Origin of the sequence: Qipengyuania citrea, assembly GCF_024171405.1 — a bacterium.
GTDB classification, from domain to species: Bacteria; Pseudomonadota; Alphaproteobacteria; order Sphingomonadales; family Sphingomonadaceae; genus Qipengyuania; species Qipengyuania profunda.
The window spans coordinates 1,691,334-1,806,676 of sequence record NZ_JALJZT010000002.1; the positions used below are offsets into that span (position 1 = coordinate 1,691,334).

Annotated in this window: 98 protein-coding genes and 3 pseudogenes (2 of these 101 cut by a window edge); 37 read left to right on the forward strand and 64 right to left on the reverse strand. The window is 61.7% G+C overall.

Annotated elements, in window-relative coordinates; genetic code table 11:
• The 5 genes from J2S32_RS09150 to J2S32_RS09170 form a co-directional block, all read right to left on the reverse strand.
• Window positions 1–20, reverse strand: partial view of an ATP-dependent nuclease gene (locus tag J2S32_RS09150; protein WP_253520431.1) — the start only. Its footprint begins 1,693 nt before the window's first position; the window shows 20 of its 1,713 coding nt (coding positions 1–20); it begins with the start codon at window positions 18–20; its stop codon lies beyond the left edge, outside the window.
• A gap of 87 nt (window positions 21–107) precedes the next feature.
• Entirely contained in the window at window positions 108–1,247 is a 1,140-nt protein-coding gene (locus tag J2S32_RS09155) for a DNA cytosine methyltransferase (protein ID WP_253520433.1), read from the reverse strand.
• On the reverse strand, window positions 1,244–1,435 hold the full coding sequence (locus J2S32_RS09160; RefSeq protein WP_146029798.1) for a ribbon-helix-helix protein, CopG family: 192 nt from the start codon (window positions 1,433–1,435) through the stop codon (window positions 1,244–1,246). Before J2S32_RS09160 ends, J2S32_RS09155 begins: the two co-directional genes overlap by 4 nt.
• A 120-nt stretch (window positions 1,436–1,555) precedes the next feature.
• The gene (locus J2S32_RS09165) at window positions 1,556–2,764 is read right to left on the reverse strand and encodes a tyrosine-type recombinase/integrase (RefSeq protein WP_103022891.1); all 1,209 of its coding nucleotides are present in this window, start codon (window positions 2,762–2,764) and stop codon (window positions 1,556–1,558) included.
• Window positions 2,761–3,933 carry a site-specific integrase gene (locus tag J2S32_RS09170; protein ID WP_047819488.1) on the reverse strand — a complete coding sequence of 391 codons (1,173 nt, stop codon included), beginning with the start codon at window positions 3,931–3,933 and terminating at the stop codon, window positions 2,761–2,763. The genes J2S32_RS09165 and J2S32_RS09170 overlap by 4 nt, the downstream gene beginning before the upstream one ends.
• A gap of 346 nt (window positions 3,934–4,279) precedes the next feature.
• On the opposite strand from J2S32_RS09170, the gene J2S32_RS09175 reads away from it, so the two are divergent.
• The gene (locus tag J2S32_RS09175; RefSeq protein WP_088712504.1) at window positions 4,280–4,948 is read left to right on the forward strand and encodes a DUF6629 family protein; all 669 of its coding nucleotides are present in this window, start codon (window positions 4,280–4,282) and stop codon (window positions 4,946–4,948) included.
• 256 nt (window positions 4,949–5,204) lie between these two features.
• On the opposite strand, the gene petA is transcribed toward J2S32_RS09175, so the two are convergent.
• Window positions 5,205–5,717 carry a ubiquinol-cytochrome c reductase iron-sulfur subunit gene (gene petA / locus J2S32_RS09180; RefSeq protein ID WP_199797721.1) on the reverse strand — a complete coding sequence of 171 codons (513 nt, stop codon included), beginning with the start codon at window positions 5,715–5,717 and terminating at the stop codon, window positions 5,205–5,207.
• Window positions 5,718–5,822: 105 nt separating this feature from the next.
• Window positions 5,823–7,022 (reverse strand): phosphoglycerate kinase, encoded by a 1,200-nt coding sequence (locus tag J2S32_RS09185; protein ID WP_047822117.1) that lies wholly within the window; start codon window positions 7,020–7,022, stop codon window positions 5,823–5,825.
• A 287-nt stretch (window positions 7,023–7,309) separates the two neighbouring features.
• On the opposite strand from J2S32_RS09185, the gene J2S32_RS09190 reads away from it, so the two are divergent.
• Window positions 7,310–8,125, forward strand: a complete 816-nt coding sequence (locus J2S32_RS09190) for a universal stress protein (RefSeq protein WP_158246583.1) — start codon at window positions 7,310–7,312, stop codon at window positions 8,123–8,125.
• 48 nt (window positions 8,126–8,173) lie between these two features.
• On the opposite strand, the gene J2S32_RS09195 is transcribed toward J2S32_RS09190, so the two are convergent.
• A complete protein-coding gene (locus tag J2S32_RS09195; protein WP_047822114.1) occupies window positions 8,174–9,079 on the reverse strand; it encodes a fructose bisphosphate aldolase in 906 nt (301 codons plus the stop codon).
• 288 nt (window positions 9,080–9,367) lie between these two features.
• Between J2S32_RS09195 and J2S32_RS09200 the strand changes: the two genes are divergently transcribed.
• The 5 genes from J2S32_RS09200 (at window position 9,368) to J2S32_RS09220 (ending at window position 15,995) form a co-directional block, all read left to right on the forward strand.
• Window positions 9,368–10,945, forward strand: coding sequence for an ABC1 kinase family protein (locus tag J2S32_RS09200; protein WP_053059196.1), 1,578 nt, complete (start codon window positions 9,368–9,370; stop codon window positions 10,943–10,945).
• 70 nt (window positions 10,946–11,015) lie between these two features.
• The gene (edd, locus tag J2S32_RS09205) at window positions 11,016–12,830 is read left to right on the forward strand and encodes a phosphogluconate dehydratase (protein WP_047822112.1); all 1,815 of its coding nucleotides are present in this window, start codon (window positions 11,016–11,018) and stop codon (window positions 12,828–12,830) included.
• A 72-nt stretch (window positions 12,831–12,902) separates the two neighbouring features.
• The gene (locus J2S32_RS09210) at window positions 12,903–14,537 is read left to right on the forward strand and encodes an alpha-D-glucose phosphate-specific phosphoglucomutase (protein WP_230279183.1); all 1,635 of its coding nucleotides are present in this window, start codon (window positions 12,903–12,905) and stop codon (window positions 14,535–14,537) included.
• 138 nt (window positions 14,538–14,675) lie between these two features.
• Window positions 14,676–15,203: a hypothetical protein gene (locus J2S32_RS09215; protein WP_047824225.1), complete on the forward strand. Its 528-nt coding sequence runs from the start codon at window positions 14,676–14,678 to the stop codon at window positions 15,201–15,203.
• A 48-nt stretch (window positions 15,204–15,251) separates the two neighbouring features.
• On the forward strand, window positions 15,252–15,995 hold the full coding sequence (locus tag J2S32_RS09220) for a Bax inhibitor-1/YccA family protein (RefSeq protein WP_046904094.1): 744 nt from the start codon (window positions 15,252–15,254) through the stop codon (window positions 15,993–15,995).
• 260 nt (window positions 15,996–16,255) lie between these two features.
• Here the strand turns inward: J2S32_RS09220 and J2S32_RS09225 are convergent, their stop codons facing one another.
• Window positions 16,256–17,629 carry an SAM-dependent methyltransferase gene (locus tag J2S32_RS09225; protein ID WP_082134960.1) on the reverse strand — a complete coding sequence of 458 codons (1,374 nt, stop codon included), beginning with the start codon at window positions 17,627–17,629 and terminating at the stop codon, window positions 16,256–16,258.
• 249 nt (window positions 17,630–17,878) lie between these two features.
• Between J2S32_RS09225 and J2S32_RS09230 the strand changes: the two genes are divergently transcribed.
• The 6 genes from J2S32_RS09230 to J2S32_RS09255 all read left to right on the forward strand — a co-directional run bounded on the left by J2S32_RS09230 (window position 17,879) and on the right by J2S32_RS09255 (window position 29,776).
• A complete protein-coding gene (locus J2S32_RS09230; RefSeq protein WP_224199591.1) occupies window positions 17,879–18,160 on the forward strand; it encodes a DUF2933 domain-containing protein in 282 nt (93 codons plus the stop codon).
• A 2-nt stretch (window positions 18,161–18,162) separates the two neighbouring features.
• Window positions 18,163–18,858: a methyltransferase family protein gene (locus J2S32_RS09235; protein ID WP_253520436.1), complete on the forward strand. Its 696-nt coding sequence runs from the start codon at window positions 18,163–18,165 to the stop codon at window positions 18,856–18,858.
• Between the two features lie 9 nt (window positions 18,859–18,867).
• Entirely contained in the window at window positions 18,868–19,983 is a 1,116-nt protein-coding gene (locus J2S32_RS09240; protein WP_082134958.1) for an NAD(P)/FAD-dependent oxidoreductase, read from the forward strand.
• A 2-nt stretch (window positions 19,984–19,985) separates the two neighbouring features.
• A complete protein-coding gene (locus J2S32_RS09245) occupies window positions 19,986–20,171 on the forward strand; it encodes a YHS domain-containing protein (protein ID WP_046904089.1) in 186 nt (61 codons plus the stop codon).
• 360 nt (window positions 20,172–20,531) lie between these two features.
• Window positions 20,532–21,557 carry a universal stress protein gene (locus tag J2S32_RS09250; RefSeq protein ID WP_165859652.1) on the forward strand — a complete coding sequence of 342 codons (1,026 nt, stop codon included), beginning with the start codon at window positions 20,532–20,534 and terminating at the stop codon, window positions 21,555–21,557.
• Window positions 21,557–29,776 (forward strand): GH36-type glycosyl hydrolase domain-containing protein, encoded by an 8,220-nt coding sequence (locus J2S32_RS09255; RefSeq protein ID WP_253520438.1) that lies wholly within the window; start codon window positions 21,557–21,559, stop codon window positions 29,774–29,776. Before J2S32_RS09250 ends, J2S32_RS09255 begins: the two co-directional genes overlap by 1 nt.
• Before the next feature lie 109 nt (window positions 29,777–29,885).
• Here the strand turns inward: J2S32_RS09255 and cls are convergent, their stop codons facing one another.
• Together cls and J2S32_RS09265 are read right to left on the reverse strand one after the other, a co-directional pair.
• Entirely contained in the window at window positions 29,886–31,307 is a 1,422-nt protein-coding gene (gene cls / locus J2S32_RS09260) for a cardiolipin synthase (RefSeq protein ID WP_253520440.1), read from the reverse strand.
• 288 nt (window positions 31,308–31,595) lie between these two features.
• Window positions 31,596–32,189 (reverse strand): RNA polymerase sigma factor, encoded by a 594-nt coding sequence (locus J2S32_RS09265; protein WP_120108418.1) that lies wholly within the window; start codon window positions 32,187–32,189, stop codon window positions 31,596–31,598.
• Between the two features lie 207 nt (window positions 32,190–32,396).
• Here J2S32_RS09265 and J2S32_RS09270 point away from each other — a divergent pair, with 207 nt between their 5' ends.
• Window positions 32,397–33,119 carry a lysophospholipid acyltransferase family protein gene (locus J2S32_RS09270; RefSeq protein WP_047822097.1) on the forward strand — a complete coding sequence of 241 codons (723 nt, stop codon included), beginning with the start codon at window positions 32,397–32,399 and terminating at the stop codon, window positions 33,117–33,119.
• Between the two features lie 255 nt (window positions 33,120–33,374).
• Window positions 33,375–35,282 (forward strand): penicillin-binding protein 2, encoded by a 1,908-nt coding sequence (gene mrdA, locus J2S32_RS09275; protein WP_253520442.1) that lies wholly within the window; start codon window positions 33,375–33,377, stop codon window positions 35,280–35,282.
• A gap of 4 nt (window positions 35,283–35,286) precedes the next feature.
• On the opposite strand, the gene J2S32_RS09280 is transcribed toward mrdA, so the two are convergent.
• The 5 genes from J2S32_RS09280 to J2S32_RS09300 all read right to left on the reverse strand — a co-directional run bounded on the left by J2S32_RS09280 (window position 35,287) and on the right by J2S32_RS09300 (window position 42,676).
• Window positions 35,287–36,288 (reverse strand): hydroxyacid dehydrogenase, encoded by a 1,002-nt coding sequence (locus J2S32_RS09280; RefSeq protein ID WP_046904082.1) that lies wholly within the window; start codon window positions 36,286–36,288, stop codon window positions 35,287–35,289.
• Window positions 36,285–38,705, reverse strand: a complete 2,421-nt coding sequence (gene ppsA / locus J2S32_RS09285) for a phosphoenolpyruvate synthase (RefSeq protein WP_088712495.1) — start codon at window positions 38,703–38,705, stop codon at window positions 36,285–36,287. The genes J2S32_RS09280 and ppsA overlap by 4 nt, the downstream gene beginning before the upstream one ends.
• Window positions 38,706–38,825: 120 nt before the next feature.
• Window positions 38,826–40,064, reverse strand: coding sequence for a cation:proton antiporter (locus J2S32_RS09290; protein ID WP_047822095.1), 1,239 nt, complete (start codon window positions 40,062–40,064; stop codon window positions 38,826–38,828).
• Complete coding sequence (locus J2S32_RS09295) at window positions 40,061–41,713, reverse strand: L-lactate permease (protein WP_397333643.1); 1,653 nt, start codon at window positions 41,711–41,713, stop codon at window positions 40,061–40,063. Before J2S32_RS09295 ends, J2S32_RS09290 begins: the two co-directional genes overlap by 4 nt.
• 111 nt (window positions 41,714–41,824) lie before the next feature.
• A complete protein-coding gene (locus J2S32_RS09300; RefSeq protein WP_088712493.1) occupies window positions 41,825–42,676 on the reverse strand; it encodes an alpha/beta fold hydrolase in 852 nt (283 codons plus the stop codon).
• A 189-nt stretch (window positions 42,677–42,865) separates the two neighbouring features.
• Between J2S32_RS09300 and J2S32_RS09305 the strand changes: the two genes are divergently transcribed.
• Both J2S32_RS09305 and J2S32_RS09310 read left to right on the forward strand, forming a co-directional pair.
• Window positions 42,866–43,795, forward strand: a complete 930-nt coding sequence (locus J2S32_RS09305; RefSeq protein WP_230279179.1) for a 1-phosphofructokinase family hexose kinase — start codon at window positions 42,866–42,868, stop codon at window positions 43,793–43,795.
• An 85-nt stretch (window positions 43,796–43,880) separates the two neighbouring features.
• Complete coding sequence (locus tag J2S32_RS09310) at window positions 43,881–46,274, forward strand: heavy metal translocating P-type ATPase (protein ID WP_253520444.1); 2,394 nt, start codon at window positions 43,881–43,883, stop codon at window positions 46,272–46,274.
• Window positions 46,275–46,328: 54 nt separating this feature from the next.
• Here J2S32_RS09310 and J2S32_RS09315 read toward each other — a convergent pair whose 3' ends face one another.
• Window positions 46,329–47,984, reverse strand: a complete 1,656-nt coding sequence (locus tag J2S32_RS09315) for an acyl-CoA dehydrogenase family protein (protein ID WP_088712490.1) — start codon at window positions 47,982–47,984, stop codon at window positions 46,329–46,331.
• Window positions 47,985–48,066: 82 nt separating this feature from the next.
• Between J2S32_RS09315 and J2S32_RS09320 the strand changes: the two genes are divergently transcribed.
• The 5 genes from J2S32_RS09320 to J2S32_RS09340 all read left to right on the forward strand — a co-directional run bounded on the left by J2S32_RS09320 (window position 48,067) and on the right by J2S32_RS09340 (window position 54,407).
• On the forward strand, window positions 48,067–49,401 hold the full coding sequence (locus tag J2S32_RS09320) for a hypothetical protein (protein WP_240623727.1): 1,335 nt from the start codon (window positions 48,067–48,069) through the stop codon (window positions 49,399–49,401).
• A gap of 86 nt (window positions 49,402–49,487) precedes the next feature.
• Window positions 49,488–50,852: an MBL fold metallo-hydrolase RNA specificity domain-containing protein gene (locus J2S32_RS09325; protein ID WP_253520447.1), complete on the forward strand. Its 1,365-nt coding sequence runs from the start codon at window positions 49,488–49,490 to the stop codon at window positions 50,850–50,852.
• Window positions 50,853–50,902: 50 nt separating this feature from the next.
• Window positions 50,903–52,387 (forward strand): thymidine phosphorylase family protein, encoded by a 1,485-nt coding sequence (locus J2S32_RS09330; protein ID WP_253520449.1) that lies wholly within the window; start codon window positions 50,903–50,905, stop codon window positions 52,385–52,387.
• Complete coding sequence (locus tag J2S32_RS09335; protein ID WP_253520452.1) at window positions 52,384–53,301, forward strand: ribose-phosphate pyrophosphokinase; 918 nt, start codon at window positions 52,384–52,386, stop codon at window positions 53,299–53,301. The genes J2S32_RS09330 and J2S32_RS09335 overlap by 4 nt, the downstream gene beginning before the upstream one ends.
• 56 nt (window positions 53,302–53,357) lie before the next feature.
• Window positions 53,358–54,407: a type II glyceraldehyde-3-phosphate dehydrogenase gene (locus J2S32_RS09340; protein ID WP_253520455.1), complete on the forward strand. Its 1,050-nt coding sequence runs from the start codon at window positions 53,358–53,360 to the stop codon at window positions 54,405–54,407.
• A 272-nt stretch (window positions 54,408–54,679) separates the two neighbouring features.
• Here J2S32_RS09340 and J2S32_RS09345 read toward each other — a convergent pair whose 3' ends face one another.
• Complete coding sequence (locus tag J2S32_RS09345; protein WP_253520457.1) at window positions 54,680–55,309, reverse strand: RNA polymerase sigma factor; 630 nt, start codon at window positions 55,307–55,309, stop codon at window positions 54,680–54,682.
• A 135-nt stretch (window positions 55,310–55,444) separates the two neighbouring features.
• Here J2S32_RS09345 and ppk2 point away from each other — a divergent pair, with 135 nt between their 5' ends.
• Window positions 55,445–56,221 carry a polyphosphate kinase 2 gene (ppk2, locus tag J2S32_RS09350; protein WP_046904074.1) on the forward strand — a complete coding sequence of 259 codons (777 nt, stop codon included), beginning with the start codon at window positions 55,445–55,447 and terminating at the stop codon, window positions 56,219–56,221.
• Window positions 56,222–56,227: 6 nt separating this feature from the next.
• On the opposite strand, the gene J2S32_RS09355 is transcribed toward ppk2, so the two are convergent.
• The 7 genes from J2S32_RS09355 to J2S32_RS09385 form a co-directional block, all read right to left on the reverse strand.
• The gene (locus J2S32_RS09355; protein WP_253520462.1) at window positions 56,228–57,334 is read right to left on the reverse strand and encodes an ABC transporter permease; all 1,107 of its coding nucleotides are present in this window, start codon (window positions 57,332–57,334) and stop codon (window positions 56,228–56,230) included.
• Between the two features lie 4 nt (window positions 57,335–57,338).
• Window positions 57,339–58,430, reverse strand: coding sequence for an ABC transporter permease (locus tag J2S32_RS09360; RefSeq protein ID WP_253520465.1), 1,092 nt, complete (start codon window positions 58,428–58,430; stop codon window positions 57,339–57,341).
• 23 nt (window positions 58,431–58,453) lie between these two features.
• Window positions 58,454–60,175: an ATP-binding cassette domain-containing protein gene (locus J2S32_RS09365; RefSeq protein WP_253520467.1), complete on the reverse strand. Its 1,722-nt coding sequence runs from the start codon at window positions 60,173–60,175 to the stop codon at window positions 58,454–58,456.
• A 6-nt stretch (window positions 60,176–60,181) separates the two neighbouring features.
• Window positions 60,182–61,186, reverse strand: a complete 1,005-nt coding sequence (locus tag J2S32_RS09370) for an efflux RND transporter periplasmic adaptor subunit (protein WP_253520469.1) — start codon at window positions 61,184–61,186, stop codon at window positions 60,182–60,184.
• Window positions 61,183–61,800 (reverse strand): TetR/AcrR family transcriptional regulator, encoded by a 618-nt coding sequence (locus tag J2S32_RS09375; protein WP_253520471.1) that lies wholly within the window; start codon window positions 61,798–61,800, stop codon window positions 61,183–61,185. Before J2S32_RS09375 ends, J2S32_RS09370 begins: the two co-directional genes overlap by 4 nt.
• 157 nt (window positions 61,801–61,957) lie before the next feature.
• Window positions 61,958–63,907, reverse strand: coding sequence for an FTR1 family protein (locus tag J2S32_RS09380; protein WP_230279168.1), 1,950 nt, complete (start codon window positions 63,905–63,907; stop codon window positions 61,958–61,960).
• Window positions 63,908–63,998: 91 nt separating this feature from the next.
• On the reverse strand, window positions 63,999–64,616 hold the full coding sequence (locus J2S32_RS09385) for a cation transporter (RefSeq protein WP_047822057.1): 618 nt from the start codon (window positions 64,614–64,616) through the stop codon (window positions 63,999–64,001).
• A gap of 75 nt (window positions 64,617–64,691) precedes the next feature.
• Between J2S32_RS09385 and J2S32_RS09390 the strand changes: the two genes are divergently transcribed.
• Window positions 64,692–65,099 carry a MerR family transcriptional regulator gene (locus tag J2S32_RS09390; protein WP_253520473.1) on the forward strand — a complete coding sequence of 136 codons (408 nt, stop codon included), beginning with the start codon at window positions 64,692–64,694 and terminating at the stop codon, window positions 65,097–65,099.
• Between the two features lie 108 nt (window positions 65,100–65,207).
• Here J2S32_RS09390 and dmeF (J2S32_RS09395) read toward each other — a convergent pair.
• Window positions 65,208–65,894, reverse strand: a pseudogene (gene dmeF, locus J2S32_RS09395) (CDF family Co(II)/Ni(II) efflux transporter DmeF); the annotation flags it as partial.
• A gap of 50 nt (window positions 65,895–65,944) precedes the next feature.
• Here dmeF (J2S32_RS09395) and J2S32_RS09400 point away from each other — a divergent pair.
• Window positions 65,945–66,088 (forward strand): copper-binding protein, encoded by a 144-nt coding sequence (locus J2S32_RS09400; protein WP_253520476.1) that lies wholly within the window; start codon window positions 65,945–65,947, stop codon window positions 66,086–66,088.
• A gap of 392 nt (window positions 66,089–66,480) precedes the next feature.
• Window positions 66,481–68,307, forward strand: a complete 1,827-nt coding sequence (locus J2S32_RS09405) for an HAD-IIIC family phosphatase (protein WP_253520478.1) — start codon at window positions 66,481–66,483, stop codon at window positions 68,305–68,307.
• On the opposite strand, the gene J2S32_RS09410 is transcribed toward J2S32_RS09405, so the two are convergent.
• The 18 genes and pseudogenes from J2S32_RS09410 to J2S32_RS09495 form a co-directional block, all read right to left on the reverse strand.
• Window positions 68,299–69,396 (reverse strand): hypothetical protein, encoded by a 1,098-nt coding sequence (locus J2S32_RS09410; RefSeq protein WP_253520480.1) that lies wholly within the window; start codon window positions 69,394–69,396, stop codon window positions 68,299–68,301. The two genes, J2S32_RS09405 and J2S32_RS09410, sit on opposite strands and share 9 nt — an antisense overlap.
• Before the next feature lie 538 nt (window positions 69,397–69,934).
• Window positions 69,935–70,747: a cation diffusion facilitator family transporter gene (locus J2S32_RS09415; protein ID WP_253520482.1), complete on the reverse strand. Its 813-nt coding sequence runs from the start codon at window positions 70,745–70,747 to the stop codon at window positions 69,935–69,937.
• Entirely contained in the window at window positions 70,744–71,382 is a 639-nt protein-coding gene (locus tag J2S32_RS09420; protein WP_253520484.1) for a cation diffusion facilitator family transporter, read from the reverse strand. The genes J2S32_RS09415 and J2S32_RS09420 overlap by 4 nt, the downstream gene beginning before the upstream one ends.
• On the reverse strand, window positions 71,379–71,741 hold the full coding sequence (locus J2S32_RS09425) for an STAS/SEC14 domain-containing protein (protein ID WP_253520486.1): 363 nt from the start codon (window positions 71,739–71,741) through the stop codon (window positions 71,379–71,381). Before J2S32_RS09425 ends, J2S32_RS09420 begins: the two co-directional genes overlap by 4 nt.
• 31 nt (window positions 71,742–71,772) lie before the next feature.
• Entirely contained in the window at window positions 71,773–75,036 is a 3,264-nt protein-coding gene (locus tag J2S32_RS09430) for an efflux RND transporter permease subunit (RefSeq protein ID WP_253523035.1), read from the reverse strand.
• Window positions 75,037–75,073: 37 nt separating this feature from the next.
• Complete coding sequence (locus J2S32_RS09435; protein ID WP_253520488.1) at window positions 75,074–76,222, reverse strand: efflux RND transporter periplasmic adaptor subunit; 1,149 nt, start codon at window positions 76,220–76,222, stop codon at window positions 75,074–75,076.
• A gap of 11 nt (window positions 76,223–76,233) precedes the next feature.
• Window positions 76,234–77,487: a TolC family protein gene (locus J2S32_RS09440; protein WP_253520490.1), complete on the reverse strand. Its 1,254-nt coding sequence runs from the start codon at window positions 77,485–77,487 to the stop codon at window positions 76,234–76,236.
• Between the two features lie 63 nt (window positions 77,488–77,550).
• Window positions 77,551–77,925, reverse strand: coding sequence for a hypothetical protein (locus J2S32_RS09445; RefSeq protein ID WP_123880465.1), 375 nt, complete (start codon window positions 77,923–77,925; stop codon window positions 77,551–77,553).
• A 123-nt stretch (window positions 77,926–78,048) separates the two neighbouring features.
• Window positions 78,049–79,002, reverse strand: coding sequence for a CDF family Co(II)/Ni(II) efflux transporter DmeF (gene dmeF / locus J2S32_RS09450; protein ID WP_253520493.1), 954 nt, complete (start codon window positions 79,000–79,002; stop codon window positions 78,049–78,051).
• 131 nt (window positions 79,003–79,133) lie between these two features.
• Complete coding sequence (locus tag J2S32_RS09455; RefSeq protein WP_221597118.1) at window positions 79,134–80,072, reverse strand: DUF2493 domain-containing protein; 939 nt, start codon at window positions 80,070–80,072, stop codon at window positions 79,134–79,136.
• A 220-nt stretch (window positions 80,073–80,292) separates the two neighbouring features.
• Window positions 80,293–80,733, reverse strand: coding sequence for a hypothetical protein (locus tag J2S32_RS09460; RefSeq protein WP_253520496.1), 441 nt, complete (start codon window positions 80,731–80,733; stop codon window positions 80,293–80,295).
• 11 nt (window positions 80,734–80,744) lie between these two features.
• Window positions 80,745–81,674 (reverse strand): ArdC family protein, encoded by a 930-nt coding sequence (locus J2S32_RS09465; RefSeq protein WP_253520498.1) that lies wholly within the window; start codon window positions 81,672–81,674, stop codon window positions 80,745–80,747.
• Between the two features lie 166 nt (window positions 81,675–81,840).
• Window positions 81,841–83,832: a ParB/RepB/Spo0J family partition protein gene (locus J2S32_RS09470; RefSeq protein ID WP_253520501.1), complete on the reverse strand. Its 1,992-nt coding sequence runs from the start codon at window positions 83,830–83,832 to the stop codon at window positions 81,841–81,843.
• A 379-nt stretch (window positions 83,833–84,211) separates the two neighbouring features.
• The gene (locus tag J2S32_RS09475) at window positions 84,212–84,571 is read right to left on the reverse strand and encodes a type II toxin-antitoxin system RelE/ParE family toxin (RefSeq protein WP_253520503.1); all 360 of its coding nucleotides are present in this window, start codon (window positions 84,569–84,571) and stop codon (window positions 84,212–84,214) included.
• A complete protein-coding gene (locus J2S32_RS09480; RefSeq protein ID WP_046904049.1) occupies window positions 84,572–84,841 on the reverse strand; it encodes a type II toxin-antitoxin system Phd/YefM family antitoxin in 270 nt (89 codons plus the stop codon).
• A gap of 59 nt (window positions 84,842–84,900) precedes the next feature.
• Window positions 84,901–89,141 (reverse strand): annotated as a pseudogene (locus tag J2S32_RS09485) (strawberry notch-like NTP hydrolase domain-containing protein).
• A 75-nt stretch (window positions 89,142–89,216) separates the two neighbouring features.
• On the reverse strand, window positions 89,217–90,026 hold the full coding sequence (locus J2S32_RS09490; protein WP_431192114.1) for a DUF7146 domain-containing protein: 810 nt from the start codon (window positions 90,024–90,026) through the stop codon (window positions 89,217–89,219).
• 342 nt (window positions 90,027–90,368) lie between these two features.
• Window positions 90,369–90,584 carry a hypothetical protein gene (locus J2S32_RS09495; RefSeq protein ID WP_251104441.1) on the reverse strand — a complete coding sequence of 72 codons (216 nt, stop codon included), beginning with the start codon at window positions 90,582–90,584 and terminating at the stop codon, window positions 90,369–90,371.
• A 504-nt stretch (window positions 90,585–91,088) separates the two neighbouring features.
• Between J2S32_RS09495 and J2S32_RS09500 the strand changes: the two genes are divergently transcribed.
• Window positions 91,089–91,313: an XRE family transcriptional regulator gene (locus J2S32_RS09500; RefSeq protein WP_008601437.1), complete on the forward strand. Its 225-nt coding sequence runs from the start codon at window positions 91,089–91,091 to the stop codon at window positions 91,311–91,313.
• 75 nt (window positions 91,314–91,388) lie between these two features.
• Window positions 91,389–92,570, forward strand: coding sequence for a type II toxin-antitoxin system HipA family toxin (locus J2S32_RS15840; protein ID WP_207790961.1), 1,182 nt, complete (start codon window positions 91,389–91,391; stop codon window positions 92,568–92,570).
• 238 nt (window positions 92,571–92,808) lie between these two features.
• On the opposite strand, the gene J2S32_RS09510 is transcribed toward J2S32_RS15840, so the two are convergent.
• On the reverse strand, window positions 92,809–93,414 hold the full coding sequence (locus J2S32_RS09510) for an outer membrane protein (RefSeq protein ID WP_253520507.1): 606 nt from the start codon (window positions 93,412–93,414) through the stop codon (window positions 92,809–92,811).
• Between the two features lie 198 nt (window positions 93,415–93,612).
• Here J2S32_RS09510 and J2S32_RS09515 point away from each other — a divergent pair, with 198 nt between their 5' ends.
• Window positions 93,613–94,287, forward strand: coding sequence for an SDR family NAD(P)-dependent oxidoreductase (locus J2S32_RS09515; protein ID WP_253520509.1), 675 nt, complete (start codon window positions 93,613–93,615; stop codon window positions 94,285–94,287).
• 9 nt (window positions 94,288–94,296) lie between these two features.
• On the opposite strand, the gene J2S32_RS09520 is transcribed toward J2S32_RS09515, so the two are convergent.
• Together J2S32_RS09520 and J2S32_RS09525 are read right to left on the reverse strand one after the other, a co-directional pair.
• The gene (locus tag J2S32_RS09520; protein ID WP_253520511.1) at window positions 94,297–94,692 is read right to left on the reverse strand and encodes a hypothetical protein; all 396 of its coding nucleotides are present in this window, start codon (window positions 94,690–94,692) and stop codon (window positions 94,297–94,299) included.
• Complete coding sequence (locus J2S32_RS09525; protein ID WP_253520513.1) at window positions 94,689–96,950, reverse strand: NADP-dependent malic enzyme; 2,262 nt, start codon at window positions 96,948–96,950, stop codon at window positions 94,689–94,691. The genes J2S32_RS09520 and J2S32_RS09525 overlap by 4 nt, the downstream gene beginning before the upstream one ends.
• Before the next feature lie 113 nt (window positions 96,951–97,063).
• Here J2S32_RS09525 and mutS point away from each other — a divergent pair, with 113 nt between their 5' ends.
• The 3 genes from mutS to J2S32_RS09540 are packed head-to-tail and all read left to right on the forward strand — an operon-like array spanning window position 97,064 to window position 100,570.
• Window positions 97,064–99,688 (forward strand): DNA mismatch repair protein MutS, encoded by a 2,625-nt coding sequence (gene mutS / locus J2S32_RS09530; protein ID WP_253520515.1) that lies wholly within the window; start codon window positions 97,064–97,066, stop codon window positions 99,686–99,688.
• A gap of 26 nt (window positions 99,689–99,714) precedes the next feature.
• Window positions 99,715–100,122, forward strand: a complete 408-nt coding sequence (locus tag J2S32_RS09535; protein WP_253520517.1) for a hypothetical protein — start codon at window positions 99,715–99,717, stop codon at window positions 100,120–100,122.
• Window positions 100,123–100,159: 37 nt separating this feature from the next.
• On the forward strand, window positions 100,160–100,570 hold the full coding sequence (locus tag J2S32_RS09540) for a YidH family protein (RefSeq protein ID WP_253520520.1): 411 nt from the start codon (window positions 100,160–100,162) through the stop codon (window positions 100,568–100,570).
• Here the strand turns inward: J2S32_RS09540 and J2S32_RS09545 are convergent.
• From J2S32_RS09545 to gluQRS, 5 genes are all read right to left on the reverse strand, one after another.
• Window positions 100,567–100,905: a hypothetical protein gene (locus J2S32_RS09545; RefSeq protein WP_253520522.1), complete on the reverse strand. Its 339-nt coding sequence runs from the start codon at window positions 100,903–100,905 to the stop codon at window positions 100,567–100,569. The two genes, J2S32_RS09540 and J2S32_RS09545, sit on opposite strands and share 4 nt — an antisense overlap.
• Window positions 100,906–101,173: 268 nt before the next feature.
• Complete coding sequence (locus J2S32_RS09550; RefSeq protein ID WP_253520524.1) at window positions 101,174–102,046, reverse strand: 3-hydroxyacyl-CoA dehydrogenase NAD-binding domain-containing protein; 873 nt, start codon at window positions 102,044–102,046, stop codon at window positions 101,174–101,176.
• A 67-nt stretch (window positions 102,047–102,113) separates the two neighbouring features.
• The gene (locus tag J2S32_RS09555) at window positions 102,114–102,692 is read right to left on the reverse strand and encodes a cob(I)yrinic acid a,c-diamide adenosyltransferase (RefSeq protein WP_253520526.1); all 579 of its coding nucleotides are present in this window, start codon (window positions 102,690–102,692) and stop codon (window positions 102,114–102,116) included.
• Window positions 102,693–102,711: 19 nt separating this feature from the next.
• Window positions 102,712–102,942 carry an HIG1 domain-containing protein gene (locus J2S32_RS09560; RefSeq protein ID WP_253520528.1) on the reverse strand — a complete coding sequence of 77 codons (231 nt, stop codon included), beginning with the start codon at window positions 102,940–102,942 and terminating at the stop codon, window positions 102,712–102,714.
• A 12-nt stretch (window positions 102,943–102,954) separates the two neighbouring features.
• Window positions 102,955–103,785 carry a tRNA glutamyl-Q(34) synthetase GluQRS gene (gene gluQRS, locus J2S32_RS09565; protein ID WP_253520530.1) on the reverse strand — a complete coding sequence of 277 codons (831 nt, stop codon included), beginning with the start codon at window positions 103,783–103,785 and terminating at the stop codon, window positions 102,955–102,957.
• A 128-nt stretch (window positions 103,786–103,913) separates the two neighbouring features.
• On the opposite strand from gluQRS, the gene J2S32_RS09570 reads away from it, so the two are divergent.
• The 3 genes and pseudogenes from J2S32_RS09570 to J2S32_RS09580 all read left to right on the forward strand — a co-directional run.
• Complete coding sequence (locus tag J2S32_RS09570; RefSeq protein ID WP_437181921.1) at window positions 103,914–104,522, forward strand: HNH endonuclease; 609 nt, start codon at window positions 103,914–103,916, stop codon at window positions 104,520–104,522.
• Window positions 104,523–104,526: 4 nt separating this feature from the next.
• On the forward strand, window positions 104,527–105,165 hold the full coding sequence (locus J2S32_RS09575; RefSeq protein WP_253520532.1) for a hypothetical protein: 639 nt from the start codon (window positions 104,527–104,529) through the stop codon (window positions 105,163–105,165).
• A gap of 58 nt (window positions 105,166–105,223) precedes the next feature.
• Window positions 105,224–105,334: pseudogene (locus tag J2S32_RS09580) on the forward strand (HNH endonuclease); the annotation flags it as partial.
• A gap of 465 nt (window positions 105,335–105,799) precedes the next feature.
• Here J2S32_RS09580 and kynU read toward each other — a convergent pair.
• The 7 genes from kynU to dksA form a co-directional block, all read right to left on the reverse strand.
• Window positions 105,800–107,029: a kynureninase gene (kynU, locus tag J2S32_RS09585; protein ID WP_253520535.1), complete on the reverse strand. Its 1,230-nt coding sequence runs from the start codon at window positions 107,027–107,029 to the stop codon at window positions 105,800–105,802.
• On the reverse strand, window positions 107,022–107,672 hold the full coding sequence (gene kynB, locus J2S32_RS09590) for an arylformamidase (RefSeq protein WP_253520537.1): 651 nt from the start codon (window positions 107,670–107,672) through the stop codon (window positions 107,022–107,024). The genes kynU and kynB overlap by 8 nt, the downstream gene beginning before the upstream one ends.
• On the reverse strand, window positions 107,669–108,460 hold the full coding sequence (locus tag J2S32_RS09595) for a tryptophan 2,3-dioxygenase (protein WP_253520539.1): 792 nt from the start codon (window positions 108,458–108,460) through the stop codon (window positions 107,669–107,671). The genes kynB and J2S32_RS09595 overlap by 4 nt, the downstream gene beginning before the upstream one ends.
• 36 nt (window positions 108,461–108,496) lie before the next feature.
• Window positions 108,497–108,913, reverse strand: a complete 417-nt coding sequence (locus J2S32_RS09600) for a DUF4112 domain-containing protein (RefSeq protein WP_253520541.1) — start codon at window positions 108,911–108,913, stop codon at window positions 108,497–108,499.
• A 6-nt stretch (window positions 108,914–108,919) separates the two neighbouring features.
• Window positions 108,920–110,380 carry an ABC transporter substrate-binding protein gene (locus J2S32_RS09605; protein WP_253520544.1) on the reverse strand — a complete coding sequence of 487 codons (1,461 nt, stop codon included), beginning with the start codon at window positions 110,378–110,380 and terminating at the stop codon, window positions 108,920–108,922.
• A 44-nt stretch (window positions 110,381–110,424) separates the two neighbouring features.
• On the reverse strand, window positions 110,425–110,799 hold the full coding sequence (locus tag J2S32_RS09610; RefSeq protein WP_253520546.1) for a PilZ domain-containing protein: 375 nt from the start codon (window positions 110,797–110,799) through the stop codon (window positions 110,425–110,427).
• 113 nt (window positions 110,800–110,912) lie between these two features.
• Complete coding sequence (dksA, locus tag J2S32_RS09615; RefSeq protein ID WP_253520548.1) at window positions 110,913–111,368, reverse strand: RNA polymerase-binding protein DksA; 456 nt, start codon at window positions 111,366–111,368, stop codon at window positions 110,913–110,915.
• A gap of 290 nt (window positions 111,369–111,658) precedes the next feature.
• Between dksA and J2S32_RS09620 the strand changes: the two genes are divergently transcribed.
• On the forward strand, window positions 111,659–111,988 hold the full coding sequence (locus J2S32_RS09620) for a hypothetical protein (RefSeq protein WP_253523040.1): 330 nt from the start codon (window positions 111,659–111,661) through the stop codon (window positions 111,986–111,988).
• Here J2S32_RS09620 and J2S32_RS09625 read toward each other — a convergent pair.
• The 5 genes from J2S32_RS09625 to J2S32_RS09645 are packed head-to-tail and all read right to left on the reverse strand — an operon-like array spanning window position 111,985 to window position 115,174.
• Window positions 111,985–113,121 carry a GNAT family N-acetyltransferase gene (locus J2S32_RS09625; protein ID WP_253520550.1) on the reverse strand — a complete coding sequence of 379 codons (1,137 nt, stop codon included), beginning with the start codon at window positions 113,119–113,121 and terminating at the stop codon, window positions 111,985–111,987. The two genes, J2S32_RS09620 and J2S32_RS09625, sit on opposite strands and share 4 nt — an antisense overlap.
• On the reverse strand, window positions 113,118–113,888 hold the full coding sequence (locus tag J2S32_RS09630) for a glycerophosphodiester phosphodiesterase family protein (RefSeq protein WP_253520552.1): 771 nt from the start codon (window positions 113,886–113,888) through the stop codon (window positions 113,118–113,120). The genes J2S32_RS09625 and J2S32_RS09630 overlap by 4 nt, the downstream gene beginning before the upstream one ends.
• Entirely contained in the window at window positions 113,863–114,318 is a 456-nt protein-coding gene (locus tag J2S32_RS09635; protein WP_253520554.1) for a RidA family protein, read from the reverse strand. The genes J2S32_RS09630 and J2S32_RS09635 overlap by 26 nt, the downstream gene beginning before the upstream one ends.
• On the reverse strand, window positions 114,315–114,944 hold the full coding sequence (locus J2S32_RS09640) for an HAD family hydrolase (RefSeq protein ID WP_253520556.1): 630 nt from the start codon (window positions 114,942–114,944) through the stop codon (window positions 114,315–114,317). The genes J2S32_RS09635 and J2S32_RS09640 overlap by 4 nt, the downstream gene beginning before the upstream one ends.
• On the reverse strand, window positions 114,941–115,174 hold the full coding sequence (locus tag J2S32_RS09645) for a DUF3572 family protein (protein ID WP_253520558.1): 234 nt from the start codon (window positions 115,172–115,174) through the stop codon (window positions 114,941–114,943). Before J2S32_RS09645 ends, J2S32_RS09640 begins: the two co-directional genes overlap by 4 nt.
• A 101-nt stretch (window positions 115,175–115,275) precedes the next feature.
• Here J2S32_RS09645 and J2S32_RS09650 point away from each other — a divergent pair, with 101 nt between their 5' ends.
• On the forward strand, window positions 115,276–115,343 hold the 5' portion of the coding sequence (locus J2S32_RS09650; protein ID WP_253520560.1) for a response regulator. The gene runs 301 nt beyond the window's last position; only the first 68 of its 369 coding nucleotides appear in the window; the start codon lies at window positions 115,276–115,278; the stop codon falls past the right edge of the window.

The window sequence follows — 115,343 nt, forward strand, 5'->3', positions numbered from 1 at the left end:
TTAAGCTTTGAAATAATCATTGGATCTTACTGCAAAAGTCAGAAGCCAGAGACCTTAGGCCCCTGGCTCCTTTTGGCAATCTTATGAGATCGAACTGAGGCGGGTGGCTAAGCCGCGACCCGAAGCCGACGCTTGGCAGCCTGCCCCAAGATACTTTTCTTAATTTCTTCGCCCAACGCGCGCCCAAGAAGTGGGGGCACTGCATTCCCAACTTGGACGAACTGCTCAGTTCTACTTCCTTCGAACTCGAACCAGTCAGGGAACGACTGAAATCGGGCGGCCTCGCGCACGGTCAAAGAACGATCATCGTCTGGGTGGATATATGCTCCCCAGTGGATGTCACACTTTGTGAGGATTGTCGAAGACAACCCATGCCATTCCAGCCGTCCGTATCGCTTGGTGTGATCGCAGCGCCGTGCCTTCTTCATGCCTGCTGGTAGCAACTCTATTGGAATGTCTCGCCAGCTCCCTCCCGGCGGAATATGACGCATCCGCTGCTCATTGACCTTCGCCAAGCGCGGGGCGGCATGATTGAGAACGCCAGGCGTCCCACGCCGCATTTCAGTTTGGTAGCTTGACCTTGGTTCAGAGGCATAATGAGAATTGAGCCATGCCTCACCGTTCTTCAATCTTGGCAGATCGGAGATCGCATCGAAAACGGTTGTTAGCGGTTCCAACTCAGGGCCGTGCGTCACAGACGGGAAGTTGATAGGCTTTCCCATGCGATTGCCGATGAAGACGATGCGGCGTCTCTCCTGCGGCACACCATATTCCTCGGCTTTGAGAACTTTGAATGCAATGTCATAGCCAAGTGACTTGAAGCCCTCGGTGATTGCTCGCACTGCTGCACCCTGTCCGGTCGAGAGCAGCCCCATGACGTTTTCCATGATTACCCATTCGGGGGCCAACCCATCAACAAGGCGCAGGTATTCCTTGAACAGGAAGCTCCTCTCGTCGTGCATTCCTCGTTGATGGTTGTAGACACTGTAAGCCTGACACGGTGGGCCTCCGGCGAGCACGCTCAACTGACCGGGCTTCAATCGAGCCGCGCGCAAGAAGTCTTCCACGGTTAGGTTCTGAATCGGTCCTTTGAGGAAGCGTGCTTCCTTGTGCGTTCGAGCATAAGTCGCCCCGGCTGCTTCATCGAAATCGTTGCCAGCAAGCACATGGAAACCAGCTTGGCGGAGTCCTTCGGAAAGGCCCCCCGCACCACAAAACAAGTCGATCGCCGTGAGTTCAGAGGTCATTTCGCGCCTCCCGTCGTTCGGGCCAACGGAAGCTCACTTTGTGGGCCAGCGTGTTCTTCGAGATATTGAACGATCGCTTGCCGAGCCACCCAAGAGCAAGAGACTTGGAGTCGGTCAGCATATTGACGAAGCTCAGCATCCTCCTTGGGAGTCAGATTGACCGAAATTCTTTGAATCTTGTCAGCCATCGTAGCCCCTTTGTTCTCTTTACGTTCCAGCCCAGTACCGTCTTCGTGATAGCTTGGCAAGGTGGAGCGGAATACAGCATAGTGCTGCACTTTGCTGCGCTATCCACATATTCTAGCGCGCTAACACCTGTGCGTGTCCATAAGGGCGCCCACCGCATCCCCGATCTGCTGTGCCGCTTCGAGCAAATGCCTGTCGTCCAAGTGCGCATACCGGGCCGTGGTCTGAACATTGGCGTGCCCGAGGAGACGTCCGATCATCGGCAATGTCTCTTTGTTCATCGCCGCGTGACTCGCGAAGGTGTGGCGCAGGTCGTGGATGCGAACGCCGGGTAATCCTGCTTCGTCTCTGAGCCTGCGCCAGAATCCGTTCACACAGCGAAGTGGCTTGCGGTAGCTGTAATTCCAGAACGGGTATGGAACCCTCTCGAAGCGTGGCAGCCCGGCGATCACTTCGCGGGCTGCCGATCCGAGCCAGACCGTTCGTGGGCCGGTCTTGCTGTCGCGCAGGTGCAGGCGATTGCCCTTGATATCGCTCCATTCGAGCGTGAGGATTTCGCTCTTCCGACAGCCGGTCAGCAGCAGGAGCGTGATAGCCGCGCCCACACACTGCTTAGTGCGGTCGTCCGATGATCGCAGCTTCGCCAGCTCGGCACCCAGACGGGCTAGTTCTTCGTTCGAAAGGAAGCGCTCGCACTGGCGCTTGCGATTGGGTCGAACAGAACGGCATGGATTGGTATTTTCGAGCCGGTAGCCCCATTCCTCTGCCTTGTTCAGCATGTGCTTGAGGATTTCGAAAGTCCGGTTCGATGCTCCCGGCCCGGTCCGATTGTTGAGGTCCGCAAACCAGCTGGTGACGTAACCCTCGTTCAGTTCGTCAATGTAGACGCCAGCGAAGGCGTCATCAATATAGCGGCGTCGGTAGCCGGTGTGCGTATCCAGGGTCGATGCTTTCCAGCGTGGTGCCCAGCGACCCCAATACTCGGTCACGAAGTCGGCGAAGCTAGGAGCGGAGCGGATGCGCTGGCGTTCGGTCGCCGGATCGCGACCGACCTGCGCGTATGCGATGACGCGGCGTGCAACCATCTGCGCCTGGTAGCGGGTAAGGACCGATGCAGGCCCGATTGTCACCGTGCGCATACGACCTGCCATGCGGGTCTGCACAATGTAGACGTTTCGACCGCTCGGATAATGCCGGATGCCAAAGCCGTGCTCGACACCAAGCCAGGTCGTGGTCCGCGCCTTGCCTTTAGGAACGAGCTTGAAGTTTACGGTTGCCCCGACCTCGGCAAGCGCCTCCTCGACAATCTTCTTTAGACTGGCGGCGGTCATGGCCTGATGCCAATCGCTTGCGCCAGCGAGCCGGAAACCCGCTCGGCGGCTTCGCCGATCACGTCATCGGACAGGTGAGCATATTTTGCGGTCGTCTCGACCAGCTTGTGGCCAAGCAGCTTGCCAATGGTCGATAGCGGCACGTTGTCCATGATCGCGGTCGAGGCGAAGCTGTGGCGCAGATCATGGATGCGAACGTCGGGCAAAGCGCAGCGCCGCCGGAAGTTGTACCACCAGGTATCGAAGTTCAGCGGACATTTTCCGGTCCGGTTCGGAAAAACGAGAGCGCTGTCATCGCGCCGCTCGATCCCGGCAAGGACATCCTGGGCCTGCGTGTTGAGCCAAATCACCTTGGGGCCGGTCTTGCTATCTGGCAGCACAAGTCGTGGGGGTTTCACCCACTCCCAGCGCAGATTCTTGATCTCACCAACGCGTGCGCCGGTAAACAATAGTAGGCGAGCGATTGCGACCTCTGCCGGTCGGTCTGCCTCGGCCTCACGCAAAGCTGCCCCGATCCGGCGATATTCGGCTGGTGTCAAATAGCGCTCGACGCTTTGCCGCTTGTATCGTGGCATCCCTCGGCAGGGGTTCGAACCTGGCCGACGCATCTTGAGCGCTTCGGCATACTTGAACAGCGCGGAGAGCACGGGGACGGCGCGGTTGAACTTCACCTCGCTCTCTCCCGCGCATCCATCGCGCCAGCGGTGGATGTCTGGTGGGAGGATGTCCGCCACGCGCGTGTCGCCAAACGTAGGCTTGATGGTGAGCCGCCAAGCGTCCCAGTTCCGCTTGGTGGTCGAGGGCTTCCAGACGCGCGAAAGATCATCCCAATAGGCCTCAACGAAATCGGTCATCGTCGGGGTGGCCTTGACCACTGCGCGTTTGGGCAAACCATCAAGCGCGGCTTCCGCAAGAATGCGGCGGGCCTGCGCCCTTGCCAGCCCCGCCTCAAGCTCGTCGGTCCGGCCAAGGGTGATGCGGCGATGCTTCCCGCGATGGCGTAAGCGAACGAACCAAAAGTAGTTGCCGCTCGGCCTTACGCGCAATCCAAAGCCCGCAAGCTCAGTGTCCCAGATGCAGTATTCGCGTTCGCGCAGCGGCAGTTCTCGGCGGGCAAAATTGCCATCGAGAAGCGCTCTGCGCGCAGACATTCGACGCTTGGGGACCATATGGCATTCGCCCTCATGCAAACTGCCCCCAGAACCCTTGGAAATACTGTCATTTGCGGGGACCGCACGGCATTCAACAGCGCCCTCTCTGCCGAGCACTTTGAGCGTTTCGCGCACTGATTTTATTGCACTTTTTCCCAAAACACAGCAGTGCTACTGCGTACGGTGTGCCGTTTTTCCCCTGGGCCTTGTAAACCTCGCGGTGCACAAACGTCCGTACTTGCGAGCGAGACCATGGTCGAGCTGAAATCATACTTACAGCGCACGGCAAGCTTGGTACTTGGCCCGTGTGTAATATGGGTGCACGAAGAAATATTCGGGCGTCCAATCAGCGAGGTTAGATTGTATGTGTTTTTCCGCCACAGCGAGTTTCGCCGCCGGCACCGTGCTGTTGGCAACCGGTGCCTTCACAATGCGAATGGCGCGCAACAGCGGCGAGAGACCCTACGCGCTGATTCCGATTCTGTTTGGCGTCCAGCAATTGATCGAGGGCGCACTTTGGCTGACATTTCCTGACAAGGCGCCGGTGCTGAAGACAGTTCTGACCTATCTCTATTCGATCTTTTCGCATGTTCTGTGGCCGATCTATGTCCCGGTGGCGGTTTATATGCTCGAGAGGGTAGCCTGGCGCCGAAAGGCCCTCATGGCGACGGCGATTGGCGGAACCCTGGTTGGGCTCTACTTGCTCTATTTCCTTATCCGCTTGCCAATCGTCGCGACAGCCGGCGACGGTCATATCGACTACGAATCCCCCCACTTCTACGTTGGCATCGTTATGACACTGTATGTCTTGGGCACCTGTGTCAGCCCGCTGCTATCCAGCCATCGCTGGGTCAACTGGTTTGGGGTCGGAGCAATCGTCTCCTTTCTTGCGGCAGGCGCGTTCTATCTCACTTGGTTCATATCGGTCTGGTGCTTCTTTGCCGCGGCGATGAGCGTGATCGTCCTGATGTTCTTTCTGCGTAGAGACACCGCCGTCTCACCCTCCCCCCCAATGGGCGAGCCGGTGCGCTAGTTTTTAAGAAGGGTGAGCTGGCTGCTATGGTTTCACCGAAGGGGATTGATGCTCAGGGTTTTCAGCCTGGTCCGCGCTCGTCTCGGCACCAGCGCAGGCAGACTGGAGAAAAAGGGGCTACGGACGGTGGGCATTCTCTAAAGGTGTAAGTGCATTGCCTGGCATGCGGGGCACTTTGCATAGTTCCGAAGTTCCCCGATGTCGTCGGTGCATTTCTTGCTCGCATTCGAGGCGGCCCGGCTCACCCCCAAGTTCATCAGCCGATCGAGAGCTTTAGATCGTCGCTGATCACGTATTGCGGAACGACCAAGTTCTTCGGTGCCGGCCCTTTCCGCACGCGTCCGGAGTTGTCGTATATTGACCCGTGGCAGGGACAAAACCATCCCCCATATCTTCCGCGATTTTCACCCACTCCCTGTCCCAACGGAATGCAGCCAAGATGCGTGCAGACGCCCACCACCACAAGCCACTCTGGTCGCTGCACGCGCGCAGCGTCCGTCTCTGGATCGATCAGCCCTGAAGAGGCATCGTCGGCTCTGGCTCGCGCGATCTCTTCAGCTGTGCGCCGCACGATGAATACCGGCTGCTCGCGCCAGCTCACAGTGATACGTTGACCTGGCTCAATCGGTTGCAAATCGACTTCGATCGTAGCTTGTGCAACCACGTCGGCCGATGGGTTCATGCTGTCGATAAGCGGCCAGACGGCTGCTGCGGCACCGGTTCCCGCGAACGCAACGGGCGCGATATGGATAAAATCGCGCCGGCGCACGCCTTCCGTCCCGCCGTCCTTGTCAGCACCGTTGCTCGCCGCAGTCCCGTTTCGACATCTATCCCGCTGGAAGATCGCCGAACCCAGATACCGCTCAAGGCCCAGTCAGGTAAGGACCTGCAGACCGGGCAGCGCGATGCCAGCTACCCATTCGAGAAATGCGCCGCCTCCAGTCGACACGTGGGTGAGGTCCGCAGTCAGACCGCTGTTGTTGAGGGCCGCAACTGTGTCACCGCCACCGGCAAGCGAGGTCAGCGATCCCTTTCGTGTCAGCTCGGCGGCCGCCTGGGCGATCGCAAAAGTCGATGTCTCGAAAGGAGGCGTCTCGAATGCACCGAGCGGGCCATTCCAGATGAGCAGCTGCGAGGATCGCAGCACGTCCAGAGTTTTCGCGACAGTGAGAGGCCCCAGATCAAGGATCATCTCATCGGCGGCGACATCTTCGACCAGGGCCGTGCGCAGCGAAAGGGGATGCGGCGTCAGTTCCCTGCCTACCATGACGTCCTGGGGCAGATGGATCTGGCACTTTCCCTGACTGGCACTCTTCAGAATTCGTAGCGCTGCATCCTCGAGGTTCCGCTCGGCGAGCGATCTGCCGATTGGCTTGTTCAGCGCGGCAAGAAAGGTGTTCGCCATCGCTCCGCCGATGATGAGGTTATCCACCTTCGTGCTGAGCTGCTCGAGGACGTTGAGCTTGCTCGAGATCTTGGCGCCGCCGATAATCGCGGTGGAAGGGCGCCGCCCGAGCCCGGTCGCCGATTGCAACGCCCCGATCTCGTCTTCCAGGGCGCGGCCCATATAGCTCGGCAGCAGTCTTGCCACTCCCACCGTGGATGCATGCGCCCGGTGTGAGGCCGAGAACGCATCGTTGACATAAAAATCCGCAAGGTCGGCCATCGCGCTTGCAAGCTCGGGATCGTTGCTTTCTTCGCCTGCGTAGAAGCGGGTGTTTTCCAGTAAGGCAACATCGCCCGCCTCTAGCTCGGAAACCGCGCGCTGCGCTCCCGGGCCAGTCCAGTCTTCGAGAAAATGAACCTCGTCTCCGAGCAGGGAGCTGTAGGTTTTGGCAACCGGCGCGAGCGAGAATGCCGCGTTCGGTTTTCCTTTGGGACGACCAAGATGCGAGAGCAAAAGGATTACCGCGCCGCGCCTTCTGAGCGCCATCACCGTTGGCAAGCTCGCTCGCAAGCGCGTATCATCACCGACCGCGCCGTCGTTTCCGATTGGTACATTGAAGTCGACCCGGACCAGCGCAATTTGGCCAGCGATTTCGCCCAGATCATCGAGGGTTTGCGGAACCGACATGCGACTATTGCTCCTTGCTGCAGGAATGGGGCGAAGTCGCGGCTCAACCGCGCGCGCTTCCCTCCATTAGGGACGGAATGGCGCGCGAAGGCTTACATAGCAGCAATGAGATAGCGAAAGGCGCCGCCGAAAAGTGTAAGTCGCGCGGGCTTCCGGCGTCCTTTTGGATCAGGTCCAGCAGGGGCGAACGCAAGGCATCTGCCAAGAGTGGCCTGATATGCGTCACGCCAGCGGAGCGCCGGGCGGCTTGCCGAAGCTCGCAAGGTTACAGGAAGGGAATGAGACAAATGAAAACAGTGCTGCTGCACGTCAATCGCGACGCCGGACAGGACAGCCGCCTGGCTGCGGCGATCGATCTCGTGCGAGATCACAAGGGCCTCCTCATCTGTCTGCAAGCCACAAGCTGGAATTCCTATGTTTTTATCGGTGATCCGTATGGTGCAAGCTATATTTCGCCCGAAGCGTTGCAATCGGTTCGCGATGCGGAAAATGAAGATCGCCAATTGATCGAGAGCCGCCTGGCGCAAGAAGGCGTTGAGTGGGAATGGCGCCGCGTCGAGGGTTCCGCAGGACAGGCGCTGGCTGCGCACGCGACGCTGGCCGATCTGGTGGTCATTAGTCAGCCTGAGCAGAAAGATGCCGTCCTGCCGCGAGCCGCGCCGCTCGTCGCCGATCTTGTCGTTCATATCCAGTCTCCTTCGCTCGTCGTACCGCTCGGCGGAAAGCGGTTCGCGCCCAGGGGGAATGCGATCATTGCGTGGAATGGATCCGCCGAAGCCGGGCATGCCGTTCGCTTGAGCCGATCACTCTTGCGCGATGCTGCTGAGGTCCACATCGTAACCGTCAGCGAGGACAAAGAAGGTTCGTCGCCGGACGAACTTGCGCAATATCTTGCACGACACGGCATCGAAGCGCAGACCCGGCGGCAACCCGCCGAAGATGCATCGATCTCTGAAGCGTTGGTGGCTGCGGCGAACGATGTTGGGGCGGCTTACATCGTGCTCGGCGCCTATGGGCACTCGCGTATCCGGGAAACCATACTCGGTGGGGTCACCCGGGAGATGATCCTGCACAGCCCGATCCCGATGATTCTCGCGCACTAGAGCAGAATAGGCATAAGGGATCTAGGCTAGTGTTGGACTGGCGGCGTCTTATCGATCGGCCAAACGCTTGACTGTCGAAGCCCGGTAGATGCGCTCGACGGCGCGCCCGAGCACATCGTTGAATTCCTGATCTTGCATGTGCGCCCGCAAATCCTGCAACAGAGCCCGGCTGAAGCTCGCGATCATCCCGCGGTTTCTTTCGAGCGCGGCGCAAGCGGCATCCTGGGAGAGCCCACCCGAAAGGGCGAGCACCCGCGCGCAGCTGGGATGGGCAACGAGGGGCGCGTAAAGCCCGTCCGAAACCGGCAGCGAGAGTTTCAGTACCACACGGCGGCCATAGGCTTGCCCATCGAGCGCATTACTGAGTTCGGCAAGAAGGATACTCTCGCACTCTTGGCGCGTTGCACTTGCGATATTCACTTCCGGTTCGATAATCGGCACAAGTCGCTGGTCGAGGACATGGTTGGCCAGCTCGAATTGCTGGCGCACGACGTCGCCGATCCCCTGGTGCGATGCGACGTTGATCACCGAACGCATCTTGGTGCCAAAAACGGCCCTTGAGCGCGCCCGGGACAGCAGGCTTTCGAGATCCGGCATGGGTTTCATGAGCTGGACGCCGCCTGTGTCTTTCTCCAACCCTTGGTCGATCTTGACGAAGGACACGATCCCCCGCCGCCAGAGAAACTCTGGCACCGGTACGGTGTCAATCTGCGCATCCATAGTGCGCTCGAAAAGGATGACGCCAAGCACCCTTCGCCCATCGATGCATGGGGCTTTCATGATCCGCACGCGCAATCCATGGATAAGCGCGAACATCTCGTCCTCGCCGGAATACCGGTCCGCGTCGATGCCGAAGGCCTGAAGGGCAGCAGGTGTCGAGCCGCCGGACTGGTCGAGGGCCGCTACAAAACCGGCACCACCCACAAGCTGCGCCATCATTTCCGCATATTTCATGGGGTCTCCCCGGCTCCAGTCTTTGCAAACGCGACCGATCGACGCGGCCGCGAATAATATCGTCAATGCGTAGAGAATGGACGCCTTTGGCAGCGCTTGATTACAAACGCCGCTACCGGCGAGCAGACCTTGGGCGGCAATACCCCTCGGTCAGTGAAGCAACTTCGCCGCGCGGGTTCTCCTTCTCAGGCCAGCCCCGCACAGTAATCCACCCGCATTTCGAGCGTCCAATCATGGTGAGGACACAAGAGGTCAGAGCGGGCTATGATAATCCGGGGAATTCAGATCATGTGGACAGCAACCCGGCTCCTGCTGGATGTGCTGAGCGCAATGATGCTGAATCGGATGGGGTTCGGTCGGCGCATGACCACGCTTCCGCAAAGGACCACGCGGCGTCTCGAAAATCTCGGCCCGACCTTCACCAAGCTCGGTCAGGCGCTGAGCGAGCGCCGCGATATCCTCGATGCGAACTGGGCCGCGAGCCTCTCGAACCTGCAAAGCAAGGCCGCTCCTTTCCCTGCCGATGCAGCGGTAAGGATCATCGAGCAGTCATTGGCCGCGAACACAGCAACGGCCTTTGCCAGTTTTGAACGCGACCCTCTGGCCGCGGGCTCGGTAGCCCAGGTCCACGCCGCAAAGCTGCATGACGGACGCGAAGTGGTCGTCAAGGTCCTCCGGCCCGGAGTGGGCGAGCAAATTGCAAGAGATATGCGCATTCTGCTCATATTGGTGCACCTGTTTCAGCATGTCATACCTGCGCTGAGACGTCACCGCGCGGCGGCACTGGCGAAGGAGCTTTCGCACAATCTGAAAAGGGAAACCGATTTCCGGCAGGAAGCGCGCAACATCCGCCTGTTCGCCCGCGCTTTCGCTGATTCTGAGACGGTTTACATTCCCGATGTCGTCGACGAGATGTCGGACGCCTCCGTCATTACGCAGGAGCGCAGCATGGGCACCCCGCTGGATGAGCGCGAGGCCATCGAGCGCGGCAATACGCTCACCGAGACTTTCATCGATTTCTATCTGCAACAGTTTTTCGTTCTTGGTGCCTTTCATGCCGACCCGCATCCGGGCAATTTGCTGATCATGTCGGACGGGCGTCTGTGCGTGCACGATTTCGGAGCTGTCGGCAGGCTCGACATTGGCACCCGCGAGGCTCTGCTCGGTTTTGTGGCAGCGTTCATTTACCTCGATTCCGAATGGCTCACCGATGCGGCGATCGACCTCGGTCTCCTTTCGGTCACTGCCGACCGCGCGGCACTTACCCGGGGCGTGGACGGTATCCTGGCGGAGTTGCGGGGCGCTGCCATGTCGGAATGGTCTCTTGCCAAGACCATGATCGATATCGGACGGTTGTCGGGGCACAGGACACTCAGCTTGCCGCCGCATCTGGCCGCCTTGGTCCGCACTGTGTTCACGGCAGAAAGTACATTGCGGAAGCTCGACCCCGAGGCGGATCTGCTGCTTGTGTTGCAGGCGACCGGAAACCGCTTGCTCGCGGAGCGACGCAGCGCGGCTATCGGCAATCTCCATACCCCCCGGCTCGAATGGGAAATCGCCCGATTGGTCCGGCGGGCGCCCGCAATCGGCGCCGGGTGGCTACAAAGGGTTTCCGCCGGGACGGCAGGGCATCCGAGCGGATCTCTCGCCCCTGGAAACAGGCTTGACCATGCTGTCAGGCAGGTCGCCTTGTCGATCGCCGCGCTCGGCAGCTACCTCGCCTCGGCAGCGCTGATGGTGGCCAATCGGGGTCCGCGCGTGCTTGGCGATATTCCCCTCCCGGCAGCCATCATCCTCGCAGCGGCCCTCCTGCTGACCATTCAAATCCTCATCCAATCGCGCCGTCAAAGCGAGCAACAACCATGAGGCAAATGCACAGCCAGGCAGCACACGCCACGGCTAGTGGCATTCCCCAAACGTCCCGGAGGGACCGCGCATGAACCCTGTCGTCGAAGCCGTTACTGCCCGTATTGCCAACCGTTCGAAGCGGCGACGCGACGCCTATCTCGCCTTCATTGACCGTCAGCGGGATGCCGGCCCGCGACGAAGCGCGCTTTCTTGCAGCAATCTGGCGCACGCATTTGCCGCTTCGGGCGAGGACAAGCAGACCATCGCGGGCGCCCATGCGATCAACATCGGAGTGGTCACCGCCTATAACGATATGCTCTCCGCGCATGCGCCCTATTATCGCTATCCCGAACAAATCAAGATTTTTGCCCGCGAGGTCGGCGCGACAGCGCAGATCGCGGGCGGCGCACCGGCGATGTGCGACGGCGTCACCCAGGGCCAGGACGGCATGGAGCTCTCGCTGTTCAGCCGCGATACAATCGCGCTCGCCACCGCGGTAGGGCTCAGTCACGCGATGTTCGAAGGTGCGCTCCTCCTCGGCATTTGCGACAAGATCGTGCCTGGCTTGTTGATCGGCATGCTCCGTTTCGGACATCTGCCTGCGATCCTCGTGCCCGCCGGGCCGATGCCGTCAGGGCTCCCAAACCGGGAAAAGGCGCGCATCCGCCAGCTCTTCGCCGAAGGAAAGATCGGGCATGACAAGCTGCTCGAAGCCGAGAGCGCCTCCTATCATGCCCCTGGCACCTGCACATTTTACGGCACCGCCAATTCCAACCAGATGATGATGGAGGTGATGGGCCTCCACGTGCCGGGCGCTGCGTTTGTCAATCCCGGCACGAAGCTGCGGCAGCAACTTACGCGCGCTGCCGTCCACAGGATTACCGAGATCGGATCTGAGGGCCAAGATTACCGTCCGCTAGCGCATTGCATCGACGAAAAGGCGATCGTCAATGCTGCCGTGGGCCTGCTCGCAACCGGCGGCTCGACCAACCACACCATTCATCTGCCGGCCATCGCCCGCGCGGCGGGCCTGGAGATCGACTGGAGCGATTTTGAGGAGTTGGGCACGGTCGTTCCGCTCTTGGCGCGGATTTATCCGAATGGCGGTGGCGATGTGAACGACTTCCAAGCGGCAGGCGGAATGGCCTTTGTCATCCGCGAACTCCTCGAGGCAGGTTTGCTTCACCAAGATGTCCTGACCGTCTGGAAGAACGATCTCGGTGCCTATGCAAAGCAGCCGGCATTAGATGGTGATGAACTTGTATGGCGCAGCGGTGCAACAATAAGCCGCGACGAAAGCATTTTGAGAACCGCTCAGGCACCGTTTTCGCTCGATGGCGGGATAAGGCTCCTCACCGGCAATCTCGGTCGCTGTGTCATGAAGACGAGCGCGGTCGCCCCCGAACGCTGGACAATCGAGGCGCCGGCGCGGATTTTTCCGGACCAGGATGACGTGCTACGCGCATTCGAGGCGGGGGAGATCGACCGCGACATGGTGATCGTCGTGCGCTTTCAGGGGCCGCGCGCGAACGGGATGCCCGAACTGCATAAGCTCATGCCACCTCTGGGCGTCCTTCAGGACCGCGGACTCAGCATCGGGCTTGTCACGGACGGCCGTATGTCAGGGGCTTCGGGCAAGGTGCCCGCGGCGATCCATGTCTGGCCCGAAGCGCATGCTGGTGGTCCGCTCGCGCGCTTGCGCGACGGCGACGTGGTGCGGCTGTCTGCGGATAACGGCGTGGTCGAAGCCCTGGTGAGCGAGAAAGACTGGAACGACCGCGAACCCGCCCTGCCGCCGCGGGACGAGCAAGGGCTGGGCCGTGAGCTCTTTGCGATGATGCGCCAGCACGCCGACGAGGCCGAAAAAGGCGCGTCAGCAATGCTGGCACTGGCGGGGCTTTAGCGCGGTGAATGCGAGCACTCCAGGAAAGCGCTCGTCCGCTCTAGGTTCAACGCCGCTTTACAAGGATCGCAGATGAACGTCCTGACCATGCCCGCGCGCCCCTACGATGATCAACGTCCAGGCACTTCGGGGCTCCGAAAACCGGTGGCTATATTCAGGCAGCCGCATTATCTCGAGAACTACCTGCAGGCGATTTTTGAGACGGTCGGCGGAGGCGCGAACCGGACGCTTGTCATCGGCGGAGACGGCCGCTTCTTCAATCGCGAGGCTATCCAGACAGCCAGCAGGATGGCGGCCGCGAATGGCTACAAGCATCTCGTCGTTGGCCGAGCAGGCCTGCTGTCCACGCCGGCAGCTTCCCATCTTATCCGAAAGCGCGGTGCAAGTGGCGGTTTGATCTTCTCGGCCAGCCATAATCCCGGTGGACCCGAAGGTGATTTCGGGATCAAATACAACTCCGCGAACGGAGGGCCTGCCTCGGAAACTCTGTCGCGGGCCATCTACGCGCGTAGCAAACGGATAGTCGCCTATCGCTTGGTGGACGAGCCCGACATCGACATCGATCGATTGGGTAAGGTCTCGCTTGGCGAGACCGAGGTCGAGGTGGTGGATCCGGTGTCGGACTACGCGGAACTTATGGAGACGCTGTTCGATTTCGAGCGCCTCGCCGAATTGCTGACGAGCACCAGTTTCAAAATGCGGTTCGACGCGATGCACGCGATCACCGGACCTTATGCGCGAGCAATCCTCGAGGAGCGCCTCGGGGCGCCGGTCGGAACCGTCATCAATGGAAAGCCCTTGCCGGATTTTGGCGGGGCGAAACCGGACCCAAATCTTGGGCGGAGCCGGAACCTGGTCGACTTCATGTTCGGGCAGGACGCCGTGAATTTTGCTGCCGCCTCGGATGGCGACGGGGATCGCAACATGATCCTGGGTCGCAAAATGTTCGTGACGCCAAGCGACAGTCTCGCCGTGCTAGCGGCAAATGCGCATGTCGTCCCGGGCTACAGCGGCGGTCTCGCCGGCGTCGCGCGCTCCATGCCGACGAGCCGCGCGCTCGACCGTGTCGCGCAAGAGCTCGGCGTTCCCTGTTTCGAAACGCCGACCGGGTGGAAGTTTTTCGGCAATCTGCTCGACGCCGGCAGGATCACGCTGTGCGGCGAAGAAAGTTTCGGGGCCGGGTCCGACCATGTCCGGGAAAAGGATGGCCTGTGGGCGGTGTTGTTCTGGCTCACGATCATCGCCGTTCGCGGCATGCCTGTACACCGCATCATTAAGGATCATTGGGATCGCTACGGGCGTCATTTCTATGCGCGGCACGACTATGAAGCTGTGGACGCCGCCGCGGCGAACTCGCTGATGGACGCCTTGCGCGATCAGGTCGGCGACATGGCTGGCAAGCGGCTCGCCGGGTCGATAGTCAGCACGGCCGACGATTTCAGCTATACCGATCCGGTCGACCGCAGCGTGGCCGAACGCCAGGGCATCAGGGTCCTGCTCGAAGACGGCTCTCGCATCGTCTACCGCCTCTCCGGCACGGGAACGGGGGGTGCGACATTGCGGATTTATCTGGAGCGGTATGAGGCCCGTGCGTGGTTGCACGATAAAGACGCCCGAAAAGTACTGAACGACCTTTCGTTTGCCGCAGGCAGTCTGGCCGAAATTCCGGCACGCCTCGGGCGCGAACGTCCATCGCTTGTAACATGAGACCCAAGCGCGTCTTGGCGCAGGCGGGCAAGAGCGATACCGCGTTTTCCGGACCCCGCAGTCCCGATGCCGCTCGCCCGCGCGATGTAATTTCCGTCCTCCCCATGCGTCTTACCTTTCACGCAAATGGAGCCCGATATGATTTCGAAACACATTCGGTCAGCAATCGCGCTGGTTGCAGCGGCAGGTATGTTCGCAGCGGTCATGGCGCCGACCAACAGTCACGCAGGGGTGGTCGATGGTGTCAGGACCGCGGACGGGTTAGTGATGTATCTGGGCGTGGTGCCTGCCGCGACAGTGCGCGGCCACGCCAAGAGCCACCCCGAAGCGAGGATGCACGGCGGCGTGCCCGCCGGTTCGCACAGCATGCATATCGTTGCGGCCGTTTTCGACGAGGCTTCCGGCGCCCGGATAACCGATGCGAAGGTCAGGGCGCATATCACCGAGCCCGGCGGTTTGCAGCGAACGATCCGTCTGGAACCCATGACCGTCGCCGGCGCGCTCACTTTCGGTGGTTTCACGACATTCCAACGCGGCATCAAATACCGGATCGGGATCGAGGTCGAACGCCCCCCGCATATGCAATCCTCCCCGTCCAAGAATACGCCGCCAAGAATGCACCGGGTCCCCGCCGTCACGGCGCACTTTACCTATACCCACGACTAACGATCGGGCCGCGAGGTGCCGATCCGCGCAAGAAAGGGAATTCTTCTTATGGAAGACCACCGATCCGCGACAAGCTTTGATCGCGCCTCTACCCCTCAATCGGTTCCCTCGGGGACGTTTGACGCGGGGCTGCGATCATACATGCTCGGCGTCTATAATTACATGACGAGCGGATTGCTTCTTACCGGTATCGTCGGACTTTGGGTCGCGAATACCGCCAGCATTCGCGAGATCTTCTTTTCCGCTACCGGCGCGCCAACGGTGCTGGGCTGGATCGCCATCTTTGCACCCCTGGCCATTGTCTTTGCCTTGGGATTTGGGATCAATCGTTTCTCGGAAAGGACCGCGAAAACGCTGTTCTGGAGCTATGCGGCACTCATGGGCGTGTCGCTATCGACCGTATTCCTCGCCTATACCGGGGTGAGCATCGCCCGGACCTTTTTCGCCGCCGCCTCTGCCTTTGGCGGCCTGAGCCTGTGGGGATATACAACCAAGAAAGATCTATCGGCCTGGGGCGCCTTTTTGATCATGGGGGTTGTCGGCCTGCTCGTTGCCCTGGTCGTCAATATGTTCCTCCAATCCTCGACAATGGACCTGATTGTCAGCGGTCTGGGCGTGCTTATCTTCGCGGGCCTGACTGCCTATGACACGCAGAAGATCAGAAACATCTATTTCCAGGTCGGGCAGACCGAGTTTCGCGGCAAGGCCATCGTACTGGGCGCCCTGACGCTCTATCTCGATTTCATCAATCTGTTCCTGTTCCTGCTTCGCCTGATGGGAGAGCGCCGCTGAGGCAATCTGCCGCGGCTCGTGCGAGCAGTTCAAATGCCAGAACAGGCACGGCACGGATGGGCGCGATCCGAAGCGTGGGTTCGTTTCGAACCGTTGGCTCGGCGATACTACGCAGACGGGTCGTACAAATGCTTTCGATCAGCAATTAATTTCGCATCGCTGGCAGCACCGCAGATGCTGTGCTTCGCAACCGCTTGCGAATTGCACCCTCACAAGCGGCTCGACTCTTACCGGACGTGCCTTTGTTCTGCCGTTCAACCTCAGCTGGTCGACGAACCATCGTAGCGCATCGGTGGAACCCCTTCGGAGTTCGACGTCCCAAGCAAACGCGAGCGAGCTGAGCAGCTGCAGCGCAAATGGTTCCCGCCTGCATCGCGCGGCACGGCGCTTTGATCGCGTGGGGCGTAGAGATATTCACGCGTCAGCGGGACCGCGTCCCGCTTGTGCGCAAGCTGGAGCTGGAAAACCATAAGATTGCCATTGCGAAACATCATTTCGCAGGCGGCGAGATAATACTCCCACATCCGGCAGAAGCGCTCGTCGAAGAGTTCGAGCGCCTTTTCGCGGCGCGATTGAAAGCGCTCGTACCAATGCGCCAGCGTTTCCGCATAGTGCAGCCTCAGGATCTCGATATCGGTAACCCACAGGCCCATGCGCTCGACGACGGACAGGGTCTCTGACAGCGACGGGATGTAGCCGCCGGGAAAGATGTACTTGTCGACCCAGGGATCCTTTCCGCCCGGGGGAGCCATTCTCCCGATCGAGTGGACGACGGCGACCCCGTCCGGAGCAAGATGCTCTTCGATGGCTCTGAAAAAGGACCCGTAGCTGGCGGGACCGACATGTTCGAACATGCCTACCGAGACAATACGATCGAATTCACCCTGAAGGTCGCGGTAGTCGCAGAAATCGAACCGCGCCTCTTCTGCAAACCCAGCCTCCTCGGCGCGCTGGCGCGCCAGCGTCAGTTGCTCTTGCGAAAGGCTGATGCCTAACACTTCGGCCGCGCCCTGCTTTGCCAATTCGATCGCGAGGCCGCCCCAGCCACAGCCAATGTCAAGGACGCTCATGCCTTCACCTACCATCAGCTTTTGACCAATATGGGAGCGCTTTGCGGCTTGAGCGTCCTCTAGCGAGGAACAACCTTCGCAAAAATAGGCACACGAGTATTGCCAGTCTTCGTCGAGGAAGAGTGCATAGAACTCGTTCGAAAGGTCGTAATGACGCGCGACGTTTCTGGCCGCTTTACGGCGCCGGTTGCCTGTGAGACGGGTGGCTATGCGCGCGAGCGGTGCGCGGAGGCGTTCGATCGGCAATTCATCAAGTCCGTCGAGCCCGGAAGTAACAATTGCAAGGAGATCGCGAATGGATCCGCCCTCCACAGTGAGGGACCCATCCATATAGGCCTCGCCGAGCGCAAGCGAGGGGCGCGAGAGAAGCTTGAACGGCAGCGCAGCGCTATGAAGCTTGATCGCAACCGAGGGCCCTGGTGCACCCGAATCGATGACCAGTCGCGTCGCGTGAGCACCGATGACTGTAAGTCGACCAGCCTTCACGACGGCGCGCAAGGCCGGCTTCAATGCACGCAAACCAAGTTCGTGACGCGCTGATTTTCCTCGTTGTCTCTGGGTCATACCGCCTCTCAGGTCTTGAATGATTGTGTTCCCAAAGACGAGCGGTCGGTGATCAACTTACACTTCCAAGTCCGGCGTGGGTGGTTTCGGGCACCATAAGAAAGCCTCTCTGTAAGAACGCGGCCGCCTCTGCGTCTACTTCTTGAAGCGCCGCCAAACGAGGCGCGGCGCTGCGATGGAGGAATAACTATGCGAAAGGGGACAAGTGGTCCGGATCGGCCATTTTTTGGAACGCGCGCGGGAATAACGGTGATCGTGTTTCTTCTCGCCGCCGGGTTTCTGCTGCTGTTCGAGCATCAGGCCCATATCCCCGGCGACTATTATCTGCTCGGATTGATCCTGGCGTTTTGCGTGGGCATCCACCTCTTCATGCACGGTGGGCATGGCGGACACGGCGGGCATGGCCAGGCCGATACACCACCTTCCGGGCACCATGGCGCACATGACCAGACAACCGATAGCGCGTCCAAGAAAACTGCCTCCCGCTATGCGGCTAATGACCGGCCGGGCAACGAAAGAGGAGTGCGCTGACGATGCACGATTCCGCATACGGACTTTGGATATTGGTCGCCTTCAACTCGGCGATCTTCATTCTTTTTGCGTTCAGCTTTTTCAAGCCGAAATCGGGCCGCGATTGGCGCTCCTTTGGGGCGTTCAGCGCCTTTCTCGTGGCGCTTTTCACCGAGATGTACGGCTTCCCGCTTACCATCTACTTCCTGTCCGGATGGCTGCAGAGCAATTATCCGTCGGTTGACTGGTTCGCGCACGATTCCGGTCATTTGCTCGAAATGCTGTTTGGCTGGCGCGGCAATCCGCATTTCGGTCCGTTCCACCTCCTCAGTTTTGGATTGATCGGAGGTGGTTTCATCCTTTTGTCGGCCGCGTGGCGCGTGCTCTATCAGGCACAGAAGGGGGGGGCACTTGCAACCGAAGGACCTTATGCTCGCATCCGCCACCCGCAATATGTCGGTTTCGTCCTCATCATGCTGGGCTTTCTGGTTCAGTGGCCGACCATACTTACGCTGGCCATGTTCCCGATCCTCCTCCTCATGTACTGGCGGCTGTCGCTGCGGGAGGAGCGAGAGGCACTCGCCGAGTTCGGCGAACGCTATCGTCAGTACGCAGCACGCGTTCCCCGGTTTTTCCCGAAGTTTCGCACGCTGTCTCCGCCAAGCCAGGGAGGTGACAATAACTTGCTCCATTCCTGCCGGGGCGCGGTTCGCGACTGACCTGACCTAATGAGCGCAGCCGTTACAGTGGTCGGCGCAGGTCCGGCGGGTCTCGCCGCGGCGATCGTGCTCGCCAAAGGCGGAAGGGATGTCGAGCTTCACGAATGGCACCGCCACGTCGGGGCGCGGTTTCACGGCGATTTCCAGGGCCTTGAAAACTGGAGCTGCGACGAGGATACGCTGTGCGAACTCCAAAGCTGGGGGATCGATATCAACTTCCTGGCCCATCCAGTCCGGACAGGCACGGGTTTCGATGCGCGCGGACGGCGGCACGAGATTTCAGCGCGCCGCCCACTCTATTATCTCGTTGAGCGCGGCGGATCGGTGCAAAGCCTCGAGTATGGGCTCCTCAAGCAGGCAGAGGCGCTTGGTGTGCGGGTCCATTTCGGGAGTCGCGTTCGCGAAACCGAGGGAGAAACGATCCTCGCCGGGGGACCGCGCAAAGCCGATATTATCGCCTCGGGATATGTATTCGAAACCGAGTGTGAAGATGGAGCTTACATTGCCTTCGACGACCGTTTGGCACCGCGAGGCTATGCCTATCTCCTCGTCCATCAAGGCCGCGGGACTATCGCAGCGTGTCTTTTTAGCGGCTTCAAACGGCAACAGGAATTTGTCGAGCGAACCTGTGATTTCTTCCGGGAGAAAGTCGGGCTCGTGATGCGTAACGAACAAGCCTTCGGCGGTTATGGAAATCTGCGACTCCCAAGAAGCGCAGTCCAGGGGCGCCATCCGGTTGCGGGCGAGCATGCTGGTTTCCAAGATGCCCTTGCGGGGTTTGGTTTACGCTATTCAATCACTTCGGGCGCGCTCGCTGCACAAAGCATCCTCGAAAATCGAAGCTATGAGCAATTGTGGCGCCGTTTGCTTTTACCGAGAATGAAAGCGGGCATCGTCAATCGTTTTGTCTTCAACAGCATCGGAACGACAGGACGCCATTGGGTGACAGCGAAACTGATGCAAGCCAGTACGGGAGAGAGGCTGCACAAGCTGTATGCGGCATCATCTCTCCACGCTATGCTCTTCCCCGCTGCAGAACGTCGCCTGCGCAGGGGCTTACATGACCCAAGTTGCGACCATCAGGACTGCAATTGCGTGTGGTGCGAACATGGAACGGCGTTCTGACGATGCAGGTGACCGATCCAGTATGCCAGCGTAGCATTCCGCTAGAGACCGTCGAGGCCCACCGTGAATTTTTGGGATGGTCTTATTTCTTCTGCTCGGCTCAGTGCGTGCGGCGCTTCGATCAGCGCCCCGAGAAATACATTGATCGGCAGCAAGGCGGGCCGCCGGCGCACATTGCGCAGCCCTGACAGGGCAGAGCCTCTTCGTTTGGAGGCGAATGCGCATCGACCCTTGCGCGCAGTCTGGTGAGCAAGATGCCCCGCCGGGCCAGAGCCTCCACCGATCGATAATCCCGGTTCGATCTTGGAACGCGAGACCGCACGCGAACCAATGGTGCGGGTGTAATTGATCAGTGCCGCTCGCGTCCAAGTATATGTCGGCCTTCCCCGATCGGCCGGCTTTCGAGAAGAAGTCTCGCTGCCCTGCATGAGGCTGGTGAGACCATGCCGGTGCTTCCTGCGTCTGATGGCCGATGTGCCATAAAATCCATTCGCGGGGGCACCAGGCATGATTGCCTGGGCGAAACGATGATGCCGGAGCGTACTGCCATGTCGACGAATACCCGATCACGTGCCAGCACGGTGCTGAGGTCGCCGGTTGGAGACGAACGCACCCGCTTTTCTAGCCAAGCGCCGCAAATTCTTGCTTGTCTGGACGAAGACATGAACCGCCTCGAAGTGACACGGCACGCGCGCGCAATCGCGAAAGCTCTCGACCTGCAGCTTGGCTTTGCCCAGATCGTTGAAACGGCCCCGCATGGGGTTCTTCCTGCCGACCCGATCGAGTGGAACCTGCGCTTCACCGAATGCCGCGACGGCATAGGCGAGCTTATTGGGGAGGCAAGCGAGACGGTCTCGGATGTGCTGCCCGTTGTTCTCCCGGGGACCGCCCATGAACGGCTGATAGACTGGGCGGAGGGTCATCGCGGGTCGGTCCTCGTCCTCGCGCGGCATAGCGGGAGAGGTCCACATTCAGGCCTGGGCACCACCGCCGACCGGCTGCTGACAAGCGGCGCAGCATCCATGCTTCTACTTCCTTCGGGACGCGAAAGGAAATGTTCGGCCGAGTACCGCAGACTTCTGGTGCCGCTTGATGGATCGCCCAATTCCGAGAGCGTGCTGCCGGTTGTCACAAGGCTTGCCCAGTCGCTAGAAGCGCAAGTGATCCTGGCGCACATTGTTTCTCCAACCGCCGAGTTGCCCTCACTCGAAACACAGGCCGGTTCCGATAGGAGCAATACCTCCGCGCGCGCCCGCAACTATCTCGAAACATGGAAGTTGAGGCTCCTGCGGCAAGGCATCGACGCTACCGTGTATTTCGGAACCGACAGCGAAACGTGCGAGCGGCTCAATCTGATCGCATCCCGCCTCGAAATCGACCTTGTTGTGGTCGCTTCCCATGGCCAGACCAACCTTGCCAGCGCGCCCTACGGAAGTGTCGCCGGCGCTCTGGCGAAAAGTGCGCCCTGCCCGACATTCATCGTCCAACCGGACCTTCGGATTCCATTGGCCAAACCGGGCCGCTCTGGCTTCATGTTCGAGGCCCTCGCTGCGGAAACTGAATTCGCCAGCTGATGTCGGACATTAATAGCGATTTCTCGGCGCTCGATCATGCTGCAATCCAGTTTGCCGAGGAGGACCGGATATCCCCGCAAGCAGCGCAAGAGATTCCCGCTCGCACGGGAACCGATGCCATCCTCGAGTGGCTGCGTGCGGCTTGCCTGGCATGCGCCAAGGCTGGGGCCGAAGCCAGCAAGGCGGCGGAATGGTTGCTCGACAATGACTATGTGGTCCACCGCGCGCTGAGGCAGATCAAACAGGATCTGCCGACCGGCTTCTATAGCAAACTGCCAGCCCTCGAGGGTGAAGAAACCATTGGCTTCCCGCGTGCCTTCGTGCTCGCGCACCGTTTTCTCGAACTGAGCCGAATGCAGGTTTCGGCATCGGCCCTGAGCCGGTTCCTGATCGCTTATCAGCGCACGGCGCCGCTCCGCATCGGAGAACTCTGGGCGTTCCCGGCCATGCTTCGCATCGCTTGCGTCGAGATCCTCGTGGAAACCCTGTCGACCCTGCTGTGCGATCAGCTCGACGTGCCCGTCGCGACCACCTCATGGGCAGGCGAGGCGCATGCACTGGAAGCAAATGAACGGGTCGCACGCGCGATCGCCAATCTCAGTACCCTTGATGCCATCTCGTGGGAGGATTTGTTCGACGACGTAAGTCCGGTAGAACAGATCTTGCGAAACGACCCATCCGGATATTACGGGCAGATGGATTTCGATAGCCGCGATCGCTATCGCCGCGCGGTTGAAGAACTGGCGGAATATGGCGATTTATCCGAGACCGATGTCGCACTCGAGGCGATCCAAGCAAGCCGCGCTGCTTTGCCTGACGACCGATCTCATCACGTCGGATTCTGGCTCGCCGGTGAAGGACGCCGGGCATTCCGGCAACAGACGGGAGCGGTATTCCCGGCTCGGGTTCGGCTTCTGGACTATGCCTTGCGCCATCCTGGCCCGGTCTACTTCGTTTCGCTCATCGGGCTCCTTGTCTGGGCCCTATTGCTGCCAGCGATATATCTCGACGCCGCTGACGCAGGCGCGACGGGATGGTTCGCCGGCTTGTCCTTGTCGCTCATTCCCGCCTCGGTTGTCGCGATCACTTTCTTGCATTGGTCGATCACGCGTCTCTTGCCACCGCGAGTTCTTTTCAAACTCGACTTTGGTGACGGGCTGCCGGAGGACTGCGCTACGCTGATTGCGGTCCCGGTCGTGATCGCCCGCGAGGACGAAGTGCCTTTCCTGATCGAAAAGCTGGAGAACCACTGGCTTTCGAACGGCGAGCCGATGGTGGACGTAGTGCTCCTGGCCGATCTCGCCGACGCGGCGAGCGAAAGCACTGCCGGGGACAAGCAAATCGAGCAGGCACTAGAAAGGGAGATTCTCGCGCTCAACACTCGCTATCGCAGCGAGGGAAGCGAGCCGTTTCACCTGCTGATGCGCCCTCGACAATATTGTGAAGCACAAGGGTGCTGGCTCGCATGGGAGCGCAAGCGCGGAAAGCTTGAGCAGCTCAATCACATGCTCATCGAAGGCGATGGTGGAGCATTCCATCGACATGTCGGCTCGCGCGAAATACCCCGCAATATTCGCTTCGTCGTCACTCTCGATGCGGACACCACCTTGCCTACAGGCACTGTGCGAAAGCTCGTCGGCACGCTTGCCCATCCACTAAACCAGGCCAAGTTCGATCCGGACACTGGAACGTTGCTTGGAGGCTATACGATCATCCAGCCTCGGGTGGAGATTTCGCCCCAGAGTGGATCGCGAACGCTGTTCGCACGGCTCTTTGCCGGCGATACGTCAATCGACATCTACAGCCGGGCTGTCTCGAACGTCTATCAGGACCTGTTTGGCGCGGGAATTTTTGTCGGTAAGGGCATTTACGACCTTCATGCTTTCCACCGCAGCGTTGCCGGGCGCGTGCCCGAAAATTCCATTCTCAGCCATGACCTCTTCGAAGGTGTCCATGGCCGGGTTGGTCTGGCCAGCGATATCGTCCTGTTCGAAGGCTTTCCCGGAAACTACCTCGAATATGCGCGGCGCGCGCATCGCTGGATCCGCGGGGACTGGCAGCTCCTGCCATGGCTGGCAGGCAAGGTGAGGCGATCAGATGGCACAAGATCCCCAAATCCGATCGCCGCCATCGACCGATGGAAAATTATTGACAATCTGAGGCGGAGTCTGGTTGCCCCGGCAACGATCTTGCTGGCGATCTCGGGTTGGCTCATCCTGCCGGGACAAGCCTGGTTCTGGAGCCTGCTGGCCTTCTTCATGCCAGCGGGCCAGGTATTCACCGATCTGGTGACCGGATTGGCGACAGGACGGCGGCGTGGGACATCGCGTAGCCTGGGGCCGCAATTGCGCGATCAGGCCGGCCGCTGGTTTCTGGCCGTCGTCTATCTGCTCGATGACGCCATATTGTCGGTGCGTGCGATCGCGGTCACGCTCTGGAGGCTTTTTGCAAGCCGGCGCAACCTCCTCGAATGGACAAGCGCCGCGCACTCCGCCACCGACCTCCGCTCGAACCGAGCGCGAGGTGTCATATGGCGCAAGATGTGGTTGGGACCGACTATTTCGGTCGCTCTCGCGGCGCTTCTTGCCGCCATCAAACCTGACGCTTTGGCCGCATCCCTTCCGCTGCTCATTCTTTGGATCGCCGCGCCGGAAATCACTTGGGCGATGGCCCGCGAACGCCGCGAAGATGCGGAACCGCTTGCCGAGGATGACCGGCGCTTCCTGCGGGGCCTGGCGAGGCGGACCTGGCTCTTCTTCGAGACCTTCGCTGGTCCGGAAGACAATTGGCTCCCCCCGGACAACTACCAGGGCGCTCCGCATGCAGAAATCGCGCAGCGCACGTCACCGACGAATATCGGCATGTTGATGCTATCGACAGCCGCAGCCTGGGACCTCGGTTACATCGGCCGTTCGGAACTCGCGGCGCGGACGGCGAACCTTTTCGCCACGCTCGATCGCCTGGAACGATATCGAGGACATTTCTACAATTGGTACGACACAAGAACGCTCGCGTCGCTGGAACCTCGATATGTCTCGACGGTGGACAGCGGCAATCTCGCGGCGGCCCTGCTCGCCTACGCTGCTTCCTTGCGTGAGGCGCGGCGTGCGGAAGGTATGGAGGAGCAACGCTGGCGCGGCCTGATCGATGTGATCGATCTGATCGAACAAGTCGCGCAAAACTCTGAGGATGCAGCGCTTCCTCGTTGGATCACCCAGCTAAGGTCGCGCCTGGAGGGTGTCGAGGAAGACCGTGCCCACTGGATGGCCGGCCTGCAGGATATCTGCGAGGTATTGATCCCGGAGATGGAGGCAGCGCTTGGTCTGGGCGAGCAGTCCGAAAAGGCAGCGCCGAACCATCTGGTCGACATCGAGGTGCTCGTCGATCGGTTGCAGTACCAGATACGTTCGATGTGCCGGGACCTGGGGAACGGCGGTATCCCGGCTGACCAACTGTCCAGCCTCGCAGACCAAGCAATCGAGATGGCCTATTCAATGGAGTTTGCGCCTCTCTATGACGAGCACCGGCGCCTCCTGCGCATTGGCATCAATGTCAGTCTGGGACGTCCCGATACACATTATTATGACCTCCTCGCTTCCGAGGCACGGCTAGCGAGCTTTTTCGCCATCGCAAAAGGCGATGTTCCGCCAGAACACTGGTTCCATCTGGGCCGCCCGTTACGGCGCGTCGAGGGTGGAGCGATGCTGATCTCCTGGAACGGCTCGATGTTCGAATATCTTATGCCGCGCCTGCTGCTCAAGCCGGACACCGGCACGCTGCTGGGCGAGAGCGAGCGGATGGTGGTCGACGTCCAGGAGCGCTACGGGCGAGCCCAGAGCGTTCCCTGGGGTATCTCGGAATCGGCATATTCCGCTCGCGATCCTGAACACCGTTACAGGTATCAAGGGTTCGGCGTTCCCGAACTTGGCTTGAAACGGGGCCTCTCGCGGGACATGGTTGTCGCGCCTTACGCAACTGCGCTTGCACTGGCAGTTGCACCAAAGAAGGCAGTAGCGAACCTCAGGCTGCTGACACGATCGGGCGGCAGCGGTCGATATGGCCTGGTCGAAGCGCTCGACTTCACGCCTGAGCGGTCCCCGGGCAGCGGTCCCCGGACCGTTAATGCTTATATGGCACACCACCAAGGCATGCTCCTGTCGGCGATCGTCAATGCGCTGTTCTCAGACCGGTTCGCTAGCCGTTTCGCCGAAGATCCACGAATGCGGCCCACGATGTTGTTGTTGAGCGAACGGGTGCCACGCGAGATTCCACCAGAAATTGACAGGCTTGCCGACCCTACGATTTCCATGGTTCGGGGAACGCCCGTCACTCTGCCTGCGTCATGGCAACCCAGGCGCGAAGCATCCGTGCCGCAAATGCTCCTGCTTGGAAACGGGCCTTTATCGACGTGGCTCTCTGATAGCGGTAGCGGCGGACTGCGCTGGCATCACCGGGCGCTGACACGCTTCGTGGCCGACGCCACTCACGACGCGGACGGTTACTGGATCTACATCGCCGATGAAGACACCGGACGGCTATGGTCGGCGACGCTCGAACCAACCGGGTCCGAAGCGGAAGAGTACGAGGTCACATGCCATGCGCACCAGGCAGTAATTCGCCGGCGCGATCAAGGCGTTGTATCGCGTCTCGAGATTGGCGTTCTTGCCGGAAGCGACATCGAGGTGCGGCGCTTGCGGCTCATCAACGAGAGTTCCCGTCACCGCAAGCTTCGCGTGACGACCTATGCCGAGATCGTGCTCGGCGAGCCGCTCGAGGACGAGCGGCACCCGGCATTCAGCAAACTGTTTATCAAGAGCGAGCATGTCCCATCGCTTGGTGGTCTGCTGTTCGAGCGCCGCGCGCGCGCGCCACAGGACACGCCGCCGGTGCTCCTTCATTTTGCGGTCGATGGCGGGGGACCGGTTCGCAATGCCCGCTTCGAAACCGACCGGCGCGCCTTCATCAGGCGTCATGAAAGCCTGCGCTCCCCAACAGGAGCGACCGAAGCCGTGCAGAACACCCAAGGGTGGACCCTGGACCCGGTCATGGCTCTTCAACACCTCATCGACCTGGAGCCGTTCGAGATTAGGGAAATCTGTTTCCTGACAGTCGCAGCCGCGTCGCGCGAAACCGCCGTCGAGCTGGCCGAGCGTCATTCGTCTCTCGATTCGATCGAATGGGCGCTCCACGATACGGCAACCGAAAATGCACGCTCCCTGGTTCACATGAACATCGAAGCCGAACACCTGCCCGTCGTGCAGCAGCTCGCTTCGGCTCTCATCTATCCGCAGAACGCCCCATCGAGCGCGCGGACGATCAAGAACGAGAACAGTCTCGGACAAGCGGATTTGTGGGGGATGGGCGTGTCCGGCGATTACCCCATCCTTCTGCTGCGGTCTGCCGGTGAGACCACGACCCTGCTGCCCGTCCTCCTCGCCGCCCATCGATTGTGGCGGCGGCACGGACTAGAGGTGGATCTGGTGATCCTCCAGCTTGCCGGCTCAGCTTACATCGAACCGGTGCTCGACCAGCTCAGGGAGGCGCTGCAACGCGCGAAGATGGCGGAGCTGCTTGGACGCAAGGGCGGCGTGCATATCGTTTTCGCGGATCAGATCGGTGCGGATCGGGTGCGCCTTCTGGAGAGCACGGCGCGTGTCACCCTCGACGACGCACGGGGTAGTTTGCAGGAACAGCTGGAAGAAGCGCACGATGTGCCAAACCGCTTGCCGCTGTTTTCTGCAACAAGGGCTGCGCAGCATCCCTCGATGACATCGCTCGAACGTTCAGCGAACCTTCTCTACGACAATGGTCTGGGTGGGTTCACGGCGGATGGCCGCGAATATGTCATCTTCGTCGAACCCGGGCAGGCGACGCCTGCTCCGTGGTGCAACATTCTCGCCAACCGTGACTTCGGCGCGCTCGTAAGCGAAGCTGGCGGGGGGTATACTTGGGCAATAAACAGCGGCGAGAACCGTCTCACAACATGGTCGAACGACCCGGTCACGGACCGTCCCTCCGAAACACTCTACCTGCGTGATGAGGAAACTGGCGAGGTATGGACCATAACGCCTGCTCCTGTTGGCGATGCCGCTGCCTGCGAAGTCAGGCATGGCGCGGGTTACACTACATGGTCAAAACGGTTCGCCGGCTTGGCCCATCAGCTCACAATGTTCGTACCGCTTGATGCATCGGTGAAGATCGTTCGGCTGCGGATCCGCAACTGCGAAGACCGGCACCGGCGCGTAACCGCAACCTATTATGCCGAGTGGCTGCTCGGCTCTCTTCCCAGTATCGCACGCCCGCACATAGTCTGCGACTTTGACACCGAGACGCAGACCATCACGGCAACGAACCGCTGGAACAGCGATTTTGCCGGACAGGTGGCGTTTCTCACGGCAAACCGCCCACCGCACGGCTTCACGACCGACCGCGGCGAATTCATCGGCAGGGGTGGGGACCCGGCGGATCCCGCGGCGCTTCGGCGATGGGGTCTAACCAACAGCGTATGCGCGGGCGGCGATACATGCGGAGCCTATCAGATACACCTCGATCTTGGCCCGGGCGAGGAAGAAGAAATCCTGTTCGTGCTCGGCCAAGGGCTAGGCCACCATGCGGCCATGGAACTCGCCCAGCGCTGGCGTGAGCCAGACGAGGCAGAGACGGCAATGATAGCGCTGGAGAATTTCTGGGATGAGACACTCGGCGCCCTTCAAGTCTCAACCCCGGACCCTGCTTTCGACGTCATGGTCAACCGCTGGCTGCTCTACCAGACGCTGTCGTCCCGTGTTCTCGCGCGCACGGGATTCTATCAGTCGAGCGGGGCCTTCGGCTTTCGCGATCAATTGCAGGACGTTCTTGCGCTTCTCCACACCGCGCCGGCGCTCGCTCGCGCGCACATCCTCGAAAGCGCGCAGCATCAATTCGTAGAGGGCGATGTTCTGCACTGGTGGCACCCCCCTGCTGATCGCGGCGTGCGAACGCGTTTTTCCGACGATTTACTCTGGTTGCCTTATGTTGTCGGCATCTATGTCACGACGACCGGTGACCTTGATATCCTCGACGAGGAAGTCGCGTTCCTCGATGCCGATGAACTCGCCCCCGACGAAGCCAATCGATATGCGCAATTCGATGCGACCGAGTGGCGCGGCTCGCTGTTCGAGCACTGCGAGCGCGCACTGCACCGCGCTCTGGCAGTCGGGGCCCATGGACTGCCGCTGATCGGCGCCGGGGACTGGAATGATGGAATGGACCGCCTCGGCGCGAAGGGCCATGGCGAAAGCGTCTGGTTGGCATGGTTTATCACGGTCACAGCGCAAGGCTTCGCCGACATCTGCCGCCGGACCGGTCGGATGCACGAGGCGAAAGAATGGGAAGAACGGGCATCCGAGATAAGACGGCGCGCGGAAGAAAGCGCGTGGGATGGCTCATGGTACTTGCGCGCGTTCGATGATGACGGGCGGCCCATCGGCTCGGCAGAAAGCGACGAATGCAGGATCGATTCGATCGCGCAGTCATGGGCGGCCTTTGCCTCGGCTGATCAAGAGCGCGTGAGCGAGGCTCTCCAGTCCGCATGGGATATGCTTGTTTCGCAGGAAGACCAGTTGGCCAGGCTGCTCTGGCCCGCGTTTGACGAAGGCTTGATCGATCCCGGTTACATAAAGGCCTATCCCCCGGGAATTCGCGAAAATGGGGGTCAGTATTCGCATGCGACCGCGTGGCTGGGCATGGCCTTTGCGCGGGTGAAGGACCCCGAGAAGGCCTTTGCCCTGTTCAACATGATCAACCCCGTCCGTCGCTCTGACGATCACGCCAAGGCCGAGCATTATCGCCTGGAGCCCTACGCCGTCGCCGGAGACATATCTGCGGGCAAGCAACATACGGGCAGAGGGGGCTGGAGCTGGTATACTGGGGCCGCTGGCTGGGCATGGCAGCTCGCCACAAAAAGCATCCTGGGGTTGCAACAGATCGATGGCCAACTCATCGTCAATCCCTGTATCCCGCCCAACTGGGGCGGCTTCAGCGCGACACTGCGCGTTGGTGGCGGGTTGGTGTCAGTGAAAGTCGAAGATCCGCAAGGGCTTGGCTGCGCTGACGTCGAACTCACCGTTGATGGCAAAACTCATGCCGGGAATGCGATTGTACTCCCGAAGAATGGCGAAACAGTCGAACTTCGGGTCCGCATTGTTGGACGCAATGTACAACACCCCTCCCCTGCCTGAGAATTCCGCCCGGAGCTATTAAAACGCTCCTCCCAGCGCGTGAAAATCCTGGCGGGGTGTTTGGCAAAGATGCGCGACGCGAAGTCTGCCGTGCAAAGCAAAGTTGATCCTATAATAGCGGGCTAAAGAGCCGTGCTGCATTTTCCGCAGCGCGGGCAAGCGCAGGTCTGGCATTCCATTCGGCGCGAACCAAGCGCTCACTCCCCGCAATGTTGCGCGCCTCCTCTTCGCGCAGGCGCGCGGTTGTGTCCTGATCATAGATGAGGAGGCCAGCTTCTCCGTTCAACTCCAGCGAGCGCAAATCGATGTTCATCGAACCGACAAGGACGAGGTCATCGTCGACGCTTACATGCTTGGCGTGCAGGAAGCCGCGATGATAGAGGTGTATGTCGATGCCCGCTTCCAGCATTCGATCGAAGAAAGAGCGCTGCGCCAGATCGACCAGACGATGGTCGCCCTTCTTCGGTAGAATCAAGCAGACCTCGACACCGCGGGCGGCGGCCCCTTCGAGCGCGAGCAGGAGCGCTTCGTCCGGCACGAAGTAGGGGGTCGTGATGACCAGACGGTGTTCGACCGTATGCACCAGCGCATCGAGCAGCAGCCGGATGACAGAGCGCCGATATTCGGGTCCGCCAGCCACCAATTGTGCGCGCGCCGCCCCTGCGGACCGTTCATGCGGAAAGAGCGCCCCGTCGCTCAACAGATCGCCGGATTCCAAAAACCAGTCATTGGCAAAGAGCGCCTGCATCTGGAGCACGACGGGTCCGTTGACCCTCACCACGAATTCCTTGCTGCGCTGACCTCCCGGTAGCTCGGCGCTGATGACGTTCTGCGAGCCGATATATCCGAGCCGTCCGTCGATCACAGCGAGCTTGCGATGATTGCGCAGATCGGGCCGCAGGGCCTCCATGTTCGTTAGCGATACGGGCAGCGCGCGGCGCACCGTTATCCCGCAGCTCCTGAGTTTTCGAATGATCCGGCGGGACCACCAATAGGAACCGAGCGCATCGATCAGAACCCGGCATTCTATCCCGCGGCTTGCGGCAGCCACGAGCGCCGCGATGATCTGGTTGCCCACAGCATCGTCGGAGAAGATGTAGGTCGTGAGATGAACATGGTGCCGGGCAGTACCAATGTCGGCCACGAGACGGTCGATCACTTCCTGATAATCCGCTAGCGCTTCGATGTTGTTTCCACCCACCGCAGGGAACAAATTGACCCGCTCGATGAGCTGCGCTGCCCGAACAAGATGCGCGGGAAGCTGCGGCGGTGAGCAGTGCTGCGACATCAGGATCTGGCGGCGCGCAATCTTGAGCTGCCTGCGCGCTTCAGCAAAACGCGCACGCCTGCGCGCCGTTGCCAGCGGACGGAACGCCCAGAGAACAACGAGAATGGCTGGAATGGGGAAGACGAGAACCAGCGCGAGCCAGCCCTGTGCGCCAACCGCTGGTCGGCTGAAAATGATCACCGCGAAGATAGCAAACCGCGCGAGCCAATCCAGCGTGAGGAATAGCAAGAGCGTATCAGACACCGGTCTTGCTCCCGCTTGTCGGAAAGCAATGGCGGCACGCCGTAGGAGGGGGGAGGATCACGGCGTGCCGCACTGCCGAGGCGCGGGGTTGGAGGCATCGCCGCGGCAACGAGCTTGGCGGGTTCGGGCTTTTACGCAGCCAAATGGTCCCGACAATTCGACCCTTAGAGCTCGCATGCATGTACATAGACGCGGGAGCGCGCCTGCTATTACAGCGCAGACCTCGTTTCGGTCTCACTGAATAGGCATGACATAGTCTCTGCCCGCCCACACGAGCGCGTCGGCTCCTCAAGTTTGCAAAGCAATAGGGGTGTCGGCCAAAGCATCGCGAAATGCGCCGCGGGCACGATGGAGTCTTACGGCGAGATTGTTGGGCGAAATGTGGAGGCGCGAAGCGATGACTGAAGGCTCGTCCCGCCCCAGGTCCATTTGCCGGATGATTTGCGTATAGGCTGGCCGAAGCGTCGCCAATACCTCCTCGACCACCTCGCTTTCATCGACCGACAAACTCTCTCCCGAGATTTCTTCCAAGGGTGGGCCGCCGGGTTCAAGCGGGGTCGTTTTGGCGTTGAGCCGCGCCGAGGCCCGGTAATGGTCGAGCAACGTCGTCTCGAAGAGGCGCCGCAGCCATCCGTGGACGGCATTTTCATCGCGCAATTGATGCGCGCGCTCAAGCGCTTTGACGCAGAAGGACTGAAGGACATCATCCGCCGCGAGGCGGTCGCGCAGACGCTTGAGAGCAAGCCGGCGGAAGATGACATAATCGCCAACAAGAACCCGCTCAATAATCTCTCTGTTCGTCTCTCGCCGGTTCTCAGGTTCGGAACGCTCCTGCTCTTCGGCAACAATATCCTCTGATTGTGCGGCGTAAGATAATGGCATGAGTTCTTCCCCACCGAAGTTCCACCTACTTGGAATACGCAGGGAGAGGCCCCGCCCCTCAGATTTCTTTGGTGTTTCGGCGGATGATGAGAGGTTCCGGCCGGGAAACAACGCGCTGATGCGCTTCGTCCTGTAAGCCGAGCTGCCGTGCCCCGTCTCTTGTTTCAGCCCGTTTAGAAATCCTCTGCACCGAGACGAGAAAACCCGATGAGCCGCCTGATCACCACTATGCGAAGTCTCGCCTTTGCAGTGTCGGCGGCGGTGTGGACTCTCCTTTTTGCGCCCTTGATCCCGCTATTGGTTCTTCTGGGTCGTCCGCCGCGGATCATTCGGCAGCTCACCCGGATTTGGGCGCGCGGCCTTCTCTGTCTCCTCGCTGCGCTGGCCGGAATCCGCTATACGGAAAGGGGACGCGTTAACCTGCCCGAGGGTCCCGTCCTCATCATCGCCAACCATCAATCGGCCTGGGAAACGTTTGCCGCACTCGTTCTCTTCCCTGACGTGGCGATTGTCACCAAGCGTGAGCTTCTGGCGCTGCCTGTGATAGGATGGTTCCTGAAGAACTCCCCCATGATCCCGGTCGATCGCGCTCAGTCGGCGCGGGCGCTGCGTGAAATGCTTGCGGCCTGCCGCGCGGAAGTAGCGGCGGGTCGCTCGGTGCTCATTTTCCCCGAAGGCACACGCAAGCAGCCGGGAAGCCCGATCGAATTCAAGCGCGGAGTGGAACTGCTCTATCGAAATCTGGCGATACCCCCAGTAATCGTTGCCCACGATGCCGGCCGGCTCTGGCGGCAGGGCATGCGGCTGCATCCTGGATCGATTACCGTTTCGATACTCCCGCCGATCCCACCTGCTACCGATCATGGAGTTCTTGTCGCGCAGGCACAGCGGTCCCTCGCGGTCGAAGTCGCCAATCTGAACAAGGCCTAGACTGACCGCCGAAAGGGCCCGGATCCCTATGAGGATGAGGAGGCCTGCGCTCCCATGAACATGATCTTGCATCTCATTGCGAGAGGCAACACCCATTTGTTCTGAACTTCGCCGTCGGCGACGTTCTCGTAATCACCAAGCGCGCCCCGCGTCTGTTTATCCGAATGAGGTGCCGCCCGGGCAGGCCAGCGCGCACCAGGAGCCGGTCTGGACGGACAATCAAAACCGGGAGTCTTGCAATAAGGAGCAGTGTGTGTGGCGAAACCGCCAACGAACAAGAGGATATTGGAGCAGCAGTTTTCTCGCCGGGCGACAATCTTGTGCGCGGTGCAGCTCGGTCTCGGCGGTGTGTTGGCAGGCCGGCTCGCCTGGCTTGCGATCGCCGAAAACCAAAAATGGCAACTGCTCTCCGAGAGCAATCGGCTTCAGCTGAGCCTGATCCCGCCGAGGCGCGGATTGCTGCTTGATCGCACGGGCGTCCCCCTCGCCACCAACAAATCGGTCTTCATGATCGATCTCCTGCCCGATCGCCTCGAGGACGCCGATAAGGTCGTGAAGCAGCTTGCCGAGCTGCTCGATCTTAGCGCCGATGAGACGGACCGCCTCAAGACCGACCTCGAACAAGCATTGGATCACCAGCCCGTGCGGGTTGCGAGCGATGTCGAGTGGGACCAATATGCCGCTGTAAATGTACGCCTTCCCGACCTCCCCGGCGTATCCCCGATGAGAGGGTTTTCGCGGCACTATCCAGCAGGAGCCGCGACAGCTCACTTGCTCGGCTATGTCGGAGCCCCAAGCCGCGAGGAGTATGAAAAAACCGGCGATCCCTTGCTAATGGTTCCGGGCATGCAAGTCGGCAAGGATATGCTCGAGAAGACGCTCGACGAGCATTTGACGGGCAAGCCCGGCGCGCGCCGGGCCGAAGTGACAGCCACGGGCAAGGTCGTACGCGAGCTAGAGGTCCGATCCGACACTATAGGTAAAAGCGTACAATTGACCATTGATGGTGGGCTTCAAACCTATGCGTCGCGGCGACTGGGCACCCAGTCCGGCTCGGTCGTGGTGCTCGACGCGGTCACCGGCGGCGTTCTCGCTATGGCTTCGATGCCAGCCTACGATCCCAACAGTTTTTCGGATGGGATCAGCCAGTTCGAATGGGACATGCTGTCGCAAGACGAACGCGTTCCACTCAGAAACAAGACCCTCCAGGGACTTTATCCGCCCGGATCGACCATCAAGCCGATCACGGCCCTGGCTTTGCTGAATGAGAACATCGACCCAGACGAAACCGTCCTTTGTACCGGCCGGATCAACATTGCCGGCGGCACGTTCCATTGCTGGCGCCGTAGTGGCCACGGTGTAGTCGACATGAACCGGGCGATTGCAGAAAGCTGTGACATATATTTCTATGTCATGGGCATTCGGGTGGGCATTCAGCCAATTGCCGACATGGCCAGACGTTTTGGGCTTGGCGAGCGGTTTTTAGGCTTGCCGGTTCCCTATCAGTATTACGGCACTGTCCCCGATCCTGCCTGGAAACGGCGACGATACAACGAGCCTTGGGAAGCCTATGACACTGTCAATGCGACAATCGGGCAAGGCTATCTGCTCGCCAACCCGCTGCAGCTTGCGGTCATGACGGCGCGGCTTGCCGCCGGTGAGAAAACCCATCCCAAGCTACTTGCCGCAAAGGAGGCGCCTGCCGCACCACTCGAAATTGACCCCCGAATGCTTGCGATCGTCCGCCAGGGAATGGAGGATGTTGTCAATGGCCAGGGCACCGCAACCCGCGCCCGCCTTCCCCTTCCGAACATCAAGCTGGCGGGCAAGACGGGCACCGCGCAGGTTCGCCGCATCACGATGGCCGAACGTCGCCGCGGCGTCCGCTCCAATGCCTCTCTCCCCTGGAAGCTGCGCGATCATGGATTGTTCGTTGGTTATGCGCCGGTTCACCGGCCCCGCTATACGGTGGCGGTGGTAATCGAACATGGCGGAGGGTCTGGAGCGGCCTATCCCATCGCAAGCGATACGCTGCTCTATCTGTTTGACGAACGGCAAGCCATGAAGCGCCTGGCATCACTGGAGAATGGCTGGGGTGGCGGAATCGAGGAGCGAATGGCGCGCGAAGCGGCAGAATTCGCCGCCCGCACACCGAGCGACTGACCCCCTAAACAATGAGGTTCTTCGGCGAACCCATTGCAAAAGCTTCGATATTCTCAATTGTCGTCTCGATGATGCGCGCGACCGCCTCATGCGTGTTATAGGCGACATGCGGAGTCACGATGACGTTCGGAAAGCGCAGAAGCACATGATTGGCCACGAGGGCCTCCAAATTCTCCTTCTCCAGCGGCGGTCCGCGAAACACTTCTGCCTCTTCACGGACGAGCGGCTCCTGCGGGAGCACATCAAGGCCAGCGGCGCGGAGTTTCCCCTCCGCCAGCGCGCGCACCAGAGCGGGAACGCTGACGATGTTGCCGCGCGCCGTATTGATCAGGAGCGCGCCGGTCTTCATGGCAGCGAACTCGGCATCGGACAGGAGATCCTGGGTCTGAGGGGTTGCCGGCAGATGCAATGTGACGATGTCGGCTTGGGAAAGGAGTTCGGCGAAAGGCAAATAGGTAAAGCCGAGATTTGCTGCCGCAGAGCTATCCGGATCGACGTCGAACGCTACGACATTCATGCCAAACCCGCGCGCGATCTCGATCGCGCGGCGCCCGATGCGGCCGGTCCCGACGACGCCAAGGGTCTTCCCGCGCAGCTCGATACCGCGCAGATCATCCTGTGAAAAATTTCCGCGCCGTGTACGTTCGACCGCCGGAACGAGATATCGCGCGGCAGCCAGCATCAAGGCAAAACTGTGCTCGGCTACAGTAACATCACCATAGTCGGGAACGTTGGCGATCTCGATGTCTTCTGCGGCGCACCAGGCCAGATCGATGTGGTCGTGGCCGGTCGAGCGGGTGGCGATCAGCCGCAGCTCGGGGAAGTGGCGCAGGACTTCTGCATCGAGCCGTGAATTGATGAATGTGCTGATCACTTCGGCATCGCTGTATTTTGCCGCGTTATCAGATGTCAGCCGTTCCTTGACACAAGTGAGTTCGTGATTGCCGGAAAGTGCGCGGCATGCCCTCGCCTCCCATTCCTCGGCCTCGAAGATGACGACCTTCATATCCGCGAACCCTCAGCCGGTTGTGCTCGGCCTTTATCCGACATGGCCTCGGCTTGAGCGACCACCTTGACTGCGGCAACAAAACTGTCGGGGTTAAGCGAAATGGAGTCGATCCCGCAATCGACCAGGAAACCGGCAAACTCGGGATGGTCACTCGGTGCCTGGCCGCAAATTCCGATCTTTATCCCGGCCTGGTGCGCCTTGATAATGGCTTCGCCAATCGCCCGTTTTACCGCCTCGTTGCGTTCGTCGAACTGATCGGCGAGAAGCTCGGAATCGCGGTCGATCCCGAGCACGAGCTGGGTGAGATCGTTGGAACCTATCGAAAATCCGTCAAAGCGCTGTGCGAACTCCTCCGCGAGCAGGACGTTCGCCGGAATCTCGCACATCATATAGATTTGGAGACCGTTTCGGCCTCGTTCGAGACCGTTTTCCGCCATCACTTCGAGGACCCGATCGGCTTCGGCGAGCGTACGGCAGAATGGCACCATGATGATGACATTCTCAAAGCCGATCTCCTCGCGTACGCGCCGCAAAGCGCGGCATTCGAGCGCGAAACCCGCCTTGTAGCCTGGGCTGTAATAGCGCGAAGCGCCGCGCCATCCGATCATCGGATTTTCCTCATCCGGTTCGAAGGCCTCTCCTCCGAGAAGGTGAGCATATTCGTTTGTCTTGAAGTCGCTGAGGCGGACAATCACCGGCTGCGGATGAAACGGGGCCGCGAGCTTGGCTATGCCGAGCGCGAGCGTGTCGACGAAATAGTCGGTAGGCTCGGCATATCCGTGCGTAAGCTCGGCGATCGCGCGCCTGGCATCCTCGCTTGTGACCTTCTCCGGGGCGACGAGCGCCATCGGGTGAACTTTGACCAGGTGGTTGATCACGAATTCCATCCGCGCGAGGCCTACTCCGCGCGCGGGAAGGCGCCACCAGCGCATGGCGGCGGCCGGACTCGCGATATTCAGCATCACATCGGTTTCGGTCTCGGGCAGATCCGCCAGGTCGAACTCGATGGTTTCGAACTCGAGCGTCCCTTCATAGACCGCACCGCGGTCGCCTTCCGCGCATGACAGGGTGATGGGCTGCCCGTCCTGCAGGGTGCGCGTCGCTGTCTGTGTCCCAACGATGGCCGGCACGCCGAGTTCGCGGCTGACGATCGCTGCGTGGCTGGTAGTTCCGCCGTGATCAGTGATGATACCCGCTGCGCGCTTCATGATTGGCACCCAGTCCGGATCGGTCATGCCTGTCACAAGGATTGCACCATCTCGAAAAGCCTCGATCTGCGAGGCGTCCCGGATCGCGCAAACCTCCCCGGTGGCGATCGCCTCGCCGACCGCCGCGCCCGTAAGCAGCGGTTCGGCGCGCTGTTTCAACCTGTAGGTAGTCAGTCTTCCCGCTGCCTTGCCCGCCTGAACCGTTTCCGGGCGGGCCTGGACGATGAAGAGTTCGCCGGTTGCACCATCTTTCGCCCACTCCATGTCCATCGCGCGACCATAATGCTTTTCGATGGTCTTGGCGCAGCGCGCCAGCTCAAGTACCTCGTCATCGGAGAGGACGAAGGTCTCGCGTTCGCGGCGCGTGGTTCTCTTGGTCAACGTCCTGACGCTGCCGCCGGTCGCATAGATCATCTTGCGCTCCTTGGCCCCAAGACTGCGCTCGATAAGCGGAACCGTATCTGTACGTTCGAGAAAGGGTTTGAAGACACGGTAGGTGTCAGGATCGACCGAGCCCTGGACGACAGTCTCCCCAAGCCCCCAGGCGGCACTTATCACGATCACGTCGGGGAACCCCGTTTCGGTATCGACTGAAAACATGACCCCCGATCCAGCGAGATCCGAGCGCACCATGCGCTGCACTCCGATCGACAGGGCAACATCCATATGGTCGAAACCCTGTGCCTGACGGTAGCTGATCGCCCGGTCGGTAAAGAGCGAGGCAAAGCAGCGCCTGCAGGCATCGAGAAGTGCGCGCTTCCCGGTGACATTGAGAAAGGTCTCTTGCTGCCCGGCGAAGCTCGCTTCGGGAAGATCCTCCGCTGTCGCGCTGCTGCGGACCGCGACGCTGACCGCATCCTGTTCGCTGCGCGCAGACAAAGCGTCATAGGCTTCACCGATGGCCGCCTCGATCTCCGGTGGAAACGCCCCTTCCAGAAACGCATGCCGGATCGCAGCACCTGCCACTTGAAGCGAGGCGCGCCCGGCATCGAGCGCTTCGATCCAGCGCCTCATTTCGGGTTCAATGCCGTTGGCCGCGATATAGTGCCGATAGGCCTGCGCCGTTGTGGCGAAGCCTCCCGGCACTCTGATACCGCGCTTCGACAGCGCGCCGACCATCTCACCGAGCGAAGCATTCTTTCCGCCAACCATGGCGACGTCGCCGCGTCCAATATCCTCAAACCAGGCAATAAGGGCGTCGGGCATCGAAATCTCCGGGTCATTCGCGAGCGGTGCTCGGCAGTGGTCGAACGTGGACGTTGCCTCGAGCGGCGGCTAAATCTTACCCGTCGCCGCCGAAGCATCGTCCATATGGTGAGACGGTTTTCAGCCCGGCCGATTACAGCCCTGCTGCCCCCGCTCGCGAAAAAGCCAGCGCAGTCCGATGGGTGTGACAATCGTGGTGACGAGCGCCATGAGGACGAGAGCGGAAAAGAGATTGGCGACGACCGTGCCGGGATAATCGAAGAGCCCTGCCTCCCATGCGATACTCACGATGATCAATTCAACCGCCCCGCGGCCGCTCATGCCGAACCCGACCCCGAGCGCCTCCTTGCGGGTGAGACCAGAAAGCAGAGCAGGAAGCCCGGCGCCAATGATCTTGCCCATAAGTGCGACTAGAATCAGCGCCAGCACGATGCCAGGAATGATGGCAAGGGCCGCGAAATCCACGCGAATACCGATCGAAAGAAAGAAAAGCGGGGCCAGCAAGCCCATCGTGAGATCGCTGACCGTTGCTTTCAGGCGCGCGAAAGAGGCTTGACCCAGGCTCTTGGCGTTGAACAGAAGGGCGGCGGCGAAGGCTCCGATGATGAAGTCCATGCCAAGCAGTTCGGCCAGCCCTGCAAACCCCAAGGCTGTCAGAATGAGCGCGGTAAACTCAGGGGCGGGAATCCGCAGGCGCGAGATCAGATTGGCGATCCTCGGCGCCCCGAAATAGCCGGCGGCAGCGACAATGAGGAAGAACAGCGCGGCTTTGCCAAGCAGCGGCAACATCGCCCCAATCCCCGGGACGGAACCTGCCGCAATTGCGCCGGTCAAGATCGCGAGGAGCACAAGTCCGATGATATCGTCGAGAATTGCAGCGGCGATCACCGTGCGACCGGTTGGGGTGTGGACCATGCCGAGATCCATGAACACGCCGATGGCGACCGGGACCGCAGAAATTGACAATGCAACGCCGACCAGCAGAGCCTGGACGAATTTCATCGGGTTGTCGGGAAGCACCCACCACGCAAGGGCCATGCCCAAAGCGAGTGGCAACAGCACGCCTCCGAGCGCCACGGCAGCCGAGCGACCCGAATGTCTGAACAGCTCTCCGGGGGCAATTTCGAGGCCGGCAAGCAGCAGCAGGAAGAAAATTCCGAACTCGGCGGCAAGGTCGAGAAAGGCGCTGCGCGACAATTCGGCGAGAAACGGAGCGTTGAGGGAGGCCGCCAAAACCGCCAGTATTAGCCCGGCCCCGATCTCCCCCACCAGCGCGGGCTGGCCGAGGCGCGTTGCAATCTCTCCGAAGGATCTCGCCGCCAGCAGCAGGAGAATGAGATGCAGCACATGCTCGATCATCGTGCGAACCCGATTGCGGCAGCTGCGACAAGGCCAACGGCGGCAGTATAGGCGAGCATTGGCACAAGCGTGACCCGGATGATCTCTCCCTCGCGCCCGACACGGCCGACGACGGCTGCAGCTGCCACCACATTGACGACCGACACCATGTTCCCCGCGCTCGCGCCAAGGATCTGGGCGCCAAGGACGGTTTCCGGTGGCAGTCCGGCCTGATTGGCTGCGGTGAACTGAAACAGGGCAAATGTCATATTGCTGAAGGTCGCGCTTCCTGAGAGAAAACTGCCCAGCGCTCCGATGAATGGTGCAATCACCGGCCAGTTCTGTCCGGCGGCATCGGCCGCAAGAACCGAAAGCGCCATTGGCATGCTGGGCAGACCGTCCGAATTGATTCCCGAATACACAAAGACGCGCACCATCGGGACCGCCGCTGCAAGCGTCACAGCGCTTGCGGCCGCGATCTTCAGGGTGTCCCGGCCAGCGCGGCGGAGCCGCTCACTGTCGAGAGGCAGAAGGAAGACGGCCAAAAGACCCGCGATCAAAAACATCGAACCCGGCAAATATAGCGGCGCAATCGCAATGTTGATCGGTGTCCCCAAGACCGAAAGCCAGGCAAACGAGACATCCTGCATGACCTGTTTAACCGGCAACAGATCTGCGCGGCTCACGAGAAGGAGCGCGGCGAGCAAGAGATAGGGTGCCCAGGCTCGCTTCAGTGTAACGCGTGACGGTTCTACGGCAATCGGCGCGCCCGAAGTGGCTGCGCCAGATCTGGGTTTGAGGAAACCGCGTTGGGCTGCTGGAACCACGAGCACGATGGCACAAAGCGCGCCGGCAAGCGCGGGAAGTTCGGGACCTAGCGTCGCACTGACGATAAAGGCAGGTATGGTGTAAGCCAGACCGGCAAACAGAGCGAACCGCCAATAGCCCAGCGCACTGGACCAGCTTCGTTCTTTGGAAAAGAACCGCGAATAGATAAGGATGAGCGCGAACGGGACGAGCGATCCGGTAGTCAGATCAATTGCAGCTGCCATCTGCGCCGAGTTTTCGATCAGATTATCGAGCCCGCCATTTGCGGCAGGTTGACGGAGTCCTTCGCGCAGCCCGATGGCCACCGGCGTACCGATCGCACCGAAGGCAACCGGGCTGCTATTGGCAATCAGTGCAAGCGACACGGCTGCCATGGGTGTGAAACGAAGCGCCACAAGCAGCGGAGCGGTAATGGCGGCCGGTGTGCCGAAACCGGCGACGCCTTCGAGGAAAGCACCGAAGGTCCAGCTGATGACGATGAGCTGGACCCGCGGTTCCGGCGATATGGCCGCGAATCCTTCGCGTATCCGGGCCATCGCCTCGCCTTCGGTAAGGAGCCTCAAGAGAAGTATCGCACCAAATATGATCCACAAGACCGAGGCCGCGATCGCCAAACCCTCGATCGAAGCGGCGAGGATTGTGCGGGGCGCCATGTGCCACAGGAAATAGCCGGCAGCGGCGGTTACGAGATAGGCCAGTGCCATGGCCCGCGATGCGGGCATCCGCAGACCGACAAGGAAAAGCAGAACCGCGAGCAGGGGCGAAAGCGCTGCAAGAAATAGGCTGAATGTAATGTCGCCCTCCGCTCGGCCGTAAGCAGCGCCAGACTGCGTCTCGTCTATCGGACGGGAAAGAGGGCCGGCGATTACGGCGGAGACAGGCGCAGAGGCACCCTCGGCCCGCATCAGCGCGGCTCGGCCCTCCCCGTCCGGGGCCAAAGGAGTCAGGCGGGCTCAGCCATTCGGCAGCATGGCTTCTCGCGCCGCTTGCTCGGCAAAGCTCGCGATAAGCTCACAGCACCTTTCCGGCTCGCGCAGAAAGGGGTGATGATCGAGCCCCTCAAGGACACAAAGCTGCACACTCGAGAAAGCTTCTGCCAGCGCTCTTACCGGCGCAAGCGGTGCCATGATGTCATCGCTCCCATGAATACAAAGCACGTTGTGAACGGGCTCTAGAATTCTCAGGTCGTCCGCAACATCATGGCGATAGACAACATCCCATAGCGACGAGGTAGATGACCTCCACGTATGCTTGACAAGGTCTTCGACGACCTCGCGCGGAATATCTCGAATGAGATAGGGCAGGATTCTCCCTAACAGGCGGCGCGTGATGATGCAGGCTAGCATGGTCAACAGGACGTTGGTGTATATGAGCCCTCCTTTAACCGGTCCCTGGCGCATATATGTATACGCCGCGTCCTGCGATCCGAAGTGAGGCAGGCTGATGAGTACGAGGCGCTCGACAGTCTCGGTATGTCTGGCCGCATAGGCTGCGGCAATCAGGGCGCCCAGCGAATGGCCAACGAGCGTTACCGGCCCGAGAGGGGCGAGAACGCGCTGCAGGGCATCGACATGCCGTTCGACGCTATACTTCACCCAGGGCTTGGGCGATCGTCCGAAGCCCAAGAGGTCGACGAGCACAATTCTATGCTCTTGCGCAAGCTCGGTTACCCGCGTCTCCCAATATCGCGTGGTCCCACCCAGCCCCGCAACGAACACCAGGGTCCGGACACCGCTTCCAAATATCTTCACAAATAGCTCAGGGTCGCGATCGCGTCTTGAAGGGAGGATCAAATCTTGCACCATTTCTCTGATTTTTCGCGCGTCGCCTGCAGGACAGACGCCTTGGCGTCGCCAAGGTTACACGGGCGGCTCAGTCTGACGAGCGCCGACGAAACCAGACAGGCATACGAGCGGATCATGGCGGCGTAAGGCTGCGTATCCTGCCGCGTCTTAACCGGGGAGACCGTAAAAAAGACAAAGGATCCCCTCGTCATGATAGCTACCCTGACGCTCAACCCGACTATCGATGGTGCGGCGCAGGCCGAGGTGGTGAAGCCGATGCACAAGATCCGCACATTCGATGAGCATTATTACCCTGGCGGAGGCGGTCTCAACGTTGCGCGCGTCATCAATGAACTCGGCGGCGAGTCCTACGCGCTTTATCTTGCAGGTGGAGCAACAGGCGGCGTGTTGCAGGAGCTCGTCAAGCAAGCAAGGGTGCGGGCCGAACGCTTCTCGATCTCCGGCTCCACGCGGATCAGCCACGCGATCTACGAACGGTCCACCAATCTCGAATTTCGCTTCGTGCCGCAGGGTCCGGAAGTCTCCGAACGCGACTGCGAAGTCGTCCTGCGAGCGCTGCAAACGCTCGATTGCAAATATCTCGTGGCAAGCGGGAGTCTTCCGCGCGGCCTGCGTAGCGATATCTACGCCGTCGTCGGTGCGATTTGCCAGCGCCGAGGCATCAAGCTGGTACTGGACAGTTCTGGAGACGCTCTGCGGCATGGCATTGGTGGCGGCGTTCACCTGGCAAAGCCGAGCCTAGGCGAACTCGAAACGCTCGTCGGCCGAAGGCTGGCGACCGCGGCAGAGCAGGAAACGGCGGCCCAAGCCATCGTGCGCGATAATGGCCTCGACATGCTCGCTCTCACTCTGGGGCGCGATGGCGCCATGCTTGTAACGCCCGAGAAGACCGTGATGCACGCCGCCCCGAAGATCAATGCACAAAGCGCCGTCGGTGCGGGAGACAGCTTCCTTGCCGCAATGACCGTTCGCCTTGCCGCAGGCGACGCGCCCGAGGCGGCCTTTCTTTACGGCATGGCAGCTGGCGCTGCCACGGCGCTTACACCAGGAACTTCGCTATGCAAGCGCAGCGATGTCGAGCGGCTCTATGCCGAACTCAGAGCGCGCAGCGAGGGCTAGGGTGGCAGGCAAGCAACTGTAAGAGCCAGCGCTCATTACCGTCTTGATCCAGAAGCACTATGGTTCAGCCTAGAGGGAATTCGCTTTGGCAACACTCACTTTAGAAGTCGGAAATCTCTTTGAAGAACTCGATCACCTCGGCGTGGAGAAGCAGCTGCGGCATGAAGCCGGCGTAAGCCGAGCCACTGCAAACCCCGCGGGGGGCAGCGTGACCGTGGAATACGACCCTGCGCAGACCGATGGGACGCGGCTTCAGAGCCTGATCAAAAGCTGCGGTTTCCGCTGCCGTGGCGGCATCATGCCGAAGCATGTCTGTAAACCGGCGGAAGCAAATCTTTCGGAATCCGGCACGGGACCGGGGCGCGGTGCGGACAGCAGGGGAGAACAGGCAGTTCACCACGACCACCGCCAAGGCGGGGCGAAGGACGAAATGGCCCAGGAAATGGGCCACGGGGCAGGCATGGACATGCAGGAGATGGTACGCGACATGCGCAACCGTTTCTGGATTACCTTCATCTTCACGATCCCGATTTTCATCTACTCCCCGATGGGCGGGTTTTTCACTCCTCCGGCCCCGCCGTTCGGCATGAATCTTGAGCTTTTTCTGTTCGGCCTGGCGAGCGCGGCCGTGCTCTATCCGGTCTGGCCATTTGTGGTCGCTGCATGGCGCGCCCTTCGCAATGGCATTCTCAATATGGCCGTGCTTGTCGTGCTTTCGGTCGGCACCGGCTATCTCTTCAGCGTCGGATCGACATTTTTCTTTCCCGGCGTGCAATTCTATGAGGCCGTCGCCATCCTGCTCGTGTTCATCCTCCTCGGGCACTGGCTGGAAATGCGCGCGCGCGCGGGCGCGTCGGCGGCGATCCGGGCTCTGCTCGACCTGGCCCCGCCAATGGCGGTCGTTCTGCGCGATGGCGAGGAGCAGGAAATCCCAACGGCCGACGTCCTTGAAGGCGACACCGTGCTCATCCGCCCGGGCAACAAGATCCCCGTAGACGGGGAGGTATTGGAAGGCAGCTCCCAGGTCGATGAATCGATGCTGACCGGTGAATCCATGCCCGTCGCGAAATCCCCCGGAGACGAAGTCATCGGGGCAACGATCAACAAGAGCGGCAGTTTCCGCTACCGGGCGACCAAGGTCGGCGCTGACACGGCGCTCGCGCAAATCGTGAAGCTCGTGCAGGAGGCGCAGAATTCCAAGGCGCCCGCGCAATTGCTCGCCGACCGCGCGTCGCAATGGCTTGTTCTGATCGCGATCGTCATTGGCCTCGGAACGTTTGCTGTCTGGTTCTGGTGGATCGGTGAAACATTGCTGTTTGCCGTGACCCTGACAATCACGGTCTTCGTGATCGCCTGCCCCGATGCGCTCGGACTGGCCACACCGATGGCGGTCATGGTCGGCACCGGGCTCGGCGCAAGTCGCGGCATTCTGTTCAAGAACGCGTCGGCGCTGGAAGACGCCACAAAGCTCAATGTCGTTATCTTCGACAAGACCGGCACCTTGACGATGGGCGAACCGCGCGTCGTGGATATCGTGGCCGCCGAGGGCCGCATGCCCGAACAAGTGTTGCTACTGGCCGCTGCGGTCGAAAAGGGATCGGAGCATCCGCTCGCCCTTGCGATCCTTGACAAGGCCGAAGGACTGAAGATCCCCGAAGCGCGCGATTTTCTCAACCGCGACGGGAGAGGGGCGCAGGCGGAGGTCAACGGCGATACCGTTTTCCTCGGCAACCGCCGGCTGATGGACGAAGAATCAATCTCACTGGGAGGGCTGGCTGACAAGGCCGAGGAACTCAAGGGAGCGGGCCGCACGGTCGTCCATGTCGCTCACCAGGGGATTCTTGTAGGCCTGATCGCGATCGCCGATGCGCCGCGTCCGACGGCCAAGGCCGCGATTGCCCGGCTACATGACAAGGGCGTCGAGGTCGCCATGCTCACCGGCGACAATGAGGGTACCGCGCGGCGCGTGGCCGAGGAACTGGGTATCGACATCGTGCTCGCCGATGTGCTTCCCGGCCAGAAGGCCGACAAGGTGAAAGAGCTTCAGTCGCAAGGAAAAAGAGTCGGAATGGTCGGGGATGGCATCAATGATGCGCCTGCCCTGACCCAGGCCGATGTGGGCTTTGCGATCGGGGCCGGTACCGATGTGGCCATGGAAAGCGCAGACGTCGTGCTGATGCGAAGTGATCCCTACGATGTTGTGGGCGCGGTGGAGCTGTCGCGTGCGACGCTGCGAAAGATGCATCAGAACCTGTTCTGGGCGGTCGCCTACAACGTCATCGCCTTTCCCGCCGCCGCCGGTGTCTTCTATCCGTTCATTATCAGTCCCGCTGTCGCAGCAATCGCGATGTCCGGCAGTTCCGTCCTTGTCGCGGTCAATGCCCTGCTGCTCAAACGCACCCGCCTAGACAGCTATAAGCCTGAAAATTTTGCCGAAGAGGCCCCCACACCGCCTGTTACCGGTCAGGCGAGTGCCTGAGTGTCAGGCCTTGATGCCGTCCAAGTGTCCTTCACTGCAAGAGCGTCCGACGCCTCATTCGCTCGGCAGGGCACGGGCCAACAGCCGGTCGGTGTCAAGCGAAGCATTCGCTCCGCCATAAAGAAACGCACGGTTGTCGGGGTCGAGCCGCGTCACGCAGAACCCGGCGAGAACGGCAGATGGTGCATCGCGGAGGCAGACTGCCTCGAGCGACAGCGCGACCGTCTCGACGAAGGCGCGCGCTTCGGATTCCGCGGGGACACCATTGACACGAATGCCGTCGAGGCGATCGATGGCCGCATCGAGCAGCGGATGCGCGCCCTGCGCCCGGCCAAGCTCCGCGCGCAGGGCTTCCCACGCTTGCGGTTCGCGCGTGAGCGCGCGGAGGGCATCGAGCGCGATCACGTTACCCGACCCCTCCCAGATCGCGTTGAGAGGGCTCTGCCGAAAAAGGCGCGGCATGGGCCCCTCTTCCACAAAGCCGGCGCCGCCAAGACACTCAAGCGCTTCGTAGACGAAGCCGGGTTGACGTTTGCAGACCCAATATTTTGCGATCGGTGTCGCGAGGCGCGCAAAGGCCGCTTCGCGTTCGTCGCCGGCCTGCGCAGCGTCGAACGCCGAGGCGATGCGGATCATCAGCGCCGTCGCGGCCTCGACCTCGAGCGCGAGGTCGGCGAGAACACCGCGCATGGCGGGCTGGTCGGCCAATTGGCGCTGGAAGGCCGTGCGGTGCCGCGTATGCCATGCGGCTTGCGTAAGAGCTGCACGCATTCCCGCGGCGGACCCTGCAATGCAGTCGAGCCGTGTACCCTGCACCATATCGATGATGGTCCGTATGCCCCTACCTTCTTCCCCGACACGCTGGGCCCAGGCGCCGTGATATTCGATCTCGGACGAGGCGTTGGAGCGGTCGCCGAGCTTGTCTTTGAGCCGCATGATGTGAATGGCATTGCGGGTCCCGTCGGGGCGCCAGCGCGGCACGAGAAAGCAGGTCAGACCGCCTTCTGCGTAGGCGAGGGTCAGAAAGGCGTCGGACATCGGGGCGGAACAGAACCACTTGTGGCCGATCAGCTCATATTCCCCCGTGCCGAGCGCATGCGCGCGTGTAGTATTCGCGCGAACGTCGCTACCGCCCTGCTTCTCGGTCATCGCCATGCCCATTGTCGCGCCAGTCTTCTCAGCCGCCGGGATAAACCGCGGGTCATATCGGCCGCTGGTAACGCGCGGCTCCCATTCAGCGGCTACGGCCGGTTCGGCGCGGAGCGCGGGAACGACCGCGTAAGTCATCGACATCGGGCAGGCCGTGCCCGCGTCGGCCTGGGTCATGAGGTAGAGGAGCGAAGCGTGCAGCGTATGACCCGCCTGTTCGGCGGTCCAGGCCGCCCCCGACACGCCCGATTCAAGACCGAGGCGCATGAGTTGGTGGTAGGCGGGATGAAACTCGACTTCGTCGATCCGGTGGCCGAAGCGGTCGAAGGTTTTCAGCTTTGGCGGATTTTCGTTGGCAAGGCGCCCCCATTCGAGCGCCTCGAAACTGCCGACGCGTTTGCCAAATACAGCAAGCTGGTCGCGGTGCGCAGCCGCCCCGTTTCGTTCGAGTGCGCTTTGCAGAGGAACGTCGAGCTCGAAGGCGTTGAAATCCACAAGGGGTGGAGGCTGGTTGAGCACTTCATGCGTGGCAAGCTGGTCTGGCAAAGAGATTCTCGGCATATCCGAGTCTCGCCGAGACAGCGAAAAAGCGCAACTCCTCACTGGGCGAAGTGCTTTATCTGCCCATTATTGATGGAACCGAATGATGCCATGCGATGACAAGACCGACAGCTGTGCTGCAGAACAGGCTGAAGGGAAGGCGGCGGACTGGGCCAATGCCGAGTGCATGTGCGTAACGCTCGACCGGCAGCGTTTGGCGACCCTCCTCGATACGGAACTCGGCGAGAGCGGAGCCGGCGACACCCTCCTTGCATCACAGTCGAACCTTTTCGCCAACGCCCCGGTTTTCATCGATCCAGCTACGCTTTCGGCCATGACGGAGGTTGTCACGGCCATCGAGACCGTCGCCAAAACCCCCGCCTTCCGCTCGGTTGTCATGGGCTGGGCGCCTTCGTCAGCCGCCCGAGATTTCGGGCCCAAAGGGGTTCTTATGGGCTACGACTTCCATCTCACCGCCAACGGTCCGCGGCTCATCGAGATCAACACCAATGCCGGCGGCGCTTTTCTGAACGCCTTGCTTGCCGATGCGCAAACCCAATGCTGCAGGGAAACACGACCGGCTCTGGCCGCAGACATCTCACAGGACACGTTTCGGACAAGAATTGCCCGGATGTTCGAGGAGGAGTGGCATGCGCAGGATCGTGCCGGTGAGCTCGAATCCATCGCCATCGTCGATGATGATCCTGAAGGACAGCCGCTTTTTCCCGAATTTCTCGCAGCAAGGACCCTGTTGCAGGAGCACGGATATGAAGCGGTGGTCGCCGGGCCCGAGGACCTCGAGCTCTCCCCCGCCGGATTACTCTTCGAGGGCAGGAAAATCGATCTTGTGTATAATCGCCTGGTCGATTTCTCGCTCGATCGCCCGGAGAGCCGGACCCTTCGGGAAGCCTATATGACAGGCCGCGTCGTGCTCTCGCCAAATCCGCATATCCATGCGCTCTATGCCGACAAGCGGAACCTCTGCCTGCTTTCCGATCCGGATTGGCTGGCTTCGTGCGGTTTGAGCGAACGCGAGAAAAAAGTGATCCTCGCCGCGGTGCCGAAAACAGCAATCGTCGATCGTTTTAACGCCGAGAAATTCTGGTCCGAACGGCGAGACTGGTTTTTCAAACCTGCCCGCGGTTATGGCAGCAAGGCCGCCTATCGCGGAGCGAAGCTGACGAAGCGGGTCTGGTCCGAGATCGTCGAGGGCGGCTATGTCGCGCAGCGGTTTACGCCTCCGAGCACGCGCAAGGTCCGCCTTGAGACGGATATCGTCGAGCTCAAAGTGGATGTGCGGCTTTATACCTATGCCGGAGAAATACTGTTGCGCGCGGCACGGCTCTACCATGGCCAGGCGACAAATATGCGAACCCCGGGTGGCGGCTTTTCGCCGATACTTCCCATGACGGATGATCCTGCCTGCGGATTCCGGTAAGTTCGGACGGTTGAACTGTAATTTCCGCCACGTGCTCCCGTCTGTTGGGGGTTACTAATCTATCCGATTGGCAGGGAAGAGGTCTGGTGAGCTACACGCTAAGTTTTCTCGGAGCAGCCGGTACGGTTACCGGATCGAAATATCTCCTGCAGACGCCTGATCACAGGATCCTAATCGATTGCGGGCTCTTCCAGGGCTTCAAACAGCTTCGTGAGCGCAACTGGAAGCCGTTCTCGGTCGATCCGGCGTCAATCGATGCGGTTCTTCTCACGCATGCTCACCTTGATCATTCGGGCTACGTTCCAGCTCTGATACGCGACGGGTTCAAGGGGCCTGTTCTGAGCACGCATGCAACGCTCAAATTGTGCGAATTGCTGCTTCCCGACAGCGGATATTTAATGGAGGCCGACGCCCGCTATGCAAAAAGAAAAGGGTACAGCAGGCACAAATCACCTCGGCCCCTTTACACCCAGGCCGACGCGAAAACCGCGCTGAAGTCATTCCGGCCTGTGCCCTTCCAGCAGCTGGTCGAAGTTACGCGCGATTGCAAGGCGATCTTCCGGCCGATGGGCCATATTCTCGGCGCATCAAGTATCGAGCTGCAGTGCGGCGATATGAAGATTGTCTTCTCGGGTGACATCGGCCGCTATGGCAGCGCCACGATGGTCGACCCCGTGCCGGTTCCAGAGGCCGATTACATCGTCACCGAATCCACATACGGCAATCGCCATCATGGCGAGGCCGATCCTGAAAGTGTACTCGAAGACGTTGTCGGAAGAACGGTCCAGCGCGGCGGGTCGGTCATCATTCCTTCCTTCGCGATCGGGCGCGCCCAGACGCTCCTCTACCATCTCGGTCAGTTGCGGCAGCAAGGCCGCCTGCCGCAAATCCCGATCTATCTCGACAGTCCCATGGCGGTGAACGCCAGCTCGATTTTCTGTGACCATCTCGGCGAACACCGGCTCACCGAACAGCAATGCCGCGATGCCTGCGGAATTGCCGAATATGTTCGCGAAGCCGAAGATTCGAAGCAGCTCAATCGCAGCGCCATGCCGAAGATCATCATTTCAGCGAGCGGCATGGCAACCGGCGGGCGGATTCTCCACCACCTCAAACACTATGCCCCCAGTCACCGCAACACGATCATTTTGGCAGGGTTTCAGGCTGGCGGCACGCGGGGCGCAGCCCTGCGCGATGGCGCGACTGAACTGAAAATCCACGGCAGCTATATCCCCGTTCGCGCCGAGGTGGCACAGCTCGACATGCTCTCGGCCCATGCCGACCAGGACGAGCTGCTGCGATGGCTTGAAGGTTTCCGGTCCTCCCCGCAGCAGGTCTTCGTAACCCATGGCGAACCCGGTGCGTCCGACACCCTAAGACATCTTGTTACCGAACGTCTTGGCTGGAATGCGCGCGTCCCCGAGCACGCCGAAGAGGTCGTGCTTTCATGAGAGAGGGTGTCCTTACCCCCACCTCCTCCACGGATGCACTTGCTCATCCGTTGCGCGCGCGCGCCTTACCGATCGAAACCGCTGGCGAAGCGATGATCTTCATGCATGAGGATTGTCCGGTTGCGCGGTCCGAAGGGTTCCGCGCCCGCGCCCGGGTGGAACTTGTCGCGCGAGGAAGAACGGTGTTGGCGACGCTTTACCGGGCCACTGATAATCTCCTGGCCGATGATGAAGTGGGTCTGCCTCATCGGCTGATGGCACGGCTTTCGCTCGCCGAAGGCGAAGAGCTTCAGGTCAGGCATCCTCAGCCGTTGTCGTCGCTCAGCCACGTTAGAGCTAAACTCTATGGCCACCGGCTTGATGACAACCGACTGGGACACATCATCGCCGATATCGCGGACGGTCGGTATTCGGATGTCGACATCGCCGCGTTCGTCTCCGCATTCGCTGCGCAACCGGCACAAGGTGAGGAAACCGCCGCCCTCACCCGAGCGATGCTCGCTGCAGGCGACCGGCTCGAATGGAATGCCGACCGCGTGATGGACAAACATTGCGTCGGCGGGCTGCCGGGCAATCGGACAACACCAATCGTGGTCAGTATTGTCGCAGCCGCCGGGCTCACGATGCCAAAAACGTCATCCAGGGCGATCACGTCACCGGCCGGCACTGCGGATGCGATGGAGACCATGGCGCCTGTAACGCTCGATGTGGCGGCCATGCAGAAAGTGGTCGAGCGCGAAGGCGGCTGCATCGTTTGGGGCGGCAGCGTCAATCTCAGTCCTGCAGATGACGTCCTTATTCGGATCGAGCGGGCTCTGGATGTTGATAGCGATGCGCAACTTGTCGCTTCGGTGCTCTCCAAGAAACTTGCTGCCGGATCGACGCACGTATTGCTTGACCTACCAGTAGGGCCAACCGCGAAGATCAGGAGCACGGGAGACGCCGATGCCCTGGCGCGGCTGCTCAAGGACGTGGCGCTGCAATGCGGACTGCACGTCACGACGGTCCAGACCGACGGGACCCAGCCAGTGGGACGCGGGATCGGGCCGGCCCTGGAGGCACATGATGTCCTTGCGGTTCTGGCCAACCGCGACGACGCGCCGCAGGATCTCAAAGCTCGCGCGCTGGCGCTGGCTGCCGGCATCCTCGAATTGAGCGGCGCACCACGCTCCGATGCTCTCCATCGGGCGACGCAATTGCTGGTCGAGGGGCGCGCAGAAAGCAAATTTCTTGCTATCTGCGAGGCCCAGGGCGGCTTCAAAGAGCCAGGGCGGGCGCTCCAGACGCGCGAATTCCTCGCCACGCGCGCAGGACGGGTAGCCACCTTCGACAACCGCCTGCTTGCGCGCACTGCCAAACTCGCTGGCGCACCGCAGCGCGCGACGGCCGGTATCGCTCTGCATGTGAAGTCGGGCGATTTGATCGAGGAAGGCCAGCCCCTCTTCACCATTCACGGCGAAAGCATGGGCGAACTTGATTACGCTTTCGCCTTTGCTTTGCGCAACAGCGATATGATCAGATTGGAGGCACAATGAGCAGGGTCGTCTTTTCCCTTAGCGCGGCACCGGGCATGGCCGAAGGACTTGCCCGGTGTTTCGAGGCCGATCTCGGCGAACTCGAGACGCGCCGGTTCCCCGATGGAGAAACCTACCTGCGGATCGCCACACCCGTAAGTGGCCGCGATGTAGTCCTGCTTTGCACTCTTGATCGGCCCGATGCGAAAATCGCGCCATTGCTTTTTGCGGCGGATGCGCTGCGCGATCAGGGCGCACGCAGCATCGCGCTCGTCGCGCCGTATCTAGCCTATATGCGCCAGGACAAGGCGTTCAATCCGGGCGAGGCCATCACATCCATGTCGTTCTCGCGGCTGCTGTCGTTCTATTTCGATTTCCTCGTCACCGTCGATCCCCACCTGCACCGCATCGACAATCTCGACGAGATTTATTCGGTGCCGAGCAAGGTCGTGCCCGCAGCACCGGCGATCGCGGATTGGCTAATAGCCAACATTCCGGACGCTTTCGTCATCGGGCCCGACGAGGAGAGCGAACAATGGGTGCTCGATGTCGCAGACAGGGCAGGGATCCCTTCAGCCGTTCTGGAGAAGAAACGCTGGGGCGACTTCGATGTGGCGATCAGCGGCGGGAGCCTTCCCGATATGGACGACAAACAACCCGTCATCATCGACGATATTGCCTCTAGTGCGCGAACGCTCGTCGAAACAGTCAAGCTGCTCTCGAAGGCTGGGACACAGCCGCCGGTGTGCGTTGTGGTCCACCCCATCTTTGCCGGCGATGCATATGACGAGCTCCTGCAGGCCGGGGCCAAGCGCGTGATCAGCGTCAATGCCATCGCGCATCCAACCAACGCGGTGGATATTTCGCCGGCACTCGCCGAGGCTTTGTGCGCATGGAGCGTCCAGAACGATGAGCTGATCGGAGCCGGTCACTAATCCCACCCTTTCGGCGTAACGAAAGCGCCGCAACCACCAACTGGAGTTCATTTTCAATGACAAAGGAGCCAAACAAGATCTCGGTAGGGGTCGTAGGAGCAGGGGTAATCGGTCGCCGCGTTGTCGGCGCCGTAAGGCTGCAACCCGATATGGCATTGGCCGGTGTCGCCGACGTCGCCGCCGATTGGCGGATCGCAATGCTCGCGAAGGACGGCGTTCGCCTGTTCGCGGCCATTTCGCAGGCCTCGCAAACCTTGCCGGAGTCGGGTCTCGACGTTGCGGGTTCGCTAGAGGATCTCATCGCGGCAAGCGACGTCATTGTCGACTGCACACCCAAGGGCATCGGTGCCCAGAACGCAAACATCTATCGCCGCGCCGGGAAGCCATTCATCGTGCAGGGAGGCGAGAAGCACGACGTGGCGGGGCACTCATTCGTCGCCGAAGCAACCTACGGGAGCGCATTCGGACGCGATGCGACACGGGTCGTGTCATGCAACACCACGTCGATTGTCCGCACCCTAGGGGCGCTGAAGCGCGCAGGCCTGCTCAAAAAAGCGCGCGGGACACTTATGCGCCGGGCCACCGACCCCTGGGAGAGCCATCTCGGGGGGATCATGAACACGCTCGTGCCCGAGCCGACAATCCCGAGCCATCAGGGGCCGGATGCCCGGCATGTGGATCCGGAACTCGATGTGGTGACGATTGCGATCAAGGTTCCTGAGACCCTGGCTCATCTACACAGCTGGTATGTCGAGCTCACCCGGCCGGCGACAAAGGAGGAAGTCCTCGACGCATTTGCGGCCTCGCCAAGAATTCTGCTCATCGATGGAGACAGCGGACTGTCGGCCCTCAACAGCGTCAAAGAGGCGATGGCGATGGAGGGGCGGCCCAATGCAGACCTCTACGAGGTGGCCCTGTGGAGCAACATTCTCGCGGTCGATGGAACCGAACTGTGCTACAATTACATGGTCGACAATCAAGCCATCGTCATCCCTGAAACGATAGATGCGATCCGTGCCCTGGCGTCGAGCGAGGAGCAGCCCGAGGTCTCGATGCGATTGACAAACAAGACGCTTGGTATCGGAGCAGACGAGCTGAGATTGTAGCGATTGGAGGCAAGAGCGAAGCCAATGACGAACGCCCCCACGGACCGGCCACGATGCAAGCCAAAGACGCGATCCTCCGGCCTGGAAGAGCGAGCGATCGACGAAGCTTTGATCGAAACGTTTCCCGCAAGCGACCCGCCGGCCTGGACCTTAGGCGTCGACAGCCATCCACGCCAAAACGATAAAGCTACACAGCCATACAGCCCAGGAGACGCGCGGCCGAAGGAGGGAGACTAGCATCGCCCAGATAGTGCGGCCCCGACAGTCCGCGTCTACAGCGCGGGCGCGTGCTCCTTCTCTTGCTGGCATTCGCAATCGAGGAAACCGTGAATGACACAGGTGCGGCACATCTGGAGCAGGCGCGTGCGAAGTGCGCCGCGCGCACGATGAAGACGCACGTTGATATTGTTGACACTCGTATCGAGCGCGCTGGCAATGCTTTCACGCGGCTCCTCGAGCAAATCAGCGCGCCAGATGACTTCGGCATAGTCCGGCCTGAGCGTTGGCAGGAGGCGATAGAGACAGTTGCAGACGGCAGCTTCTATCTCTTCGTCCGACACGATTTCCGCCTCGGCAAGTTCGGCAAGTTCCTGAGGATCAATGGCGGTTTCGTGTTTACGGCCGCGCGCAGCCTGTCGGTAAAAGTCGGCAATCGTCGTCGCCAGCACTCGGGAGAGCCATCCCTTGACCGAACCCACATCCCGCAGGTCCCCAGCCCGCTCGATCGCACGAAGCATGAAACGCTGGAGAACTTCCTCCGCCTCCTGACGCCCCCGCATGCGGCCGATAAGGAAACGCAGCATATCTTCGTGGCTATCCACCAGGGCCCGGCGCACTGCTTCATCCATCGGTCGCAACGCCTCCTCGGACCCGTCAGCTTTATCGGCTTTATTTTCGATCATGGAAAACCCCGAAGCGCCAGTGCCCCAATACCGGAGAAGGGCCCGTCCCTTCCTGTAAAACGGTCGCAGGCGGTAGTATCGTTACGACATGTTCGGGGCTCGCCCCTTATCGCAGCTAAAGAGCCGGAGAGCAACATGTCGAGTTCGCAAAAGAAGAAAATATCCAAGAGCGAATACAAGCAACAATTGCGCGCGCTGCAGATCGAACTGGTCAAGATACAACGCCAGGTCATCGCCCATGGCGAGCGTGTTCTGATCATCTTCGAAGGGAGGGACGCGGCCGGAAAGGACGGTGTGATCAAGCGTGTGCGCGAACATATGAGCCCGCGCGAGACGCGGGTCGTCGCTTTGGGAAAACCCTCCGATCGCGACACCCGCAGCTGGTATTTTCGCCGCTACAGCGAACAGCTTCCCGCCGATGAGGAGATCGCTCTGTTCAATCGCTCTTGGTACAACCGGGCGGGGGTCGAACGGGTGATGGGATTTGCCGACAAGGAGGAAGTTGCCGACTTCTTCTCTAACGTCGCGCAATTCGAAGAAATGCTGGCACGCGACGGGACTACGCTTCTCAAATACTACCTCGACATCGATAGAAAAGAGCAAGCCAAGCGCCTCAAAGCGCGGCGCACTGATCCGCTCAAGCAGTGGAAGATCAGCCCCATCGATGCAGCGGCGCTTGAGAAGTGGAATGATTATTCCAACGCCCGGGACGAAATGCTGACGCGCACAGATTTTGCCTATGCCCCGTGGATTGCAGTGCGCGCCAACGACAAACGCGCCGCACGCCTCAACATCATCCGGCACATGCTGCAATCCATCGCGTGCCAGGCGGTCGATCAACGCCTCGCGCGTCCCGACCCTTCGGTCATCCTGCCGATTGCCGAAGTCGGGATTGGTGGCTTGGCCCCGTGAAACTGTTTAACCCGTTCGGCGGCGGAACAACCAGGTCGCCGCCAGCAGGCTCGCGGCAGCGATAAGCGCCATGGGCCAGATGTGGGAGAAATAGAGCCAAAGGGGCGCTTCACGAAGATACACCGCTTTGCTGATGACTATGAAGTGGGTGATCGGCGTGGCGGCGGCAAGGCCCTGCAACCAGTCGGGCATGTTTTCTACCGGCGTGGCATAGCCCGAAATGAGCACAGCCGGGACCATATACATGAACAGCCCGATAATCGCCTGCTGCTGGGTCTTGGCGAGCGATGAGATAAACAGGCCGATACCGACTATTGCAGCGAGATAGACAACCATTCCGAAGAAAAGCAGGGCGAGAGAACCGCGGATCGGTACGTTGAGAAACAGCATCCCCAGAACCAGCATCGCACTTGCGCTCGTCAGCGCAATCAGGAGAGCCGGCACGCTTTTGCCGATCAGGATCTCGAAGGGGCGCAGCGGCGACACCAGCAATTGCTCGAAGGTACCGAGCTCGCGCTCGCGGGCGATCGACAGCGCGGACACCATGAAACCGACCACGGCTACGAGGACGGCAAAGAGCGCGGGCACGGCCGACCAGAGCGGCTCGAGATTGGGATTGAACCAGGTCCTCTGGACAAGACGCACAGGTGCTGTCGCGCGCAGTCTATAGAGCCGCTCCTGATTATAGGCTTCGACGACCCGACTGCTGTATCCCAGCAGGATCTGAGCGGTGTTGGATCTGCGGCCATCGAGGATGAGCTGAACCTCGGCACTTTCGCCGCGCTCGAGACGGCGCGAGAAGTCTTCGCCAACACGCAGGACCAGCGTCGCACGGCGTGCGTCGATTGTCGGCGCGATATCCGCGCCTGCTCGCAAATGGATAATCTCATCGAATACTTCGGCACCCTCGAAGCGGCTGATAAGCTCGACCGAGGCATTGCCGTGGTCCTGGTTGTAGACCGCCAGGGTGACGTCCGATACTTCCTGCGTAATCGCAAAGGCGTAGATAAGGAGCAGGAAGGGCGGCGAAAACAGCACCACCCAACGGGTTTGCGGGTCCCGCGCGCTTGCCAGAAGCTCCTTCACTATCAAGGCGTAGATGCGTTGCCACATGGTCTCAGTCGAGCCGGGTGCGTGTGAACAGAGCGCAGATCGCGAAGATCACAATCGCGAAGATGGCAAGGGCAGCGAGGTCGGGCAGCAGAACCGCCCAGACATTGCCAGCAAGAAACTGCGTCTGCAGAGTCGAGACGAGAAAGCGCGCCGGGATCGCGTAGCTGAAGAGCTGGAGCGCCAGTGGCATGCTGTCGAGCTCAAAAACGAAATTGGAAAAGTAGAACGCGGGCAGAAAGGCAAGCATCACCGCGACCTGCGCTGCCACGAGCTGGTTGCGGGTGAGCGTCGAAATGAGCAGTCCTTGGCCCAGCGAGCACAGCATGAAGAGTGCGGCTGCGAGCGAGAGCGCGAGAAACGATCCGCGGAAGGGAACACCGAAAAACGCCACGGCCACAAACACGGACAGCATGAACGAGCCGAGGCCCAGCACGAAATAGGGCACAAGCTTGCCCAGCAGCAGTTCGAGCGGACCGACAGGGGTCGCAAGGAGCGCTTCCATAGTGCCGCGCTCCCATTCGCGGGCAACCACAAGCGCAGTGAGCAAGGCGCCGATTATGGTGAGAATGATCGCCACCGAGCCGGGGACCAGATAGTTGCGGCTCGAAATCTCGGCGTTAAACCAGACACGCGGCTCAATCGAGACGAGAGGCGCGAGCGGCGGTTGCCCGCGATCGAGCCATTCCTGCTCGAGCCAATTGATAACGAGCAATTCAATATAGGAGCCAACCAGTCCGGCTGTGTTTGGATCACCCCCATCGACCAGGATCTGGATCGGCGCCGCCTCTCCGCGGAGCGTGATTGCGCTGAAATTCTGTGGCAGGATGATGATCGCATCGAGCTCGCCCGCGGCCATGAGGGTTTCGAAGTCCTTTCGCACAGGCGCTGTTTCAATCTCGAAATAGCGCGTGTTGCGCAGCGACGCGACAAAGCTCTCCGTCTCTCCGGTCGGCTGTTCGACCACAACGCCGACCGAGAACTGCCGGGGGTCGAACGAAACCGCATAACCGAACAGGAAGATCAGCATGATCGGCAATAGGCCGGCAATCATGAGTGTGCTCGGGTCCCGAATAGCCTGCCGGGTTTCCTTGCGCATGATCGCTGCGAAACGCGAAAACCTCATGGCGCGTTTACCGCTTCGTTCTCTTCGACGAGAGCGATGAATGCATCCTCAAAGGTCGGGTTGGGCAAGGTCGAGGAGGCCGCCTGCGCCTTGAGTTCGGCGGGAGTTCCCAAAGCGATCATCTGCCCGCGATATATGAGCGCAGCGCGGTCGCAATACTCCGCTTCGTCGAGAAAATGTGTCGTCACGATGACGGTTACGCCGTTCGTGACCATTGCGTTGATATGGGCCCAGAATTCACGGCGCGTACGCGGATCGACACCCGAGGTCGGCTCGTCGAGAAAAAGGACGTCAGGCTCGTGCATGACGGCGCAGGCGAGTGACAGACGCTGCTTGAACCCAAGCGGGAGCTGACCGGAATTCTCATCGAGCTTGTCCGTGAGGGCGAAGCTTTCGATCATACGCGCAATCATGGTACGCTGCCGCACTCCGGTAAGGCCGTAAACACGTGCGAAGAACCGCAGATTCTGCAACGTGCTGAGATCGCCATACAGCGAAAATTTTTGCGCCATGTATCCGAGACGAGCCCGTGCCTCGCTCGCGGCAGTACGCAAATCGACACCGGCAATACGAGCCTCACCGCTGGTCGGCTTGAGAAGGCCGGAGAGCATTTTGAATGTAGTCGACTTGCCCGCGCCATTGGGTCCGATAAGCCCAAACACTTCACCTCGACGCACATCGAAACTGATTTCGGACGCCGCAGTGAAGGAGCCGAACATCCGCGTTAGTCCGCGCGCCTCTACGGCAATCGCTGTATCGTGGCTGCGCTCCGATCCACCGGCGAAGGGCGACTCGGCGCGAAACCCGCCGCCGATGAGATCGATGAACGCGTCCTCGAAACGCGGCGCGACACGCTTCAGCCGAGCGCTATCCCCCGCGCCGATCGAAGCCGGTGAGGGGGCGTGCGCGTTCTCATTGATCAACAGCCTGACGTCGCTGGCCTGGATTGTTCCATCCATCACAGCTTCGTGTTGGCGAGCGTTATTCAAAACGTAGCGCCGATCGCCCTCGATGCCCTCGATCATAAACACCCGGCCATCGACACGCGCGGCTAGGTCAGCCGGCCGACCGTCGAAGATGAGATCGCCCTCGCTCAACACGAGCACAGTCTCGCATTTCTCGGCCTCATCGAGGTAGGCGGTTGCCCAAACGACCGTGATCCCTTCGTCGGTCAGTCGGCTTACCATTCGCCAGAGTTCGCGCCGCGAAATAGGGTCTACGCCGACGCTTGGCTCGTCCAGCAACAGGAGTTCAGGTGTCACAACGAGAGCGCAGGCGAGCCCGAGCTTTTGCTTCATGCCGCCCGACAAGGCGCCCGCCAATCTGCCGGTAAATGGCGCTAGGCCGGTAAAATCGAGAAGCCGCTCGAATGTCGCCTTGCGCGCTGATCCAACCAGTCCGCGCAGATCTGCGTAGAGATTGAGATTTTCCTCCACGCTCAGATCCTCGTAGAGGCCGAAACGTTGCGGCATATAGGCAATGCGCGCGCGCACCTCCTTCGCGTTGGCGACGGGATCGAAACCTCCCACGTCGATCCCGCCTTCATCGGCGCGCAGCAGTCCGGCGATCAAGCGCAAGAAGGTTGTCTTCCCCGAGCCATCGGGCCCCACCAGCCCGACGATGTGGCCCGATCTGATCTGTGTACTAACACTGCGCAATGCCGGTTCGGCTTGCTTGGGGAACCGTTTGGTCAGGCCTTCGATGGTTACCAGGGCCACCACCCGTCAACGCCCGCGGGCGACGGGACGGACGATCACGGAGACCGGCATGCCCTGCTTCAGGATTCCGTCTTGATCTTCGGTACGCACACGCACCCGGTAGACAAGGCTGGTGCGTTGTTCGCGGGTCTCAACGGACTTGGGTGTAAACTCGGCTGTCGGTGAGATGTAGGCAATGCGGCCGGGAAATTCGCGGCCAGCCTCGGTCAACACTGTCGCGGGGGTACCGATCTCGACGCGCTCGAGGTCGGGTTCCTCGATATAGGCCCGGATCCACATGGGCGAGGTGTGTGCGAGTGTGAATACGGTTTCGCCCGGCCCCACGATGGCTCCAGCCTCGCGTGCGCGCGTCAGGATGATCCCGTCAGCGGGCGCGTAAAGGTTCGCGTCTACTAGGCGTTGCCGGGCGAGTGCAGCGGCAGCTCGCTCGGCTCCAAGCGCCGCGCGTCCTTGCCGGATTTCTTCGCGTCGGGGTCCCTCGCGGACAAGCGAGAGTTCTTCGAGTGCCGCCTGCCGCTGAGCGGCCGCGCGATCGCGCTGAGAGCGCGCCTCGTCCCGGGTCTGCCATGAGGCAAAGCCCTTCCCGGCGAGGTGTTCGACCCTGTCCAGGGTTGCCTGGGCAACGCTCAGCGCGGACTCCGCTTCTGCAACCCGCGCTCTCGCCCGCTCGATCTCCTCCGGCCTGCTGCCCGATTCGAGAGCGGCGAGCGCTGCGGAGCGTTGGCTGGCACGCGCTTCGGCAAGCGCGATCTCGTTCTTATAATCCTGAGGTTCAAGCGAGGCCAAAAGATCGCCAGCTTCAACCCTATCTCCCTCATCGAACGCCAATCGGTCGATCCTGCCTGGAACCTTGAACGCCAGATTGACCTGACGAATGTCGACATTTCCGTTGAGTACCAGATGACCTTCTCGCTCATGCCGATCAGGCTGCGTCAGCCAGATTGTCGCTGCCGAAGCGGCTAGCAATACGAGCAGGCCAATGCCGATGTAGACCTTCTGTCTGGATCTCATGATTCGCCTCCGGTCCTAGCGGCACTAGGTTCCAGCAGGCCCAGGAGTTCGAACTCGGTGCAATGCCCTGCCAGCGACACGCTCGGTGCGTTCGGCGCGACAAAAACGGCGTAGTGCATTGCCCGCTCGATCACTCCGACAAGAAGCCAAGCAATGAGTCGCGCCGGGAGATTCTTCACCAGGCCGAGCTGTTGGGCATCTTCGAGATACCGCGCGAGCGCGTCAGCACCTTGCTCGAAATGTCGATTGATATGAGCGCGCTGCTCGGGCGGAAGCGCATAGGCCTCACGCAAGACCAGCCTGGTCAGAATATCATGCTTGCGGCCATACCGAATGATGGTCATCCAGATCTCCTCAACCTCGGCTGATAGATGCTCTCCAGTTTGCAGCCGCTTGGCGGGATGGCGGGCAATGGTCTCCTCAATCAGTCCTGCAAAGAATTCATCGATAAGCGCGACAAACAGCGACGGCTTGTTTTCAAAATGCAGGTAAAAGGTCCCCTGCGCTACCCCTGCATTCGCGACGATGTCGGCGACGCGGGTTGCCGTAAATCCGTGCTGAGTGAACAGCTCGGCCGCGGCAGCTTTCAATTTTCCGGCGATATCATCGGCCATTTGAACACCTCGATATGACTGACGCATCAGTCAGCGAGATATTACATATCTGCATGATCCTTTTTCGGCGTAGCTTTATGCTTGCTCTGAAGCGTAGGATGTTCATTCGCAGGCCCGCCCCGCGTCCAGACCGAGGACACTGTGTAACCGGGACCGCTTATCCCTTGATGTTTGCCGGGGCCGGGGTGGAAGAAGCCCGGCGTGCGCGAAATCCGACAATCAGTGTCAGCAACGTGATCAACTGCGCGCCGGTCGTCTCCACAGTCGGAAAAAAGCCGAGTTCGGCGAGGCGCGGCAAGCCGGAAATGAAGGTGGCGGAAAGAAGTCCGGAATCCTGGAACGCGCCCACACCCTTGCCGGTCAGGATGATCGCGAGCGCTGCGATCAGGATCGCGCTGTACTTGAAAAATTGCGTGATCGGAAGCTTGCGGCTGTAGCGCAGCATAAACCATGCAAGAGCCGACAGGACGGCGAGAGCCGACACGGCCCCTGCAAGTATCACCGAACTGCTATCAGGGGTCCAGAGGGCAGCATAGAACAGGATCGTTTCAAAGGCTTCGCGATAGACGACGACAAAGGCGAGCCCGAAGAGAAACCATGCCGATCGCCTGGAGAGAGCCTTCCCCATCTTCTGCTGAATATAGCGTCGCCATTCATCTGCCTGGCTCTTGCCGTGCATCCAGATCCCGACGGAAATGAGGATGACCGCCGCCAACAGCGCACCGAATCCTTCGGTGAGCTCGCGGCTCGCTCCGCTAATAGCGACGAAGTAGGTCGCGGCCACCCAGGTGGCGACGCCTGCCAGCAGCGCGGCGATCCAGCCGCCATGAACGTAGGCGATTACTTCGCCGCGATCCGATTTGCGAACGAAGGCGATCATGGCAATCACCACGAGAAGTGCCTCTATCCCCTCGCGCAGCAGGATCGTGAAGGCACCCAGAAAAGTGGAGATGTCGCTGGCTGCTTCGGGCGCGAGAGCGACATCCGCTTGCTCAAGCAGGCTCGCGGCGAAAGCGTGTCGTTCGCGCAATCGCGAGACAGGCACGTTGCGCTCGATATCTGAACGATATTGGCTGAGCGCTTGCTCGATCTGCCGCATGAGATCACCATCGCGCGTCGCGAGAATACCCTCGACCGGTTCGAAGCCGTCAAGATAGGCCGACAGAGCTAGTCGGCGCGCCTCTGCGCGTTCGCCCCGCTCGTAGGCGGCGAGACTTTGCTGCAGGGTCTGCCGCGCAAGATCGAGCGAGCCGTTCTCGCTTCTCTGGCTGACAACTCCGGGATTTGATCGCAGGTATGCCATGACGGCCAATGCCCGGTTCTCTCCGATCGCGTCGGCGAGCTCTGCGGGCGTGATGGCCGCAAGTGTCTCGAGATCGGGTATCAGACGCCGCACCCGGTCATCTTCGCGCCAGATTTTCTCCCCGCGTTCGAGATCCTCGAATGCGATGCCGCCTGCATGAAATGCGAGGGCCCAACGATCGGCTTCCGGAAGTGTGGCGAAGCTGGGCATCGACGTGCCCTCAAGGCCCTGAGTTATAACCTGATAGAGACCGAAGAGGCTGCGCTGGCGCGCGCGGTTATCATCGGTAAAATCGATCGGTGGAGGCTCGAGCGTCATGCTGGCTGCCGGAGGGGAACTGCCCGAAGCACCGTGACACGAGGCGCAGTTTTGCGCAAAGAGCGCCGCTGCGCGAGACAGATCCGGCGGGCTTCGGGGAGCCAGCGGAACCGGGTACGCCTCCAACAGCGATCCCCCCAAGGCACGGGCCAGCCGGGAAACGCGCTCGACCGGGGCTTTCTTCTCAATCGCCTGGCGCAGCTCGACAGACATCGCGAAGAGACCGGGCTTGGCCGAAGCATCGGGAAGCGCGGCTACTTGTTCGCCGACGGTCGAAGAAAATTCGACCATTTCGCTGTATTCGAAATCGTCGATGACCTGCCCGTTCGACACCGCTGCGGAGTAATCGACAGCAATGTAGTCGAGAAGGCGCCAGGTCGTGCGCACCTCTGCGCCCTCCGCGCGCGCTACGCCGGACAGGCTTAGAAGGAGGGAGATGATGAAGACCCTTAGCACCATGTGCGGCGATGGAATGGAAACAGACATCCGAACCCTTCTCAGGCTATGCAATTAAGTCGCAATATCAAATAAACTACTTCTCATGTCCGACGCAACCGGCGGCTGTGCTTTAGACCGTTCATGCTGCCCTGAGCTCGCGCCTCGCTTGGACGAACACGTCGGCACTTCCCCAGATCGCCAAGCTTGCCAGGATTCCGGCAACAGCAAGATCAGGCCATGCCGCCCCCGTCCCGAAAACACCGACCGCGGCCGCTAGCACCGCGACGTTTCCGATCGCGTCGTTGCGCGAACAGATCCATACCGAGCGCATATTCGCGTCCCCGGTTCGATACCGAAAGAGCATCGCCGCGACCGCGAGATTTACTGCGAGCGCCAGGAAACCGACGATGCCCATCGTTCCGGCATCCGGAGATGCGCCGGCGAAGAGGCCCCAGATCGCCGAGCCCAGGACCCAAAGACCAAAGCCCAGCATGGTCGCCGCCTTCGCGAGCGCCGCGCGCGCCCGCCATGCAATCGCCATTCCGGCAACTCCGAGACTGATGGCATAATTGGCCGAATCGCCCAGAAAATCGAGTGCATCGGCCTGTAGCGCGCGCGAATCGGCGGCAATCCCGGCCACGATTTCGACTGCAAACATGATGGCGTTGAGACCAAGGGCCACCCACAGGACCTTGCGCCATCTCGGATCGTTATGGACATCGCCGACATCGGCAGCATCGCAACAATTCTTCGCCATCCACTCGCCTCCTCGTTTCGAAACGGCCTATTCACCTTGTAGCCACTATAAGGTCAAGCGATTGGAGCTGATGGTATGAGAATTGGTGAAGTCGCACGGAAAACTGGCGTCAAAGCCGAGACGATCCGCTTCTACGAGCGCGAAGGCATTCTAAGTCCCCCGCCCCGAACTCGGTCTAACTATCGCGATTACGGGCCTGGCGAGGCGGCGAGATTGATCTTCATTCGCCGGGCGCGCGACCTCGGATTTTCGATGCCGGATATCCGCGAACTGCTCGAGCTCTCGAAAGAGGATGATCGATCCTGCGCTGAGGTTGATTCCTTGGCGCGCGCGCATCTTGGTCAGGTAGAAAGCAAGATTGCCGCCCTGCAGGTCATGCGCGATGAACTCTCGCGCATGATTGCGAGCTGCGAACAAGACAGGGTGAGCGACTGCAGGATCATTGATGCTCTGGTCGGCCAAACGACACGAGGTGGCACCTGAGAACTGTATGAGAGCGGCACTCGCATACTAATGTCTGTTGGCCCGTCGCAGCGATGCCATTCGTATGCTTGACGGTCGTGAGCCCTATCGTTCTGGATTTGGGGCTACGCGCAGCAGTGACCATGACCAGCGCCCGATCACGATTGCACCCACCAACCCCATTGCCGCGTCCATCCAAGCCCAGCCGAGGTACATGCCGGCGAGAAGGGCCACGATAGCCAGGACCGAAGTCAGGGCATCGGCAAGCACGTGGAAATAGGCGGAGCGCAGATTGTTGTCGGCATGCGCATGGTCGTGGTGATGATGATGGTCGTGATCATGCCCATGGTGATGATCGGCACCAAGCAGCCAGGCACTCGCGAGGTTCACCACGAGGCCGAGCACGGCGATCCAGATAGCCTCGGTATAGGCAATCGTGAGCGGACTGACGAACCTTTGAGCCGATTCAACCGCGATCCCGATTGCGAAGATGGCGAGGACAAGCGCGCTCGCGAAGCCGGCGAGGTCGCCCACCTTGCCGGTACCGAATGTGAAACGCGGGTTGTTCGCATGGCGCTTGGCAAACCAGTAGGCGAAGGCCGCGACGCCCAAGGCACCTGCATGGGTCGCCATGTGGATACCATCGGCGAGAAGAGCCATCGATCCGGTCCACAGGCCCGCAACAATTTCGACCACCATCATCACGGCGGTCAACGCAACGACATAGCGCGTGCGCCGCTCATGCGCGTCGTGCGAGGCGCTCAGGAAGTTGTGATCATGGGCGAGCGCGGAGCACGCGACGTGGGCACCCGGGATAAATCTCGCTCTTAAACACAGACCTCATGCGGATGTCGGTGGATAAGCCAATGCGCGAAGAGTCAGACGAGGTGCTAAGCGGCGAGGCCAAGGGGACGATAATCGCGATGGACCCCGACGCGAGCACTGCCGCCATGAAGCGTGGCACCGTTCCCAAGATCGGTTGGCCAGCGATGAGCGCTGGTGACCGATGAGCAAGCCCTGGGGAAATTGAGCGCAGTGAGGGGAAGGCCTCTGAATTTCGTACTGGAAGAAATAGCGGCGTCATTTCGGCGGTGGCGCCGCTGAAGGACGATAGTTGGGAGGGCTGATGTGCGCAGGTGCCGGTTCTTTCACAAGGGGGTGAACATGCCAGGCGTTGAAAAGCCAATTTCTCAAGATCGAGGCGAGCCTCCCAAGAGCCCTGGCCTCACCGCTTCGGGGTTAGGGGTGCCACCCCCGGTGGCTTGCGCAGCGCCAAAAGCGCTTTCGCTCGATGACCTACGCGGACCCCACCCCCTTACCATACCTTCGCCGCAGGCCGGCATGATCGACCGGAGCGAGCGGGCTCCTCGCATCGCCCTAACATCCAGTGAGGAGGAAGATCATGTTTGAATTCGACAAATCCAATAAGGAGAACCGCCCACCTTCGCCACCAAACAAGCCCGTGCGAGCTCCGGTTCGTGCGCAGCATCGTAGTCAGTTGCTTTGGGGAGAGCATTGCACCGAATGCGCCGCGCCAGATTGCTACGAAAGCTGCTCGCTCTACGACCCACGGCCCGATGGCCGCTGTCGACGGTTTGAGTTCGGAGCATTGCCCAATCGACACTTCCCTTCGGCGGGCAGTGCCGCCGCCGAGATCAAGTTCAGACGATGGGCGCGTCTTATGGCGAAGGGGAATACGTTGCTGCTTCCCAGTTGGCTGGCAACCGCGGCTGAGTGGCTGATCTTACGAACGTCGCCCATCTTGGACGCAATCGGATCGCTCGCAGCAAGAGTTTCGGGGGATCGCCGCTGGTCGTACCTTGGATACCATGTCTGGGACAGAATGACCGGGATTGCCGCCAGATTTCAAACCGAGCGCCCCTATGCGCTTGCGATCGAAATATTCAATCCGAACGACCGGATCGTGGAACTGGTGCTGCAAATCTCGGTTGATCGAAGCCGGATGCTCCCGCGACGCGAGGAGCATAAACTACCCTTGCCGTTCTACGAAACGCTCCGCATTCCTTCCGGACACTTTTCTCAGATCATCCCTGGGGAAAAATTCGCTCCAATCGCTTCTTCGGGACTACCATTCGAAATCGCGATCGAGCCACTTCAGGAAGATACTCATCTGGTCTTCCTGACATTAGATCTAATCGCGCAACCCAAAAAGATCGACGAACAGAAACTGGGGCAGGATCTGCCCGTCAAATGTGTCATATTCGATCTCGACGAGACGTTATGGAAAGGCACGTTGGTCGAAGGCGACGTCCAGCTGAAGAGCGGGATCGCGCACCTTTTTGAGGTGCTCGACCACAAAGGAATTCTGATTTCGGTGGTAAGCAAGAATGATCCGGCTGCGGCCGAGGAACAGCTTCGGGCCTTTGGCCTGGATCAATATGTGCTGAAATCGCAAGTTGGCTGGCGCCCCAAGTCGGAAGGTGTGAAGGCAATAGCGGACCAGCTCAATATCGGGACCGATGCGCTGCTTCTAATCGATGACAGTCCTTTCGAGCGGGCCGAGGTCGAACGTGCCGTGACCGGCGTCAGAACCTTGTCGGAAAAGGCGCTGGACGACTTGCTTGACGACCCTCGACTGGCCGGCGCCGCAACGAGCGAGTCGAAGGAGCGGCGCCGCTTATACAAGGAAGCGGAAACGCGGAAGGAAGCATCCACATCCTTCGATGGAAACTACGACGATTTTCTCCGCTCTTGCGAAATTCGTTTGACGATACGGACCAATGAGTTGCGTGACACAGAGCGTATTCAAGAGCTCGTCCAGCGAACTAACCAGCTAAATTTCTCCGGCCACAAATACTCAAATCGTGAAGTAGCACTGCTTCTGGATGACCCCACCTTAGTTCGCCATGTAATAGAATGCTCCGACCGCTATGGTAGTTATGGAGTGGTCGGCTTTTGTCTTACACGCCTTGAAGGCAAGGTGCTGCGCATCGAAGACCTGATGCTCTCATGCCGCGTACAGGGGAAGCAGATCGAACGTGCTCTGCTATCCCACTTAACAAACAGCAATGGCCATATGCTTGACGCTGTAGAGATCGCTTTCCACCAAACCAAGCGGAATGGACCGGCTAATGCGGTCCTCGACGACTTGGGCTTCGAACCCACAACAAATGAGGTTCGCCGCATCACAATGACGCCCGGAATGTTCGACACCGACATCGTAACGATCGAATATCATCAGCCGGGGCCGACAGGCGATCTAGCGTAGCGTACTGAAAGAGCCGTTTTTGTACCAAGTCATGAAGCGATTGATCGCGAACCATCCAATTCCGACCGATATGAACAGTTCTTTGAATTCGGTAGCGTTGGGTATTTCGATCATTCGCTGACCGAGCGTGAGGAAGATCGACTGGCCCGCAAGGATCCCGAAGGCTAAGAATCCGAAAAGGCATGCCTCACCTCTGTCTCCGCGCAGGCGGGCAGCATTCCCGAACGCAAGCAGGACGAGCAAAGTGGCGAATGCGGTCACCTGAATGGGTATCAGGTTCCAGTGTCCGTAATTGAACATTGCCGTCGGCGCACTGATGGCGGCGACGCTGCGCGCTGGTAAGAAACCAAGCAATGCGTCGAGTGCTGCGACGCCAGGCCTTACAGTTTCCCGCAACAGGGGAAACAGGCACAGAAATATCCCGGCACCGGTATAGTAAACGGTTTCCGACAGGTCCGTATGGATATTGTGGAGATTGAATTCTCCCTGCCAATTGATCTCCTCGATTGCAGCCGGCGTGTCGAAATCGGCGATGCGCTGCATCCATGAAATCTCCTCCATGCCGATCAGGAAGAAGAGTAGAGCGAACCCGCTGGCAATCAACACCGGGACGTGTCTCAGCCGCCCGCCCTTTAGATTTCGAGCTCGTATCAGAGTCTCGACCGCGAATAGGCAGCCCGCGCCGAGCGTGAGGATTGCTGACAGCCATTCCGCCGCGCTGTCTTCCTCGGCCATGGCACGGAACGTTTCGGGATCGGCGAGAAAAACCGCCGTTAGACCTAACCCTGTAAGCATCGCGGCGAGCGCGAGGGTCCGCTGGGTAATTGTCAACCGCCCACGGCAAAGCGCAGTATCCGCCGCCCCCAATATAAGCACGCTGACCAACGTTCCCGCAATTGCCAAGGCGAACAATGAACGAAGCAGGAAATACGTCGTGAAGACCGGTGGCTCCTCCCTGACCGGGTAGAGGCCGAGAGCGAGAAACTCGTAGGCCGTCAGGGCAGACCACGAGAGAATCGACGCGAGCGCAATGGCCAGAAACCACGCCAAATATTTTACGGTTCCAAGGTTGCGTAGTCTGCCAATCATCTCAGACTCGTCTCTAGCGATTGATCGGGTTACGAGAGACACATAATACATTCCAAACTGTGAAGGTTTTGCAAAACGGCCATCCACTGAAACACGAGAGATACGCCTTCTCCCGACTTATCAGCAGGTTAGCGCTGCCCGGCATCACGTATAAGGCGAATACTAGAAAGCCGATAACACTCTTCGTTCCGGCATTCGGTCGATACATCAGCGCGCTCACATCTTAATCAGGTAGTACATAAGATTGCCGCCCTGCAGATCATGCGCGATGAACTTTCGCGCATGATCGCAAGCTGTGAACACGATACCATCAGCGACTGCAGGATAATCGATACTTTTGCCGCTTCGCAGGGCCCCTGATTGCAGGAGCAGCTCACGACAGTCAGCGCCTGCGGACTCCATTTTCACGTAGCACCGAGGGAGTACGATGCTTGGGGACAAGCGCATTGTCGCAGTCTTGCGCTCGGCACGCCAGGAAGATCGCGTGTCCAATTGCGAATCGTTCGGCAAGAAGGATTCGCAGCTGAACCTTGAGGTCTTAGATAGCATCGAGCGAGGTTGATGTTAGGACGACGTGCGTCTCCAGCGCACGATGATGCTCGCCAAGGTTCCAGACATGAACGTGGTGGACGCTCTCGATACCTCTCTGATTTTCGAGAAAGGCAACGATCCGATCGAACTCCAGCTCGTCGGGTACTGCGCCCATCAGGAGGCGTACAGTTCGTGGAAGAAGGGTTACACCTTGCCAGATCACGTAGCCGGCGATGATCACGGTTATGACAAGGTCCGCCACGTAGAGTTCGTAAAGCAAGATCAGGGCACCGGCCACGATCACTCCGACCGATGCCATCGCGTCCGACACGTTGTGCAGGAACGCCGCTTTCATGTTGATGCTGTCCTTGGCACCGCGGTGCGTGATGAAGGCGGTGGCGAGGTCGATCACCAGAGCGACGCCTGCGACCCAGATCACGGTCCATCCCTCGACTGGCTGCGGATCTGCGAACCGATTGATCGCCTCCACAAAGAGGTAAAAGCCGATGATAAGCAATGTGGTAAGGTTGATCAGCGCGGCGACAACCTCCCCCTGCGCGTAACCGAAGGTCATCAGCTTGTCGGCCGGTCGCCTGCCTATCTTGCGGGCGAACCACGCGATACCAAGCGCTGCTGCGTCGCTGAAGTTGTGCAGCGCGTCGGCGATGAGCGCGAGCGAGCCGGACACTATGCCGCCGACGACTTGCGCCAGTGTAAGCAAGACATTTATCGCGACCGCAAAGATCAGCTGGCGATCGCTCAGATTTTTCTCGGCGTGGCTATGCCCGGCGTTACTGCCGTGATCGTGCTGCGCGCTCATAGTCGAAACTGATCGCCTCCCTCGTGCTCGGTTCCTTCCTCGTCATGGATATCGTGATGAGCATCCCGAAGGATCTGGACGCCGCCGTATAGTGCGATGCACGCCACGGCGATGCCCACGACGAGATCGGGCCAGTTGGCACCTGTCAGCATCACGATGATTCCGGCGATGATGATGCCGCCATTGGCGATGAAATCGTTGAAGCTGAAAGTCGTCGCGGCGCGCATGCTGACGTCTTTCTCTTTCGTCCGCTGCAGCATCCGCAGGCAGATCAGGTTCACGATCGCCGCGACCGCCGCCATCGCCAGCATCATGAAGCCGCCTGGATCCGATCCTTCGACGAACCGGCGGACAGCATCGAAGATCACGCCAGCGGCAAACACCAACAGCATGATGCCGGAGAAGCGTGCCGCGCCGCGCTGCCAGACGCGCGACCGCGTTAAGGCAAGAAGGCTGAGCGCATAGACGATTGCGTCTGATGAATTGTCGAGGCCATTCGCCAGAAGCGCGTTTGAATCCGCGAAATAGCCGACGACGAAAAACCCGATGGCGATAGCCACATTCAGCCAGAGGACGATCCATAGCGTGCGACGCTTTTCGGCCGGTCCGATATCCAAGTCATGTTTGCCGCTCATGAGGCGCGCCCTCCCGCTCTTGCCCATTCCTCCACAGCTCGACGCTCGGACGACTGAAAGAACTTCATCCCGGCGTGGAAAAGCGGATCGAAGAGCTTCGCGCCCCTTCCATCCCACCGACTGTCGCCGACGATGGAGTTTCGACAGAGGATGACCTTGTGCCCGACGTCGAACCTGAGGTCGCTACACAGACCTCCGATATGCCAGTGCGCGAAATCGGGCGTGCTCTCGATTATCGCCGGAACGGCACCGGATTTGCACCCGGCGACGCGTTCGAGCGTGGGCACGAGGCTGTCGGAAGGCGACGCATCGCGCGCGCCGCCCGCCCGGATCCAAAGCTGTTCGTTCTCTTTCTTCATTGCGAGCATGATACTCTCCCGTTCCTAGCGCTCATGCGATGTCCGTCAGCTCGCGCTGCTCATCGCTTGTCACGTTGCGCCGCAGCCTGTCCCACCAACGCTGTCGCCAGGTCCGGTCATCTTCTCTGGTCCCGAAAACCAGCTTCAAGATTGCGGGCAAGACGAAAAGGGTCAGCGCGGTGGCGGTGATCAACCCTCCAATGACGACTGTCGCCAAGGGACGTTGCACTTCCGCGCCGGTCCCGGTCGCAATGGCCATCGGCACGAAGCCGAGCGATGCAACGAGCGCGGTCATGAGAACCGGCCTCAGGCGCGCCAATCCACCATCGACGATGGCGTCATCGAGCGCCATGCCCCTGTCGAGCCGCTGACGGATCGCAGTCACCATCACGAGGCCATTCAAGGTCGCCACACCCGACAGGGCGATAAAGCCTACCGCCGCAGATACCGAGAATGGCATCCCGCGTAGAGCCAAGGAGAAAATCCCGCCTGCCAGGGCCAACGGGATCGCGCTGAATACGGCGAGCGCCGGCACCCAGCCCCCAACCGCCATGTAAAGCAGAAAGAGAATGACCGCGAAAGCGATAGGAATGACTATCTGAAGTCTTTCCTGAGCAGCCTGGAGGTTCTGGTATTGACCGCCCCACTCGATAAACGCGGCAGCGGGCAGTTCGACCTGCGCCGCAACCCTTTCCTGGGCCTCTTCTACAAAAGACCCGAGGTCGCGTTCTCGCACGTTGGACGAAACGATCACCAGTCTGCGTCCCTGTTCCCGGCGAACCTCCGCGAGACCATCCACCACACGGAACTCGGCAACCGAGCGTAGCGGTATGGTTGCCCCGTTCGGGAGCAGCACCGGCAAAGCACCCAACTGGTCGAAATCGTCGCGGGTCGCGTCCGACAACCGCACAACCACATCGAAGCGGCGATCGCCTTCGAAAACGAGGCCCGCAGGCCGACCGCCCAGTGCGATCGCCACCGATTGCGCAACGTCTTCGACCTTCAGCCCGTAACGGGCAATCGCTGGCCGATCGAAGGCAATATCGAGGGTGGGGAACCCGGTCACTTGCTGGACCTTGACGTCCGCGGCGCCGTCGACATTGCGCAGCACGCCCGCAACCTCGTTCGCCGCCGAGGTCATGGCGCTGAGATCGTCTCCGTAGATCTTGACGGCAACATCTCCGCGAACGCCTGCGATCAATTCGTTGAACCGCAATTCGATCGGTTGGCTGAACTCGTAAAGGTTGCCGACGAGACTGCTGAGGGCGCTCTCCATTTGCGCGACCAACTCGTCCTTGGCGAGGTCGGGATCGGGCCATTCCTCACGGGGTTTGAGGATCACGTACGCATCGGAAGCGTTCGGCGGCATCGGGTCACTGGCCACTTCCGCCGTGCCCGTCCGCGAAAAGACAAGCTCGACTTGCGGAAATTGCTCGAGCCGGTCCTCTACCCGCCTTTGCATCGCGAGCGAACGTTCGAGCGATGTCGAAGGAATACGCAGCGATTGCACGGCGATGTCGCGCTCGTCCAATTGCGGTGTGAACTCGCTCCCGAGGAAGCTGAACACGAAGGCCGCAAAGGCGAAGATGCCGACGCCCATGCCGATGACCGGCCAGGGGCGGGTGATCGCCTTGCGGACCAGCGGTCCGTATCGCTCCTTGGCGATCCGGATCGGCTTGACCTCCTTTTCCGTCAGCTTCTTGTTGAGCAGGATGGCGATCATTGCCGGGACGAAGGTCAGCGACAACACGAACGCCGAGGCGAGCGCGAGCATGACCGTGATCGCCATGGGTGAAAAGGTTTTGCCTTCGACGCCGGTAAAGGTGAGAAGCGGTGCGAAGACGAGAAGAATGATCGCCTGGCCGTACACGGTCGGCTTGATCATTTCCTGCGCGGCAAGCCGCGTTTCCGTCAACCTCTCACCAAGTGTAAGAAGTCGGCCTTCGTGTTCCTGTCGAGCCGCGAGCCTCGCGACGCTGTTCTCGACGATGATGACGGCACCATCGACGATCAGGCCGAAGTCCAGCGCACCCAGGCTCATGAGATTGCCCGAAACGCCGAGCCGGTTCATTCCGATCGATGCCATCAGCATGGAAAAGGGGATGACCAGCGCCGCGATGATCGCTGCCCGGATGTTGCCCAGCAGCAAGAACAGGATTGCAATGACCAGAAGCGCGCCCTCGACAAGGTTCTTCTCGACGGTCGCGATCGTCGCATCGACCAGGGAAGACCGGTTGTAGACGATCTCCGCGACAATTCCTTCCGGCAGGGAGCTGCGAACTTCCTCGAGCCGTTCGGCCGCCTCGGCCGACACGGTGCGGCTGTTCTCGCCCGCGCGCATGAGCACGGTGCCCACGACCGCTTCATCGCCGTTCAGCGACGCCGCGCCCGTTCGCAGGTCGCCACCGATGCTGACCGTGGCGACGTCACCTACGCGAATGGGGACCCCCTCGCGGGTGGAAACGACCGCCTGCTCGATATCCTCAACACTGCCGAGGCGCGCATCGACCCGGGCGAGAAGGGCTTCACCGGCCCGCTCGACGAAATTGGCGCCTTCGGCGAGATTGGCCGCTTCCAGCGCGTCGATCACCTCGTCGAACGATAAACCGTAACCGGTCAATCGCACGGGATCGGGTTGAACGAGGTATTGCTTTTCGAAGCCGCCAATCGAGTCGACACCTGCCACACCGTCGACCGACCGCATGAGGGGGGCAACCACCCAGTCCTGGATGGTTCGCAGATAGGCAGCCTTGGCAACATCGCTGTCGAGCCGGTCGCCACGTTCGGTCACAAAGCTCCCGTCGGACTGCCAACCGACCGCTCCGCCCAGCGGTGCTTCCTTGCCGTCAGGAAACTCGAACTCGATGGTATACATGAGCACTTCGCCCAAGCCGGTCGAGATGGGTCCCATCACCGGTTCGGCACCCTCGGGTAGGGAGGCGCTTATGGGCGTCAGCCGTTCGTTGACCTGCTGACGCGCGAAATAGATGTTCGTCCCTTCCTCGAAAATTGCGGTCACCTGGCTGAACCCGTTCCGTGATATCGAGCGGGTCATCTCCAGACCCTCGATACCGGCAAGCCCGGTCTCGACAGGATAGGTGACCTGCGTTTCGACTTGCGAAGGCGACAGGGCTGGTGCCTCGGTGTTGATCTGCACCTGTACATTGGTGATATCGGGCACGGCATCGATGGGCAGGCGCAGCAAATTCACCACGCCATAGATTGCCACACCGAGCGTCAGCACGACCATCGCCCAGCGAAAGCGCACGGCGACGTCGAGGATCATGCCAATCAAACCATGGCGGTGGGGGCGATCCGCGTCCTGCATGTGTTCAGTGTCCATGCTCGGCCTCCTCCTTCTCGAGTTCAGCCTTCAGCAAAAAGGCGTTAGTGGTGGCGATCCGCCAATTCGCTTCGAGGCCTGACTCGATGACCACCCGTCCGCCCGAACGCGCACCGGTAACCACCGGACGGGCTTGAAACCCGCGGCGCGTGCGAGCGAAGATCACCTCTGCGCCATCGATTGTCTGGACGGCACTTTCCGGCACCGACATGCGGCCTGCATCGACCTCGCCCGAAGGGCGGATCCGTGCCTGCAGGAAGGCCCCGGGTTGCAGGCCGGGGATCGGCCTTGCCAGCGACAGGACCGCCGTAGCGCTGCGGCTTTCGGGATCGAGCGAGGGAGTGACGGATCGCACGCGCGCACCCACTTCCCGGTTGTCCGCGATTTCCAGCGTAGCCTCGTCGCCAGGCTGGATGCGGCTTGCTTCAGCCGACGGGAGGGCAACCTCGACCTGCATGCCGCTCGGATTCACGACCTGGTAGAGTTCTTCTCCGGCCTCGACGAAGGACCCGAGAACGATAGGCGCCGAGGTCACTCGGCCCGCGAGCGGGCTCGTAACCGCAAGGGAGCGCCCGTCGCCGCTAACACCCGCCGCGGAGACTGCCGCCTGGGCGCGTGCAAGTTCCGATTGAGCAACCTGCAGATTGGCTCGGGCGGCCTCGAGATCCTGCCGCGCGGTGACATTGGCTTCGAAAAGGCGGCGCTCCCGATCGTAGGCAGCAGACAATTCGTTGACCCGCGCGCCCGCTGCGCTGAGTTGCGCCGCAAGAGCAGCGGCGTCGGCGCTCTCGATGCGGGCAATCGTCTCGCCCTGCCTCACGTAATCACCCAGCGTTTTGCCGACACTGCGGACTACGCCCGCTGCGCGGGCATCGATGCGGGCACTTGCCGTCGGGCTTGCCGCGACGGTGGCCGGAAAGACCAGCTCGACCGCCGATCCCTGACCGACGGTTTCGACCTCTATCTGGGACGCTTCGATTTGTTCGGCGCCAAGCAGGACAAGCCCTTCGGGAAGCTCGGCCTCCTCGCTCGTTTCCTCAATGTGCTGGTCGGCACTGCCACTTGGCCACAGCATAAACACTGCAGCGGCGATTGAAACGATCACGCCGATAAAAACGGCCAGACGTCTACGGTTCATTTGGAAATACCTCATTGTGCGCCGAGCCAGATCAGCGTCGCCGCCAGGCGGCCACGATCTTCCTGGGCTTGAATCAATGCTTCACGGATGGTGTCGCGCGCTTCGGCCGCAGCCAGAACTTCGATCAGCGGAAATCTGCCGTTGCGGTAGCCAATCCGAACGAGGCGCAAGGCTTCCTCGGCTTGGGGCAAGGACGTCTCCGCGAGGGTCTCGACCCGCGCTTCGGCTGCCAGAAATTGTCCGCGAGCCTGCGTGACTTCGAGTTCGAAATCGGTGCGGGCAATCGCCTCCCGTGCCGTCGCGGCGCGAAGCCGCGCCTCGGCAGCAGCGATGTTTCCCTGGTTGCGATTACTGAACGGAAACGGGATCGAAACGCCTACGAGGAACGCCTGGTCTCTGCTTTCCTCGAACCGTCGGACACCGGCGGATATCGCCGGATCCGGAATGCCTAAAGAGCGTTCCCGGGCGATCGCGGCATCTGCAGCCTCGCGTTCGGCACGGGCGATCTGGAGACGTAAGGCCGAAGGCGAGGCGAGCAGCGTTGCCGGAGGTTCGATCTCGGGGAACACCGAAGGCACGTCCGCAGCAGGTGCTGCCTCGCCCCAAAGCGCGGCCAGCGCATTCCTCGCCGCACTGTCGGCAGCCAGGGCCGCTTCAAGCTCCGCGAGCGCCTCCGCAAGTGCCGCTTCGGCACGAAGCGAACGCAAGGGAGGCTCCCGCCCGACATCGACCAGTACCCCTGCGATCCTGGCAAGCTCGCGGTTGCGCTCGACTATGTCCCGCGCGAATTCCAATCGGGCTGCCGCAGCGACGGCTTCCACATAGCGCTCGCGCACCGATCGCCCGAGCTGAGCAACCGAGAGCGCTCCTGAAAGGGTCGCGACGCGCGCCTCCGCCTGGGCGGCGCGGACGCGCGCTCCTCGTTTGCCGCCCAATTCGAGCCGCTGGCTCAGGGACAAAGTGTACTCGGTGGCCTGCAATCCCGAAAATGCGCCGCTTCCGGCAATGTTTTCGGCTTCGAAAGCAATTTCGGGGTTGGGCCGCAGCCGCGCCTGGTCGACCAGGGCCCGCGCCGCGTCGGCTTCGGCCCGCGGTCCGATCAGGCGCGGATTTTCTGGGGGCTCATCTGCGCTGTCGACGATGCCCGCACGAGCGAGCGCAGCTTCGAGCGTCAGAAGCTCACGCTCCTGCGCCGCCACGGTCGTGGCTTGAGCGGCGAGGAACAGCCCTCCAAGGAGGACCCCTCGCCAATGAATGGCTGACATTTTTCGAAAATTCCTCTGCTGACGATCCGAACTGCGCTGCGGCATGCAGCGCGGTGACGGTCGTCAGGCGCGAGGGGGGCGCTTCAGTCGGTCGGCAATTTCGGAAGCGAGCGCTTCGGCGGGAGGCGCATCGGGAACCACGACCAAGTGAGGGACCGAATTCTTCTGCACGGTGCCGGCAAAGCTCGCCCCGTGATGGCAATGGCCGTGTCCACACACGCCGTGTTGCTCGGCCGGCGCATCCGGATCGCCCGGCACTTCATCGGCGGCTGCGGATGACGCAGACGCGCTATCGAGCGAAGCCAGAACGGGCGTGCTTCCGGGCGCCACTTCGGCACCGCAAGCAGCAGCATCCGCCGCCGTCACGAACACCATCGCGACCAGCATGAGCAGGACGACGAAAGGGTGCAGGACAAGGCGACGATAGCTTGTAGTCATGGATTCCAACGGCTCCTAGCAAACCGCATCAAGATTGCAAGTTCCGTAACACGATGAAGTATAAGTCTTTTGTTACAGTATAACAGTCCTCGAATACTGTTTCGGTCTGTTAGAACGGCGCGATCAGGCCGCGCGAAGCTCGGGATGCGGATGCTCGCAGCGATGAACTTCGATCGTGACGTGCACATATTCTGCATGCTCTGAAAGTCGGCTGGCATAATTGTCGGGCGCGAGCGGATCATCGGCGATGAGCGAGGCGATGACTGCATACTTGCCGGGACCGATCCGCCAGATGTGCAGATCGCCGATCGCGGCGTCCCGGTCCTCGAGCGCCTCGCGCACCTCTGTGTACCGTTCAGAGGCCGCTTCGGCGTCGACAAGCGCGGCAGCGGTATCGCGCAGCAGTGACCATGACCAGCGCCCGATCACGAATGCACCCACCAGCCCCATTGCCGCGTCCATCCATGCCCAGCCGAGGTACATGCCGGCGAGAAGGGCCACGATAGCCAGGACGGAGGTCAGGGCATCGGCAAGCACGTGGAAATAGGCGGAGCGCAGATTGTTATCGGCATGCGCATGGTCGTGGTGATGATGATGGTCGTGATCATGCCCATGGTGATGATCGGCACCAAGCAGCCAGGCACTCGCGAGGTTCACCACGAGGCCGAGCACGGCGATCCAGATAGCCTCGGTATAGGCAATCGTGAGCGGACTGACGAACCTTTGAGCCGATTCAACCGCGATCCCGATTGCGAAGATGGCGAGGACAAGCGCGCTCGCGAAGCCGGCGAGGTCGCCCACCTTGCCGGTACCGAATGTGAAACGCGGGTTGTTCGCATGGCGCTTGGCAAACCAGTAGGCGAAGGCCGCGACGCCCAAGGCACCTGCATGGGTCGCCATGTGGAAACCATCGGCGAGAAGCGCCATCGATCCGGTCCACAGGCCAGCGACGATTTCGACCACCATCATCGCGGCGGTCAAGGCAACGACATAACGCGTGCGCCGCTCATGGGCGTCGTGCGAGGCGCTCAGGAAGTTGTGATCATGGGCGAGCGGATTGGAGTCGGCGTGATGCATGCGAGGCTGATACCCCGAGATGCCCTTTCCAAGAAACCCCCTCTCCAACCGAAAAGGCAATCGACGACGATTGTCTGTGATGATCGCCGCAGCCAACCGATCATAGAAATGCTGCGGCGACCAACAGACTATTATCCCTTAATCTTGGATCGGAACGTGACGGTCCTGCGATCGACCACGGTGATCCGGCGCGTCTTGGCATCGATCACCAGCCGTTCGGTTACGCCATTGCCCGGAAAGGCGACGACGTAACGCGGATTGAGCGAGAGCATCTGCTCGTTGCGCTTGAACCCGGCGCGGGCACCGAGACGACGATCGAGCGAATAAGTCAGCTGCTGGACTTCGCGGCGCTCGGCCCAACTCGCTGCCAGACGATCGGCACCCTTGCCGTCGCCGCCATGGACCAGGAAGAGATCGGGAACCGCATCGCGAACCTTGTCCAGCGTCGCCCAGATGTTCTCGGCGTAGGCGCGCGCGTCCTCGGCGCTTTCAAAGCTCTGGCGACCACCCGCAAAGACGACTGGAGTTCCTTCAGGGATCAAGGCGTGACGACGGTTCTCAGCGCGTGCGCGTAGAAAATCGCGGGCATCGATCACGGCCGATGTGAAGTGGCGCGAATGGCTCGTGCGCGAGCCCGAAACGGGCTTCCAAGAGGAGCCGGTCTCGTCGCGGTAAAGTGCTGCCGCCGCCTCGCGCATCTGCTCAAAGGCAAGCATGCTGGCTTCGGCAGCCTGCGCGCGCTCAACCTGCTCTTCAAGATTGCTCGAATGCACTTCGGACCCGTCGGCTGATGCGAGGAGGACCCGGATCTCGTCGCTGGCCCGATCAAGTTGAGCCGACTTGCGGCTGGCTGCGCGGTGGAACAGATTGACCATGCCCCAGGCAATATCCTCGGCATCGGCTTCCAGGGCTGTGTCGGAAAACATCGCGAAGAGGTCGGACCATACGGCGCCAAGCGTCTGCTCGATCGCGTCCTCGCAGGGAAAGTCGGTCTCGTTGAAGGGGGCCGGCCTGATGCTCAGGCCTGAGAGATCGAGGCCGCTCAACTGGTCGATGAAGCTGTCGTACATGGGGTGTCTCCTGATCGCGGGGACAAGGAGAGGAGGCACCATTGCCTCGGCCCTGTCCGCCGGAGCCCGATCAGGGCCGGGAAAAGGGGGCGTGACGCACCGCGCAGCGGGAAACCTGCGGTCCTAGGCTGGCGCGGGCAACACGGGCCGACGGGCCGCAGGTTGCGGCTCGCCCCGACCGGCCCAAGGGCCTCTCCCGGCGGACAGGGATGAGGCAGGATCAGCACCCGGTATCGCAGGTGGATCGGGAGCGCTCGAAGATCGCTTCGCCATTTGAGAGCCGACCGATGAGGCGCAACTCACCAAACAGGTCGATGAACCTACCCGAGACCTGGCCAAGCCAGTGCCGTGCTCTCGCCGTTCGTGGGTTGTAGAAGTCGGCCTCCCAGTACTGGGCATCGTCGCGTTCGGCGAGCCAGATCGCTGCAAGGCCGCAATAGGTCGATATGCCGCAATCGGCGAAGGCATTGCGAAGGAGGATGCGGTCCTCGCGGCCGCGCCATCCATCGAAGCGCTCGAAGGAAGGAAAGGCCGCCTTCGCAGTATCGATGACTTCGTCGACGAGGCACTCATAAGCCCAGTCGGTGTCGTCCACTTCGCCGTCATCGAGCAGGCGAAAGGCCACTACGGAGCCGGTCGGGTAGCTGACGGAACGTCCCATCTCACTGCTCCTCAGGCTGCATCAGCGAGATCGATGTCAGTCTCGCCTTCGTTAGATTGCTGGCCACCCAGTTCGAGCAACAGGCTGGCCGCTTCCTCGGCCTTGGCCGCAGCGGTGAGGATCGCGCGCTCGTCCGATTTGAGGATCTTGAGCCAGGACGCGATGTAGCTGGCGTGATGGTCGAGATGGGTAACGGGAAGACCCAGTTCTGCCCCGAGAATGGCCGAGGACAGCTCGGCGATCAGTTCCTCGGCAGCATAGGCGTCGCTGCCGAAGCGGTTCTTGAGATCGCGGTCGAGCCGCGAGGAATGCCCCGTCCAGTGCGACAGCTCGTGCGCGAGCGTCGCGTAGTAGTGGTCGTAGGCTTCGAAAAGTTCGGCTGGCGGCATGGTGACGCGGTCGCGCAGCGGCTCGTAATAGGCCTGGGCGCCATGATGGCGCAGGTCTGCGCCAATCTCTGCGAAAAAGGCATCAAGCCGCTCTTCGCGTCCTTCGGGCTCCAGCGCGTCAACGAGTGGCTTGGGATGATAGAACTCGGGGAGGCCATCGCACTGGTCAGCGTTGAAAACGGCGTAGGCCTTGAGCACGCGCCGGTTCTCGGTGTCCACTTCGCCTTCGGCGTTCTCGACCTCCTTGGTGTAGCTCTTGTAGAAAATCGCGATGGTCGATTTCTCACCCTTGCGGACCTGTCCGCCGAGCGCCTGGCACTGGCGATAAGTCATCCAGTAAGGCGAAGCGTAGCCACAGCCATCGGCTACCATCCACAGCCAGAAGGTGTTCATGCCGCGATAGGGCGTCCCGCAGGAGCGCAACGGCCGCGAGATGGGGACACCGCGCCATGGCTTGACCCAGGGCTTTGTGCCTTGCTCGAGCTTTGCGATAATGGCGACAGTAATACGCTCCGCTGGCGAGGTCGAAGCGGTGCGGCGAAACTTGGTCATGAGAGCTCTCCTGAGCGCCGGGACGGACATGCCCCGGCTCAGGAAGAGCAAAGCTCCCTCCCCTCTCCGTCTCTTAGGCAGGCGATAATCAGCGAAAACGCGAAAAGGCGGCCCGTCCCGATTGGGACGGACCGCCCGCCGAGTGACCTGGACCTGTCAGGAGGGGTCAGGCAGCCTGCTCGGCAATCTCATCGGTCACCTCGTCGCTGACCAGCTGCTCGGCTTCGTCATCAACCGACGCATCTTCCTCCAGATCGGCTGGAACGTCAGCATCGGTGAACAACATGATCGAAGGCACCCAGGCCTGTGCCCGTTCCTTGACCTCGGCCTCACCGATGAAGTTGCCGGAGAATATGCGCTCGGCAGCGCTCGCCAGTTCGGCCTTCTTCGATGCGGCATAGCGACTGACGAGTTCGGGACCACCGGCGGCATCGAGCGCCTCGAGCGTGCGAGCCTTGGCCACACGATCGAAGTAGTTCGCCGCCGTGGGACGCCACCAGTGTGCGGTCTCGATTTCGAGCAGTGAGCCCAGCTCCTCGTGCAGTGGCACCGAGCGCTCCCCTTCGCAGGCAAGGCTGGCAACCAGAGTGCGCGAGACGACATGGCCGAGCCAGGCCGAGCGTGCCTCGCCGGAAAGCGCCCGGAACCTGGCAAACCGCTCGACATCGCTTTCACCAGCACGCCAGCTTTCATCGAGCGAACCGGCGAACTCGGCCAAGGCAGCGCTCGCCGGTGCATCCTTGGCCTCGAACCCGGTAACCGGGCCGGAAGCAACCGAGCCGACCAGCGTCGACGCATTCTTGGCGCGCCAGTCGTGTCCATCTGCATCTGCGAGCGTGAAGACCATGAAGTCGAGCGCCAGTGCCGGATCGTTGGCGAGGTGGATCGCCAGGATATCGCGGCGCTGCATGGCCAGTTCGTCGAGTAGGCGCTGCGACAGCGAACTTCCTTTGGGCTTTGCCGCGCCACTTTCCTCGATGGCCTCGACAACGCCTTCGTCAGCGATGACTTCGGTCTCGGTGTAGTACTGTGGGACCAAGGTCGGCTCGCCATTGCGCGAGAGGACGAGGAAGGCGCCGGCCTCCGGTTTCAGTTCGTCGGCGAGTACCGGCGGCCGGTCATTGATCGCGCGCATGGCGCGGTCGATGACGACGAGTTCCTGTTCTGCCTTGGCGACCTGGTCCTCATCGCTGTCCTCGTCTTCGAGCACGGCGGCGACGCGGTCGTAGTCGGCCTCGAGCTCGCCGAGCTCCTGCACTTCCCGGTCGGTCATTGGCGCAGGCTCGCAGGGCAAGCGATTGAGGCCGTCGACAAGGTCATGACTGACATAGGTGCCAAGCGTCGGCCGAACCCAGGCAAGGCCATATTCGATCGCGACCTTTTCTGCGGCTTCTTCCATGGCCTTGTGTGCGAGGTCCTCGAGCAGCGCGACATCGATCCAGCTTTCGCTGGCATCGTCGTCGAACAGTTCGCGTTCGATCCGGCCACCCGCAGTGAGGTAGGCATCGCGTCCGACGAGAACCGCTCGCGGATCGGAGCCACGAACAGTTGCGTCGAGCACCATGCGGCGGATCGTGTCAGGCGTGATCTGGTACCAGGCGTCCTGCAGCTCGGCATAGACATGCGCTTGGCGCTCCACGTCGGAGATCGCGCCGTAGGCTTTGGCCATGTCGAGCGTAATCGTGCCTTCGGCGAGCGCTTCGAAGACGCAGGGTGCGAGACTTGCTAAGCGCAGACGCCCTTCGACGAATCGGACGGTGAGGCCGAAGCGGCGCGCCACGTCTTCGGTGGTAGCGCCTGCCTCGATGATCGCCGCGAAAGCCTGCGCTTCGTCGGCCGGGTTCATCGCGAGACGCTGGAAGTTCTCGGCAAGGCTGGCCTCGCGAACTTCGCTTTCCTCGCCTTCGATGACGAGGCAGGTGACCTCATGGCTTTCGGACAAGGGGCCCTCTTCGGCCAGTGCCTGCAGCGCGGCGAGACGCCGGCCGCCGGCCTCGACCTCGAACTTGCCGCGCTTTCCTTTGCGCACGACGAGGTTCTGCAGCAGACCGCGCGCACCAATGTCTGCCCGCAGCTGGAGGTCAGCCAGCACATCGCTCGACTTGCGAACGTTGCGCGGGCTCGGGACGAGCTTCTTCAAGGGAATCGACTGGATCATGGGTGTTCTCCTGATGGAATGAAGGCGCAGGTGAGGATCACGAGGCCCACAAGCCCAAAGGGCTCCCTCCACTCTCTTCAATGGCTGTGGCGACCATCTATACGACCGGGATGGGGCGATCAGGGATCGGCTGAGATCCGTCCATGAGAGCAGTTGTTCTCGATGCGCGAACTCATCCGCAGGCCAGTCAGCACCGGGCACAGGCAGATTAGTCGCCCGGACTTAAGGAAGGACGTGATCAGGCTCTGACGCTACGCGACACGGGAACTTGTCGATTCATTCAGTCACACGGAGGGGAGGAGAGGAAGGGAAACTAGGGCGCAATCGGAGGCAGCGCTCAGATTCATCCGGACCCTGACCTCTTCAGCGGAGCCTATGCCTATCCGCTGCTAAGCAAGCGCTCTTCGAGAAGCGTCCGAAAATCCCGACGCGCATCAGCGATTACGAACACGGTCACCTGACCGGGTGCTGGCTCGGGCTGATACCCGTAGATGATGCGGAACGGAAAGCGCGACAATTGCCGAAAGTCGGTGATCCCGAGAGCCTCAAGTTCCGGTGGAACCGGTCCTTTCTCAGGATTGTTCACAAGGGATTCGATAGACGCGACAATGTCATCCAGCAGTGCGTCCGCACCATCGTCGCCATCCGGCCCGCGCTGCGTCAGGCGGCGCTGCCAGATACTCGTGAGATCGCGCTCCGCACCGGAGGTGATCTCGATCGCTACGGCGGCCGTCATCATTCAGTTTGACTTACCCCGTACGCGATCCGCAAGGCCTGCCACCAGGCGGGTCCGACCGGCGGCAACATCGGCCTGTCCGAGCGCCAGAAGTTTTAGCAGAGCGAGCGTTTCCTGTGCGCGCTCGTAGCTGGCGACATCCTGCAGAACTGCCTTGGCTTCGCCATTCTGCGTGATGACCATTGGCCCGGCGCCATCTCCAATCTCCCGGATAATTTCGGCGCTGTGGGCCTTCAGATAGCTGATCGGTTTGATGCGCTGGTCCAGCTTCATAGAACACCTTAGGACTGAATTTGGTCTCCATATAGACCCGATTTGGGCAAATGAGAAGTTCAAGACTTGATTGCGATGCTTTGGAGGGTCTCGCTTGCTCTCGGCGTCGGGACAAACAGCCGCGTGCGGTAGCGAATGATCTCGGTGAAGCAGCCCTTGTTCTTGTACCAGTCGAGGCGATCCGGCGAGAATCCGGTCAGTTCAAGGCGCTGTTCGCCGCCAACCAGCGAACGCTTCACTGTGAGTGGATCGTGGCTTGCGAGGCCCAACGGTTTGCCGCTGGCGAGGACGAGTTCGCCGATCTGGTCCGGCGCCGGACCGGTAACTCCGGAGAGGCCAAAGGTCTCAGCGATCGCAGCGAGATCGATATCGAGCACTTCGCGGCCGATGATCGACTGACCGTCCTCGGCAACGAGCCGGGTGACGCGGACATGATCGCCCGGCAGACGTTTCCACACCGGGAGCAGCAGCCCGGTGGCGAGATGCACGCGCTCGGTCACCGGTGACTTGGCCGCTCGCTCTTCCTCGGCACGCCAGGCCCTCGTGAATGCGGTGACGCCAATTTCTTCCCAGTGGCTTTCAGCGAGTGCCTCGATTGTCCAGTTCGCGGAGTTGAGCGGGCGCAGAAGGCGTCGGCGTTCGATCACGGCCCCGTCGTCGGTGATGAGACGGCGGGTCGGAACCGACAGCGCGACCTTGCCCGAGCGCGCATTGCGCATCGGGATCGCGTGCGAACTGCCAATCTCGTGCATCCGCACTAGGCGCTTCAATCGCAGAGGCCGAAGGTGCCTCGTCACTTCGAGCGAGACGAGACGGGTCTCGGCACCGATCACAGGGTCTGTGCGCAGGAGTTCATCGGCGAAAATTGTGAAGTGATCGACTCTCACGGTTTCCAGTCCCTGGTCGAGCGTTCCGGCCTCGCGCGCGCTTCGACGAGACCAAGGTATTCGTCGAAGATCGCGTTCTGGAGCGCGATCGGCAGCGCGAGAATGCGGTTGAGCCAGCGCTGGATCGTGGGGAGATTGTCGGTCAGTCCGCCATCAGGGTTTTCAAGGCGCAGCCCGGTCCTTTCAACGAAGTTGCCGAAGCTCGTGGCCTCGAGTTTGCCGTCATAGAGCAGCTGGAACCAGCGGCTGAGCGCGTCGCGTGCATAGTCGCTTTCGAGATTGTCTGCCGGGTCGAACAGGTTCTGTCCGCCGGTCTGGCGCTGGCCGCGCGTGAGCGCGCCCAATGCGTCGAGCCTTCGCGCAATGGTCGAGATGAACCGGCGCTCGCCTTTTACATCAGTGGTAACCGGCCGGAACAGCGGGGCCGAGGCCTGATTGGTGCGGTTCGTTCGACCAAGACCCTGGATGGCGTTGTCGGCGCGCCAGCCCGGCTCGAGCAGAAAATGGACCCGGCGCTGCTGGTTCCGGCAGCCAAGGTCGGCATGGTAGGATCGCCCCGTGCCGCCCGCATCCGAGAAGACCAGGATACGTTTGGTCCCTTCCATGAAGCTCTGCGCTTCGGCGACATTGGCACTGGGACTACGCCGTTCGAGACGTTGTTGACCATCGCGGCCCGATACCAGCCTGCGGGTCCGGCCCGTAACCTCGGCGACGGCCTCGGTCCCGAAATGCTCGATGATCGCGTCTAGCGCAGTGGCGATGGGCGGCAGCGCACAGAGCTGCTCGATCAGCGCGTCGCGCGCGGCGATGGCGCGCGGGCAGAAAACGGGATTGCCCTCCTCGTCACTCATCGCCTCGGAGCGAAGATTGCCATCGTCGTCGGCGAAGACCTGCATCAATCGCACCGGAAAGCTCTTGGCGAGGTAGTCGATGACATACTCGCGCGGGGACAGATCGATATCGAGCGCTTCGCGTTCTTCCACGCTAAGGTCGGCAAGGCGCCGGTCGAGCATGGCCTCGGCGGTCGAGACCAGCTGCACGACAACCGAATGATCTTCGCCAAGCGCCGCGTCCATCGCGGGGATGAGGCTCGGCAGTTTCATCGAGAGCAGGAGCTGGGCAAAGAAGCGCTGCTTGGTGCCTTCGAAAATCGACAGCGCCGCAGCCTTGGCGTTCCGATTGAGCGTATCGCCGCTGTCCTCGTCGACCACGCGGGTTGCTTCGAGCGCAGCTTCGAGGTTGCGGTGAATGATTGCCCAAGCATCGGCATAGGCATCGTAGATCCGCACCTGTGCTTCGGTCAGGCTGTGTTCGAGGATTTCGTGCTCGACCCCGGCGAAGGACAACGCACGGGCGAGATAGAGGCCCTGGGCCTTGAGGTCGCGGGCGACAAGCTCCATCGCCGCGACGCCGCCGGCGCGAATTTCGGTCATGAACGCTTCGTGGGTCGGAAAGGCGGTCTCGGGTCCCCAAAGGCCGAGCCGGGAGGTGTAACCGAGATTGGCGATATCCGAGGCACCTGTGGCAGACGCGTAGAGCACGCGGGCGCGCGGGAGATGGTTCTGCAGCCTGAGGCCCGCCATCCCCTGTTCGGAGCCCTTGACCTTGCCGCGGGCCGACGAGCCGCCGAGAGCATTGGCCATGGCGTGGGCTTCGTCGAAAGCGATCACGCCGTCGAAATCCTCGCCCGCCCAGGCAAGGATCTGGTCGAGCCGCGTATCCTCGGCGCGGCCCGAGCGCAGCGTCGGATAGGTGACGAAGAGAATGCCTTCGGACATCGTTACGGGCTGGCCGAGTTTCCAGCGCGAGAGCGGCTGGAGATCGAGCGGCAGCCCGCCAAGCGCTTCCCAGTCGCGGCGTGCATCTTCGAGCAGCGCCTCGTTCTTGGTGATCCAGACATGTCGGCGCTCGATTGCGAGCCAGCGATCCATGATGACCGCGGCGATCTGCCGTCCTTTGCCCGCTCCGGTTCCGTCGCCGAGGAAGAAGCCTTGGCGGTAGGAGTGTCCGTCCTCGGAGAGTTCCAGCGAGGTGCCTTCCTGGCTCACCTTGAACTGACCCGGAAGATCGCGCGCAAATGCCTGGGCAGCGTAGACCAGTGTCTCGCATTGCGCTTCGGACAGCAGGCCATCGGCCTGCCAAAATGCGGGAATGCGCGGGCAAACATCGGGCTGCGGTGCCGCGACCGAACCCATGGCGACCGATTCCACGAGCGGGGTGGGATGGACCGGAGCATCTTCGAAGGCGATGCGGCTGGGCCGGTAAGGCAGGTAGATGCCTGCCTGTTCGGGCACAGGCGCGGGGTCGGCGAGGACCGAATAGGCAAGGTCGATCGCATTCGCCGTCGCTGCTGGTGTCGCGGCGAACGGCGCCACCGGCCGCACCGGCCCGCTTTGGGCCGAAGTCTTGCCAACGAGGCGCACTGGCTTGCCGAGAGGCAGGCGATGGATGTTGGCGGAGGTCTGTACGCGTGGCGGAAGCGCAGTGATAAGCTCGTGGAGCGAGATGAGGTCGGCAGTATCTCCGGTGATCGCAGGCGAGGACGCAGTCGGCGTCTTGTCGAACACAACCAGGCGAACAGCGATCCCCGTCCCTGTCCGGCGAAACATCTGCTGCAGGCGAACATCGAGGAGCAGCGATGCTTCGTCCTGTTCCTTGGCGAAGGTGGAGGCGTCGAAGCCTTCAGGCATAATGGCGACGATCCTCGCCCGATTAGCAGCGGCCCGGATCGCACCGCGTAGGTGACGCATAGCGGTCTCACCGTCCTTGCCGCGTTCCAGGCTGTGAGCGAACGGCGGGTTCATCAGCACGGCAGACGGAACAGGGCCGCGAAGCAAGTCGGCGATCAGTTCCCCGTCATGCGCAGTGATGGTGGCCGTGGGGAAGACGTGGGCCAGACCGTCTCGTCTTGCCGGATCGATCTCGTTGAGGAGCAGCGAAGCGTTCTGGAGGCAACCCCAGAGAGCAAGGGCACCATTGCCTGCGGACGGTTCGAGGAGCGTGTCTTCCGCGCAGACAGCTGCGGCCTTCGCCATCAGACAGGCCAGCATTGGCGGGGTCGAGAACTGCTGGAGCTCGACCTGTGCTTCGCTGCGAACGTGCCGTGGCGGCAAGGCTGCTTCGAGCCAGTCGAACCGCGCTTCGGCTTCGTGTACATTCGTCGCCAGATCGATCCGTGAGGACTCTCGAAGCCAGAGTAGTGCGCCGATTTCGACCGCGCTGTTGTAGTCGTCGATCGTCCAGGCACCTCCCCAGTCCAGAACACCGGTCTCTTCGGCGAACAGCCCGGAAATGTCGGTACGGGTAAGATGACGTCCCGAAGCAAGAAGCGCGGCAACTCGGGTGCCAATGGCATAGGCCAAGGGCATGGACGGCAACTGCTCGCCGGCGGGAAACAGGTCTGATTGAAACATGGCAATTCGTCCTCCTGATGGGGGCATCGGGACACGCCCTCTGCCGGATCAGGAATTCGAGAAGCTCTCTCTCCTCTACCGCGCCGCTTTGCGGCGCAGCCATGCTGTAAGTTCATCGTTCCAGTCGGTGTCGCGTGAGGATGGTTTGCGAACGTGGATCGTCCGCCCATCGCGGGCATAGGCGGCCAGGGCACGCGACGCGGCCAGCTCGCCGCCAGCATCGTGATCGACGAAGAGGTGAAGCTCGGTCACGCTCTCAGGCACGCTGACGAGACCGAAGCGCTCATTGCCCAGGGTTGCCCAGACGGGAATGCCGGTGAGAGCATAGGCCGACATCGCGCTTTCGATGCCCTCCGCGAGGCCGAGCTTGCCGGAGGTAGGAGCGAAAAGGCGGACAGCAGCTTCCCCGAACGCGCCGAGCGCGCGCTTCGGTTTGTCGAAATCGGCCTTGGCATTGCCCGAAAGGAACGTGCGATGGATGGCGATCGGCCCCTCGTCGAGGCTGACTGCCGCGATCATGGCGGGCAGAAAGCGTGTTCGTCCCTTCGGACCAAGCGGCGTTCGTGGGTGGAAGCGCAGCGCCGGCGATGCGGCGAGGATGCCGCGGCTCTCAAGATATGCCTTTGCCGGACTGGCACGCAGTGGCTGTGCATCGCGCCAGATCCTCAGCGCTGCCGCCGAGGGTTTGCGGGTGCTGGTCGATTCGGGTTCGTTGGTGGTCGCAGAACCTGAAAAAAGCGCCGGTGCCTCGAAACCTTCACGCGCCAGAGCAGCCAGCACGCTCTGCTGGTCGCATCCCGCAAAACAGTGGAAGAGGATGGCTTGTCGCCCGAGCGATATGCCGAGCGAGGGTGTGCGGTCGTCATGTGCGGGGCAACGAGCCATACCCTTGGTGCCGGACCATTTGCCGCCACGGCTTTCGCAGATGCGGCGGGCGGTTGCTTCCAAAGAGCTTATCTCGGTGAAATATCGGTGGGACATGGCACATCGCGATCCTTTCGGTTCGCTCATAAAGGCCCTCCTCCCCTCCAGCCCGTCTGTATTGTGAGAGCAGGTTGGAAAGGAGTCACTTCTGCGCTTCGACCCCGTCGGTTTGAGCGTCGCATCGCCATTGCCGCTCAGCCGCGAGGTATACCTATCTGCCGCGGCGGCTTCTCACTTGCGCCATTGATTCTTATTGCTGCCCCATGTCTGGGTCAGTTCAGATCATGTGATAACTTGCGCCCCCTATCGAGAATTTCGATCCGATCTTTCCTTCTGTAAAGCGCGTCGCGCCTTCGGAAGGTAGTCACGCCAAGTCCGCAGATGAGTGATATGGCTGATTTTTCTGGGCTTGCTCATTCCGGCCATCGCTGCAATCGCCATTCTGTCATGGCCGGCCTTACCTGCCTCACAAGCGAATAATGTCTTCGCGCGTTCGATTTCCTCGTCTGAATAATGCATTCGATGCTCCATCGGGTTGGACCTGCGAGAGCGTTCGAACGAAATTCGGCGAACCCTTTGCAGGGTCCGCCGGTTAACCTCCAACTGGAGGACGGGACCTCGGAATTCTTCCGAGGCTGTCGGCTTGTGCCGACATGCGTGACGTTTGCGATATAGTCGCCGAGACAATTCGTGCAACTGCACAGCGACTTTTGAAGTACAATGGTCAAGCCACGGCCTAGCGACCGCTCACCAGCGCCTCTCCACTCAGCCATGGCCATTGTAAGCCTCGTGCAGGAGGCGTTGAAGCATCTTCCTTCGGTAAATCTGCTTCAAGCGAAAGAGCAAAAAAACATGACATATCATTTCTATTTGCGGAATTTCGCATGATATGTCATATATCGGGCCATGCCCCGTTCGTCTCGAGCTGCTAGCGGACTACCGCCCCAGAGCCAACGTGCGATTACACGGCTAGGCAAGGATATCGCCCTTGCTCGCCGCCGGAGAAAACTTCCTCAGCGTTTAATGGCCGAGCGCATGATCGTCTCGGTTCAAACGCTGCAACGCCTCGAAGCGGGGGATCCTACCGTGGGCCTCGCGGTTCTGGCGAGCGCCCTGCATGTCCTTGGGATGACACAGCGCCTTGCCGAGCTGGTAACCCCAGACAGTGACCGGGCTGGCATCAGCGAGGATTTGTCCCGCCTGCCCCAAAAGACCCACGCTGTCAGCGACGATGATCTGGATTTCTAGCAAGCCGTGACGACCATCCGCACCTATGTCTTCGTGCATCTAGAGGAGGGGCCTGTTCCGGCAGGCCTTCTCACGATGACCGACGAACCGCGCAACCAGTTTGCTACCTTCGCTTACGGGCGGCGTTATCTGGAACGCACTGACCGTATTCCGGTCGATCCTGTAGCTCTACCGTTGCACGAAGCTGGAACTTCTCGAACGTTCAGGACGGAAGAAGGCTTTGCCGTGTTCGGTGGCATTCGGGATGCTGCTCCCGATGGCTGGGGCCAATACCTGATGTACAAGGCGATGGGCGATCGCTTGCCGAGCGAAATCGATCTCATTCTGGCCTCGGGCGAACATCGTGTAGGGGCGCTCGCCTTTGGGCCGACATCCGCCCAGCCGGAGAGAATTACGCCATGGGGGGGTGGCCCTGCTCCGGGCGAAGAGTTCACGCTCGCAGAGCTAGCGGAAGCCGCCGAACGCGCGCAGCATGTCGACGAACTCGACGAGAACTTAAGAGCCTTGCTGGCAGCCGGATCATCTCTGGGCGGCGCCCGGCCGAAGGCTGCTACAAAAATCGGCGACCAACCCTGGATCGCGAAATTCCAGAAGCGGGGAGACAGCTTTCCCGAATGCAGGGTCGAACTAGCGACAATGCGGCTTGCCAGCGAGTGTGGTCTCGACGTTCCGCCACTCGACTTCCGCTGTGTCCTTGATCGCGACATCTATCTGATCGAGCGGTTCGATCGGATTCCTCACGGCAACTGGCTGGAACGCAGGCCCTTTGCTTCGGGGCTCACAATGCTGGGGGCGCATGAGAGCGAGGTCAGCAGCTTCAGCTATGCGGATCTCGCAGGAGCGATCCGGCAATTCGGAACCGAAGTGCGCCAGGATCTACATGAGCTATTTCGTCGAATGCTGCTCAATATCCTCGTCACGAATGATGATGATCACCTACGTAATCATGGCTTCCTGTTCGATGGTGAGGGTTGGCGGCTATCGCCGCTTTACGATGTAGTGCCGAAACCGCAGCTGGGACTGGAGCGACGGCTCGTCCTCGGCGTGGGGCCGGAAGGCCGCAATGCAACGATCGAGAATGCTCTCGCCGGTGCCGCGGTCTTCGACCTCAGCCATGATGACGCGAAAGCAATCGCCGAAAACATGAGCAGAACCGTAGCGACACGGTGGGAACAGCTGTTCACGGAGGCTGGGATAAGCGCGGCTGACCGCAAGCGTTTCGCAACCTGCTTCCGATTGGCAGCGCCTGCATCATGATCGCAATCGCAGAAATCCGTTCATGGCGGCGCGTGCTTACCAAATTTGGCATGGTGATTACCCGGTGATTGCTAGTCGAAAAAACAGGGATCAAAAAATGCTGATTAGTGATTATATATCAGTGTATTATGATAGTATGATCACTAAGGTCTGGTATTTCCGCTTCCGCCGCAAATAGCAGAAGGCCGCCCGGTCGCCCGGACGGCCTTCCCTCATGCCGGTTGGCACCGACTATGGATCAGAAGCGCAGGCCGAGCCCGGCCACGACCTGGTCGGTTGTCGCATCGCCGAAATCGCCGCCGATGTCGTCATATTGCGACCGGCGGTATTCGACCCGGCCTTCGAGCGGTCCGGGCAGCTGGATCTGCAGCCCGCCGCCGAACCGCAGCCCGCTGGCATTCTCTTCCAGATCGTCGAGCGATCCGGCGCTGGTGAAGGCCTTGGTGTCGAGCGCGGTATAGCCGACCTTGCCATAGGCCGCGATCCCCGGGGTCACCGCGAAACCGGCGCGCGCGCCGATGTAATACTGGCCATCGGCATCAAGCCCGTCGCGGGCACCGCCGAAGCTGTCGGGGAATTCGGTCGACCCGCCACTGGTGGACAGTTCGCCCTCGACGCCGACGAAGGCGCTGCCAAGCGAGAGGTCGTAGCCGGCAGTAACGCCGTAGACCGCCGAATCGGCATCGGCGCTGACGCTGCCGTCGCCCGAATCGACATTGAGCCCCTCGTAGCCGGCCAGCGCGCCGACGTAGAAGCCGCCCGGCGCGGTGTTCTGGGCCTGCGCCATGGCAGGGACGGCCAGCATGCCGGTGGCGATGGCGAGCGTTGCGATTGTCTTTTTCATCTCGATTCCTTTCGCGTGCGTTGGGGGGTGCACGGTCAGGCCGCTTGGCGAAGCCGCGCTTGCGCGCGGATGAACCGCGGGTCGGCGCGACGCATGACAGCGACGGATGGGGCGAATTTTCGACCAAGGGTTTTGCCAAGCCGCCCAAAGGCGAGCTAGCCTGCCGCACAAGGCACAAGGGCCAACGGAGAGCAAAACATGGCGGACAGGACGGTATTCATTCTCGGGGCATCGCGCGGGATCGGGCTTGGCCTCGTCGAGGAGTTCCTCGCACGCGGTTGGGGTGTCGTTGCGAGCGAGCGTTCGCATGGCGACGATCTGCACGCGCTGGAGTGCGATGCGCTGCGCATCGTGACCTGCGACGTGACCGACCCCGACAGCTATGCCGACCTCGGCCTCGGCGCGGGAGAGCTCGACACGATCATCATCAATGCGGGGATCGGCGGGGCGCGGCACCAGGACGCCATGCAGGCGACCACCGAGGACGTGGCCGAGATCATGATGACCAATGCCTTCGGTCCGGCCCGCGCGGCCAAGACGCTGCTCCCGACGCTGAAGGATGGCGGCACGCTGGCAGTCATGTCCTCACAGCTGGGTTCGATCGCCGACAGTTCCGGCGGGTTCGAGCTCTACCGCACGAGCAAGGCGGCGCTCAACATGCTGGCCAAAGGCATTTCGGTGCAGCTGGCCGAACCGCGCGGGATCGGCGTGATCGCGCTTCACCCTGGCTGGGTGCAAACCGACATGGGCGGCCCGCAAGCCACGCTGACAGTGGCGGAAAGCGTCAAAGGGATCGCCGATGTGATAGAGGGTGCAGGGGCCGAAAGCGGGTTCCGCTACCTCGACTATAGCGGCAAGACGCTGCCTTTCTGACAGGCCGCGCTAGGCCGCGGACGACCTTCGCGCCGCCAGATGCGGCATGAGTGCGAAAACCACTTGCCCCGCAAGGCCCAGCAGGCCTTCCGGCCTTGCCAGCCCATCAAGCCAGGCGGCAACCGTCCCGCCCATGGCGCGCGTTAGTGCCAGTTCGGCGAGCAGGAGCAGCGCCAGTGCGAGCGCCCCGACCGAGAGCGCGCGGCGTCCCGGCGCCAGCGCGAAATGCCGGACGAGCCAGGTGGCCACCAGCCACGATGCGAACAGGATCACGGGCAGCTCGATCACGCCTGCCATCAATGCGCCCACCTGCGGCGCCAGCCAGAACATCCGCACCACGCCAAGTCCGAAGCCGATTGCAAACACCAGCCCGAAATACGCCAGCGCCGGCGCGGCCAGTCTCACCCCACGATACCCGCGCTGGCCAGCACCGCCAGCGTCAGCAGGTCGGGTGCGATCGCGGTCATCGGGGCGATCTGCACCGGCTTCTCGCTGCCGATCATCATCGGGCCGACCATCGTCTCGCCGCCCAGCTCGCGCAGCAGCTTGGCCGACAGATTGGCCGATTGCAGCCCGGGCATGATGAGCACATTGGCGGGCCCCGACAGGCGGCTGAAGGGATAGAGTTCCATCACCTTGCGGTTGAGCGCGGCATCGGGCGCCATTTCGCCTTCATATTCGAAATCCACCGCATCGTCCGCATCGAGCAGCGCGACGGCATCGCGCAGATTGCCCAGCCACTGGCCCGAGGGATTGCCGAAGGTCGAATAGGACATGAAGGCGACGCGCGGTTCGTGCCCCATGCGGCGAGCGACCGCAGCGGTTTCCTTGGCGATATGCGCCAGCTCGGCGGCGCTGGGGCGTTCGTTGATGGTGGTGTCGGCGAGGAAGGTGGTCTGGTTCTTGCCGATCATCATGTGGATGCCGAACGGCGTCGCGCCGGGCTTGGGATCGATCACCCGCGCCACTTCGCGCGCGGTCTGCGCATAGGTCCGCGTCAATCCGGTGATCATCGCATCGCCATGGTCGAGCGCGACGAGCAGCGCGGCGAAGACGTTGCGTTCCTGATTGACCATCCGCTGCACGTCGCGCTGCGTGTAGCCGCGGCGCTGTAGGCGTTTGTAGAGATAGTCGTTCATTGCCGGGACCTTGTCCGACAGCGCCGAATTCTCGATGATCCAGTCGTCGGGATCGTCCACGCCCAATTCGCGCAGCTTCTCGAGCACCTTCTCGGTGCGGCCGACGAGGATCGGTTCGCCATAGCCGAAATCGCGGAACTGGATCGCCGCGCGCAGCGCGACATCCTCCTCCGCCTCGGCGAAGACCACGCGCTTGGGATTGGCCTTGGCCTGTTCGTAGATATTGGTCAGCGCCGCGGTGGTGGGATTGAGCCGCGCCTTGAGCGCGAGGCGATAGGCGCCGAAATCCTCGATCGGGGCTTCCGCGACGCCGCTGTCCATCGCCGCCTGCGCAACCGCGCTGGAGACGACTTCCATCAGCCGCGGATCGAAGGGCGCGGGAATGATGTATTCCTCGCCGAACTGGTGGCTCACGCCATAGGCCGCCGCCACTTCGTCGGGCACGCGTTCGCGTGCGAGTTCGGCGATGGCATGCGCGGCGGCGATCTTCATTTCCTCGTTGATCGCGGTCGCCCGCACATCGAGCGCGCCGCGGAAGATGAAGGGGAAGCCGAGGACATTGTTGACTTGGTTGGGATAGTCGCTGCGTCCGGTGGCGATGATCGCGTCGGGGCGCACCGCCTTGGCATCTTCGGGCATGATCTCGGGAACGGGATTGGCCATGGCGAAGATGATCGGCCTGTCGGCCATCTTGGCGACCCATTCGGGTTTCAGCGCGCCTGCGGCGGACAGGCCGAGAAAGATGTCGGCACCGACCAGCGCCTCTTCCAGGCTGGTCGCCTTGGTGGGCACGGCATGCGCGCTCTTCCACTGGTCGACATTGTCGCGCCCGGGGGTGATCGGCCCGCTGCGGTCGCAAACGATCACGTTCTCGTGCGGCACGCCGATCGCCTTGATCAGCGCGGTGCAGGCAAGCGCGCTGGCGCCCGCGCCATTGACCACCATCTTCACATCCTTGAGCTTGCGCCCGGTGAGGTGGCAGGCGTTGATGAGGCCCGCGGCGGCGATGATCGCGGTGCCGTGCTGGTCGTCATGCATGACCGGGATGTTCATCCGCTCGCGCAGCGCCTGTTCGATGATGAAACATTCGGGCGCGGCGATGTCTTCCAGATTGATACCGCCGAAACTCGGCTCCATCAGCGCGACCGCTTCGATGAACTTGTCCGGATCCTCGGTATCGAGCTCGATATCGATCGAATCGACATCGGCGAAGCGCTTGAACAGCACCGCCTTGCCTTCCATCACCGGCTTCGAGGCCAGCGCGCCGAGATTGCCGAGGCCGAGAATCGCGGTGCCGTTGGAAATCACCGCGACCAGATTGGACCGCGCGGTATAGCGTGCCGCATCCGCCGGATTGGCAGCGATCGCTTCGACCGGTGCCGCCACGCCAGGCGAATAGGCCAGGCTCAGATCGCGCTGGCTCGCCATCGGCTTGGAGGCGATGATCTCGATCTTACCCGGGCGGATAGTCTCGTGATAGAACAACGCCTCACGCGTGGTGAAAGCGGATTTTTCGTCGGCCATGGGTGTCCTCGTCTCGCTGCCCCCTGCCCCTAACCGCTCGCGCGGCGAAGTCATAGGGGAAAGGGGGCCGCGGCGACTCCCCAATCGCGCGCGCGCTCGCTAGGTCCGGCGCCATGGCCGACACGCCCACTCCGATGATGCAGCAATATCTCGCGCTCAAGCGCGAGGCGGGCGATGCGCTGCTGTTCTACCGCATGGGCGACTTCTTCGAACTGTTCTTCGAGGATGCGCGGGTCGCAGCGGGGGTGCTCGATATCGCGCTCACCACGCGCGGCGAACATGGCGGGGAACCGGTGCCGATGTGCGGCGTGCCGGTGCATGCCGCCGAGGGCTATCTCGCCCGGCTGATCAAGGGCGGCTGCCGCGTCGCGATCGCCGAACAGACCGAGACGCCCGAGGAAGCGAAAGAACGCGCCCGGCGCGACGGGACCCCGGTGTCCAAGACGCTGGTGGCGCGCGATATCGTGCGCTTCGTCACCGCCGGCACGCTGACCGAGGAAGCGCTGCTCGAACCGCGGCGCGCCAATCTGCTGGTGGCCGTAGCCCCGGTGCGCGACGGGGTGGGGCTGGCATCCTGCGATATCTCGACCGGGCGGATGGAGCTGGAGCAATGCGCCCCCGACGCGCTCGATGCAGCGCTGGCACGGATGGGCGCGAGCGAGATGGTCGCCCCCGATGACTGGGATGCCGCCCCCGCCGACATGATCCCCCGACCGCGCGCCGATTTCCGCAGCGAGGACGGGGAGGCGCGGCTCAAGGCGATCCACGGGATCGCCACGCTCGACGGGCTGGGCGATTTTTCGCGCCCGATGCTGGCCGCGGCGGCGGGCCTGATCGCCTATCTCGACCATGCCGGGCGCGGGACGCTGCCGTTCCTGCTGCCACCGGTCGCGCGCGGGACGGGCGCGCATCTGGCGATGGATGCGGCAACGCGGACCAGCCTCGAAATCCTCGAAGCGCAGGGCGGCGGGCGCACGGGCAGCCTGATCGCCTGCGTCGACCGCTGCGCCACCGGCGCGGGCGCGCGCCAGCTGGCCGAAGACCTGTCCGCCCCGCTGGCGGATCGTGGCGCGATCGAACAACGGCTGGCCAGCGTCCACCATTTCCACGCCGATCCGCTGCTGCGCGCCGATCTGCGCGCGGTGCTGCGGCAGGCGCCCGATATCGGGCGCGCGCTGGGGCGGCTGGTCGCGGGCCGCGGCAGTCCGCGCGATCTGGGCCAGATCCGCGACGGGCTGGCCGAAGCGCGCCGGGTGCGCGCGATGCTGAGCGAAAGCGCCGACCTGCCCGCGCTGCTGCAGCGGATGTGCGAGGCGCTGGGCGGACATGCGGCGCTGGTCGACCACCTGGCCCGCGCGCTGGTCCCCGCCCCGCCCACCGAACGCGGCCAGGGCGGCTATGTCGCGAGCGGCTACGACCACGCGCTCGACGCGCTGCGCGAGACTTCGGGCAATGCGCGCAAGGCGATCGCCGCGCTCGAGGCGAAATATCGCGAAGAAACCGGCACTCCCTCGCTCAAGATCAAGCACAACAAGGTGCTCGGCTATTTCATCGAAGTGCCCGCCAAGCACGGCGACAAGCTGATGGCGGCGGACAGCGGCTTTACCCACCGCCAGACCATGGCGGGCGCAGTGCGCTTCAATTCGCTCGGCCTGCACGAGGAAGCGACGCGCATCGCGGAGGCCGGCGCGCATGCGCTAGCGGCCGAGGAAGCACATTTCGAAACGCTTGTCGGCGAGGTAGTGGCCGCGCGCGAAGCGATTGCCGCGACCGCGGCGGCGCTGGCGCGGATCGATGTATCCGCGGCACTGGCCGAGCGCGCGGTTGAGGGCGACTGGGCCCAGCCCGAAATGCTCGACGAGCCCTGTCTGGAGATTACCGGCGGGCGGCACCCGGTGGTCGAGGCGGCGCTGGCGCAAGGCGGCGAGCGCTTTGTGGCCAATGATTGCTTGCTGGGGAGCGACGACCGGCTGTGGCTGATCGGCGGGCCGAACATGGGCGGTAAATCGACCTTCCTGCGGCAGAACGCGCTGATCATGCTGCTGGCACAGGCAGGCAGTTTCGTACCTGCCCGCGCCGCACGCATCGGGCTCGCGGACCGGCTGTTCAGCCGCGTCGGCGCGTCCGACAACCTTGCACGGGGTCGCTCGACCTTCATGGTCGAGATGGTCGAAACCGCAGCGATCCTCAGCCAGGCCACCGCGCGCAGCTTCGTGATCCTCGATGAGGTCGGCCGCGGCACCTCGACCTATGACGGGATGGCGCTTGCGTGGGCGGTGGTCGAGGCGGTCCACGAGAATTTGCAGTGCCGCTGCCTGTTCGCAACGCATTATCACGAGCTCTCGCGGCTGGCGGACACCTGCGACAGACTGACCCTGCATCATGTCCGCGCCCGCGAATGGAAGGGCGACCTGGTGTTGCTGCACGAGCTTGCCAAGGGCGCGGCGGATCGCAGCTACGGGCTCTCGGTGGCCAAGCTGGCGGGGGTCCCCGCCCCGGTCATCAAACGCGCGCGCGCGGTGCTCGACAAGCTCGAAAAGGGCCGCGAGCAGACCGGCGGGCTCGCCGCGGGGCTGGGTGAATTGCCGCTGTTCGCGGCGACCGCGCAGCAGCAGGACGACAAACCCGATCCCGTGCGGAGCGCGCTCGAGACGCTCGACGTCGATGCGCTTTCGCCGCGTGAGGCGCTCGATACGCTCTATGCACTCAAGGCGCAGGCGAGCGAAACGGACACTTAACCGGCTTTCGTATAGGGTGCGCCGCTATGGATAACGGACTGCCTCCGGGAGTGCTGAAGAAGCTGGCGATGGTCGGCCTTTTCCTGCTCGCCGTGCTGCTGCTGGTCGGCGGCGAAGACGACCCCGGGCTGATCGGCCAGCTTGGCGACGGCGCACCGGGCGATGCAGGCTATGGCGAACCGCGCCAGACAGAGGTCGTTTCATCCAGCCCCGAGCCGCCACCACCGGCACGGCGGGGGCCGGACCCGTCGCTATCCGCATGGTACGCCGAGAGCGAGACCTCCGGCCCCGCCGAACCGGCACCGTTCACTCCCGCCCCGCTCGATGACAGCTATCTGATCAACGACGCCGCACCGACCATCGACACGTCAACCTCGGTCCCGCCGTCAGGTGTGGTGATAGACCGGGAGCCCCCTCCCGAGATCGTCGAGTAAGCGCGGAACCGGCGCAGCGATCCGCGATTGATATCCTATGGCGCAGGACGATCCCCCCGAAGATCCCGACAAGTCGACCGAATGGGCCGAATTGCGCACCGATCTTGCGGAAGACCGCAATATCATGGCGCTGGAGCGTACGTTCGCGGGGTGGATGCGCACCGCTTTCGCCGCGATCGGCATCGGTCTGGGGTTCAAGGCGGTGTTCGGCGCATTCGATCCGCCCTGGCTGGCCAAGGCGATTGCGACGGTATTCATCCTCGCGGGCGGATGGCTGGCGATTACCGCGCAGCGGCGCGCTTGTCATACGATGGAGAAGCTGAGCGCACACAAGTTCGAGGCCGTATCGACCCCGAACTTCCGTGTGCTGGCCTATGCGATTGCCGCCGGCGCGCTGATCCTGACCGCGGGTCTGTGGATCCTCAATGACGGCAGCCTGACCTCTTAGGTCCCGTCGCCGCGCAATCCGTCGGGCTTGGCGGACTTGCCGTATTTGTCGACATTGTCGTCATGGTTGGGTTCGCCCCGATAGGCCGACATGTCGATCCTGCCCGAGCTTTCCATGTCGCGCATGTGGTCGATGGTGTCCTGCGTCGAATCGCCCATCAGGTCGCTCTTGTTGTCGCCCTTGATGCTCTCGGTCGGCGAGCCGGTCTCGCGGTTCTGCGCTTCCTCGGACACTTCCTGCGCCTGGTTGCGATGATCGTCCTGCTCGTCGTTATGCGTTTCGGGCGCGAGGTCGGCCTGGCGCTCCTCCTGGCTACTTACCTTCTTGTCGGTCATGCGTAGTCTCCTTTGCCTGACCAACGGAGAGCACGGGCGCAGGGTTCCTGCGGAGTTTGGGTAGTGGGCGCCCGGTGATGTTGGCGGCACCAGCCCGCGGCCGTCCCGAATCTTTGTAGCGTGCGGTCAGGACATCCGTCCTGACCTACGGCACCGGCCCACACCCCCTCCCGGCCACCCATAAAAAACCGTGCGGTGGGTGGCCGGGAGGGGGTGTGGGCCGGTGCAGCCGCAAGGGGAGCGCGAACGCGCTTCCTGCACCCACAAACTACCTGGTCGGCACCGGCTCTTCGCCCGTGTAATCGTAGAACCCGCGGCCCGTCTTGCGGCCGAGCCAGCCGGCCTCGACATATTTCACGAGCAGCGGCGCGGGGCGGTACTTGGCATCGCGGGTGGTCTTGTAGAGCACCATGATGATGTCGAGACAGGTATCGAGCCCGACGAAATCGGCCAGTTGTAGCGGTCCCATCGGGTGGTTGAGGCCGAGGCGGCAACCCTTGTCGATATCCTCGATCCCGGCAGTCGACTGGCCCAGCACGAACACCGCTTCGTTGATCATCGGCAGCAGGATGCGGTTGACGACGAAGCCGGGCTCGTCCTGCGACAGGACCACTTCCTTGCCCAGGCTCTCGGCAAAGGCAGTGGTGCTGTCGGTGGTCGCCTGCGCGGTCGCAAGGCCGGGGATGACCTCGATCAGCTTCATCACCGGCACCGGATTGAAGAAATGCAGCCCGATAAACCGCGCCGGATCGGGCGCATAATTCGCCATGCGCGTGATCGGGATCGAGCTGGTGTTCGAGGCCATGATGGCATCGGCGGCGAGGTACTGGCCCGCCTTCTCGAAGATCGCCTGCTTGATCGCTTCCTTCTCGGTCGCCGCCTCGATGATCAGGCTGGCGTCCTGCATCGGCGCGTAATCGGCGACCGGGGTGATGCGCTTCAGCGTCGCCTCGGCATCGGCGATCTCGATCTTGCCCTTGCCGACCAGCTTGCCCAGCGCCTTGTCGATCCCGGCGTGTGCCTGCTCGGCGACCTCCAGGCTGACATCGGCCAGCAGCACATCGATGCCGTTCGCGGCCACGGTCTGCGCTATTCCCGAGCCCATCTGGCCCGCACCGATGATGGCAACCGTATTGTTCATCGAAATTTCCTTCGCGTCTGCAGCAACGGCGCTGCACTAGCGAAGGCGCGGAGCGCTGGCTAGCGCCTCAGCGGTTGGCGCCAGGCACCCACTTCACGTCTGCCCGCCCATCGTCATTGGCGACCCGCGCCAGCACGAACAGATAGTCCGACAGGCGGTTGATATAGGCCAGCGCCTCGCTGTTGGTGGGCATCTGCGCCGCCATCGCCGTCATCGCGCGTTCGGCTCGCCGGACGGAGGCGCGGGCGATATGCAACCGCGCAGCCGCATCGCTCCCACCCGGAAGGACAAAGCTGGTCAGCGGTTCGAGCCGGGCATTGGCATCGTCGATCGCGCTTTCGAGCCATGCGACCTGCGCCGCGACGATCCGCAGCACCATTTCCGAGGGCGCGAAATCGTCGTCCTCGCCCGCAGGCGTCGCCAGATCCGCGCCAAGGTCGAACAGATCGTTCTGGATGCGATAGAGCGGTGCGGCGAATTCGCCATCGGCCAGCGCGACCGCGGCGAAGCCAAGCGCGCTGTTGGCTTCGTCGACCGCGCCGATCGCTTCCATCCGCGCGGCGTGCTTTGGCAGGCGCGAACCATCGACGAGGCCGGTGGTGCCGTCATCACCCGTGCGGGTATAGATCTTGTTGAGCTTGACCATGCTGCGGCGGCCGTCCGGCTCAGTTCGCGATGGCGAGGATCACGGCGACCACCACCACTGCCAGTGCCTGGTACTTGATGCGCGCGAACATCATCTTGTTCTGCATCAGCTGCATGTCGGTGGCATCGGTTTGCTCACCGCTCTCCAGATCGATCTTGGTGCTTTTCATGAAGGCGACGATCCCGCGGATGAGCGAGGCGACCACGAGAACCATCAGGATGACGAGGAGAATGATGAGGAATGTGTTCATAGCCCAACGGACTTAGGCGCTCGCGAGCGAAATGCCAGCCGGAAAACTGTGCAAGCGCAGTTGCTCTGCAAGCAACAGCCCGTCCTCGCCCGCCTCCCGCCGATCGGCCAGCGAGGGCGACCCGCGCCGCTTGGCGAGCTTCTGCCCGCTCTCGTCCACCAGCAGGCGGTGATGGTGCCAGCGCGGCACCGGCAGGCCGAGCAGCGCCTGTAGCAGACGGTGGATCGGCGTTGCGGCGAACAGGTCCATTCCGCGCGTTACCAGTGTCACCCCGTCGGCGGCATCGTCGAGCGTGGCGGCAAGGTGATAGCTCGCGGGCGCGTCCTTGCGCACGATCACGACATCGCCCGCCTCGCGCGGATCGGCCACCTGCGGGCCGGACAGCGCATCCTCCCATGTCAGCGCGCCGACGTCTGCCACGGCACGCGCGACATCGAGCCGTAGCGCCGCGGGCCGGTCCGGATCGGGCGGGCGGATTTTGCAGGTCCCGGGGTAGACGAGGCCCTGCGAACCCATTTTCGCCCCCTGCGCCTCGATCTCGGCGCGGGTGCAGGTGCAGCGATAGAGGTAGCCGCGCGCGAGCAAATCCTGCGCGGCGGCGGCATAGGCCGCGAGCCGGGTCGATTGCGCGGGCACTTCCTCCCATTCGAGCCCGAGCCACGCGAGATCGCGGCGAAACGCATCGGCCAGTTCGGGCCGCGACCGCGGGCCGTCGATATCCTCGACCCGCAGCAGGAACCGCCCGCCGGCCTGTTTTGCCAAGTCATGCGCGACCACCGCCGAATAGGCATGGCCGAGATGCAGCGGGCCGTTGGGACTAGGGGCAAAGCGGGTGACGGTCATACGGTTCTAGAAAGGGAGAGCGCGGAATAGCGCCGGTTGCGGACAAGTTTGTGGATAGCCTGTCTGTAACAGGCTTGACGCTTTTCCTTGCAAGTGCATTTTCTACCGCATCGGGGAGGAACGCACAGGTGTTCAGGGCCGAACTGCTTGAACGGGCCGCAAGGTTCCGCAGTACCGACGAAGATCCGACGCGCAATTTGCAGTCGTGCCCTTCGCTCGTCCTCAATGCCGACTACACTCCGCTGTCCTATTACCCGCTCAGCCTGTGGCCGTGGCAGACCGCGATCAAGGCGATCTTCCTCGACCGGGTCGATGTGATCGAGACCTATGACCGCGAGGTCCATTCGCCTTCGCTCGACATGAAGATTCCCAGCGTGATCGCGCTCAAGCAATATGTGAAGCCGAGCGAGTTTCCCGCGTTCACGCGCTTCAACCTGTTCCTGCGCGACCGCTTCAGCTGCCAGTTCTGCGGCGCGATGCAAAATCTGACCTTCGACCACGTCGTCCCGCGCCGATTGGGCGGCAAGACGACATGGGAAAACATCGCCACCGCCTGCGCGCCGTGCAACATGAAGAAGGGTGGCCGCACGCCGAAGCAGGCGGGGATGCAGCTCTACAACGAGCCGATCCGCCCGACGCACTGGCAGCTGCAACAGCACGGCAAGCAGTTCCCGCCCAACTACCTCCACGAAACCTGGCGCGACTGGCTCTATTGGGACATCGAACTGGAGGCGTAAGTGAATGCGTGCAGGTCGAAACGCGATGGGCTTGAAGACCACGCTCGCGCTTGGCCGGATCGCGCGGGCCGGAGTTCTCTCGCTACTCTTTGCCGCGGTTCTAACACCCCCGACTGCAGCGCAGGACCACAGCGACCCAACCGAGACCCAACCTGTCGCTCGGCCGAACAATCCCGAAATGACCGCAATTTTCGAAGCGGACCAGGCCGCCCGCAAGAAGCCCGATATCGATTGGGAGAAAGTCGCCATCGAAGATGCAGCGCGCAGGAAACGCGTCGGGGAACTACTCGATGCAGGCGCGCTGCAAAGCGGCGACGATTACTATCACGCGGCATTTGTCTTCCAGCATGGCGATGCCCCGTCGGATTATTTGAAGGCTCATGCGCTGGCGCTGCTCGCTGTATCCCGCGGCAAGAAATCGGCCACTTGGATCGCTGCAGCGACACTCGATCGCTACCTCATGGCTATTGGGCAGCCGCAAATTTACGGAACGCAATTCACCAAACGGGACGATGGCTGGTCGCAAGAACCCTATCAGCGTGAACTGCTAAGCGATGCCTTGCGGGAGGCGTCCAGCGTTCCACCGATCGCACAGCAGGAACGGCAGCGAAGCGCGCTTTCCGCACGAGATACGGGCGAATAATCGCTAAGCCGATAGAGCCTCACGTTACCGCTGCCCGATCGCGAAATTCATCGCTGCAATTCGCCTGTCGCTCTGGCCGCTGCAGCAGCCCGGCAAGCAGTTCCCGCCCAACTATCTCCACGGAACCTGGCCCGACTGGCTTTATTGGGACATCGAACTGGAGGCGTAAGATAGTCTATCTAGGTCAATCTTACGCCTTCTCGCGTTTCAGCTCAGGAATTTCTCTAGCGCCACAAGCGCAAGCAACCAAAAAAGGACTCGCAGGCTCTTCCGTTGCCAAACTGGTTTAGAGTCCTCGTATGCGTCGACGTCCGTAATTTTTATTCCGGGATCTTTGTAACGTCGACCACTCCAAGAATAAACCGAGCGAAACTTGGTCATCAAGTCCGCCCGCTTTGCTTCCGCCGATTGCGAACGCGCAGCAATTACATTTGCGTGGATGTGGCGACCCTGTTCGCGATCATAAGCTTCCTTGCCCTCCCCTTTCCGAAGGGCTGGGTCCGTTGGCCGCATTCCGCAATCGATACAGGGGTCGAAAAGGCTGTACATCGGCGCACCGCAATTGAGACAGACTTGAGTCATGGGCTCCGCTTAGCTTCGGATACTAAACAATGACTTACAAACGCGGCTCGGTTCAGGTCACCGCTGCCCGCTCGCGGAATTCTGCGCGCTGCCATTCGCCTGCCTCGATTACCTCGGCAAGGTGCCGCGCGGCTTCGGCGATATCCTCGAACCGCACATAGGCGGGGGCGAAGCCGAAGCGCAGGATATCGGGATCGCGGAAGTCGCCGATCACGCCGCGTGCGATCAGCGCCTGGCAGATCGCATAGGCTTCCGGATGGCGGAAAGAGAGCTGGCTGCCGCGCTGTGCGGGATCGGCGGGGCTGACGAGATCGAGATCGGCGCCGCGTTCAGACAGGCACTGGCGGAAGAATTCGGAGAGCGCCTGCGATTTGGCATAGAGCCGGTCGACGCCGATTTCGGCGATGAGGTCGACGCCTACTTCAAGCGCTGCCAGCCCGAGGATCGGGGGCGTCCCGCACAGCAGCTTTTCGATCCCCGGCGCGGCCTCGTAATCGTCGCTGAACGCGAAGGGCGCTGTGTGCCCGAACCAGCCGGTCAGCGGCTGTTGTGCAGCGCTTAGGTGCCGTTCGGCCACGAAGGCATAGGCGGGCGCGCCGGGCCCTCCGTTGAGATATTTATAACCGCAACCCACCGCGAAATCGGCCGCGCACGCGCCCAGATCGACGAGCAGCGCGCCGCCCGAATGCGACAGGTCCCACAGCACCAGCGCGCCCGCCTCATGCGCCGCACGGGTCAGTTCGGCCATGTCGAACAGTTCGCCGGTCTTGTAATGCGCATGGGTCAGCAGCAGCAGCGCGACATCGTCATCCAGCCCCTCGGCCAGCTGCTCGCGCGGGGCCAGCCGGCGCTCGGCAAGCCCTTGTTTTTCCAAGCCATCGATCATGTAGAGGTCGGTCGGGAAATTGCCCGGCTCGCTCAGCACGACCTTGCGCCCCGGGCGCATCCCGAGCGCGGCGGCAATCAGCTTGAACAGGTTCACGCTGGTGGAATCGCAGGCGATGACCTCCTGCGGCTGCGCGCCGATCAAGGGCGCGATTTTGCCGCCGATCCGAGCCGGCCAATCGACCCAGCCAGCCGTATTCCAGCTGCGGATAAGATCCTGTCCCCATTCCTCGCGCACCACCTGTTCCATCCGCTGCGGTGTCGCTTTCGGCAGGCAGCCCAGCGAGTTGCCATCGAGGTAGATCACGCCTTCGGGCACAAGGAACCGGTCGCGGAATTCGGCCAGCGGATCGCCTGCATCGAGGGTCCGCGCGCGCTCGAGCCCCGTCTCAGTCATGGGGCAGCTCGCGCAGGATCGCGCGGGTAAGACCGGCATCGCCGCCCGCGATCTTCAAGGGCAGCGCGATCAGTTCGTAGCGCCCCTCGGGCACGTCATCGAGCACCAGCCCTTCGAGGATGCGCATTTCATGCGCGAGCACCGCCTTATGCGCATCCATCGTCTTACTGTCCTGCGGATCGACGCTGGGCGCATCGGTGCCAACCAGCTTGACGCCCTGCAACGCCAGCCATTCAATCGCTTCGGCATCGATGGCGGTAAAGCTGCTGTCCCAATCGTCGTGCGGGAAGCGTTCGAAGGTCCGGAACAGCACGCGGTCGGCGCTGTCGATATGCGGGAGATCGCCGACGGAGATTCTTCCGCCGCTCACGTCCGTGGCATCGACCACGAGGCATTCGCCGAGATAGGGATCGAGCGCAACGCTCGCGATATCGGGCGCGGCCGGCGAATAATGCAGCGGCGCATCGCCATGCGTCCCCGAATGCGTGCTCATCGTCATCCGCCCGACATTGACCGGCGAACCGTCCTCCATCTTCCAAGTCCGGTCGAAGGCGAAGGCGGTGTCGCCCGGCCACACGGGCAGGCCGGGGCGCAGCGTCTGCGAGATATCCCAGATGCGGCGAGTGGTCTTCCAGCTGCTCATATCGCGGTCCTCACGCTGAGCAGCTCGGGGAAGAAGGCGGCCTTGAGCACGCTGGCGAGGTAGGGGACGCCGGGGGTTCCGCCGGTGCCCTTCTTGAAGCCGATGATCCGCTCGACCGTCTTGAGATGACCGAAGCGCCAGCGCTGGAAATGGTATTCCAGATCGACCAGCTTTTCGGCCAGTTCGTAAAGGTCCCAATATTCCTTCGGGTCGCGGTAGATCTCCGCCCACGCCGCCTCGACCGCAGGTGTGTGCTCCCACGGACTGCCGTGATCGCGCGCGAGCACATCCTCGGGAATGGCGAAGCCGCGCCGCGCGAGCAGCGCGATCGCTTCGGCATAGATCGATTTGCGCGTCAGTTCGGCGCGCAAGGCATCGGCTACCTCGGGCGTGGCCTCGTGCATGGTGATCATGTCCGGATTGCGCCCGCCGAGGAGGAATTCCATCATCCGGTATTGTGCGCTCTGGAATCCGCTCGACCCGCCCAGATGCGGGCGGATGGTCGAATAATCATGCGGGGTCATCGTGCTGAGCACGTCCCAGCTCTGGATCAGCTGCCCTTGCGCGCGCGCCACGCGGGCAAGCATCTTGAACGAGGGCCGCAAATGGTCCTCGCGGATGCACTCGCGCGCTTCCGACAGTTCGTGCAGGCATAGCTTGAGCCACAGCTCGCTGGCCTGGTGGACGATGATGAACAGCATCTCGTCATGCGCATCCGAAGCCGGGTGCTGCGCCGCGAGAATGCGGTCGAGATCGAGATAGCTGGAATAGGTGACGTCGGATGCCATGCGCGCTGCCCTAGCGCGCATCGGTCACCGATGAAACTACCCCTCGATCACCTGCGTATGCGGGTGGTGCGTGTCGAGGTGTTTTTTCACGATGCGTAGGTTCTTGGTGTTCGAGCGATAGATCACGTCGAAGGCATCGCCGATAAGCGGAACGCTGCCCACGGTGCTGTCGATCGCAATATTGCCGATCATGCGCCAGAGTTTCCAGCGCGGCAGGCCGAGATTCTTCGCTTCCCAGACGATATAGCCGGCCAGCGCGGCGGTGATGATATCGCCGGCCACGGGGATGAAACCGATGATCGTGTCGAGACCGATGGGATATTTCGTCCCCGGGACCACCAGGCTGCGTTCGAGCAGATGCTCCATCGCCTCGATCCGCTTGCGGATCGATACCGGATCGGTGCCGGTCGGCAGGTCCAGCCCCATGGGGCGCGGGCGGTTCGAATTGTCCATGGTGTCCTAAATGGGTGCGCGGGAAAGGGGGAACAAGGGATGGATGTTCCACGGGTTCTCGATGAACGCCTCGACCTCCGCGCGGACCAGCGACCAGCGGATCGGTGCGCCAAGCGGAATATAGAGATTGGTGCCCAGCAGGGCGGCTTCGGCTTCGTAAAGGTATGACGCTTCCTCCCCGCCATCGCGCGCATCGAGCGCCAGCGCGACGAGATAATCGGCATCCTCGCTGCACTGCGGGCGGCTGACGGTGCAGTTGAACTGGTTCAGGAACCAGCGCGGCGAGGCATAGCGCGCCACGCGGTCGCGCAGGGTAAGATCGGCTGCATCGAGAGTATCGGCGCGGGTGGCCGACACACCGATCGCGGCGAAATCCTCAGCCAGCCCCTCGAACAACAGGTCGGACCCGGGTCCTGCCGGCAGGAACAGGCTGACCTGCGGCTCCTGGCCGCTGCCCACGCGCCATTGCGCCACCCGCTGGCGGGCGTCGCTCCGGCGCTGCTCGAGCGAGAGCGCCGCCCAGCGTTCGCTGGGGGATTGCGCTGGTGTCGACAGGATGGTCGGTACAATCCGGGTCGAGGCGATCCAGCCGCCGATGTTGAACGGCTGCATCAGGCCTTCGCGGTCGATGGCCATGGCCAATGCCTCGCGGGTGCCGATCGTGCCGAGGAAGCCCGCGGCGCGGCGGACATCGAGGCCGAACAGGCCGACCGCCGCGTCGAGCCGCACATTGCCGCGTGACAGCGGGCCGGTGCTGGCCAGCGGCAGTGTCGCCAACCGTCCGCCGAGTACGAGGTCGAACCGGCCCTCCGCGAACCCATCGGTCGCGGCTTGAGCGCTCGCCGGGTGTACCCGCACCGCCCGCACGACTTCGTCCCAGCCCGGCTGTTCGGGAAGTCCGCGCAATTCGGGTCGCAAGGGGGACAGCAGGAGCCCATCGTCCTGTACACGCTGTGTCATCAGACCCACGCTCTGCTCGCCAAAGCCGATCCCCAGTTCGGGTTGCGCGAGCACCTGGAGGAAATCGGGCATCGGGCTGGTGAGGCGGATTTCGATAACCCGTCCGGTCATCGCGCGGATATCGCGGACCTTGGCGAGGTCGAGGCCGAGCGAAGTGCCCTGCAACTGGCGCATGCGGCGCTGGAGCGCATCACGGACCGCCTGCGCGGTCAGGCGCGACCCGCCAGGCAGGTCGAATTCATTGATGCGGAAGATATAGCTCGCGCCGCCATCGGTCACGATCCAGCGTTCGGCCACGCCGGGGACCACTTCGCCGCGCGGGTCGAGTCGCACGAGGCCGGTCGAGACCGCCGCCCGGACATGCTGGCCTGCGGGGCTCAGCCGGACGCCCTCCGCCGCCAGTTCCCCCGGCTCGGCAATGAACGCGACATCGACGATGCCATCATCGGTGCCCGCGCTGCACGCAGCCAGCGAAGCAGACAGGAAGGCGAGGAGCCACGAGCGCATGACAGCCGGTTAGCAGCCCCCGCGCCCGGCGTCAGCCGAACAATTCAGAGTTTGCGGAGACGACGTTCTTCGTCGGAGAATGTGGTCGGCTGGGTCGCCGGTTGGGTATAACGCGGCGCGGGCGCCGTGGAGCCGACGGGGGCCCGCACGATTTTGGGATCGATCTCGTTTTCGAAAGCCACCCCGAACCGGTTCCCCTGCGCCCAGGCGACGCTGCCCTTGACCATGCCGATATTGCGCAGCTCGATCATCAGGCGGTCGCCGCGCGAGGCTGTGACGCCGCTTTCTTCAGCCATCATCCCGCCGGCCGACAGATTGCGCACCTTGACCCGGATCGCTTCCGAGCGACCTTCGAAGGTCAACTGGGCGAACAGGAGCAGACTATCACGCGTAACGTTGCGAGTCTCGACCGAGGACATGGCGTTTATCGTATCCCTACATGCGTTGCTCGGGCCCAGGGCCCGGACGATTGCTGGACCGATACTACACTAGCGACGATACATAAACATTCGGTTATCTCGTGCCTAGTCGTCTAGTCGTCGCGGGAGATCTTCTCGCGGCGCTCGTGCGCTTCCTGGGCTTCGACGGTCATGGTGGCGACGGGACGGGCAATCAGCCGCTTGAGACCGATCGGATCGCCGGTCACTTCGCACCAGCCATATTCGCCCTGCTCGATACGGCGCAGCGCGGAATCGATCTTCGAGATCAGCTTGCGCTGCCGGTCACGCGTCCGCAGCTCAATCCCCCAATCGGTTTCGGAGGAGGCGCGATCGTTCAGGTCGGGTTCGCGAATCGGGCCATCCTGCAGCGACTGCAGCGTCTGCCCGGCGGCGTCATGGATCGACTTCTTCCAGTCGAGCAGCAGCATGCGGAAGTAATCCTGCTGCCGCTGGTTCATATATTCTTCGTTTTCATCGGGAACGTAGGAGTCGCCAAGCGCAGCGCGCGCTTCGGCGAGTTTTTTCTTTTCGTTTGCCACGGAGGCCATTGAGGACCCTCTCACCACAGTCGAATACTGACGTCAGGCCATCGTCGTCCTGTCGGCCCGAAGTTTTCCGGTGCCCCCGATGACCCGTTGGGCGCGGCCTATAGGCAAGCGCTACCGGAGGCACAAGCGCCAATCCGACGAGCCGTTGAATTGCCCTCCGGACATGGCCGATGCGGGTTTATTCGGGGAGGGGTTAAGAAATCGGACGGGTCATTAACCGTTTATTGACCATGATTTGAGCAATTCTTGATCGTCCGGTGCACCAACCGGTTCTTTTTGGGGGAATGACAATGCAACTTACCAGTATCGAAGGAGGCAGCGGGACGATTGTCCAGGGCGAAGAAGCTGCGGCGCTGGTCGCCGAATGCCTCGCGCAATTCGAACAGGGCAGCACTGCCGCGCTGTACGATCTGGGCGTCGCCTTCTCGACCGGCAGCCACGGCACGGCCTGCGACCTGATCGAAGCCCACAAATGGTTCAACATCGCCGCATCGAAGGGGCACGAGGAAGCCAGCTGGTGCCGCGCCGACATTTCCGAGGAAATGACCGCCCGCGAGATCGCCGAAGCCCAGCGCCGCGCCCGCGAATGGCTCGCCGAAGGCCGCCGCCGGGCCGCCTAGGTTTTCCGGAACGGCGTCCGAGTCGCCAGATAATTGCGATCGGCCGCCACGCCCGCACGCTCGCGTTCGAGGAAGTCGGCAATCGCGGCGCGAAACCCCGGGTCGGCAATCCAGTGCGCCGAAACCGTCTCGACCGGTCGATATCCGCGGGCCAGCTTGTGCCCGCCTTGCGCCCCGGCCTCGACCCGCGCGAGGCCAAGTTCGATCGCTGCATCGATCGCCTGATAATAGCACAGCTCGAAATGCAGGAAGCGCACCTCGCGCGTACAGCCCCAATAGCGGCCGTACAGCGCCTCCCCGCCGATGAAATTGAGCGCGCCGGCGATCGGCTCGCCATCCTGTAACGCCAGCACGAGCAGTACCCGCTCGCCCATCCGCTCGCTGATCAGGTCGAAGGCCGCGCGGGTCAGATAGGGTGTACCCCATTTGCGTGCGCCGGTATCCTGATAGAATTCCCAGAAGGCGTCCCAGTGTTCCGCGCGGATATCCGCGCCGCGCAAGCGCTGGATATCGACCTCCGCCTGCGCCGCTGCACGTTCCTTGCGCAGATCCTTGCGCTTGCGCGAAGCAAGCGTCGCGAGGAAATCGTCGAAACTGGCGAAATCGTGATTGTGCCAGTGGAACTGGAGGTCTGCGCGCAGCATCCATCCGGCTTCTTCGAACACCGGCTGCTGGCCGGGTTCGATAAAGGTTGCATGCGCTGATGAAAAACCGTTCTGCAGGCACAATTGCTCGGCTGCGGCCAGGAGCGGCGCGGCATAGGCCGGGTCCGACAGCAGCAGGCGCGGCCCCGTCGCAGGGGTGAACGGCGCGGCGATCTGCAGCTTGGGGTAATAGCTGCCCCCGGCCCGCTCGAACGCATCGGCCCAATTATGGTCGAAGACATATTCGCCCTGGCTGTGGCCCTTGAGATAGGCGGGCATGGCGGCGACCAGCGGCCCGCCGTCCTCGCTGATGACCAGCGGGGTCGGCTGCCAGCCGGTGCCCGGCCCGACGCTGCCCGAATCTTCCAGCGCGGTGAGGAATTCGTGACTGACGAAGGGATTGTCCGCCCCCGCGAGCGCGTTCCACTGGTCGCTGTCGAAGGCGCCGACCGATCCGCCGACCCGCGCGGCGAGACCGCCATCGCTCATACGACGCCCGCCCCTTCGGCGATCGGGGCATCGGCATGGCTGCGGGCATGCGCGAGCAGTTCGGGCGTGTTCACCGTCCAGGTGAGCACCGGCATGCCGCCCGCGCGCAAGGAGGAAACCATCGGACTGGGCAAAGCCGCGACATGATAGGCGATGAATTCGGGCCGCGCGACCCACAGTGCCAGATGCCGCTGCCACGCCTGCTGGGTCATACCGTGGGCATCTTCGCGCATGACCAGCCCGCGCACGATATCCGGCGCGTGGCGGCGGAACCAGCGCGCCACCCGCGGATCGAAGCTCATCACGGCATGCCGGCCCGCGTAGCCCACCAGCGCGTCGCGCACCGCGATACAGCTTTGCTCGACATCGTAGCGGCGGCGCGACTTGATCTCGATCAGCAGCGGGACCGCGCCGTCGACGAGCGCCAGCAAATCGTCCAGTCGCGCGAGTCGGTGTTCGCTGTCGAGAAACGCGATCTGCGCCAGTTCCTCGGCGGAATAGCCGGCGGTCGGCCCGGCCACCCCGGTCAACCGCTCGAGCTCCCAATCGTGCACCAGCATCGCCGCGTGATCACGGCTGCGCTGGATATCGCATTCGATCCCCATGCCCCGGTCGATCGCCCCGGAAAAGGCGGCGAGCGAGTTTTCGGGGACGCCCTCGCGGTGCAATCCGCGGTGCGCAAAGGTCCAGTCGCGCAGCCAGCCGACCCGCGCGGGATCGGGAGCAGCTACGAAGAAACGATCAAGCCTTGAGAGCAACGATCGCATCGACCTCGACCGCGGCGTTGAGCGGCAGGACCGGGACACCCACCGCGCTGCGCGCGTGCTTGCCGGCATCGCCGAAGACTTCGGCCATCAGATCCGAGGCACCATTGGCGACCTTGGGCTGGTCGGTGAAATCGGGGGTCGAGGCGACGAAACCGCCAAGCTTGACCATATGCGCGACCCGCTCGAGCAGCCCTGCCGCTTCGAGCTGCGCCAGGATCATCAAGCCGCAGGCGCGGGCTGCTTCCTGGCCCTGTTCGAGCGTGACGGTTTCGCCCAGCTTGCCGGTGACCAGCTTGCCATCAACAAAGGGCAATTGCCCCGAAACATAGGCGGTGTGGCCATCGACCACGACTGGCTGATAACTGGCGACGGGCGCAGCGGCATGGGGAAGCTGCAGCCCGAGCTCGCGGAGGCGTGTGTGAATGCTCATGCGGTTTCCTTCTCGATTTCGTCCAGCAGCCAGGGCAGCGCTGCATCCCAGCTGTCGATCCGCGCATCGGCGTGGCCCGACGTGTGCGCGCAGTCGATATGCGGAGCGAGCAGCGGTTCGCCGCACAGATGCAGCGTGGTGATGCTCCCCACCGTCTCTCGCGCAGAGCGATGGTGCTGCGCAAGGTCGTCGATGAAGATCGCCTTGGAGGGATTGTATTCGTCGAGGATCGCCTGCAGCGCCGGACCCTTGGGCCCCTGATTGGTGAAAACGCGCGCGTCCAACCCGTGATCGAGCAATTGCGCCCGGCGCATTTCCTGCCGCTTGTCGACGAGATTGGTGAGGATCACCACATCGGCGTTCTCGCGCAGCGCACCCAGCCCCTCGATCGCGCCGGGTATCGGCGTCTGGCGGTGCATTTCGGTATCGAAGAACCCGCCCAGCTTCTGCCAGATCTCTTCCGGAGCGAGGAACTCCCCGCTCTCCTGCCAGCGCAGCGCCTTGGCAAAATCATTGCCTTCCATGCGGAATTCGACGCCCTGCGTTTCGGCCAGCCAGTCACGGAAGGGCGAGACCATGTACAACAGCACTTCGTCGCAATCGGAGATGATCAGCGGACGGCTCATGCGTTCAACTCCCGCGCGGCGGCGACCAGCGTTTCGGGTGTAGTCCCCAGCGCGTCCGCGGCAAGGACCAGGTCGGGTTCGTGATTGGCGAGAAAATCGAGCACTGCTGCCTGAACGCCGCGGTCGCTCAACCCGTTCCGCAAGTGGTCGGGCGTGAGGCCGGTCAGCGACAGCAGCCGCTCCGCACGCTTGTCGTCGGCCAGCGCCCAGCCGAGCGCTTCGAGGGCCAATACCTCGGGTGCCCGCGCATCATTGCCTTTTGGTTCGCGAATAATTGTCAGCGCTCCCGCTTTTGCATAAGGCCACGCGCATTGCATGGAGGTCAGGCCAAGTGGCAAAGAGAATCCTCGTTGTCGAGGACAACGATCTCAATCGTAAGCTGTTCTGTGACGTGTTGAA

Bases quoted from the DNA above. Each gene is read 5' to 3' on its own strand.
- J2S32_RS09155 (WP_253520433.1), bottom strand. From the start codon at position 1,247: ATGACCTCTGAACTCACGGCGATCGACTTGTTTTGTGGTGCGGGGGGC.
- J2S32_RS09160 (WP_146029798.1), bottom strand. From the start codon at position 1,435: ATGGCTGACAAGATTCAAAGAATTTCGGTCAATCTGACTCCCAAGGAG.
- J2S32_RS09165 (WP_103022891.1), bottom strand. From the start codon at position 2,764: ATGACCGCCGCCAGTCTAAAGAAGATTGTCGAGGAGGCGCTTGCCGAG.
- J2S32_RS09170 (WP_047819488.1), bottom strand. From the start codon at position 3,933: ATGGTCCCCAAGCGTCGAATGTCTGCGCGCAGAGCGCTTCTCGATGGC.
- J2S32_RS09175 (WP_088712504.1), top strand. From the start codon at position 4,280: ATGTGTTTTTCCGCCACAGCGAGTTTCGCCGCCGGCACCGTGCTGTTG.
- J2S32_RS09185 (WP_047822117.1), bottom strand. From the start codon at position 7,022: ATGTCGGTTCCGCAAACCCTCGATGATCTGGGCGAAATCGCTGGCCAA.
- J2S32_RS09190 (WP_158246583.1), top strand. From the start codon at position 7,310: ATGAAAACAGTGCTGCTGCACGTCAATCGCGACGCCGGACAGGACAGC.
- J2S32_RS09195 (WP_047822114.1), bottom strand. From the start codon at position 9,079: ATGAAATATGCGGAAATGATGGCGCAGCTTGTGGGTGGTGCCGGTTTT.
- J2S32_RS09200 (WP_053059196.1), top strand. From the start codon at position 9,368: ATGTGGACAGCAACCCGGCTCCTGCTGGATGTGCTGAGCGCAATGATG.
- edd (WP_047822112.1), top strand. From the start codon at position 11,016: ATGAACCCTGTCGTCGAAGCCGTTACTGCCCGTATTGCCAACCGTTCG.
- J2S32_RS09210 (WP_230279183.1), top strand. From the start codon at position 12,903: ATGAACGTCCTGACCATGCCCGCGCGCCCCTACGATGATCAACGTCCA.
- J2S32_RS09215 (WP_047824225.1), top strand. From the start codon at position 14,676: ATGATTTCGAAACACATTCGGTCAGCAATCGCGCTGGTTGCAGCGGCA.
- J2S32_RS09220 (WP_046904094.1), top strand. From the start codon at position 15,252: ATGGAAGACCACCGATCCGCGACAAGCTTTGATCGCGCCTCTACCCCT.
- J2S32_RS09225 (WP_082134960.1), bottom strand. From the start codon at position 17,629: ATGACCCAGAGACAACGAGGAAAATCAGCGCGTCACGAACTTGGTTTG.
- J2S32_RS09235 (WP_253520436.1), top strand. From the start codon at position 18,163: ATGCACGATTCCGCATACGGACTTTGGATATTGGTCGCCTTCAACTCG.
- J2S32_RS09240 (WP_082134958.1), top strand. From the start codon at position 18,868: ATGAGCGCAGCCGTTACAGTGGTCGGCGCAGGTCCGGCGGGTCTCGCC.
- J2S32_RS09245 (WP_046904089.1), top strand. From the start codon at position 19,986: ATGCAGGTGACCGATCCAGTATGCCAGCGTAGCATTCCGCTAGAGACC.
- J2S32_RS09250 (WP_165859652.1), top strand. From the start codon at position 20,532: ATGTCGACGAATACCCGATCACGTGCCAGCACGGTGCTGAGGTCGCCG.
- J2S32_RS09255 (WP_253520438.1), top strand. From the start codon at position 21,557: ATGTCGGACATTAATAGCGATTTCTCGGCGCTCGATCATGCTGCAATC.
- J2S32_RS09265 (WP_120108418.1), bottom strand. From the start codon at position 32,189: ATGCCATTATCTTACGCCGCACAATCAGAGGATATTGTTGCCGAAGAG.
- J2S32_RS09270 (WP_047822097.1), top strand. From the start codon at position 32,397: ATGAGCCGCCTGATCACCACTATGCGAAGTCTCGCCTTTGCAGTGTCG.
- J2S32_RS09280 (WP_046904082.1), bottom strand. From the start codon at position 36,288: ATGAAGGTCGTCATCTTCGAGGCCGAGGAATGGGAGGCGAGGGCATGC.
- ppsA (WP_088712495.1), bottom strand. From the start codon at position 38,705: ATGCCCGACGCCCTTATTGCCTGGTTTGAGGATATTGGACGCGGCGAC.
- J2S32_RS09290 (WP_047822095.1), bottom strand. From the start codon at position 40,064: ATGATCGAGCATGTGCTGCATCTCATTCTCCTGCTGCTGGCGGCGAGA.
- J2S32_RS09300 (WP_088712493.1), bottom strand. From the start codon at position 42,676: ATGGTGCAAGATTTGATCCTCCCTTCAAGACGCGATCGCGACCCTGAG.
- J2S32_RS09305 (WP_230279179.1), top strand. From the start codon at position 42,866: ATGATAGCTACCCTGACGCTCAACCCGACTATCGATGGTGCGGCGCAG.
- J2S32_RS09315 (WP_088712490.1), bottom strand. From the start codon at position 47,984: ATGCCGAGAATCTCTTTGCCAGACCAGCTTGCCACGCATGAAGTGCTC.
- J2S32_RS09320 (WP_240623727.1), top strand. From the start codon at position 48,067: ATGATGCCATGCGATGACAAGACCGACAGCTGTGCTGCAGAACAGGCT.
- J2S32_RS09335 (WP_253520452.1), top strand. From the start codon at position 52,384: ATGAGCAGGGTCGTCTTTTCCCTTAGCGCGGCACCGGGCATGGCCGAA.
- J2S32_RS09340 (WP_253520455.1), top strand. From the start codon at position 53,358: ATGACAAAGGAGCCAAACAAGATCTCGGTAGGGGTCGTAGGAGCAGGG.
- J2S32_RS09345 (WP_253520457.1), bottom strand. From the start codon at position 55,309: ATGATCGAAAATAAAGCCGATAAAGCTGACGGGTCCGAGGAGGCGTTG.
- ppk2 (WP_046904074.1), top strand. From the start codon at position 55,445: ATGTCGAGTTCGCAAAAGAAGAAAATATCCAAGAGCGAATACAAGCAA.
- J2S32_RS09355 (WP_253520462.1), bottom strand. From the start codon at position 57,334: ATGTGGCAACGCATCTACGCCTTGATAGTGAAGGAGCTTCTGGCAAGC.
- J2S32_RS09360 (WP_253520465.1), bottom strand. From the start codon at position 58,430: ATGCGCAAGGAAACCCGGCAGGCTATTCGGGACCCGAGCACACTCATG.
- J2S32_RS09370 (WP_253520469.1), bottom strand. From the start codon at position 61,186: ATGAGATCCAGACAGAAGGTCTACATCGGCATTGGCCTGCTCGTATTG.
- J2S32_RS09375 (WP_253520471.1), bottom strand. From the start codon at position 61,800: ATGGCCGATGATATCGCCGGAAAATTGAAAGCTGCCGCGGCCGAGCTG.
- J2S32_RS09380 (WP_230279168.1), bottom strand. From the start codon at position 63,907: ATGTCTGTTTCCATTCCATCGCCGCACATGGTGCTAAGGGTCTTCATC.
- J2S32_RS09385 (WP_047822057.1), bottom strand. From the start codon at position 64,616: ATGGCGAAGAATTGTTGCGATGCTGCCGATGTCGGCGATGTCCATAAC.
- J2S32_RS09390 (WP_253520473.1), top strand. From the start codon at position 64,692: ATGAGAATTGGTGAAGTCGCACGGAAAACTGGCGTCAAAGCCGAGACG.
- J2S32_RS09400 (WP_253520476.1), top strand. From the start codon at position 65,945: ATGCGCGAAGAGTCAGACGAGGTGCTAAGCGGCGAGGCCAAGGGGACG.
- J2S32_RS09405 (WP_253520478.1), top strand. From the start codon at position 66,481: ATGTTTGAATTCGACAAATCCAATAAGGAGAACCGCCCACCTTCGCCA.
- J2S32_RS09410 (WP_253520480.1), bottom strand. From the start codon at position 69,396: ATGATTGGCAGACTACGCAACCTTGGAACCGTAAAATATTTGGCGTGG.
- J2S32_RS09415 (WP_253520482.1), bottom strand. From the start codon at position 70,747: ATGAGCGCGCAGCACGATCACGGCAGTAACGCCGGGCATAGCCACGCC.
- J2S32_RS09420 (WP_253520484.1), bottom strand. From the start codon at position 71,382: ATGAGCGGCAAACATGACTTGGATATCGGACCGGCCGAAAAGCGTCGC.
- J2S32_RS09425 (WP_253520486.1), bottom strand. From the start codon at position 71,741: ATGAAGAAAGAGAACGAACAGCTTTGGATCCGGGCGGGCGGCGCGCGC.
- J2S32_RS09435 (WP_253520488.1), bottom strand. From the start codon at position 76,222: ATGAACCGTAGACGTCTGGCCGTTTTTATCGGCGTGATCGTTTCAATC.
- J2S32_RS09440 (WP_253520490.1), bottom strand. From the start codon at position 77,487: ATGTCAGCCATTCATTGGCGAGGGGTCCTCCTTGGAGGGCTGTTCCTC.
- J2S32_RS09445 (WP_123880465.1), bottom strand. From the start codon at position 77,925: ATGACTACAAGCTATCGTCGCCTTGTCCTGCACCCTTTCGTCGTCCTG.
- dmeF (WP_253520493.1), bottom strand. From the start codon at position 79,002: ATGCATCACGCCGACTCCAATCCGCTCGCCCATGATCACAACTTCCTG.
- J2S32_RS09455 (WP_221597118.1), bottom strand. From the start codon at position 80,072: ATGTACGACAGCTTCATCGACCAGTTGAGCGGCCTCGATCTCTCAGGC.
- J2S32_RS09460 (WP_253520496.1), bottom strand. From the start codon at position 80,733: ATGGGACGTTCCGTCAGCTACCCGACCGGCTCCGTAGTGGCCTTTCGC.
- J2S32_RS09465 (WP_253520498.1), bottom strand. From the start codon at position 81,674: ATGACCAAGTTTCGCCGCACCGCTTCGACCTCGCCAGCGGAGCGTATT.
- J2S32_RS09470 (WP_253520501.1), bottom strand. From the start codon at position 83,832: ATGATCCAGTCGATTCCCTTGAAGAAGCTCGTCCCGAGCCCGCGCAAC.
- J2S32_RS09475 (WP_253520503.1), bottom strand. From the start codon at position 84,571: ATGATGACGGCCGCCGTAGCGATCGAGATCACCTCCGGTGCGGAGCGC.
- J2S32_RS09480 (WP_046904049.1), bottom strand. From the start codon at position 84,841: ATGAAGCTGGACCAGCGCATCAAACCGATCAGCTATCTGAAGGCCCAC.
- J2S32_RS09490 (WP_431192114.1), bottom strand. From the start codon at position 90,026: ATGGCTCGTTGCCCCGCACATGACGACCGCACACCCTCGCTCGGCATA.
- J2S32_RS09495 (WP_251104441.1), bottom strand. From the start codon at position 90,584: ATGCATTATTCAGACGAGGAAATCGAACGCGCGAAGACATTATTCGCT.
- J2S32_RS09500 (WP_008601437.1), top strand. From the start codon at position 91,089: ATGGCCGAGCGCATGATCGTCTCGGTTCAAACGCTGCAACGCCTCGAA.
- J2S32_RS15840 (WP_207790961.1), top strand. From the start codon at position 91,389: ATGACCGACGAACCGCGCAACCAGTTTGCTACCTTCGCTTACGGGCGG.
- J2S32_RS09510 (WP_253520507.1), bottom strand. From the start codon at position 93,414: ATGAAAAAGACAATCGCAACGCTCGCCATCGCCACCGGCATGCTGGCC.
- J2S32_RS09515 (WP_253520509.1), top strand. From the start codon at position 93,613: ATGGCGGACAGGACGGTATTCATTCTCGGGGCATCGCGCGGGATCGGG.
- J2S32_RS09525 (WP_253520513.1), bottom strand. From the start codon at position 96,950: ATGGCCGACGAAAAATCCGCTTTCACCACGCGTGAGGCGTTGTTCTAT.
- mutS (WP_253520515.1), top strand. From the start codon at position 97,064: ATGGCCGACACGCCCACTCCGATGATGCAGCAATATCTCGCGCTCAAG.
- J2S32_RS09535 (WP_253520517.1), top strand. From the start codon at position 99,715: ATGGATAACGGACTGCCTCCGGGAGTGCTGAAGAAGCTGGCGATGGTC.
- J2S32_RS09540 (WP_253520520.1), top strand. From the start codon at position 100,160: ATGGCGCAGGACGATCCCCCCGAAGATCCCGACAAGTCGACCGAATGG.
- J2S32_RS09545 (WP_253520522.1), bottom strand. From the start codon at position 100,905: ATGACCGACAAGAAGGTAAGTAGCCAGGAGGAGCGCCAGGCCGACCTC.
- J2S32_RS09550 (WP_253520524.1), bottom strand. From the start codon at position 102,046: ATGAACAATACGGTTGCCATCATCGGTGCGGGCCAGATGGGCTCGGGA.
- J2S32_RS09555 (WP_253520526.1), bottom strand. From the start codon at position 102,692: ATGGTCAAGCTCAACAAGATCTATACCCGCACGGGTGATGACGGCACC.
- J2S32_RS09560 (WP_253520528.1), bottom strand. From the start codon at position 102,942: ATGAACACATTCCTCATCATTCTCCTCGTCATCCTGATGGTTCTCGTG.
- gluQRS (WP_253520530.1), bottom strand. From the start codon at position 103,785: ATGACCGTCACCCGCTTTGCCCCTAGTCCCAACGGCCCGCTGCATCTC.
- J2S32_RS09575 (WP_253520532.1), top strand. From the start codon at position 104,527: ATGCGTGCAGGTCGAAACGCGATGGGCTTGAAGACCACGCTCGCGCTT.
- kynU (WP_253520535.1), bottom strand. From the start codon at position 107,029: ATGACTGAGACGGGGCTCGAGCGCGCGCGGACCCTCGATGCAGGCGAT.
- kynB (WP_253520537.1), bottom strand. From the start codon at position 107,672: ATGAGCAGCTGGAAGACCACTCGCCGCATCTGGGATATCTCGCAGACG.
- J2S32_RS09595 (WP_253520539.1), bottom strand. From the start codon at position 108,460: ATGGCATCCGACGTCACCTATTCCAGCTATCTCGATCTCGACCGCATT.
- J2S32_RS09600 (WP_253520541.1), bottom strand. From the start codon at position 108,913: ATGGACAATTCGAACCGCCCGCGCCCCATGGGGCTGGACCTGCCGACC.
- J2S32_RS09605 (WP_253520544.1), bottom strand. From the start codon at position 110,380: ATGCGCTCGTGGCTCCTCGCCTTCCTGTCTGCTTCGCTGGCTGCGTGC.
- J2S32_RS09610 (WP_253520546.1), bottom strand. From the start codon at position 110,799: ATGTCCTCGGTCGAGACTCGCAACGTTACGCGTGATAGTCTGCTCCTG.
- dksA (WP_253520548.1), bottom strand. From the start codon at position 111,368: ATGGCCTCCGTGGCAAACGAAAAGAAAAAACTCGCCGAAGCGCGCGCT.
- J2S32_RS09620 (WP_253523040.1), top strand. From the start codon at position 111,659: ATGCAACTTACCAGTATCGAAGGAGGCAGCGGGACGATTGTCCAGGGC.
- J2S32_RS09625 (WP_253520550.1), bottom strand. From the start codon at position 113,121: ATGAGCGATGGCGGTCTCGCCGCGCGGGTCGGCGGATCGGTCGGCGCC.
- J2S32_RS09630 (WP_253520552.1), bottom strand. From the start codon at position 113,888: ATGCGATCGTTGCTCTCAAGGCTTGATCGTTTCTTCGTAGCTGCTCCC.
- J2S32_RS09635 (WP_253520554.1), bottom strand. From the start codon at position 114,318: ATGAGCATTCACACACGCCTCCGCGAGCTCGGGCTGCAGCTTCCCCAT.
- J2S32_RS09640 (WP_253520556.1), bottom strand. From the start codon at position 114,944: ATGAGCCGTCCGCTGATCATCTCCGATTGCGACGAAGTGCTGTTGTAC.